This window comes from Bordetella avium, assembly GCF_034424645.1.
GTDB classification, from domain to species: domain Bacteria; phylum Pseudomonadota; class Gammaproteobacteria; order Burkholderiales; family Burkholderiaceae_B; genus Bordetella; species Bordetella avium.
The window spans coordinates 1-113,441 of sequence record NZ_CP139969.1 but is presented as its reverse complement, the minus strand read 5'-3'; the positions used below and the strand labels follow the sequence as shown (position 1 = coordinate 113,441).

Sequence of the window (113,441 nt, the reverse complement as noted above, 5' to 3'; positions counted from 1 at the left end):
GGCCGTGGTCACGATGAAACTCGAAACCCCCTTCAAATTCCCCTCCGACTCCTCGGCCAGCATCCTGACCTCCGGTTTGCTCGGCGAACAATACATCGGCGTGACCCCGGGCAGTGAAGATGAGAATTTTGCCGACGGCGGAAAAATCCGCTATACACAGAGTGCTGTCGTCCTGGAGCAGCTGATCAGCAAGTTCCTGTACGGCACGGCAGAAAAACAGGGCACGTCGGCAGCTGACACCGCTGCGCACTGAACGAGCCTTGCCGCGTCAAGCCCGCGGCGACATCATCAAAAAGACAAATATCTCGCGAAGGTGCGTTAGACCATGAAGATGCAGGCCCTCACTCGATTGACCACTGTCGCCGCCGCCGGGGCGGTTCTGGCCGGCTGCGCCGCCACGCATAACCCCGACCCGCGCGACCCCTGGGAAGGCTTTAACCGTGGCGTGTACAAATTCAATGACACGGTTGACCGGGCGCTCTTCAAGCCGGTGGCGCAGGGCTATACCTATGTCGTCCCGTCCCCGGTGCGCACCTGCGTCCACAATATGTTCAGCAACCTGGGCGATATCTGGGCCGGCGCCAACAGCATGCTGCAAGGCCGCGGCCACGATTTCATCAATACCCTCGGCCGCTTCCTGTTCAACACCACCATGGGGATCGGCGGTTGTATCGACGTCGCGTCGATGAATGGCGCGCGCAAGATCCCCAACGACTTCGGCGTCACGCTGGGCGTCTGGGGCCTGGGCCAAGGTCCTTACCTGGTGCTGCCGTTCTGGGGCGCAAGCACGGTGCGCGACAGTGCAGGCCTCGCCGTGGGCTGGTATGGAGACCCCGTCACCCTGCGTCAAGTCGATAACATTCCCCTGCGCAACTCGCTCTGGGGTCTGGAAATCGTCGACGCCCGCGCCAACCTGCTCGACGTGAGCAATACGATCGACCGCGTGGCCCTCGACCCCTACAGCTTCATACGCGATGCTTATCTGCAACGCCGTGCGGCCATGGTGCGCGGCAACCTCGCCGACGACGAAGCGGCACTGCCCAACTATGAGGACGAAGATGACGACACGTCCTCCCAGGCGCCTGCCGCCAAGCCACTGGCCAAGTAAGGCCGGCAGGTGACTAATCAAGGAGTTTTTATGCGGTTCTCTGTTGTTTCTTTTTTTCAACGCCTGCTGCTGGTCGCGGCCGTCACACTGGGTGGCGCCGCAGCAGCCCAGACGGTCAACCCCAATGGCCCGCCGGATCAGTTCGTCCTGAACGCGGCCGAGAAAGCCATTGATGTGCTGAAACAGGACGCCGGCGTGAAGTCCGGCGACCTGAACCGCGTTAATCAGGTGGTCGATCAATACATCCTGCCCTACGTCAACTTCGAGAAAACCACGCGTCTGGCGGCCGGCCGTTTCTGGCGTCAAGCCACCCCAGAGCAAAAACAGCGGCTGGCCGAAGCCTTCCGCGGCACCCTGGTGCGCACCTATAGCGGCGCGCTCGTCAAGGTGGACAACGGCACCACGATCAAACTGCTGCCCCAGCGTGGCGATCCCAACGCCAACGACGTTGTCGTGCGCTCCCTCATCAGCCAAACCAATTCGCAGCCCGTACAGGTCGATTACCGCCTGGAAAAAACCCCCCAGGGCTGGCGCATTTATGACCTCAACGTCGAAGGCATCTGGCTGATCGAGAACTACCGCAATCAGTTTGCGCAGCAAATCAATCAAAACGGCATCGACGGTCTGATCGATGCCCTGAACCGCCGCAATCAATAAGGCCGGCCGGGCGCTGCCAAGGCTGACGACACGAGGGGTAATTCGTCCGATAGGGTGATACCCCCCTCTATAATGCTGGTTTCGCTCTTACGGGCGCACGCCGGGCAGGCCCCGGAAATCCCGCCGCGTTTATGCCAGCCGTCAGCCTCGAACACGTCTCCAAAATCTACCCTCCACGCCAGCAAGGCTGGAAAACCCTGTTTGGCGCCGCCGCCGAGCCGGGCTTTCAGGCGCTCAACGATGTCAGCCTGCACATCGAGCACGGCGAGTTCTTCGGTCTGCTCGGTCCCAACGGCGCCGGCAAAACCACCCTGATATCCATTCTTGCCGGATTGGCCCGGGCCACTCAAGGACGCGCCAGCGTCTGCGGGTATGACGTGATCGCCCAATACAAAGAGGCGCGCCGGGCGCTGGGTGTCGTGCCTCAAGAATTGGTCTACGACCCCTTTTTCACAGTCCGCGAGACACTCCGCCTGCAATCGGGTTATTTCGGCCTGCGCAACAATGACGACTGGATCGACGAAATCCTGTTCAATCTTGGCCTGGCTGACAAAGCCGACGCCAATATGCGCGCCCTGTCGGGCGGCATGAAGCGCCGCGTGCTGGTCGCGCAGGCGCTGGTGCACCGCCCGCCGGTCATCGTGCTAGACGAGCCTACTGCCGGCGTGGACGTCGATTTGCGCCGCACGCTCTGGGAGTTCATCTCGCGCCTGAACCGCGCTGGCCACACCATCATGCTCACGACCCACTACCTCGAAGAAGCCGAGGCCCTGTGCGGCCGCATCGCCATGCTCAAAGGCGGGCGCATCGTTGCCCTGGACACCACCCAGGCGCTGCTGGCGCGCGTAGGCGGCGTAGACCTCGAAGATGCCTTCGTGCGCATCATGCGCCAGGATGACCCGGACTTCGTTCCCCTTACCGGCGAGGAGACGCTTTCGTGAACCCGAACCAAGCACTCGTGCAACCACGGCTGGACGCCGGCTCGGGTTTTCCGACCCTGTTGCGCAAGGAGTTGCTGCGCTTCTGGAAAGTCAGTTTCCAGACCATTGCCGCGCCTGTCATCACTGCCTTGCTTTATCTGCTGGTGTTCGCCCATGTGCTCGAGGGGCGTTTGATGGTGTACGGCTCGGTGCCGTACACCGCCTTCCTGATCCCCGGGCTCATGATGATGAGCATGTTGCAAAACGCCTTCGCCAACCCCTCGTCTTCGCTCATACAGAGCCGGATCACGGGCAACCTGGTGTTTGTGCTGCTGCCGCCGATCTCGCATCGCGAAATCTTTTCCGCCTATGTCATCGCCGCCGTGGTTCGGGGTCTGGCGGTCGGCCTCTGCGTCTGGCTGGTGGCCTTGTACTTCGTGCCGCTGATGCCGGCGCAACCTGTTTGGGTGCTGGTTTTCGCGGTGCTGGCCTGTGGCATCATGGCCGTGCTGGGCCTGGTGGCCGGGCTGTGGTCTGAGAAATTCGATCAACTGGCCGCATTCCAGAACTTTCTCGTCATGCCGGCTACCTTTCTGTCCGGCGTGTTTTACTCTATCCACACCTTGCCGCCGTTCTGGCAGGCCGTCTCGCACTGGAACCCGATTTTCTACACCATCGACGGCTTCCGTCATGGCTTCTTCGGCGTTTCAGATGTGTCGCCCTGGCAAAGTCTGGCCGTCGTGACGGGTGTATTCGTTGTCCTTTCTTTATTCGCGCTGCGGCTTCTGGCGCGCGGCTACAAGCTCCGGAACTGATCCATGCTTCCCACCCCCGAGCAAGTCCGCCAATACATTGCGGACGGCCTGTCCTGTGAACACCTGGACGTGCAAGGCGACGGCTCGCATTTCGATGCCGTCATCGTCAGCACCGCCTTCGAAGGCAAGCGCCTGATCGCACGCCATCAACTGGTTTACGCCGCCCTGGGCGACCGCATGAAAGCGGAAATCCACGCCCTATCGATGCGCACGCTCACGCCCGAAGAGTTCCACAAGGCAGGGCGCTGATGGACAAGCTGCGCATCACCGGCGGCGCCCGGTTGCATGGCGAGGTCGTGATTTCCGGCGCCAAGAACTCGGCGCTGCCCATTTTGTGCGCCAGCCTGCTCACCGCCGATCCCGTCCGCCTGAGCAATGTGCCCCAGCTCAACGACACGCGCACCATGTTGCGCCTGTTGGGCCAGATGGGCGTGAAAGCGGAAAGCGCGCAAACCTCGGTCAACCTCCAGGCTGATCAGGTCCACAGCCTGGAAGCTCCCTATGAGTTGGTCAAGACCATGCGCGCCTCTATCCTGGTGCTGGGTCCGCTGCTCGCCCGCTTCGGCGAGGCGCGCGTGAGCCTGCCGGGAGGCTGCACCATCGGTCAACGGCCGGTGGATCAGCACATCAAGGGGCTGGAAGCCCTCGGCGCGCAGATCACGATGGAACACGGCTTTGTCGTGGCGCGCGCCAAACGCCTGAAAGGCGCATCGGTGCGCACCGACATGGTGACGGTCACGGGGACGGAAAATCTGCTGATGGCGGCGGCGCTGGCCGAAGGCCAAACGATTCTGGAAAACGCCGCGCGCGAACCCGAGGTCATCGATCTGGCCGAACTGCTCATCAAGATGGGCGCCCGGATTCAAGGCCACGGCACCGACCGCATCGTGATCGACGGCGTCGAACGTTTGCACGGCGCCGACCATACCGTCATCTCCGACCGCATCGAAGCGGGTACGTTTCTATGCGCCGTCGGTGCGACAGGCGGGGATATCACGCTGCGCAACACCGACGCGGCCATCATGGGCGCCACGCTGGACAAGCTCACCGAGGCCGGACTGCATATCGAAAGCGGTCCGGGCTGGATTCGTGGCGTCATGAACGGCCGCCCCAAGCCGGTTGGCATACGCACCCATGAATACCCCGGCTTCGCCACCGATATGCAGGCCCAGCTGATGGCTTTGAACACGATCGCCGATGGCACCGCCATCGTGGTCGAAAATATCTTTGAAAACCGCTTCATGCACGTGCAGGAACTATGCCGACTGGGCGCGGACATCGACATCGACGGCCACACGGCCGTGGTGCGGGGTGTCGCCCGGCTCTCCGGCGCCACTGTCATGGCTACCGACCTGCGTGCGTCGGCCAGCCTGGTGATCGCCGGCCTGGCCGCTGAAGGGGACACGCTGATCGACCGCATTTATCATCTGGATCGCGGCTACGATCGCATGGAAATCAAACTGCGCAATCTCGGTGCGCGCATCGAGCGCGTCACCGGCAAGGAAGATGAATGAGCATCGCTGCGGCTCCCCTGACCCTGGCACTGTCCAAGGGACGCATTTTTGAAGAAACTCTGCCCCTGCTGGCCGAGGCCGGCATCGGCGTCGTCGAAAGCCCGGAGAGCTCGCGCAAGCTGATCCTGCCCACTAGCGACCCCGGTCTGCGGCTGATCATCGTGCGCGCCTCCGACGTTCCCACCTATGTTCAATATGGCGCCGCCGACTTCGGCATCGCCGGCAAGGATGTGCTGATCGAACACGCGGCTGGCCAGGCTGGCCGCCTGTATCAGCCCATCGATCTGAACATCGCCAAATGCCGCCTGAGCGTGGCCGTGCGCGAGGACTTCGATTACGCGGCGGCCGTGCACCAGGGGGCTCGCCTGCGGGTGGCCACCAAATACGTGCAGTCCGCCCGCGAACACTTCGCCAGCAAGGGCGTTTACGTCGATCTCATCAAACTGTACGGCTCGATGGAGTTGGCGCCGCTGGTCGGCCTGGCCGACGCCATCGTCGATCTGGTGTCCACCGGCGGCACGCTGCGGGCCAACGGGCTGCGTGAAGTCGAGACCATCATGCCGATTTCCTCGCGTCTCATCGTCAACCAGGCTTCTCTGAAAACACGCGGCGCCAGCCTGCAGCCGCTGCTTGACGCGTTCCAGCGCGCGAGCCAGGGCCAAGCCGACTCCAATAGCTGACCTGATGCCATGGCTCTGATCAACCGACTCGATTCCCGCGATGCGGGCTTCCAATCCGACCTGTCCCGCTTGCTGGCCTTCGAAGCCTCGCAGGATGAATCCATCGACCGCGCTGCGGCGGGCATTCTGGCTGATGTGCGCACGCGCGGTGACACCGCTTTGCTCGAGTACACCCAGCGTTTTGACCGCATGGCCGTCGATACCGCCGCCGCGCTCGAAATCCCCAAGACTGAATGGCAGGCTGCGCTGAACAGCCTGCCTGCCGCGCAGCGCCAGGCCCTCGAAGCGGCCGCCGGCCGCGTGCGCGCCTACCACGAGCATCAGCGCGCCGAAACCTGGACCTACACCGACGCCGAGGGCACTATGTTGGGCCAGCAGGTCACGCCGCTGGACCGCGTGGGCCTCTATGTGCCGGGCGGCAAAGCGGCCTATCCGTCTTCCGTATTGATGAACGCCATCCCGGCCAAGGTGGCTGGCGTGCCCGAGCTCATCATGGTGACACCCACGCCTGACGGCCAGCGCAATCCCATCGTGCTGGCCGCTGCGGCCATCGGCGGCGTGGACCGCGTATTCGCCATCGGCGGCGCTCAAGCCGTCGGTGCGCTGGCCTATGGCACGGCAACCGTCCCGGCGGTGGACAAAATCGTCGGCCCCGGCAACGCCTACGTCGCAGCGGCCAAGCGGCGCGTGTTTGGCGTGGTCGGCATCGACATGATCGCCGGCCCCAGCGAAATCCTGATCATCTGCGATGGCAAGACACCCGCCGACTGGATCGCGATGGACCTGTTTTCCCAAGCCGAACACGACGAGCTGGCGCAGTCTATCTTGCTGTGTCCGGACGCGGCCTTCATCGACGAAGTCGAGGCCGCGATCGAGCGGCTGCTGCCCACCATGCCGCGCGCCGACATCCTGCGCACCAGCCTGGCCAACCGTGGCGCGCTGATCCAGGTGCGCGATCTGGATGAAGCCTGCGCCATCGCCAACACCATCGCCCCCGAGCATCTCGAAATCTCCACCGAGCAGCCTGAAGTCTGGACAGCCCGCATCCGTCATGCCGGGGCCATCTTCATGGGACGCTACAGTTCGGAATCGCTGGGCGATTACTGCGCGGGTCCCAACCATGTGTTGCCGACCTCGCGCACGGCGCGCTTTTCCTCGCCGCTCGGCGTGTATGACTTCCAGAAGCGCTCCAGCCTCATCCAGGTATCGCGCGAAGGCGCTCAGACACTGGGCCGTATCGCCGCCGAACTGGCGCTGGGCGAAGGCTTGCAGGCCCATGCGGCCAGCGCGCAATACCGCCTCGACGAACGCTCATGAGCGCCGCCGAGCGGATCGCTCGCACGCTGCGCCAGGACATCCTGGCGCAGTCCGCCTATCCGGTAGCGGCAAGCGCGGCCGATGTCATCAAGCTAGATGCCATGGAGTGCCCGTATCCGCTGCCTGAGCGGGTGCGCGACGCCATTGCCCAGGCCGCGTGCGAGACGCCCCTCAACCGTTATCCCCAGGCTGACCTCTCTGTCCTCAAGGCCGCCGTCGCCACCGCTTTTGAGGTGCCCGCAGAGGCGGACCTCTTATTCGGCAACGGCTCGGATGAGCTGATTCACCTGCTGGTGCAAGCCTGTTGCGAACCCGGCGATACGGTGCTGTCGCCCTGGCCCTCGTTTGTCTATTTTGAAATGGCGGCGCGCTTTGACCACGCCCGCTTCGTGGGCGTGCCGCTCACCACGGACCTGGAGCTGGACCTGCCCGCCATGTTGGCGGCCATCGAAGAGCACCAGCCCAAGCTGGTGTTCCTGGCTTTGCCCAACAATCCCACCGGCGGCCTGTGGCCCGACGCCGCAGTTCAGGCCATTATTCAGACCGCCCCCGGCTTGGTCGTCATCGACGAGGCCTATCAGCCCTTTGCCGGCCACAGCTGGATGCCGCGCGTAACGCAACTGCCTAATGTTGTGATCATGCGCACGGTCTCCAAGATCGGCCTGGCCGGTCTGCGTTTTGGCTATCTGGCGGGCTTACCCGACTGGATCTCCCAGATCGACAAGGTCCGCCCACCCTATAACGTCGACGTCCTGACCCAAGCCGTACTGCTCGCCGTGCTGCGCGAGAAGGCGGTGCTCGACGAGCAGGCTGCCCGCCTGCGCGCCGACCGCGAACCGCTGGCCCGTGGGCTGGCCGCTTTGCCGGATGTCAGGGTCTACCCCAGTGCCGGCAATTTCATTCTTGTACGCTTTTGCGGCAAGCTGGACGGCAACGCCGTGCATCTCGCCCTGAAAACGCGCAAAATACTGGTTAGAAACTTTTCGGCGGCGCATCCGCTTCTGGCTAACTGCCTGCGCATTTCGATTGGCACGCCGGAAGAAAACGCGGCCTTGCTCGCTGCCCTGCAAGACATACTGAGTCCCTGATATGCGTACCGCAGAAATCATCCGCAACACCAACGAGACGCGCATCCGCGTGGCCGTCAATCTCGATGGCACCGGCAAGCAAAGCATCGACACCGGCGTGCCCTTTCTGGATCACATGCTGGACCAGATCGCCCGCCATGGCCTGGTCGATCTCGACATCAAGGCCGAGGGCGACCTCCACATCGACGCCCACCACACCGTCGAAGACGTCGGCATCACGCTGGGCATGGCCATCGCCAAGGCCATTGGCAACAAGGCCGGCCTGCGCCGCTACGGCCATGCCTATGTGCCACTCGACGAGGCCTTGTCACGCGTCGTGATCGACTTCTCGGGCCGTCCGGGGCTGGAATACCACATCGACTTCACGCGAGCGCGCATCGGCGACTTCGACGTTGACCTCACGCGTGAATTCTTCCAGGGTCTGGTCAACCACGCCCTCATGACGCTGCACATCGACAACCTGCGCGGCTTCAATGCCCACCACCAGGCCGAAACCGTTTTCAAGGCCTTTGGCCGCGCGCTGCGCATGGCCATGGAGGTCGATCCCCGCATGGGCGACGTCATCCCGTCCACCAAGGGCGTGCTGTAACACCGAGGCCCACGAATTGAGCACTATCGCTATCGTCGACTACGGAATGGGGAACTTCCATTCCGTGGCGCGCGCGCTGCAATATGCCGCGCCGCAAGCCAATATCCGCATTTGCAATCGCGCCCAGGACATCGACGCCGCTGACCGGGTCGTGTTTCCGGGGCAGGGCGCCATGCCGGACTGCATGCGCACCCTGAATGAGTCCGGCCTGGCCGAAGCCGTATTGCGGGCCGCCCGCAACAAGCCGCTGTTGGGCGTGTGCGTAGGAGAACAGATGCTGTTCTCGTCCAGCGAGGAAGGCGATACGCCTTGCCTGAATCTTTTCGCAGGCCAGGTGCGCCGCTTTGCCGGCCCCCAGTTCGCCGACATCGTCACGGCCGACAAAGAGGGCAATACCGGCCCCGTGGCCACGAACACCCGCGAAGAACGCCTGAAAGTGCCCCATATGGGCTGGAACAAGGTCCGCCAGACGCGCGCTCATGCGCTATGGGAAGGTATTCCCGATGAGGCGCATTTTTATTTCGTCCACAGTTATTACGCCGCGCCCGAAGATCCTGCCCTGACTGTCGGGGAAAGCGATTACGGGCTTGCCTTTACCTGCGCCGTGGCCGCCAGTAACATTTTCGCGGTGCAATTTCACCCGGAAAAAAGCGCCGAACACGGTTTGCGCCTGTATCGCAATTTTGTAGACTGGCAGCCATAGCCGCCGTACGACGCGCCTGGGCAGGCTTTCTTTTCAACCGATTTTTCAACGCTCGCTATCACCATGCTGCTGATCCCCGCCATCGACCTCAAAGACGGGCGCTGTGTGCGTCTGCGCCAGGGAGACCTGGACGATGTCACGGTGTTCTCCGAAGACCCCGCTGCCATCGCCTCGAATTGGCTCGCCCAGGGCGCCCGCCGGCTGCATCTGGTCGATCTGAACGGCGCTGTCGCCGGCAAGCCCAAGAACGAAGCGCCCATCAAGGCCATCCTCAAGGCGGTCGGTGACGATATCCCCGTGCAAATCGGCGGCGGCATCCGTGACCTCGACACCATCGAACGCTATCTCGATGCCGGCATCTCCTATGTCATCATCGGCACGGCGGCCGTCAAAAACCCCGGCTTTCTGCATGACGCCTGCGGCGCCTTCCCCGGGCAAATCATTGTCGGCCTGGACGCACGAGACGGCAAAATCGCCACCGACGGCTGGAGCAAGCTCACCCGCCACGACGTCCTCGATCTCGCCAAGAAATTCGAAGACTATGGCTGCGAAGCCATCATCTACACCGACATCGGCCGCGACGGCATGCTCTCCGGCGTGAACGTCGAAGCCACCGTGCGTCTGGCTCAGCATGTGCGCATCCCCGTGTACGCCTCGGGCGGCATTGCCGGCATGGCCGATATCGAAGCCCTGTGCGCGGTCGAAGCCGACGGCGTCGAAGGCGCCATTCTCGGTCGCAGCATTTATGAAGGCGCGCTGGACTTCAAGGTGGCCCAGGCCCGCGCTGATGAACTGACGTCATGACGCAAACCCAGGGCCCTACCGCTTCGGCGCTCACGCGCCGCATCATTCCCTGCCTCGACGTGACCGCCGGACGCGTCGTCAAGGGTGTGAACTTCGTCAACCTGACCGACGCGGGCGACCCGGTCGAGATCGCCCGCCGCTATAACGAGCAGGGCGCCGACGAACTCACTTTCCTGGATATCACCGCCACCAGCGACGGCCGTGATCTCATCCTACCCATCATCGAGCAGGTGGCGTCGCAGGTTTTCATCCCGCTGACCGTAGGCGGCGGTGTAAGACAGGTTTCCGATGTTCAGCGTCTGCTCAATGCAGGCGCTGACAAAATCAGCATCAACAGCGCCGCCATCAGCAATCCCGAACTGGTGCGCGCCGCCGCCGATTACCACGGCTCGCAGTGCATCGTGGTCGCCATCGACGCACGGCGCGTCAGCAGCGAGGGTGAAGCCGCCCGCTGGGAAGTCTTCACCCATGGCGGACGCCGCGCCACCGGGCTTGACGCCGTGGCCTGGGCCCGCCGTATGGCAGCCTATGGCGCTGGCGAAATCCTGCTCACCAGCATGGACCGTGACGGCACCAAATCCGGCTTTGACCTCGAACTGACGCGTACGGTCTCCGACGCTGTGCCGGTCCCCGTGATCGCCTCGGGCGGGGTGGGCAATCTGGAGCATCTGGCCGAGGGGGTCACCACCGGCCGCGCCAGCGCCGTGCTGGCCGCCAGCATTTTTCACTTCGGCCAGCACACCGTGCGCGAATGCAAGGCCTTCATGGCCCAGCGCGGCATTGACGTCAGATTGGACTAATCATGAGTACCGAACCGGATTGGATGGCCGATGTCGTTTTCGACGCCGATGGCCTGATTCCCGCCATCGCCCAGGATGCCGAAAATGGCCAGATCCTGATGGTGGCCTGGATGAACCGCGAATCGCTGGCCGAAACGGCCGCGACCGGCCGTGCCGTCTATTGGTCGCGCTCGCGCAAGAAACTCTGGCGTAAAGGCGAAGAATCCGGCCACGCGCAACAGGTGCACGAGCTGCGCCTCGATTGCGACGGCGACGTCATCCTGCTGAAAGTCCACCAAAACGGCGGCATTGCCTGCCATACTGGCCGCGCAAGCTGTTTTTACCGCCGTCTGGACGGCACTTCCCAGCGTGCTGCGTGGGTGGCGGTCGATCCTGTACTGAAAGACCCGGAACTGATCTATAAATGACAAACGCGCCCGTTTTCGGTGCCGACGTGCTGGCGCGCGTCGCCGACACGCTGGAAACCCGCCTGCCCCAAAACGGCGGCGATCCGCAAACTTCGTATGCGGCCAAGCTGCTGGCCAAAGGGCCGGATGCTTTCCTGAAAAAAATCGGCGAAGAAGCCACCGAGCTGGTCATGGCCGCCAAAGATGGCCTGCCCGAACGTATCGTCAGCGAGACTGCCGACCTCTGGTTTCATTGCCTCGTAACGCTGGCTCACTACAATCTGCGCCCCGAAGACGTGCTGGCTGAGCTGGCGCGTCGCGAGGGCTTATCGGGCCTTGAAGAAAAAGCCCGCCGGCCCGCCGACTGAGAATCCGTATGAGCGAAAACTGTATCTTCTGCAAGATTGCGCGGGGCGATATCCCCGCCAAGAAAGTTTACGAAGACGATGAATTCATCGCTTTCCACGACATCAGCCCGGCCGCACCCGTGCATTTGCTGCTCATCCCGCGCCATCACATTGTTTCCATGCAGGATATCACTGCCGAAGACGCAGGCTGGTTGGGTAGAATGATGGCACTCGTGCCTCGCCTGGCCCAGGAAAATGGTTGCAATCCCGGGCCAGAAGGCGGCTTCCGGCTGCTGGCGAACGCCGGCGTCGAAGGCGGCCAGGAAGTGCCGCACCTGCATTTCCACATTATGGGTGGCCCGCGTCCCTGGAACGGCCGCACGGCCCCCGACGCATAAACACGGAGAGTTGTCATGGGTAGCTTCAGTATTTGGCATTGGTTGATCGTTCTGGTCATCGTCGCCCTGATTTTCGGCACGAAAAAATTGCGCAATATCGGCTCTGACCTGGGCGGTGCGGTCAAGGGTTTCAAGGACGGCATGCAAGAAGCCAATGCCGACAAAACCGAACAGGTCACGCAACAGCAGACCACGATCGACGTGCAGGCCAAGGAAAAACAGAATTCCTGATCTCCGGGCGGGCAGGGCCCGCCCCTCTATCTTCTATCAAGCGACAGACGCATGTTTGATGTCAGCTTCACGGAACTGATCGTAATCGGCGTCGTGGCGCTGATTGTGCTCGGGCCCGAACGCCTCCCTAAAGTCGCTCGTACCGTCGGTCATCTACTCGGCCGCGCGCAGCGTTACGTCCATGACGTCAAATCCGATATTCAGCGCGAAATCGAGCTGGATGAGTTGCGCAAGTTCAAACAACAAATAGACAGCACGGCGCAGGACGTCAATCAGTCGTTGCGCGGCGCCACCGACTCGCTGCGCGCAAGCGGTGATTCGTTGCGCGCCGAACTCGACGACACCGCAAGAACGGTCAATGAAGCCGCGGCGGATATTCAACGCACGATTGCGCCCCATCCCGCCATCACCGCTGAAACAGACACAAGCAAATTGCCCGGCACGCCTGCCACGCTGCCTGCCACGGCCGCAGCCGAACCGACACCGGCCGCGCCCGCAGCGTCCCAGGCTGAGGCCCCCAAGTCCCCGTCTACTGGTAATGCAACGTGAGTCAGGAAGCCCCCCAAACCGAAGAAGCGATGCCGCAAGAAAGCTTCATGTCGCATCTGGTCGAACTGCGCTCACGCCTCTTGAAAGCCGTCAGCGCGGTGGTTGTGATCTTCCTGATTCTTTTCGCCTATCCCGGCGCCTCGACCATCTATGACGTACTGGCTCAGCCCATGCTCGCGTCCTTGCCCGAAGGCACGCGCATGATTGCCACCGGCGTGATCACGCCTTTTATGGTGCCCGTCAAGGTCACCATGATGGCGTCCTTCGTGATCGCCTTGCCCGTCGTGCTCTATCAGGCCTGGGCCTTTGTCGCCCCCGGCCTTTACCGCCACGAAAAGCGTCTGGCCCTGCCGCTCATCGCCTCCAGCACGCTGCTGTTCCTGGCGGGCATGGCGTTCTGCTACTTCTTTGTGTTCCGTACGGTGTTCCATTTCATTGCGACCTTCGCGCCGCAATCCATCACGCCAGCCCCGGACATCGAGGCCTACCTCAGCTTCGTCATGACCATGTTCATGGCCTTCGGCATCACCTTCGAGGTACCCGTCGCCGTGGTGTTGCTGGTCAAGACGGGCCTGGTCGATGTTGCCAAACTGCGCCAGGCGCGCGGTTATGTCGTGGTCGGCGCCTTCGTGATCGCCGCCGTGGTCACGCCGCCCGATGTCGTCAGCCAATTCATGTTGGCCGTACCGCTGTGTCTGCTGTATGAAGTCGGCCTGATCTGCGCCCGCCTGATCACGCCGAGAAAAACCGCCGAGGGCAGAGAACTCGCTGAACGCGAGTAAGCCCCATCCAGCACGCCCTTCGCGGTCTTATTGCGGCCGGGAAGGGCGTGTGCCCATCGTGGCCTTGATCTCCATCTCTTTGCCCTCGCGCAACACCTTCAGCACAGCGGTGTGACCAGGCGAGACCGCGGCGATCTGCGCCAGCAGCCTGCCCGTATCGCGCACCGGCTGACCATCCAGCGCCAGCACGATATCCCCCACGCGCAGCCCGGCCTTGCCGCCTGGACTACCACGCATGACACCGGCAATGATGACGCCAGGCGCATCCTCTCCCAGCTTGAAGGCGTGCGCCAATTCCGGCGTGAGGTCCTGCGGCTCGATGCCCAGCCAACCCCGGCGCACTTTGCCAGTCTTGATGATCTCGTCCATCACACGCCGGGCGATATCGATCGGAATGGCGAAACCGATACCCAGCGAGCCGCCTGTCTGGGAATAGATCGCCGTATTGATGCCCACCAGATTCCCCTGAGTGTCGATCAGTGCGCCGCCTGAGTTGCCGGGATTTACGGCCGCGTCGGTCTGGATGAAATTCAAATACGCATTGGCCCCCAAGCCAGAGCGGCCCAAGGCTGACACAATCCCCTGCGTCGTCGTCTGCCCGACTCCGAACGGATTGCCGATCGCCAGCACCACATCTCCCACCCGCAGCCTGCGGCCCTCGGCGAAGCTGGCCACAGGCAGGCCGGTCAAGTTACCCGATAGCTTGAGCACGGCCAGATCGGTTTCGGTATCCGCGCCGACGACCTTGGCAGCGGCCTGCCGGCCATCGGCCAGCGCCACCTCGATCGCATCGGCCGCATCCACCACATGAAAATTGGTCAGTACATAACCCTGCTCACTGACGATCACCCCCGATCCGAGGCTGTTGGATTGCTCGCGCCGAGAAAGCCCCGGAACCTGAGCGATGAACTGGCGCAAGGCGGGGTCCTCCGGCAGGGGCAGGAGAGGCACATCCACATGTTTGGACGTATAAATATTGACCACCGAGGGCGCGGCCCGCGCCACCGCCGGCGCATAACTGTCTACCGTCGCCAAGGCAGAGGCGGGCTGACCAGGACCGGCCAGCCGCAGCAAGTCGGGCCGCAATGCGGCGACGACGAATAAAATGGCCAGGCAAACTGTGACAGCCTGAGCAAAGACTAGCCAAAGGCGACGTATATATTCCACGGAACACACAATGAAGAAAGTCGACATCCGCACGCTCACGGGCTGGCTGGACGCCACCCTGCAAGCCGCACGCTTTCGAGATTACGCCCCGAATGGCCTACAGGTAGAGGGCAATCAGGAGGTTGGACACCTTATCACGGGCGTAACGGCATCCGAGGCGCTCTTGCGTACCGCCGTGGAGCGCGGCGCGGATGCCGTGCTGGTTCACCACGGCTGGTTCTGGCGCAATGAAGACCCGCGCATACTGGGGCCGCGCCGCCGCCGCCTCGCGCTTCTCTTGGCTCACGACATCAACCTGATCGGCTACCACCTGCCGCTGGATGCGCACCCCACACTGGGCAACAACGCCCAGTTGGCGCGCGTGCTCGGGCTGACCCCCTTGCGCGATGCCGAGGGCGCGCCGCAAACAGCCGGCAAAGACGGGCTGATCTGGCTGGGTGAAGCGCCCAGCCTCGCAACACTGGGTGAACTGGCCGAACACATAGGACAACGCCTAGGCCGCCAGCCCCTGTGGATCGGTGATGCCCAAGCTCCGGTCGGACGCATCGCATGGTGCACCGGCGGCGCGCAAAACATGATGGCCGAAGCCATCGATGCTGGCGCCACGGTGTACATCACCGGCGAAGCTTCCGAACCCAATGCCCATCTCGCACGCGAAACCGGCGTGGGCTTCATCAGTGCCGGCCATCACGCCACCGAACGCTATGGCGTGCAGGCTCTGGGCAAAGCCGTCGCGGCGCAATTCGGCATCCAGGTCGAGTTTGTCGATATCGACAACCCGATCTGATGCCGACCACCGCTTACTTCTTGAGCGAATCGCGGATTTCGCGCAGCAGCACCACCTCTTCGGGCGTCGGCGGAGGCGGAGCCGCCGTTTCGTCTTTGCTATGACGCGCACGATTGATGACTTTCACCATCCAGAAGATGACGAAGGCCAAGAGCACGAAATTAATCAGAATCGTGACGAAATTACCCCAGGCCAGCACGTTCGCGCCGGCCTTGCTCAGCTCGGCATAAGTCATGGGGCCGGCATAGTCCTTGGGCAAGGACAAAACGAGAAACTGATTACTGAAATCTACCGAGCCGCCCACGATAAAATTGACCACGGGCATGATCAGGTCTTTGACGATAGAGTCGACAATTTTGCTGAACGCGGCGCCAATAATGACGCCGACCGCCAGGTCGATAGCATTACCCTTGACGGCGAAATCGCGGAATTCCTTAAGAAAACCGGTTGCTTTGCTCATGCGTGTTCCTTCCTGGTTGCGAGGTTCCCTCGGACGGGCAGGACTATAATACGCGGTTGCTACGCTGTCTGTTACACCTCACGCCAAACGGGTGCCGCAAGATTGATGCCGAGGTGGTTTTGCGTGCGACAAGGATAGGAAATGAGTCAGGATAAGCGGGTGCATGACGACGAAGCTGCCGTGCCTGCCGAGCTACCCGCCGACCCGTCTCGGCGCTTCTGGGTCGGCGCAGCCTGTGCGGTCGGCGGTGTCGCCGGGGTAACAGCCACAATCCCGCTGTTTGGCACCGTTGCGCCCTCCGCCCGGGCCGAAAGCGCCGGCGCCCCCGTCGAAGTCGACATCAGCGACCTGGTACCCGGCAAGATGCGCGTCGTAGTGTGGCGCGGCAAGCCGGTCTGGGTCGTACGCCGCGATGAGGCGCAGCTCCAGGGCATCAAGACACAGGACAAACAGGTTGCCGACCCGGACTCCGACCGCCCCGGCTATACCCCCGCGTTCGCCAAGAACGAATACCGTTCGCGCAAGCCTGATCTCTTTGTCTGCATCGGTCTTTGCACCCATCTGGGCTGCTCCCCGACCCCGCATTTCGAAACCGGCCCGGGCGCCGGCTTGCCGCCCAGCTGGGCGGGCGGCTTTATCTGCCCCTGTCATGGCTCGACCTTCGATATGGCCGGCCGGGTTTACAAAGACAAGCCCGCGCCCGACAACCTCGAAGTCCCGCCCTATCGCTACCTGTCGGATACCCGCATCCTCGTAGGCGCCGACGACGACCACAAGGCCTGACCGCCTGCGGTAGACAGGCGCACGATAAAAACGGAAGGAGCTTCCCTCAGATGGCAGGCGAAAAAAACGTCGAGGCAACAGGCCTGTTAGGCTGGCTGGACCGGCGTTTTCCGGTGATGTCTTTTTGGAAGGCGCACCTGACCGAATACTACGTACCGAAGAACCTCAACTTTTGGTACATCTTCGGCTCACTCGCGCTGGTCGTGCTCGTCATCCAGATCGTGACCGGCATTGCCCTGGTCATGCATTACAAACCCGACGCGGAAAAAGCCTTTCAGTCGGTCGAGTACATCATGCGCGAAGTTCCTTGGGGCTGGCTGGTGCGCTACATGCACTCCACCGGCGCCTCGATGTTCTTTGTCGTGATCTATCTGCATATGCTGCGCGGCCTCTTCTATGGCTCGTACCGCAAGCCGCGCGAACTGGTCTGGATTTTCGGCGTTGCCCTCTTTCTATGCCTGATGGCCGAAGCCTTCTTCGGCTATCTGCTGCCCTGGGGGCAGATGTCCTACTGGGGCGCACAGGTCATCATTAACCTGTTCTCGGCCATCCCTTTTATCGGTCCGGATCTGGCCATCTGGATTCGTGGCGACTACGTGGTCTCGGATGCCACGCTCAACCGCTTCTTCGCCTTCCACGTCATCGCCATTCCGCTGTTGCTGATCGGCCTGGTCGTGGCCCACCTGGTGGCGCTGCACGAAGTCGGCTCCAGCAACCCCGACGGCATCGACATCGAAAACGGCCCCAAAGATCAATATGGCCGCCCGGCCGATGCCCTGCCTTTCCATCCCTTTTACACCGTGCACGACCTCAGGGGCGTGGTGGTGTTTCTGATGGTGTTTGCAGCCATCGTATTTTTTGCCCCGGAGATGGGCGGCTATTTTCTGGAATACAACAACTTTCTTCCGGCCGATCCGCTACAGACGCCCGCTCACATCGCGCCGGTCTGGTACTTCACGCCGTTCTATTCCATGCTGCGCGCCACCACGGGCAGCCTCACCTGGGTGCTGGCCGGCGCCTGCATCCTGAGCGCCGCCGCACTGCTCGCCAGACGTCCGCGCCGGACTCGGCTGGCATTGCCCGCGATGCTCGTCCTGCTCGCCGTGCTGCTGCGCACCCTTGAGGCGAAGTTCTGGGGCGTAGCCGTAATGGGCGGATCAGTGCTCATCCTGTTCTTTCTGCCCTGGCTGGACCAGTCGCCGGTCAGGTCTATTCGCTACCGTCCAGGCTGGCACAAAGGGCTCTACGCCATTTTCATCGCCAACTTCCTCATGCTCGGCTATGTCGGCACGCAAACCCCCTCCGCCACTTTCAATCTGATGGCGCAGGCAGGCACGCTGATTTACCTGGGTTTTTTCCTGCTGATGCCGATCTGGAGCCGTCTGGGGACTTTCAAGCCGGAACCCGTGCGCCTGACTCTGCGCCGGGCACGCCAGGGCAAGGAAGCGCCATGATCCGCAAGCTGATGGCCATGGCCTTGCTGCTTTGGTGCGCCACCGCCAACGCGCTAGACCGCGCGCCGGATCAAACCAACGATCTGGCCTCTTTGCAAAACGGCGCAAAACTGTTCATCAACTACTGCCTGAACTGTCATAGCGCCAGCGCCATGCGCTACAACAAACTGCAAGAGATAGGCCTGACCGAACAACAGATCCGGGACAACCTGCTGTTCACCGGCGAAAAACTGGGCGATGCCATGACGATTGCCATGACGCCCGAGGAAGCCAAAAAGTGGTTCGGCGTCACCCCCCCTGATCTCTCCCTCATGGCACGCGCCAAATCCACCACGGGCGGCCCCAGCGGCGCGGACTACCTCTACACCTATTTGCGCACTTTCTACCGCGACACCTCGCGCCCCAGCGGTTGGAACAACCTCGTTTTTCCCGGCACCGCCATGCCGCATGCCCTCTGGCAACGCCAGGGCCCCCGCGAACTCACTCTGGTCAAACAGCGTGAAGTCACCGCATCGGACGGCAGCAAACGATGGGAAAAGGTGACTACGTTGTATGATGCGCAAGGTTATTCCACTTCAAAGGCGGAACCCCTTGCTCATTTCAGTGGCCAGGAGGGACCGCCCGAGGCGAAGTTCAGGGTGCTGGAGCCGTCGCGCGAGGCCGCGTATGACCGCGATATCGCCGACCTTACCGCCTTCATGACCTGGATGGCCGAGCCCGTTCAACGAAGCCGAATCCGCTTAGGATGGGGCGTGTTGATCTTTCTGGGCTTGTTCCTGGTGGTCAGTTGGCGCCTGAACGCGGCCTACTGGAAACATGTACGCTAACCCGCAACGCCCCGCCGAACCGATACGCCCCTGGCCGTCGGTCTGCACAGATAGGACCAATCCCTGTCGTTGCCTGGCATTCGGGGCCAGCCCCTGATATGGTATAGGGCGCTGGCCTTTCGCTTTTCAATACAAGGACTTACCGCCATGATGGTGCTCTACTCCGGAACCACTTGCCCGTTTTCGCAACGCTGCCGCTTTGTGCTGTTCGAAAAAGGCATGGATTTCGAGATCCGCGACATCGACCTCTATAACAAGCCGGAAGACATCTCCGTCATGAATCCCTACGGCCAGGTGCCCATCCTGGTCGAGCGCGATCTCATCCTGTACGAATCGAACATCATCAACGAGTACATCGACGAACGCTTCCCGCACCCGCAGCTCATGCCGGCCGATCCGGTCATGCGCGCCCGCACGCGACTGTTCCTCTTCAACTTCGAAAAAGAACTGTTCGTGCACGTGTCCGCCCTGGAAGACCGTAGCGCCAAGCCGGACGACAAAAAAATGGTGCTGGCCCGCCAGGCCATCCGCGACCGCCTCGCTCAGCTCGCTCCCTTGCTCCTGAAGAACAAGTACATGCTGGGCGAAGAGTTCTCCATGCTCGACGTGGCCGTAGCGCCGCTCCTGTGGCGCCTGGACCACTACGGCATCGAACTGCCCAAAAACGCGGCCCCGCTGCAAAAGTACGCCGAACGCATCTTCTCGCGCCCGGCCTACATCGAAGCGCTGACCCCGTCCGAAAAAGTCATGCGTCGCTAAGGCAAGTCATGGGCGAAACTTCGACCAAACCCTATCTGATCCGCGCCCTGCACGAATGGTGTACCGACAACGGCTACACCCCTTACCTCACCGTGCAGGTCGATGAGCACACCCTGGTGCCCCTGGGCCACGTGCGCGACGGCCAGATCACCCTGAACGTCGGCACGCTGGCCACCAACAAACTGTTGCTCGGCAACGAGTTCATCGAGTTCCAAGCGCGCTTTAGCGGCGTAACGGAAAACGTCATGGTGCCGGTTCAGGCAGTCAGTGCCATCTACGCACGCGAAACTGGCGCCGGCATGGGCTTCGAAGTTCAGCCCTACGAACCCGCCGTTCGTGAAGAAGCGGCGCAAGAGGGCGAATCCCAGTCCAGCGCGGATACCCCCGCGCCGGCCGAAGACAGCCCCGCCGACACCAAGCGTCCGCACCTGACCATCGTCAAGTAAACGGAACGCGCAACTTTGTTTACAATGCGGGTCCCGCCAAACAAGCGGGAACCGCATGGCCGGTGTAGCTCAGTTGGTAGAGCAGCTCACTTGTAATGAGAAGGTCGAGGGTTCGATTCCTTTCACCGGCACCAAATACCCATCTACCGTCGTCTCAGGTAGTACACAAAACCCGCAGAAATCAACGCTCTGCGGGTTTTTTGTTGTCTGCGATAGCAGCGACAGTCAAGGCCGGCAGCCGCGCGGGAATACATCTGAATTTGCCGGAGAGCGCACCTGCGTCATCAATGACCTCACTACAGTGCGGACACGAGCCTGAGCTGTCCGCGATGTCAAACGCCGGAAGCAGGCCCGACAGGGAGGGCTTCATGCACAAGACGATTCTGAACTGGCTGGCGGTGGGTTTTCTGATCGGCCTGACTTTGGTCTTTACCTACGCCCAGCAGTACTTTCTGGTCTGCCTCTTATTGATGACGAGCGTCTATCTCATGCACGGCATCAGCGACCGCGCCTGCCTCCCACAGCGTGACGAATTGCGCAATTGGCGCGGGGTCTTCAAAAGCCGCTGGTTTCTGTTTTCCCTGATTTACGCGCTGTTCTGCTACGTTGTTTTCCTGCCCTAGGGGCTGCGGATCAAACCAGCCCTCACCGCACGCTTGCCGCCGCCCCGGATTCAGGCGTCATTTGCGGCATGAAATTTTTTGGTGCATAATTGCGCCCCTCTACCTGTTCCCCGATAGCTCAGTCGGTAGAGCGACGGACTGTTAATCCGCAGGTCGCTGGTTCGAGCCCAGCTCGGGGAGCCAAGATTGCAAAGCCCGCACCCAAAAACTGGTGCGGGCTTTTTTATTTTTGCTGCCAGAACAGAGGCTTCCAGACACGCGCCATCTGAGCCACAGGCGGGCAGGGCTGCCGCAGTAGCGTCTACAATCATCCGGCATGGTTCATCACCGCCCATTGCCGCCCTGAGGCGGCCCGGAAAAGCTATGGCACTCTCCTCCTGCAACAATGCCGGCCTCGACCCCTTATCCTGGCACGCATTCCCGATTGTTGATCTGGCCGGATGACAAGCTCTCTCACTGGCCTGACTCCCCAATGGCTGGCCGAGGCGCTGCGTTTGCGCGAAGCGCATTGGGGTCCTCTCGAAGACCGCGATGAGGCCCGCCGCGCCCGGCAGGCCGCCGAGGCGCTGCCTGACCGCATCCTGTGGCGCGCCATGCTGCTTGCCCGGCGCGAAGGCATGGATACCCTGCTGGCGCAGTGGCGACAGGGCGCGGTGCTGGCGCTGCTCCTCCTCATGGCGGCCGCTCTGATCGCGGGCGCAGGCGCCGCCTACGGCGCCTTGGGCGATGGCTCGCGCCCGGTCAATGTCCTGTGGGCTGCGGGCGCCTTGCTGGGTCTGCACGGCCTGATGTTCCTGCTCTGGATGGCGAGCTTTTTTCTATCCGGCGGCACCAGCTTGGGCCGGGCCTGGCTATGGATCACAGGCAAGTTCGCACGGGGCCCCGACACCGCCCTGATCCCTCAGGCCTTATTGAATCTGCTTTCTCGTACAGGGGCGCTACGCTGGATGCTGGGCGCGGTCAGCCATTTGCTGTGGCTGGTGGCGCTCTGCGCGGCGCTGGCCACCCTGCTGATCGTTCTGTCCACCGCCAGCTACCGCTTCGTCTGGGCCACCACCTTGCTCTCACCCGAGGCTTTTGTGCGCCTGACCACCTGGGCCGGCTGGCTGCCCGCCCAGTTCGGTTTTAAGCTGCCCGACGCGGCCGTCGTGCGTGCCAGCGACGGCCTGCAAGCCCTGCCGGCCGCCGCTCAAGTGCAGTGGTCGGTCTGGCTGCTGGGCATGCTGGTGTGCTGGGGCATCGTCCCGCGCCTGTTGGCCGCCATGCTCTGCCTCGGCATGAGCCTGCGAGCTCTGCGCCGCCTGCATATCGACCCTGCGCTGCCCGGTTACGCCACACTGCGTGACCGCCTGACGCCAGCTGCGCAGGCCACAGGCGTGGACCGTCCGGCCGATCCCCTGCGCACACCGCGCATACTCAGCAGTGGCGCGATTGGCGGGCGGCCGGTCTATGCCAGCCTGGAACTTCCAGCCGACCAGACCCGGCCCGCGCCCGCCAGCGCAACACTGTTCGATGCTGGCAATCTGGACAGCCGCGAGGAGCGCAACGCACTGCTAGACGCTCTGGCGGCCAGCCCGGCTTCGCGTCTGTTGCTGGCCTGTGACGCCCGCCAAACGCCGGACAGAGGCTCACTCGCCCTGATTGCAGCACTGGCCGGACACGCAGCGCAAACCCGTGTCTGGCTGACTGGCCGTGGTGACCGCCTTGCGCAATGGCGGGAGCGCCTGCGCGCCGCAGGCCTGGCTGACTCGGACATTCTTGAAGACCACGATCAACCTCTGATGTGGTTGGAGCGCGGCGGCGATGACTGATATCTTGAAAATCGCTGTCGTCGGGCACAGCAATACCGGAAAAACCTCCTTGCTGCGCACGCTGACGCGCGACCCGGATTTTGGAGAGGTCGCCGATACGGCAGGCACAACACGGCATGTTCAAGGCGTGTTGACGCGTATGCCCGGTGAGGGTGCGATCGAATGGTTCGATACCCCCGGCATGGAAGATAGCGTCGCGCTGCTGGAATACCTGGATGACATCGCTGGGCCACGCCTGGACGGTCCGGCGCGCATCCGCCGCTTTCTGGACACGCCCGAGGCGCAGGGCCGCTATGAGCAGGAAGCGCGCGTGCTGACCAAGCTGCTGGACTGCGATGCCGGACTCTATGTGATCGACGCGCGCGATCCGGTGCTGAGCAAACATCGCGACGAGCTGGCCTTGCTCGCCGCCTGCGGGCGCCCCCTGTTGCCAGTGCTCAACTTCGTGCATGCCCCGGGCCACCGTGCGGCCGAATGGCGTACCGCGATGGCGCGCCTGGGCCTGCATGCGGTGCTGGAGTACGACACGGTCGCGCCGCCACTGGACGGCGAACAACAACTCTATGCCCGTTTGATCGTGCTACTGGATCGTCACGCCGCCATGCTGACGGGCTTCTCAAGCGCGCTGGCGCAAGAGCGTGCCATGCGCCGTCAGGCCGCCTGCCGCATCGCCGCCGAATTACTGATCGACGTTGCCGCGCTGCGGCTGCAAAGCGCCCCGGAAACCGTCGAGCAAACCTCCGCCGAGCTGCGCGACCAGGTACGCACGCGCGAGCAGGTTTGCGTGCAAGCGCTGCTCAAACTCTATAACTTTCATCGCGATGACTATCGAGCCGACGCCTTGCCGCTGCATGGTGAGCGTTTCAGCATGGATCTGTTTCATCCTCAAGCCCTGAAAGACATGGGCATACAGCTGGGCGTCGGCGCCGCCGCAGGGGCCATGGCCGGTGCCGCTGTCGATCTCGCCCTGGCCGGCATGAGCCTGGGTACCGGCATGCTGATCGGCGCTGCCGCTGGCGGCCTGTGGCAAGGCGCCAGCCGTCTTGGAAAACGCCTGAGCGGTAAGCTGCGCGGCTATCACGAGCTCAGCGTGGATGACGGCATACTGCGCTTACTGGCTTTGCGGCAACAGCAATTGATCACCGCACTGGAAGGTCGTGGCCATGCGGCCCGCTCGCCCATTGCCTTGCCGCAAATGGCGCAATGGCAAAACAGCCCCCTTCCCGAACCCCTCCTGGAAGCCCGTAGCCGGCCTGAATGGTCCGCGCTGACTCCGGGGCATATCGATGACGAGCGGCGCAAGCAACAGGTCTGTGAACTCGCGCAAATACTCGCTGCTTCGTCCGACGAGATAGGGAACCGAGTGATAACCCCAATCCAAAACAATTGACGCTTAAACAAACGCATCTATAAGATGCCCCTACCAAGAGGCGCGGACTTGTACCGACGCCAATACACAAGGGGCAGGTCCATCGTGAAGTTCTTCACCCGTCGCACCGGCATGCCTGCCGGGTCTCGCGCCAGCGCTTCCATCTCCTGATCTCTACGCCTTACCCGGCCGCATCACACGCGGCCGGCCCCTGCCACTGTCGCGCGCTGCGCAATACACGGAGTAAATGGGCTATGCGTATCAAATCTGCATTGAAGCTTTCTGCATTGGCATTGGCGCTGGGCGCCGCGGCATTGAGCAGTGTGGCGCAAGCCAAAACCCTGCGCTGGGCCTATCAGGGCGACGCCACCTCGATGGACCCGATGTCGCTGAACGAGACCTTCACGCTGGGTTTCCAGGGCAATATCTACGAAACCCTGGCGGGCTATGACGGGGATCTGAAACTGGTTCCGCGCCTGGCGGAAAGCTGGTCCAACCCGGAACCCACGAAATGGATTTTCAAGCTGCGCCAGGGCGTGAAATTTCATGATGGCTCGCCCTTCACGGCCGACGACGTCATTTTCTCCTGGAAGCGCAGCCTGACACCCGGCTCCGACATGAAAGGCTACGGCGCCAAGGCCAGCGACATCAAGAAAATCGACGATTACACCATCGAGGTCACCACCCCCACGCCCAATCCCATTCTGGTGCGCGAATGGACCTTCCTCTACATCATGAGCAAGGCCTGGGCGGAGAAAAACAAAACCACTGAAGCGACCAACGTCAAAGGCGACAACCAGGGCAACTATGCCAACCTGAACGCCAACGGCACCGGGCCTTTCATCCTGACCGAGCGCCAACCCGATGTGAAGACCGTGCTCAAGCGCTTTGACGGTTATTGGGACAAGGGCGTCAAGACCAATGTCGATGAGGTCATCTTCCAACCCATCACGCAGGAAGCCACCCGGGTCGCCGCGCTGATTTCCGGCGAGATGGATATCGTGCAGCCGGTTCCCGTTCAGGACTGGAAACGCCTGGAAGACGCCAAGGGCGTGAAGCCGCTGTCCGCCCCCGAGGCGCGCACCGTCTTTATCGGCATGGACCAGGCTCGTGACGAATTGCTTTACTCGGATGTGAAGGGCAAAAACCCCTTCAAAGATCCGCGCGTGCGCGAAGCCGTCGTGCTGGCCGTGGACACCAAGGCGATTAACGACAAGATCATGCGCGGCGCGGCCAAACCGCTGGGCTCGCTCATCGCCGAACCCATCAATGGCTATGACGACGCTTACGGCGCACCCACCAAGCCCGACGTCGAGCGCGCCAAGAAACTGCTGGCCGAAGCGGGCTATCCCAAGGGCTTCACCGTTACGCTGGACTGCCCCAACGACCGCTACGTGAATGACGAAAAAATCTGCCAGGCCGTCGCCGGCATGCTGGCTCGCGTCGGCATCAAAGTCAATCTGCAAGCACAATCCAAATCCAAGTACTTCGGCAAGATTTTGCTGCAGGCCGGCAATGACACCAGCATGTATATGCTGGGCTGGACGCCCAGCTCGACGGATGCGCATAACGCGCTGCTCAACCTTGCCGCCTGCCGCGACGCCAAGACTGCCAGCGGCCAGTTCAACCTGGGGGGCTATTGCAACCCGCGTGTCGATGAGCTCACCACCAAAATCGGCGTGGAAACCGACCAGGCCAAACGTAACGCCATGATCAAGGAAGCCTTCGAGATCGTACGCAAGGAACACGGCTATCTGCCGCTGCACCAGCAACCGATGTCATGGGGAGTGAAAGACAACATCAAGGTGATCCAACGCGCCGACGACGTGCTCGATCTGCGCAATGTCGTGATGCCCTGAGGCTACAGCCGTAAGCGGGCGGGCCAGCGGCCCGCCCTGGGGACAGTCCCTCCCGCAGCCACTTTTCCAGGGCCCCACCATCATGCTTGGTTTCATTACGCGGCGCCTCTTTCAGTCGATCATCGTTATGCTGACGGTCGCCCTGATTGCCTTCGCCATGTTTCGCTATGTTGGCGATCCCATCGCCAGCATGGTCGGCCAGGACACCACGCCGCAACAGCGCGAACAGTTGCGCACCGACCTCGGCCTAAACGATCCCTTCCTATTGCAATTCGGGCGCTTCGTTGGCAATGCCGCCCGCGGCGATTTCGGCATTTCTTACCGGCATCGGCGTCCGGTATCCGACCTGCTTGAAGAACGCCTTCCCGCCACGCTGGAACTGTCCTTCGTATCGGCGCTGATGGCGCTGGTGCTGGGCATTCCCATGGGCATTTACACGGCGCTGCGGCGTCACGGCATTCTGTCCAAGACTTTTATGGCGGTGTCGCTGGCTGGCATCTCCCTGCCGACGTTCTTGATCGGCATACTGCTGATTCTGGTATTTGGCGTGCAGCTGCGCTGGCTGCCCAGTTTCGGGCGAGGCGAAGTGCTCAATCTCGGCTGGTGGACAACCGGCCTGCTGACCACCTCAGGTCTGGCTGCGCTCATCATGCCGGCGATCACGCTGGCGCTGTTCCAGATGACGCTCATCATGCGCCTTGTGCGCGCCGAAATGCTGGAGGTCATGCGCACCGATTTCATCAAGTTCGCGCGCGCCAGAGGCCTGCCTGAACGCCTGATCAATTTCCGCCACGCGCTGAAAAACACCCTGGTGCCAGTCATCACGATCACTGGCCTACAGGTCGGCTCCATCATTGCCTTCGCCATCATCACCGAAACCGTGTTTCAGTGGCCCGGCATGGGCCTGCTGTTCATTCAGTCCATCAGCATGGTGGATATCCCCGTGATGGCGGCCTATCTCATCCTGATCGCCTTCATCTTCGTTGTCATCAATCTGGTTGTCGATCTGCTGTACTTCGCGGTCGATCCGCGCCTGCGCGTGCAGAGCAAATAGGAAGTCCGATGATCGCCCGTATCGCACCGCTTTTTTCCCGTGCCGCCGACAGCGACCTCTGGCATAGCTTCAAGCATTCGCCAGGGGCCATGATCTCGGCAGCCATCACGCTGGCCATCATGCTGGGCGCCTTGTTCGCCCCATTGATCGCTCCCCACAACCCCTTTGACCTGGCGTCGCTGAACATCATGGACGCCAATACCCCGCCCTCCTGGAGCGAGGAGGGTTCACGCGACTTTCTGCTCGGCACTGACGACCAGGGCCGCGATATCCTGTCGGCCATTCTGTATGGCGCACGGGTATCCCTGCTGGTGGGCTTCGCGTCAGTGCTGTTCTCCATGGTGCTAGGCGTCTCGCTGGGCCTGATCAGCGGCTATGCGGGAGGCAGGGTAGACAGCATCATCATGCGCATCGCCGATGTGCAACTGTCTTTCCCGACCATTCTCGTCGCACTCCTGATCGACGGCGTGGCGCGCGGCCTCTTGCCGCGCGACCTGCACGATCAACTCGCGCTGTACGTGCTCATCTTCGCTATCGGCATCTCGGGCTGGGTGCAGTACGCACGCACCGTACGCGGTTCAACCCTGGTCGAACGCAACAAGGAGTATGTGCAGGCAGCCAAACTGATCGGCATCGGTCCGTTCACGATTCTGCGGCGTCACATTCTGCCCAATGTGATGGGGCCGGTCTTGGTCATTGCAACCATTCACCTGGCCATCGCCATCATCACGGAAGCCACGCTCTCCTTTCTTGGCGTGGGTGTGCCGTCCACCATGCCTTCGCTGGGCACGCTGATCCGCATCGGCAACAGCTATCTGTTTTCCGGCATGTGGTGGATCTCCATCTTCCCCGGCATCGCGCTGATTGCGCTGGTGCTCTCGGTCAATCTGCTGGGCGACTGGCTGCGCGACGCGCTCAACCCCAAGCTGCGCTGAGGTAGCAACATGGCACTGCTCAATATCGACCGAATCCGTATCGAGTTTCCCAGCCGGCGTGGCACCATGGTCGCCATCGACGATGTGTCGCTCGCCCTCGAAAAAGGCGAAATTCTTGGCGTAGTGGGGGAGTCCGGCGCCGGAAAATCCACGATAGGCAATGCGGTCATCGGCCTGCTGGAAGCACCGGGCCGCCTGGCCGGCGGCGAGATCAGCCTCGAGGGACAGCGCATCGATGCCTTGTCCAAGCAAGAGCTGCGCAAAGTACGCGGACGCCGCATCGGCATGATTTTTCAAGACCCGCTCACCTCGCTAGACCCGCTGCAAACCGTTGAAAGCCAGTTGGTCGAAACCATGCAGGTCCACCTCGGCGTATCCGCCTCGGAAGGCGCCAAACGGGCCATTGACATGCTCAAGCAGGTCGGCATCGACCAACCCGAGCTGCGCGTCAAACAATATCCCCATCAGTTCTCCGGCGGCATGCGCCAGCGCGTGGTCATCGCGCTGGCGCTGTGCTGCGAGCCGGAAGTCATCATCGCCGACGAACCCACCACCGCGCTGGATGTATCCATTCAGGCGCAGATCCTCGATTTGCTGCGCCAACTCTGCAAAGAGCGTCAGGTCGGCATGATCATCATCACCCACGACATGGGGGTGATCGCCGACATCACCGACCGGGTGGCGGTGCTGTACCGCGGCAAGCTGGTGGAGGAGGGGCCCACCAACAAGATACTCAGCGACCCGGATCACCCTTACACGCGCAGCCTCATTTCTGCCGTGCCCAGACCCGACATCAAACTGCGGCGCTTTCCTCTGGTGACCTATATCGAGGATGTCCGCAAGCCTTCGACCACGCTGGATCTGTCCACGCACTGGCTGGGCCAGCGGCGCGACTTCGGGCAGGTCGCCGAAGGCGCGCCCTTGGTGGAGGTCCGCGATCTTGGTATGCGTTTTGTGCTGCGGCAGGCGCTCCTCAAGCGCAACCGGCGCGAGCTGGATGCAGTCAAGAACGTCAACCTCTCCATCCGCGAGGGTGAGGTGTTTGGTCTGGTCGGCGAATCCGGATCGGGCAAATCCACAGTCGCGCGCCTGATCTCCAACCTGTATCAACCCACGTCCGGCTCAGTATGGTTTAACGGCCGCGACCTGACCGCCATCAAAGACGAGAAAACGCGCAACCCTTTCCGCCGACAGATTCAGATGGTGTTCCAGGACCCGTACTCGTCGCTCAATCCGCGCATGAGGGTGCTGGACATCGTGGCCGAACCCATCCGCTTTCACCGGCTCGCCGATAGCGAAAGCCAGGCGCGCGGCATCGTGGCAGATCTGCTCGATGTCGTCGGGTTAGGCCCCCAGGCCGCGCAACGCTTTCCGCACGAGTTCTCGGGCGGGCAGCGCCAGCGCATCTGTATCGCCCGGGCCCTGGCCACACGGCCGCGCTTTCTGATTTGCGACGAACCCACCTCGGCGCTGGACGTCTCGATTCAGGCGCAGATTCTCAACTTGCTGAAAGACTTGCAGGAACAGCTGCGGCTGACCATGCTGTTCATCAGCCACGATCTGCCGGTCATCCGCCAGATGTGCGATCGCGTGGGTGTCATGCGGCATGGCGAACTGCTGGAAGTCGCCGAAACCGAGGCACTGTTCACAGACCCCCAACACGACTACAGCGACCATCTGCTAGGCCTTATGCCCAAACTGGCTTCCATGTCGCGCGAGGGCCTGGAGATGACAAGCTAAGACGCCTACCAGCGGCCGGAGGCCCCCCCTCCGCCGCTGCGGCCGCCGCCTCCACGAAAACCACCGCCGCCTCCGCCAAAACCACCGCCACCTCTGCCGCCACCGCCACGAAACCCGCCACGCATCAGGGCTTTTTTCAGGCCGGTGACGCCAAGCACGAAACTCAGCACCCACGCGAGCAAAGCGGCCAGCAGCCCCCACAGGATGCTGCCGCTTATATAGCCGATCGCCACCCCCCCCAAGACCGCACTCAGGATGGGCGGCGCCAGCGCCGCCACAACCAGCAAACCGAGCGCTTCGCCCGGCGGTCCGCTGGCATGGGTATCGCCGTTGTCAGCCTCTCGGGCGGCTGGCGCAGGGAGGGACTCACCATCGATCAGGCCGATGAGCGCGTTCACGCCCGCGCCGATGCCGCCGGCGTAATCATGCTGCTTGAAATGCGGCACAACCTGTTCACGAATGATGCGGCCAGCCATGACATCGGGCACGGCGCCCTCCAGGCCATAGCCCACTTCAAAACGCAAGGTGCGGTCGTCCTTGGCCACCACGAACAGCACGCCGTCATCGACTTTCTGACGCCCCAGCTTCCATTGGTCATAGACACGGGTGGCGAACTGTTCGATTGTGTCGGAACCGGTGGTCGGCACAATAAGCACGGCAAGCTGAACGCCCTTGCGCGCCTCCAGAGCCGCCAGCTGCGTTTCCAGCGCCTGACGCTGCTCAGGGCTCAATGTGGCAGTCTGATCCACCACCCGCGCAGTCAGGGCGGGCACCGGCACATCCGCCCAGGCCAGCCCCCATACCAGGCTTAGGAGCGCAAGCGCCGCGAGCCAGAGATTACGGTTTGCGCGCGTCATTGCTGAAACGCACTTCAGGCGGCTTGGAAATGGCGGCTTCGTTCTCGACCCCGAAATTGGCCTTGGGCGCATAGCCGAAGATCTTGGCCGTGATGACGCCGGGAAACTGCCGCACCAACACGTTATAGGCCTGCACCGACTGCACATAGCGGCCCCGCGCGACCGCGATGCGGTTCTCGGTGCCTTCGAGCTGCGTCTGCAAATCGCGGAAGATGCCGTCAGCCTTGAGCTGGGGATAATTCTCGGACACCGCGATCAAACGCGACAAAGAAGCGGTCAGCGCAGACTGCGCCGCCTGAAAGCGCTGCATCGCGGCAGGGTCCTGAAGCTCCCCGGCGGTGATTTGCAGGCTGCCCACCCGGCTGCGCGCCTCGGTAACCTGCGTGAGCACATCGCGCTCATGGGTCATGTAAGCGTCCGCAACCTTGACCAATTGCGGCACGAGGTCTGCCCGCCGCTGATATTGGTTCAATACCTCCGACCAGGCCGCGTTGACCTGCTCATCGGCCGCCTGCATGTTGTTGTAACCGCAACCCGAGAGCAGGGCGGCAAGAAATAGCAGCCACGTCCCGCCAAACAGACGCATTGATCTCATTGCACAACTCCAAAATGACAAGCTTTGCATTACAGCATTGACCGGCAAAGCAAATGTATCGCGTCCGTTACAGCTTGGTTTAGCGGCGCAGAACGCATCGGTTACAATCCATCGCTGTGTGCATTGCCAATCAACACACGTCACAAGGCGCGTTGCCGCCCTGCCGGGCATACGCCTGGCATATCCCGTTTCCTCCCCGTTCGTCCGCCTGGATTGGAGTCTCTCAACTTGAGCGACAGGCTGCCGCTGGAGTTGTTTTTGACTACCTCTACTTCTTTTGCCGACCTTGGGCTGGCTGATTCCCTTTTACGTGCTATTGCCGAAACCGGCTATACCGCACCCACGCCCATCCAGGCTCAGGCTATCCCGCAGGTGCTGCGCGGTGGCGACCTGCTGGCGGCCGCGCAAACCGGCACCGGCAAGACGGCCGGCTTCACGCTGCCCATTCTGCATATGCTGTCGCAGAACAAGCCCGCCAAGCGCAGCGCTGGCCGGCCGCGCTGCCTCATCCTGACGCCTACCCGCGAACTGACCGCCCAGGTGGCCGAGTCGGTTCAGGTTTATGGCAAACACACCGGCCTGACCTCCATGGTGATGTTCGGCGGCGTAAACATCAACCCGCAGATCTCGGCGCTGCGCAAGCCCGTAGACATCCTGGTTGCGACACCGGGCCGCCTGCTGGACCACTGCGGCCAGAAGACCGTCGATCTCTCGGGCGTGGAAATCCTGGTGCTGGACGAAGCCGACCGCATGCTGGACATGGGCTTCATCCGCGACATCCGCAAAGTGCTCGCCCTGCTGCCCAAATCGCGCCAGAACCTGCTGTTCTCGGCCACGTTCTCGGATGAAATCCGAGAACTGGCGCGCGGCGTGCTGCACAATCCCGGCGAGGTCTCGGTAACCCCGCGCAACACCGCTACCGAACTGGTCACGCAGACCGTGTATCTGGTTGACCAGGCTCATAAACGCGACCTGGTCAGCCACCTGATCAGTGAAAGCGGCTGGCATCAGGTGCTGGTGTTCACCCGCACCAAGCACGGCGCAAACCGTCTGGCCGAAAAGCTCGTCAAGGATGGTCTGTCCGCCGCCGCCATTCACGGCAACAAGAGCCAATCCGCGCGCACCCGCGCGCTGGCCGGCTTCAAGGACGGCAGCGTCGCCGTGCTGGTGGCAACAGACATCGCCGCACGTGGCCTGGACATCGACCAACTGCCTCAGGTGGTCAACTTCGAATTGCCCAACGTGCCCGAAGACTACGTGCACCGCATCGGGCGCACCGGGCGCGCTGGCGCGACGGGCGCAGCCGTGTCGCTGGTCGACAGCAGCGAAATCAAGCTGCTCAAGGCGATCGAACGCCTCATCAAGAAAACCATCGACCGCAAAACCGTCGACGGCTGGACACCGCCGGTGGGCGCCGTGGCCGAACCCGAGCCGCGCGACGATGACGAACGCGGCCGCCGTGGCGGCTTCAATGGCCGAGGCAACGGCGGCGGCAACCGTAATAGCCGTGGCGGCCGCTCCTCTGGCGCAGCACGCAGCAATGCGCCGCAGGCCGCAGAAGGCCGCCGCCCCGCAGCGTCACCCAAGCCAGCCACATCGCCGGCGGCGGCGAAACCGCGCGACAATCGTTCCAATAACGCGCCTCGCGGCGCGCGTAATGCCCCGCCGCGCGGCGTGCTGCTCGGTAAATAAACCGTCTCAGGAAACCTCATCATGACGCTCTCGGTTTGGTTGACCTTCTTCCTTGCCTCCTGGGCCATTTCCTTTTCGCCCGGCGCGGGCGCCATTTCGGCCATGTCGTCCGGGCTGAAATACGGCTTTCGCCGCGGCTACTGGAATACGGCCGGCCTTATCCTGGGCATTCTGTTTCAGTTCCTGATTGTGGCCGTGGGCCTGGGAGCGGTGCTGGCAACGTCTGAACTGGCCTTCATGGTGGTCAAGTATCTGGGCGTGGCCTATCTGATCTACCTGGGCCTGCGTCAAATCCGCACCGACGCCGCCCCCGTGGCCGTCGACACCGGCAATCCGGAGCGGGCCTCCATCCGCGAACTCGTCATGCGCGGTTTCCTGATCAACACGATGAACCCCAAAGGCACCGTCTTCCTGCTGGCGGTGGTGCCGCAGTTCGTTGACCCGACGCAAGCCCTGACCGCGCAGTACCTGGCGCTGGCCGGCACGCTGGCCTTTACCGACCTCGTCGCAATGGGCTTTTACACCCTGCTGGCGGCCAAGGTGCTGCGCATGCTGCGCAGCGCCCACCACATTCGGTGGATGAACCGCGTGTTCGGTTCGCTTTTCATCATCGCCGGCGTTTTCCTGGCGACCTTCCGCCGTCACAGCTGATCGCGAACTTCATCCGCAACCTGTCATGACCATTCTTCAAGAAGTTGCCCGGCGACGCACCTTCGCCATCATTTCCCACCCTGACGCGGGCAAGACCACGCTGACGGAAAAACTGCTGCTGTTCGCAGGCGCCATTCAGATCGCCGGCAGCGTGAAGGCGCGTAAAGCCTCGCGCCACGCCTCCTCCGACTGGATGGAAATCGAAAAGCAGCGCGGCATTTCCGTGGCCTCTTCGGTCATGCAAATGGAATACCGCGATTGCGTCATCAACTTGCTGGACACCCCGGGCCACCAGGACTTCTCCGAAGACACTTACCGTGTGCTGACGGCGGTGGACGCCGCGCTCATGGTGATCGATGCGGCCAATGGTGTAGAGCCCCAGACCATCCGCCTGCTGCAGGTCTGCCGCGCGCGCAACACGCCCATCATCACCTTCATCAACAAGATGGACCGCGAAGTCCGCGAGCCGCTGGAGCTGCTTTCGGAAATCGAATCGCACCTGGGCATGGACGCCGTGCCGTTCTCATGGCCGGTCGGCATGGGCAAGTCTTTCGGCGGCGTGTTTGATATCCGCCGTGATCGCATGCGCTTGTTCCGCCCCGGCCAAGAGCGCCGCAACGACGACGACGAGTTCATCGACGGCCTGTCCAATCCGCAAATCGCCGAACGCTTCGGCCAGGCTTTCGAGCAGGCCAGCGGCGAAATCGAACTGATTAACGAAGCCGCGCCGGCCTTTGACCATGCGGCCTTCCTCGCGGGCAAGCAAACACCGGTCTTTTTCGGCTCGGCCATCAACAACTTCGGCGTGCAGGAAGTGCTGGACGCCCTGGTCGATCTGGCGCCGCAACCTGGCGCCCGCCAGGCGCTGGAGCGCGAGGTCAAACCGGAAGAGCCCAAGTTCACTGGCGTGGTCTTTAAGGTGCAGGCCAATATGGACCCGGCCCACCGCGACCGCGTGGCCTTTGTGCGCGTCAGCTCCGGCCGCTTTGAGCGCGGCATGCGCCTGAAGGTCGCCCGCACCAACAAGGAAATGCGGCCTAACAACGTCGTGTCCTTCCTATCGCAACGCCGCGAGTTGCTCGATGAAGCCTACGCCGGCGATGTGATCGGCATTCCCAACCACGGCGTACTGCAATTGGGCGACGTGCTGACCGAAGGCGAATCGCTGCGTTTCACCGGATTGCCCTTTTTCGCGCCGGAACTGTTCCAGGCCGTCGAAGTGAAAGACCCTCTGCGCACGAAACAACTGCGTGTGGGCCTGACCCAACTGGGGGAAGAGGGCGCCATCCAGGTCTTTCGTCCCGAAGTGGCTGGCGGCTCCCTGTTGCTGGGCGCCGTGGGCCAACTGCAATTTGAAGTCGTCGCGCACCGGCTCAAAACCGAATATGGCGTGGAGGCGCGGATGCTACCATCGCGCTACACGATGGCGCGCTGGATCACCTCCGAAAACCCCAAAGCGCTGCGCAAGTTCATGGATGCCAATGCCGCCCATATCGCCTATGATGTCGTCGATGCTGCGGCATTTCTGATAGGGTCGTCGGCGCAATTGCGCGTGGCAGAAGAACTGTATCCGGAAGTGAAATTCCATGCGATGCGCGAGCATGGCGGCAAGGTCTTCGGAGACACTCTCTAAACACGGCCCTACACCGCGGAGCATACGAGGTTAGCAATGTCTTGGCGTTTATTGTTCGCAACGCTTCTGGTTGCTTTTGGCGCTGCCGCCTGGGGTGGCCTGCAACTGGGTGATTGGCTGGTGGCTCATGCGCCACCCGCCACGGAAAATCCCAACCAGGATAATGGCAATGGCGACCAAGGCATCCTGGACGCCAACGGGCGGCCTTATGTCGCCCAACCCCCGCAACCGCGAGTGGACGGGACCTTGGGCGTGCCGGAACAACCGGCCTCGCGCGAGTGGACGGTCGATACGGTGTCGCTGTTCGACACCAATACCAATCCGGACGTCCAGATTTCGCGTGACAGCATTTCCATGAACGAAGCCCGCGAACTGGCCGCGGAATCCGCCGTGCCCCTGCCCAGCGGCCCCTCGGATGTCTCCACACTGGATTTGCAGCCAGGACTGCCGCCCGGCATTCCGCCCCCCCCGGCGCCGCCGGCTCAACAAAATGGCGTCGCGCGTATCAATCCGCCCGTGATCCTCAACCCGGCCCCTCGCGCCCAGACCCATTGGCAGGAGCAACTGCGCCAGGAATTGAACCATTGCGCCACGACCGGCTTTTTCGAGCGGCCCACCTGCTCCTGGAACGCCCGCAACAAGTATTGCGCGCCGAATCGAGCCTGGGGCACTACCCCGGACTGCCCGCGTCGCCCTGAATAGGCATTCCACGCTCACAAACAACAGGCCCCTTCTTGAACGGAAGGGGCCTGTTGTTTTATGGATGAGGAAGACTCAGTCTTCGGCGTCCATCTGGGTTTGCAGGTAGTTTTGCAGGCCCACCTGATCGATCAGGCCGATCTGGGTTTCGAGATAATCGATATGGCCCTCGGTATCGTCCAGGATGTCCTGAAGCAGATCACGCGAGACGTAATCGCGCACCGACTCACAGTAGGCGATACCGTCCTTGAGCGTTGCCTGGGCGGTCAGTTCGACCTTAAGGTCACAGGCCAGCAACTCGGGCACGTCCTCACCGATCAGCAGTTTGTGCAAGTCCTGCAGGTTGGGCAGACCATCAAGCATGAAAATCCGCTCGATCAGACGATCGGCGTGCTTCATTTCTTCGATGGATTCTTCGTACTCGTGTTTGCCGAGCTTATTAAAGCCCCAATGGCGCAACATGCGCGCATGCAGAAAATACTGATTGATAGCCGTCAGTTCGTTGGTCAGCTGTTTATTCAAAAACTGGATAACCGTTTTATCGCCTTTCATTAATGTGCTCCTGGATCTGGCGGGCCCGCGTCAAGCGCGCAACCCCGGCAGACTAACATTGAGGACAGCAGCGCGCCTAGGGCTTGGCAACATCTGGTAAATCGCTTTGCGAGCGCAACACGAAAGCGATAAACGAATGAGAACGAGTCCTGGTATTTAATGCAATGACGTAAAAATCCTGAATTCATGCGGGTATCCGACGCGCAATGCGTGGTTTTCTTCTTTTATTTCCTCTGTTTTCTTAGCGATATGCCGTCATCAGCATAAAAAAACGCAGGGAAATTTACGCTGAAAATAAACAACGGCCCTCCGCATTTTCAGACAAAACAACCGAAGCACGATCTAAGCAGTGCCTGCCTGGGGCATGCAACTTTCCGGCAGCCTGGCCGGTCGCAGGCAGGCGAAGATGTCCGGCCAAACGGCTTAGTTTGTCCCTTATTTCAACAACTTAGACCTTGCGTTGCAGCATCAAATTTTCTTGCCAAGTGCTTGCACGAGACTTAGTTATTGACGATAATTGTTCTCATGTACGTTTGCATCTGTAATGCCGTAACCGAACGCCAAGTCCGCGCCTGCGTGGATGCTGGCGCCAATTCGCTGGGCGATTTGCAATTCGAGCTGGGGGTTGCCTCCTGCTGTGGTTGCTGCGCCGCGACGGCCAGCGAATACCTTCCCGGCGGACGCGCCTCCAGCGTGTGCGACGTGCGCTCAATCGCCGTGCCGGTCAATACACCGACCGCCATGCTCGACGCCGAACAGCCTGCCGCAAACACCTTCCCGATTCCGCTGGTCGCTGCGGCCTGATCCACCGCAGCGGGCAAGCCCCAAGAAAGCCCGCAGGCTAGGCCTGCGGGCTTTTGTTCTTCAGCCCTGCGCCTTACGCACCGCCGCCGGCGCAATGCGCAAGGCTTCCCGGTACTTGGCCACGGTACGCCGGGCAATCACGATGCCCTGACTGGCCAATCGCTCCATGATCTGGCTATCAGATAGCGGCTTGGCGCGGTTTTCCTCTGACACCATCTTGCGGATATGCGCCTGCACAGCGGTGGCAGAAGCCGCATTCCCGCTATCCGTGGCAAGACCGGTCCCGAAGAAATATTTGAGCTCCAGCGTACCGAACGGAGTGAGCATGTACTTCTGTGTTGTGGCGCGTGAAATCGTGGATTCGTGCAAACCCAACTCAGCTGCAATGTCTTTGAGAATGAGCGGACGCATGGCAGCCGGACCTTCACTGAAAAACGCCGCCTGATGCATCACAATGGCCTGCGACACGCGCAGAATCGTGTCGAATCGTTGTTCGATATTGCGGATCATCCAGCGTGCCTGCTGCAACTGTGCGCTCAGGCCCGCATAGGCCGTTTCTCGCTGGTTAGCCAACATTTGCGCATACAACCCATTGATCTGTAGCCGGGGCATGGCGGCGCTATTGAGCACGGCCTGCCAGCCCTGCCGCGTTTTGCTCACCAGCACGTCAGGCAGCGCATACTCGGCCGCCGGGACGGTCCAGGCCCGACCGGGTCGGGGCTCTAGGCGCACGATAAGGCTGTGGGCGGTGCGCAAGGTCGGTTCGTCCACCCCCAGCACGTCACGCAGGCGCGCCAAATTGCCTGAGGCCAGCAAGGACAGATGCTGCACGCAGATCTCGCGCGCACAACGCAAGATGACAGGGTTGGCGGCTTCGGGCAAACGAGTCAGATCGGGTTGGCGCAATTGCAGCAACAGACAGTCCGCCATATCGCGGGCGCCGATGCCCGGCGGGTCGAAAGACTGCAACAGGCTCAAAGCGACACGCAACTCGTCTTCATCGATCTCCAGCTCCGGCGGCAGCCACTGCAAGATTTCCACCAGCGGCGAGCCCAGATAGCCGTTGTCGTCCAGCTCCTCGATGAGCACCTCAACCAATGCCGCGTCGCGCGGCCCGGCGCGGGTCAGCGCCAGTTGGCCCAGCAAATGCTCACGCAGCGTGTCGGCGCGGGCCTGTTGCGGCTCATCTTCGTCTGGATAGACGCCGCCCGAACCCGGCATTTCTTCCAGACGCGTCTCGATTTCAGGTGAGGAATCATCACTTTCGATGCTTGCCTCGCGCTGCGAGTCCACCTGTTCGGCCGGATTTTCGTCGCGCTCCAGCAACGGATTGTCGGCCAAGGCCAGGGAGATTTCCGCCTCCAGCTCCAATGAGGATAGCTGCAAGAGCCGGATCGACTGTTGCAGTTGCGGGGTCAAAGTTAAATGCTGACCAGGCCGAAGTTCTAGAGCAGGACGAGTCATAGGTACAATATTTTGCATGATGAATCAGACTTCGCCCGAACGCATTCGCCAAGACAGCCGCCTGATAGGTCAAACGCTGCTCAAGCTCACCTTTCCTCGCCTAGTGATGCGAGCAATCGTCCTGGCGGTCATCGCGGTGATCTGGCTTCTGGCCAGTTCCTGGCTGCTCGGTTTCGGCAAGGCTCTGGCCTTCGAGAGCCTGCAGAGCATGGGCCAACAAACTGTCGATATGTTGAATCGCATCAACCCTTATTTCTGGTGGGGTGTGGTGGTCATCTGGTCATTGATCGTCTTTTTCGCCGCGCGCAACTGGCTCTATGCCAGCATGGCCGCCGGCCGCCACCAGATCGTTCCCGGGGCGACGCTGGCGCAATTACGCCCGCAGCTCAGCGAAGAAGTCGTCGATGTGCTGCGCTGGGTCTGGGGTGACCGGGAAGAACCCTTTACTGTGGGTGATCTGCAACGCAGCCACCAGGAACTGCGGCGCAACCGCATCGGCAAAATCGCCCTGGTGCGTGAACAAGCCGCCATTCTCGATCTGCAAGGGGGCCGCGGCGCGGCCGTCCCGACTGAGCGCCCCGACGATCGGGCCAACAAGCGCCCAGAAGATCGTCCCCGTTTTATTGAGCCCCGCCTCGGCGGCGACCGCTGAACCATCGCGCACATATCGGCGCTTGCGGATTTGCACGCCGCGCCGAAATGTGTTTGACTACGGTCTATGGCTACTCAATGCACCGCTCAACTTTCCGCCTTCGGACGCGCCAGCGCCCCGATGTCGGCTGCGGCTGCGTCTTTTCTGGCCATCTCCCTCCTGGGCACTTTCGCTGCCCTAGCGCTACCGCTACGCCTACCGATCGGTTGCCGGGCCTAGTGCCCCGTGGTAGCTCGGCAGCCGTTCGCTCGCCACACGTCTTTCCCCTGTTTTAAACCCTGAATTCGCCTGCGCCGGCCGTCATCCTGGTTCGCCGTGCCCTCGGGATTCAAGACAAACTGATCAAGGTGTATCGAATGCTTGCCAACCCCGCCACCAAATACGTGCCATTCCAGCCCTTCGCCCGTGATTTCTCCGAGCGCACCTGGCCCAGCCGCCGTATCACTCAGCCGCCCATCTGGATGAGCACGGACCTGCGTGACGGCAATCAAGCGTTGATCGAACCGATGAGCGTGGAGCGCAAGATGCGCTTCTTCGAGCAGTTGGTGAAAATCGGCTTCAAAGAGATCGAGGTCGGGTTTCCTTCCGCCTCGCAAACCGACTTTGATTTCGTGCGCAAGCTCATCGAGGAAAAGCGCATCCCCGAAGACGTTACGATCATCGTATTGACTCAGGCACGCCAAGACCTGATCGATCGCACTGCCGAGGCCGCCGCGGGCGCCAAACAGGCCATGATCCATCTCTACAACGCCTGCGCACCTGCCTTTCGCAAAATCGTCTTCAATATGAGCAAAGACGAGATCAAGAATATCGCCGTGACGGGCACACGCCTGGTCAAAGCAGCAATGGCGCGTTATCCGCAAACGCAGTGGCGCTACCAGTATTCGCCCGAAGTCTTCAGCACCACCGAACCGGAATTCGCACTTGAAGTGTCGAATGCCGTGGCCGCCGAATGGGATGCCACGCCCGCGCGCAAAATGGTCCTTAATCTGCCGGCGACCATCGAAGCTACTACGCCTAACCTGTACGCCGACCAGATCGAATGGATGCACAAAAATCTGGCTCGCCGCGACAGCATTATCCTGAGCGTGCACCCGCACAATGACCGCGGCACCGCCGTGGCCGCCGCCGAATTCGCCGTCATGGCTGGCGCCGACCGTATCGAGGGCTGCCTGTTCGGCAGCGGCGAGCGCACCGGCAACGTCGACCTCGTAACCCTGGCCTTGAACCTCTATACGCAGGGCGTGCATCCCGGCTTGGACTTCTCCGATATCGACGAAGTCCGCCGCTGCGCCGAGTACTGCAACCAGTTGCCGGTACATCCGCGCCACCCCTATGCCGGCGATCTGGTCTTTACCGCTTTCTCGGGTTCGCACCAGGACGCGATCAAAAAGGGCTTCGCGCAACAGCAGGCCGACGGAGTATGGGAAGTCCCGTACTTGCCCATCGACCCCGCCGATCTGGGCCGCAGCTATGACGCCGTGATCCGCGTCAACAGCCAGTCGGGCAAAGGCGGCGTCTCGTATTTGCTCGAACAAGAACATGGTCTGGTCTTACCGCGCCGCCTGCAAATCGAATTCAGCCGCGCCATTCAGCGCGTCACGGATGAAACCGGCCGCGAAGTCACCAGCGAAAGCGTGTACTCAATCTTCGCGAACGAATATCTCGAACAGCACACGCCCTGGAAACTCGTCCGTCACCGCATCGACGGCAATCCCAGCGCGGGTGTGGGCAAGCAGTTCACGATCGAGGCCGAACTCGAATACAACGGCGAACGCCGCATCGTGCACGGCAGCGGTGATGGCGCCATCTCGGCCTTTGTCGCGGCACTGGACGTACCCGTGCGCATCATGGACTACCATGAGCACGCCATCGGTACCGGTACTGACACGCGTGCGGCCAGCTATGTCGAAATGCGCATCGGCGATTCGCCCACCGGCTTTGGTGTGGGCATCGACCGCGACATCGTGACGGCATCCTTCCAGGCGGTCCTGTCCGCCGTCAACCGCCACATCCAATCACAAGGCGAGTCCGTAAGCGCAGACGACGCGGCCGTTACGGCCTGACGCCCCTTCGTTTACCGTCAACAAAAAACCGGTCAGCTCAAACTGACCGGTTTGTGCTTACACAGCGGCGGCCCCGCGCTTAGCACTCGCCTTGCAGCACGGGATGCATCCAGCGCGCAGTGGAGAGCAGCTTGTAATCTGCATGCGGCGGCCCCAACACCTGCAGCCCCACCGGCAGCCCCTGCGGCCCCGACGAAAACGGCAGATGAACCGCCGGAAAACCGAGTAGGGTCCAGACACGGCAAAACAAAGGGTCACCCGTACCCTGCTCAAGGAAAGGCGCCTCGCCCGTAGTGCTGGGCACCAGCAGCACGTCATACTGGTCAAACCACTGCAAGGCCCGTGCGCGGGCAAGGGCAGCGCGCGTCAGCCTCTCCTGGTGATCTTCGGCGCGAATGGCGGCGCCCGCGTCGAGCAGCGCCAGCAGGCGCGTACCTAATTGCTGACGGCAACGCGTGCGCTCAAAGGCCAGCCCCTGCGCGGCTTCGAATGCCATGACATCGGCATGCAACTGCACCAGGCTGCAATCCTGGACTGGCAGCTCGATATCCTCGACCACGGCGCCGGCGCGTGACAATCGGCGGGCAGCATCCTCGTAAGCCTCGCGCGTTTCCGCCTGAGCATGACGCCATTGGAAGGTGCGCAGCATGCCGATGCGAGGCAGGGAGACTTCCGGCAGCTCACGCAGACGCTCATCCCCCATCAACACCGAAACCAGCAGCGCCATGTCCTCAACGCTACGAGCAAAACCGCCAACGGTATCCAGGCTTTCGCTCAAGAGCTTCATGCCGGCGCGTGACACGCGCCCAAAGGTCGGCTTATAGCCGACTACGCCGCAATAGGCAGCCGGGCGTATCACCGATCCGGCCGTTTGCGAACCAATCGCCAACGGCACCATCGCATCGGCCACGGCGGCGGCCGACCCGCTCGATGATCCACCTGGCGTATAGGAGGTATTACAGGGGTTGCGTGTCGGCCCGGGCTGATAGGTGGCGAACTCTGTTGTCACCGTTTTGCCCAACACCAAGGCGCCCGCCTCGCGGCAGAGCGCCACGACGGCTGCATCCGAATCAGGCTGGTGTGTGCTGTAAATTCCCGAGCCATAACACGTCGGCAGGTCATGCGTGTCAAAGATATCTTTAACACCCAGTGGCAAACCATGAAGAACGCCACGCAGACTCGCCGCATCCAATGCCTGAGCCTGCGCGATCACTTGCGCCGGGTCCAAGGCCGTCCAGGCCCGCACGGCAGGTTCCCGCTGTTCGATGCGCGCCAGACAGGCACGCGCCATTTGTACCGCGCTCAACTCACGGCGCTGCAGTCGCTTGACGGCTTCCAGCGCGCCAAGCTCATTCAGTGCTTTCGCCATCCCCAATACCCCATGTCGGTCGTACGTCATTGTGCAATGCCGACGTATCAACTCGGAGTGTAGAAGTAAGCACCGGCCATCTGCAAAATTGCGATAACACAAAAACTACGTCTCACCGGTGATACCAGAGATTTCTTAGTATCTGATTCGTATTTAGCATTTCATAAAAAACAGAGGCAATGACATATCTTTGTCACTCTATAAAAGCATTAATGCTGCCCTCCGTCGTGACATCGAAAGCTTCGCTTCGCACTTCCATTGTCGAAATCGCTCGTAAGGCAGGTGTCTCAACAGCCACCGTATCCCGGGCTTTCAACCGCCCCGAATTACTTAGGCCTGAAACTCGACAGCACGTGGAAAAAATCGCCCTGGAACACGGTTTCAGGCCAAATCTGGTCGGGCGCAGCCTTAGGCAAGGCGCGACAAGAACACTGGGCGTGTTGTTGCCCACGCTAAACAATCCCGCATTTGCAGAGTGTTTCGATGGCGCTTGCCGCGATGCACAAAAACTGAACTACAGCATCATGGTTGCAACGACAGACTATTGCACCAAGACTGAACTTGAAAGCCTGCACATGTTGCTGGACCATCAAGTCGATGGCCTTATCCTGACGCTCGGTGGCGCTCAGGAATCCGAAGCCATCAAGGTATTGCGAGAAGAAAAAGCAATGCCTTACATCCTTGCCTACAGCACGATTCAAGGTGTGCCTTCGGTCAGTATCGACGATCAACTCGCCGGACGAGATCTGGCCGAATACGTCGCGAGCTTCCAGCACAAGAACATCGCCTTTCTGTCGGGCCCGCTACATACCTCAGACCGTGCAGCTAGACGCCTGCTGGGTGTGCGTCAGGTGGCACGGCGGCTCAAACTGAGCCGCTTTTGTCACTATGTCTTGCCTTCGCACACGCAATGCGAACCGCAGTTGGTGAAAAACTGGCTTTCATCCAATCCGCCAACGGCCATCATCTGCTCCAACGATCTTCTGGCGCTCTCGCTGATGTCGCAGTTGCATGCGTTCGGCATCCGAATCCCGGACGACATTGCCATCTGCGGCTTCGACGGCATTGTGTTCGGCGCCATGTACACCCCTCAGTTGACCACCGTATCCCAGCCCAGTTCCGATATCGGGCGGATCGCCTGCCAAAAACTGCTTGCCTATCTCAAGCAGCACATCCCCCTGACCAGTACCGTGGTGCCACACCGGATATTTCCTGGTGCCTCGGTTGGTGTTCATTCCCCACATTGATTCCGAGGAGCTGCATCAGCATGAGAAGATTCCTGACTATTGCCCTGACCGCCTTGGCCCTAGTCGGTACAGAGGCCCAGGCAGCTAACGCCATTTGCTACAACTGCCCTCCCGAGTGGGCCGACTGGGGCACTGCCCTGAAAGCCATCAAGGAGAAAACCGGTATTAATGTACCGGCTGACAACAAAAACTCCGGTCAAGCATTGGCTTCTCTGGCGGCCGAGCGGAAAAACCCAGTAGCCGACGTCGTGTATTACGGCGTGACCTTCGGCATCCAAGCAGCAAAAGACGGTCTGGTGCAAGGCTACAAACCCGCGCACTGGGACGAGATTCCAACGGGGATGAAAGACCCTGATGGAAAATGGTTCGCCATTCATTCCGGCACGCTGGGCTTCATGGTGAATGTCGATGCGCTAAACGGCAAGCCCATACCCAAGTCGTGGGCGGATCTTCTCAAGCCTGAATATCGCGGCATGATCGGCTACCTCGACCCCGCCTCGGCCTTCGCGGGCTATGTCGGCGCCATAGCGGTAAACCAGGCGATGGGCGGCTCGCTGGACAACTTCGACCCCGGCATCGATTGGTTCAAGAAACTGCAGGCCAACAAACCGATTGTTCCCAAACAAACCGCTTATGCGCGCGTGCTGTCAGGTGAAATCCCCATCCTGATCGACTATGACTTCAACGCCTACCGCGCGAAGTACAAAGATCACAGCAATGTCGCCTTTGTGATTCCTGCCGAAGGCACCGTGGTCGTGCCTTATGTCATGAGCTTGGTAAAAGGTGCGCCCGATCCCGAGAACGCGCGCAAAGTCCTGGATTTCACACTTTCCGACGAAGGGCAGGCGATCTGGGCAAACGCCTTCCTGCGTCCCGTTCGCGTATCGGCCATATCACCCGAAGCACAGGCCAAGTTCCTGCCAGCGAGCGAGTACGCACGCGCCAAACCCGTCGATTACGAAAAAATGGCTCAGGTCCAACGCGGATTTTCTGAGCGCTACAGCAACGAGGTCAACTGATGTCGGGGCGCAGCTGGTGGTGGCTCGCTGCGCCCGCCGCCGCGGTTTTTCTCGCATTCTGGCTGCTGCCCATGATTGGCCTGGCCTGGGCGGGTTTTTCCGTGCGCGACGGCGAGTCCGCCTATCTGACGGTGCTGACACACTCGGCATATTGGCGCAGCCTGTTCAACACGGTCGCGCTCTCATTGGGGTCGACCCTGATCACGCTTGTGCTGTCATTGCCTGTCGGGCGCTTTCTGGCCTGGCGTCCGGTGTTTCCTGGCCGCCGCCTGCTGATGGCCATGCTGGTATTCCCTTTGGCTTTTCCTGGCGTGGTGGTGGGTTTTTTTATTATTTTGATGGCTGGCCGCCAAGGGATTATTTCCGCCATAAGCCGCTGGCTGACGGGCGAGCCTGTCGTGTTCGCCTATGGCATGGGCGGGCTGTTTCTCGGTTATCTGTATTTCTCTTTGCCGCGCACGATCGGCATGATTTCCGCCGCCGCGCAAGGCATAGACCCCAGCCTGCTCGAAGCGGGGCGCAGCCTGGGAGCCTCGCCGTGGCGACGCTTCATCGATATCGAGTTGCCCGCACTCATGCCAGCACTGACAGGGGCAGGCGCGATCAGTTTCGCCACCAGCATGGGCGCATTTGGCACGGCTTTCACGCTGGCCGCGCAGATCGATGTACTACCCCTGACGATCTATAACGAATTCACCAATTACGCCAATATCCCCGTGGCGGCGGCGCTTTCGATCCTGCTCGGCGCGGCGTCCTGGGCCGTCATGTATGTCGCCCATGCGGGCGCTCGGATGGGAGCCACGGCCTGATATGAGCACCCTGTATTCCCGAGCCGACGCCCGTCTGGGATTCGCCCTCACGCTGGCGGTGGCTTCCTTTCTTATCGGACCGGTCATCCTGTCGGTGCTGGCAGGACTGACCCGCAATTACTTCATTGGCCTTTCCAGCGGTTTGACGCTGCGCTGGATAGAACAGGTGTGGGCGATGTACTCGGACACGATATGGCGCTCCCTATTCATTGCGAGCGTGACGCTGATCATCTGCGCTGCGCTGGGGGTGCCGCTGGCCTGGGTATTCGCGCTATTGCCCGGGCGCCTGAGCCGAGCCTGCGAAGAGCTGCTTACCCTGCCGGTTGCCGTTCCCGGTCTGGCCTCGGCGCTGGCCCTCATCATTTCCTGGGGCACGGTATCGGGACTGCGCGGGAGTGTCTGGTTCATCGTGATCGGGCATGTGCTCTTCACGCTGCCTTTCATGGTTCGGGCGGCACGCGCCAGCATGGATGCCGGCCTTGCCATCCTTGACGAGGCAGCCGCCACGCTGGGTGCTTCTCGCACAAGGCGATTTTTCAGCATCGTCGTGCCCAATGCCATGCCGGGAATTCTCACCGGCGCGCTCAGCGTGCTTACCTTGTCTATTGGCGAATTCAATCTCACCTGGCTGCTGCACACGCCGCTCACCACCACATTGCCTGTGGGTCTGGCTGATAGCTACGCCTCCATGCGTCTGGAGGTGGCGTCCGCCTACACGCTCGTCTTTCTTCTCATGCTGTTGCCACTTATGGTGGGCCTGCAATGGCTTGCACGTTCACACTCGAGGATCAGATGACACACTCCGTACCGATTACGCTGGAACAGTGTTCCAAGACCTGGCCCGACGGCACACGCGCATTGCATCCGCTGGATTTGCATATCGCCGGCGGCGAGATTCTCGCCTTGCTGGGTCCTTCCGGCTGCGGCAAAACCACCTTGCTACGGATCATCTGCGGCCTGGAGGAGGGCGATGCGGGCAGCCGCGTATTCTATGGCGACGAAGACGTCACCGAGCTTCCGCCTGAAGAGCGTGGCGTCGGCGTGGTGTTTCAGAACTACGCCTTGTTTCCCAACATGAGCGTGGCGCAAAACGTGGCCTACGGCCTGCGAGTGCGCGGCGTTTCCAAGTCGGAACAGGAAGAGCGCGTCAGCGCCATGCTTGAGCGCGTTCGCCTGCAGGACTACGGCGAGCGCCGCATTTCGCAACTCTCAGGCGGCCAGCGTCAGCGCGTGGCGCTGGCGCGGGCACTCGCCATTGAGCCGCGTGTACTGTTGCTCGACGAGCCGCTCACGGCACTGGACGCCAAGTTGCGCGAACAACTTAGACTGGAGCTGGCGCAAATGCTGCGGGGCCTGAACATGACCACGGTCATCGTCACGCACGATCAGGATGAAGCCATGATGCTGGGCAACCGCATTGCCGTGATGTCGGCCGGAAAAATAGAACAGGTCGGCAGCGCTCACGCCCTATTTACACAGCCCGCAACCGATTTCATTGCGGGCTTTTTTGGCACACTCTGCCAGTTGCGCGCCGATACGCATGAGGGCAGGGTGATCGCCGGGGAGCGCCAACTGCGTTTTCGTCCGCATCACGCCTGCCTGCATCCGGCGCATGCCGACGCCTTGCCGGCCCTGATCGAATCTCGCTTTTTTCTAGGCACTTCCATCCGCTATGAACTCACGCTGCCAGACGGGCAACGTTTCAGCGTGATGGCGCCGCCCGACAGCCTTTTTCAAGCTGGCGAGAAAGCCAGCGTCGCGATCCTCTCCGAGCTCTGACCATCTTTTGCACCACATGCTTATCGCCCAAATCTCTGACTTGCACATCCGTCTTCCCCGCCAGAAAGCCTATCGCGTCGTCGAAACCGACCGTTATCTGCCGCCTGCCGTCGCGACGCTGAATGCGCTGGACCCGGCCCCCGATGTGATCATCCTCTCGGGAGACCTCACAGATTTCGGCCGCCCTGCGGAATACACGCATCTGCGCGAACTGCTGGCGCCGTTGCAGACGCCGTTTTATCTGATGCCTGGCAATCACGATGCGCGCGACAGTTTGCGCGCCGCCTTTCCAGACCACCCTTATCTGCAAGGCGAGTTCATACAGTACACCGTGGAACATTTCCCCTTGCGACTCATCATGCTGGATACGGTGGAGCCGATGCAAAGCCACGGCGTGCTTTGTGCGCGGCGCTTGAACTGGCTCGAGGAACGTCTTGCCGAGGCGCCGGGACGACCAACCCTTATCGCAATGCATCATCCGCCTTTCCAAACAGGGATCGCGCATATGGACAAGATCGGACTGCTGCAGGGAGCCAAGGAGCTGGAGGCTTTGGTTCGCCGCTATGACAACATCGAACGCATCGTCAGCGGTCATTTGCACCGAACCATTTTCCAGCGCTTTGGCGGCACCATCGCTTCGACCTGCGCATCCACGGCGCATCAAGTGGTGCTGGACCTGCGACCTGAAGGTCCGTCCGCCTTCAACTTTGAACCGCCTGCCTACCACCTGCATCTGTGGCGTAACGGACAACTGATCACCCACCATGCGTATATCGGCAACTATCCCGGACCCTACCCCTTTCACGAGGACGGTGAGCTGATCGACAACTGAGCGATGCGGCTCATGCTTACGAAGCGCGAGGTCAGTTTGCCTAATGGTTAAAGCGCCGCCCCCCCGGGAACAAGGTGCAGGGACGGCTGATCATCCCGCATTCGGTGGATGCCCAGCCGATCCTGCTGCACGCGAGGCCATGTCCGCGTCAGGATCTCCTTCTGTGGGCCGAGATCAATAGCCGACAGACAGGCCCGGCAAATCCACGATGACACGGGGCTTTTCGAGCGCAAGCGCGGTGTTTGCGGCGAACTCGTGCGCCTCTTTGGCGTCACTCGACAGGGTGTCATAGCCCAGCGCATCGGCCACGCCCATGATCTTATCCAGCAATAACACCTTGCCACTGGGGCGTAGCGGCTCGCATCCCAGCATTTCCCAAGCGCTGTCGAACCAGTCGCGGGCGGCCATCGCGGCTTGGCGCGAAGGTTCCACCTGAACATTGAGGTCGAGCGAACGGCGGGCGTCGAAAATCACGGTGACGTCGCTACGCATGCAAAATCTCCTGGGAAAGGTTGGAGAGCAGTATGCAGAAAAATCCGGCCTGGCATTGTCGGGCGGATGACATTGGCGGACCTTACCAGCCCCGGCTGACGCTCCAGGTCAGGCTGGCACGGGCGGCCAATGACTGGCGCATCATGTCCAGCAAAGGGTAGGCGCGCTGCTGTAGGCTCACCTCACGATCTACGGGATGCACCGGCTCTTTGTCGGGGTGATCCTCATCGTCGGCCGGCGCGGACTGCCTTGCGATAGCCGCCTCCAGCGCGGCGATGGCCGCAGGCAGTTGTTCAGGCGTGAACACCCCCTGTTCGGGAATGTGGTCACTATCCAGTTTGCCGATTAATTGAAGAAGCGGCGCCGCATCCGAGGTTCGCATCAAAACCTCGGCAGTGGCCTTGGAATGGAAGGTGATCAGCATCTTGTGTCTCCCGACAGGATAATTTCATACACTACCCGATCAGTCCCCCATCTGCCAACTCAGGCCAGCGCCGCCCGCAGGCCGGGAAAAACCCCGGTTCGCGCTATCATCTAGGCACTTTTCGCGCGCTCGTCCGGCCTACCGAGGGGCGCCGCTCTCTGACATCAATTCTGCCAATTGCCCATGCTCCCCGAGCAACAACAACACCTCATCTCTCTGCTCGCCCGCGCTGTCGCCGGCATTCTGCCCGAGGCCAGCCCCGACATTCTCCTGGAACGGCCCAAAGTCGCCGCACACGGCGACGTCGCCACCAATGTGGCGATGCAGCTAGCCAAACCGGCGAAACGCAACCCGCGCGAACTGGCGCAGGGCATCGTCGACGCGCTGTTGGCCGATCCGCAAGCGCGCGCCATTGTCGATAGCGCCGAGATCGCCGGCCCCGGCTTCATCAATCTGCGTTTCACGGCACAGGCTCGGCAGGCCGTCGTGGCGGCCGTGTCCGCGCAAGGCGCGGCCTTCGGCCGCGCCGCACGCCGGGACGAGAAGGTGCTGGTCGAATTCGTCTCGGCTAACCCGACCGGCCCGCTCCATGTCGGCCATGCCCGCCAGGCTGCGCTGGGCGACGCCATCTGCCGCCTGTTTGACGCCAGCGGCTGGGACGTGACCCGCGAGTTCTATTACAACGACGCCGGCAATCAGATCCAGAATCTAGCCATCAGCGTGCAGGCGCGTGCCCGCGGCATCGGCCCGGACGCCCCGGAATGGCCGGCTGACGGCTATAAGGGCGACTACATCGCCGACATCGCCCGCGACTACCTTGCCCAGGCGTCAGTGCAGGCCGCCGATGGCGAGCCGGTGCAGGCCAGCGGCAATATCGACGACCTGGAAGATATCCGCGCCTTTGCGGTGGCCTATCTGCGCCGCGAACAGGATCTGGACCTGCAAGCTTTCGGTCTGAAGTTCGATAACTTCTTTCTGGAAAGCTCGCTCTACACCTCGGGCCGCGTCGAGCGCACGGTCGAGACCCTGATTGCCAAGGGCCATACCTATGAGCAGGATGGCGCGCTCTGGCTGCGCACCACTGAGCTGGGCACGGGCGATGACAAAGACCGCGTCATGCGCAAAAGCGAGGGCGGCTATACCTATTTCGTGCCGGATGTCGCCTACCACCTGGCCAAGTGGGAGCGCGGCTTTCACCACGCCATCAATATCCAGGGCAGCGATCATCATGGAACGGTAGCCCGGGTGCGCGCCGGCCTGCAGGGTCTGGAAGAGGGCATTCCCAAAGAATTCCCCGCCTATGTGCTGCACAAAATGGTGAAGGTCATGCGCGGCGGCGAAGAGGTCAAGATCTCCAAGCGGGCCGGCAGCTACGTCACCATGCGCGACCTGATCGAATGGGTTGGCCGCGATGCGGTGCGCTACTTCCTGATCCAGCGCCGCGCCGACACCGAATTCGTGTTCGACATTGATCTGGCCCTGTCCAAGAGCGACGAGAATCCGGTCTATTACATCCAGTACGCCCATGCCCGCATTTGCAGCATGATCGCCAGTTCGGGCCTGGATGACGCCACCATTGCCGCCGCCGACGCTGCGCGCCTGACCGCGCCGAGCGAATTTGCGCTGATGCAACGTCTGGCCGAATTCCCGAATGTGGTGAAACTGGCCGCCCAGGAATTGGCGCCGCATCACATCGCCTTCTGGCTGCGTGACTGCGCCTCGGACTTCCACGGTTGGTATAACGCCGAGCGCGTGCTGGTCGACGACGAGGGCCTGAAGCAGGCCCGCCTGCGTCTGGCGGCCACCACGCGGCAGGTGCTGGCCAATGGCCTCGCCCTCCTGGGCGTGACGGCGCTCGAGCGCATGTAAGCCCCTCCATGGCCAGCAAACGCAGATCCAGCTCACAAGGCGGCAGCACGCTTTATGGCGTGCTGGCCGGTCTATTGATTGGCCTGATCCTGGCGTCAGCGGTGGCGTTTTATGTCACCAAGGCGCCCATGCCTTTCGTAGACCGCGCCACCCGCCAGAGCAGCCAGGGCAATGAGCCGCCCGTCGACCCGCGCATGGCGCCAGACCCCAACCAAGGTCTGTATGGGCGTGATGGGGCGGCAGGCTCTTCGCCTACCGGCCCGACGTCAACGACCCCTACGCCGCTGCCCGACGGCAAGACCGATGACCTGGGCGCGCTGATCGCCACGCTGCCCGGCGCAGGCCAGGCCTCGCCCCCGCAACTGGCCGTGCCGGTGCCCGCCGCACCGCCGCCCGCTGCGCCCAAAGCGGCTGAACGGCCCGCTGAAAAAACGGCCAAGGAAAAGCCCAGTACGCCAGCCAACGGCAACTACTATCTGCAAGCAGGTTCCTACAAGGTGCAGGCAGATGCCGAATCGTTGCGCGCCCGCATCCTCTTGCTCGGTCTGCCGGTCAATGTGCAACGCGCCGAGGTCAACGGGGTGCAATTCAATCGGGTCCGGGTGGGGCCGTTTTCCCGCCTCGATGACATGAATCGGGCACGCAGCCGTCTGGGCGAAAATAAAATCGAATCTACTGTGGTCAAGCAGTAAAAAGGCATTGAACTTTCCCGACCCATACCGGGTCTGTAACGCTTTCATTCCAGGAATCCGTATGTTGTCCTCTTCGATCTCCCGTCTCCTGGCCGCCGCCGCTCTGGCTGCGACAACGTTTTTCGCTCCCGCCAGCCATGCAGAAGGTAATGCCTATGTCACCCTCTCGCCGGCGCTGCCTTCCGACACGCCGGGCAAGATCGAAGTCCTGGAGTTCTTCGCTTACACCTGCCCGCACTGCGCCGCCATCGAGCCCATGGTCGAAGACTGGGCCAAAACCAAGCCTGAAGACGTTGTGCTCAAGCAGGTGCCCATTGCCTTTAACGCCGGCATGAAGCCGCTGCAGCAGCTTTATTACACCCTGATGGCGCTCGACCGCCCGGATCTGCACATCAAGGTTTTCAATGCCATTCACGGCGAACGCAAGCGCCTGTTCGACAAGAAGGCCATGGGTGACTGGGTCGCCTCGCAGGGCGTGGACCGCGCCAAGTTCGACGCTGTATTCGACTCCTTCAGCGTCCAAACCCAAGTACAGCGCGCCAACCAGTTGGCGGAGGCCTATCGCATCGATGGCACGCCCTCGTTTGGCGTCGGTGGCAAATTCCTGACTTCGCCAGTCCTGGCGGGTAATAGCTATGAAGGCGCCATCAAGGAAATCAACAAACTGATCCCCATGGCGCGCGCCAAATAAGCATTCGCTGTTTCGCCCGGCCCCCCAGGATGAGCCATCCTCGGGGGCTTTTTCTATGAGGCTTTAGAATAGGCCAACATTCCCTCTCTTAAGGAAGCGCGGAATGAAGGCCATCAAGCAACGACTTCGCTGGAGCCTGGCCATCGCCCTGTTTGCGATGGCCTTGCCCGTTTTATTGATGGCCCCCCTGATCGGGTGGATGGCCAATGACCGCGCCCAGGGCGATTCGGAGGTGTCGGCAGCGACGATCCAGCGGCAGGTGAGCCGCGCCCTAGAGATCGTCTTCAAAGATGTGGGCATCGCCAGCCGCTTACTCGATGAAGACTGCGTCGCCGCCGCGCCCGAACTGGCTCGGCTAGCCAGCGCCACCCTGTATTTCCGTTCCATCTCTTTGCTGAAAAACGACAGGGTTTATTGTTCGTCGCTTAACGGCGCGATGAATTTCACGCTGCGCGACATCATCGATGGGATGACGCAGTTGCCGCCCGGCGCTGCCCTCGTACCCATCTACGGCACCCTGCTGGTGCCCGACCGTCCGGCCCTGGTGGTGTCGCAATCCCGCGCGCCAGGCCTGGGAGCGCTGGCCGTGATCGATGGCCAATACCTGCTGGATATACAGGATGCCGCCTCGGATGAGGGCAAATTCCAGGTGACTATTCTGCAAAGCCAGAGCGGTGTCCCGCTGTCGCCCAGCGTGCCCCTGGACAGCGCTGCGCCCTATGTCGAACGAAGCGGTGCGCTGGTGCGCTCAACGCAATACCCGTTCAGCGTCCGGGTGTCACCGTCGCGGGCCTTGATCGAAGACTACCGCAGCTATCTTTGGCGGCATCATGCGCCATTTGTCTTGATGGCCGCGCTGCTCTGCGGCTATCTGTCCTACCGTTACAGCCGCCGCCGCCTGTCCCTGGTGGGCGAGATTCAACGCGCCGTGCGGCACAACGAGTTTTTCATGGTCTACCAGCCGGTGATACATATGCCGACCGGCGAAATGCGGGGCGCCGAAGCCCTGATCCGCTGGCACAGCCCGGTGCTAGGACAGATACGGCCCGATCTGTTCATCCCCTTGGCCGAGCAGAACGGACTGATGCCAGACCTGACGCGCCACATCTTCCGGCTGGTTGCTGCCGACCTGCCCAAGCTAGGCCTGCGCGCGCAAGACCACCTGGGCATCAATATCAGCAGCTCGCATCTTGCCACGCCCGCCTTCCTAGCAGACGTACAGCATTTGCGGCGTGCCTTGGGACCGCAGGCCCCGCGCCTGGTGCTGGAGTTGACGGAGCGCGAGGCCCTGCACAATGACCCGCAAACCCAGGCCAATATCCGCCAGACCCGGGAGCAGGGCGTCTTGTGGGCGCTGGATGATTTCGGCACCGGGCAAAGCGCACTGGCTTATGTGCAGGATTTGGGCGCCGACTTCATCAAGATAGACCGGAGCTTCGTGTCGGGCATCGGTACGGACTCGGTCAATGCCATCGTGCTGGAGACGATTATTGCGCTAGGTCAACGCCTTAAGCTGGAGCTCACGGCAGAAGGCATAGAAACCGCCGCGCAGGCCGAGCACCTGACGCGCAACGGCGTGCAATGGGGCCAAGGCTATCTATACTCGCCGCCGCTCACGCCTGCCGAGTTCGCGACGTGGCGGCGCAAGCGGCAAGGCCGCAGCTGAGCGCTCAGGCGGCGCGGTCCAGCGCCTGGGCCAGGTCGGCAATAAGATCGGCCGGCGATTCCAGACCGATATGCAGACGCACCAGCGCGTCCGAGCCGCCTTGCCAATACTGATGGCGCGCCAACTCGCCCGGCGTGACCAATTGCACCAGGGACTCGAAGCCCCCCCAGGAAAAACCGATGCCAAACAGCGTCAGCGCATTAACGAAGTCCCGCGCGGCCTGCGGCGACAGGCCTAACTGCACCGCCAACATGCCATTCGAGCCGCTGCAGTCACGCTGCCATAGGGCATGGCCTGGATCGGCCGGCCATGCCGGGTGATAGAGGCGTACCACCTCGGGACGGTTTTGCAGGAACTCGCAGACTTCGAGGGCATGGCGCGCATGTTGGGCCATGCGCACAGGCATGGTGCGCACCCCGCGCAGGGCGAGCCAGGCATCATCGGCGCTGACCGAATAACCCAGCGCATATTGCGTGCGGTTCAAGCGCTTGGCGATGGCCTCATCATTGGTGACCACCGCGCCCAACATCAGGTCGGAGTGTCCGCCCACATACTTGGTGCCGGCGATGACAGAGACCTGCGCGCCCAGCGTGAGCGGGCGGTAGATATAGCCCGAGCCCCAGGTATTGTCGGTGGCGAGAATCAGGTCATGTTGTTTGGCGAAGCGGGCCAGCGCCGGCATGTCCAGCATCTCGAACAGCAGGGAGCCGGGCGCTTCGGCAAAGATCAGCCGCGTAGTGGGACGCACGAGGCTTGCCAGATCGGCCTTTGCGTCGAAGAAGGTGACGTCGATGCCCAGGCGCGACAGCACGGCCTCATGGAGCTCATGCACGGGCCCATAGGCGCAATCCGCCACCAGGGCATGTTCGCCGGCCGACAACAGCGACAGAAACACCATCGAGATGCCCGCCAGCCCGGACGAAGCCAGATAGCAATGCGTGCCACCCTCCAGCTCTGCAAACACCTGCTCCAGGGCGGCGTGGGTATCCATGCCCATGCGCCCATAGGTAGACGCGCGTTCGCCCGCCGCCTTGCGGCGCTGAGCGTCCTCGAGCTTGGCCAGACTTTGAAAACGCACAGTGCTGGCGCGCACGGATGGCAGATTGACCGGCGCGGCGCCAGTGTCGGGATTGAAGGGCGCGCTACCCAGATGCTGCAACAGGGTGTCGATGTGTTTAGCGGAGGTGTCAGACATGGCAGAGGCGGCAGACGAAAGAATGAAAGCGTAACAGGCAGCAGGCCTACACAAAGTTGAATCGATATTACCTGGCGCTAGGAATATGGCTTTGCCCTATGATGGCAGCGCTGGTTTTGATCACTCTCTGACCCCGCTCCCATGCTACCCCTGGACACTCTGATCGCTTTCTTTGGCATTGCCGTGCTGCTGGCGCTTACCCCCGGCCCCGACAATCTGTTCGTACTGATGCAGTCGGCTATCTGGGGCCGCAAGGCCGGCTTTCTGGTCGTGCTCGGTTTGTGCACCGGACTGCTCGGCCACACTACTGCGGTCGCAGTCGGACTGGCTGCGCTATTCGCCGCCTCGCCCATGGCCTTTACCGCGCTCAAGCTGGCGGGCGCGGCCTATCTGCTCTATCTGGCCTGGCAGATTCTGCGCGCGCCAACAGGCGGCGGACGCAGCGAAAAACCCGAGGCGCTGCGCGGGAGTGCGCTCTATCGACGCGGCATCATCATGAATCTGACCAATCCCAAGGTGCTGCTGTTTTTCTTCGCCTTTTTGCCCCAATTCACCCAGCCGCAGGCCGGCCCGATGGCCTGGCAGATCATCGAGCTGGGCGCGGTGTTCATGGTGGCCACACTGCTGGTGTTTGGTGCGATCGCGTTTTTCTCGGGCGCTTTTGGCGCGATGTTGCAGCGCTCGCCTCAGGCGCAGCGCTGGCTCAATCGCGTGGCAGGCGTGGTGTTCATCGGCCTGGCGCTGCGGCTGGTGACAGCCAGCCGCTAAAGCCCGGCACGCAAGGACAAGGCTCAGGCCGCGACAAAGCGCACCATGCCATCAGCACCCGAGATGCGCCTGAGCTTGCCCTCGAAGTAAAGCGCATGCAAATGCGCCAACGCTTCGCCCAGGGCAAAGGTGAGCTGGTGCAGGTCCAGTTTGCGATGAAACAGCACCGGCACGATGTCGGTGGCGGAACATTCAGCCTGCGCACAGGCTTGCAACACCTCGGCCAGCCGTTCGGCGTGATGCTGCCTCTGCTGGGCGATACGCTCATGCAGCCCCAGGAAGGGGCGGCCGTGTGAAGGCAGCACCAGCGTATCCGCCGACAGGCCGGCATAGGCTTGCAAGGAACGCAGATAAAGCGGCAGCGGATTCGCCTCAGGTTCGTGATCGAAGACACTGACATTGGTCGAAATGCGCGGCAGCACCATATCGCCCGAAATCAGCAGGGCCGGATCGGCGCAATAGAAAGACATATGCTCGGGCGCATGGCCATAGCCCACGATGGCCCGCCAATCGCGCCCGCCGATACGGATGAGATCGCCGTCCATGATGCGGCGAAACTGCCCTGGAACACGGGGCACGAGATTGGCGTAATAACCGGCGCGCTCGCGGATCTGCGCCTGCGCATCCGGGTCGATCAGGCCATGACGGGCAAAATGCGCGACCGCTCCCTGGCCGCCCGCGCCACTATTGCCTGCACGGCTGGACCAATAAGAGGCCGTCATGAAATCGGTCATGCTTATCCACAGGGGAGCCTGCCAGCGCTGGCAGAGCCAATCGGCCAGGCCGATGTGATCCGGGTGCATATGCGTGACCATCACCCGTAACACAGGCAGGCCATCGAGCTCGCGCTCGAAAATCTGTTCCCAGAGCGTGCGGACCTCGTCGCGTGAAATGCCGCAATCGACGAGGGTCCAACCCTGACGGCCGTCAATCTCGTCGCGCAGCAGCCAGAGATTGATGTGATCCAGCGCAAAGGGCAGGGGCATGCGCAGCCATTTGACCCCAGGCGCCACTTCCTGGACCTGGCCGGGTTTGGGCTGGAACTCGCCCCAGGGGTATTGCAACTTGTGCTCGTTGGCGTTCATCTTGAATCTTGTCTGCTTGACGTCTTGGTTCAGGCATCATAATTTACGTTTACGTAAACTGCCACTTGCAGCATGTCTTCAGCCACCTGGACCATCTCCGAACTCGCGCGCGAGTTCGACATCACGCCCCGCACCATCCGTTTTTACGAGGATCAGGGCATCGTCAGCCCGCAGCGCGAGGGCCGCAACCGCATTTATGGCGCACGCGATCGCACCCGGCTCAAGCTCGCTCTGCGCGGCAAGCGTCTAGGCCTGCAGCTGTCGGAGATTTGCAGCCTCATCGACATGTATGACGGCCCTAGCGACAACGAGGCGCAATTGCGTCAGTACCTGGCAGTGCTCAATCAACACCGGGCCATGCTGGAGCAGCAACGGCGCGACATCGATGACACCCTCGCCGAGATCGCCACCCAGGAACAGCAATGCCAGGTACTGCTCGCCAGCAAGACCTGAGGGTCCAAACCGCCTGCATCTAGGGAAAACCCCGGTGATCCTTACGTTTACGTAAACGTAATATTTGCACTGCACCATGACCGCCAACTGGCCCGCCCCCAAAACAACGGAGACATCGATGAATCTTCCCGGCCTGAACTTCGATCTGGGCGAGGACCTGGACATGTTGCGCGACGCCGTGCGCAGTTTCGCCCTGAGTGAAATTGCGCCGCGCGCCGGCGAAATCGACCGCGATGATCAGTTCCCGATGGATTTGTGGCGCAAGTTCGGCGATCTGGGCGTGCTCGGCATGACGGTCAGCGAAGAATACGGCGGCACCAATATGGGCTATCTGGCCCATATGCTGGTCATGGAAGAACTCTCGCGCGCCAGCGCCTCGGTGGCCCTGTCCTATGGTGCGCACTCGAACCTGTGCGTCAATCAGATCTATCGCAACGGCAGTGAGGCGCAAAAAGCCAAATATCTGCCCAAGCTCATCTCCGGCGAGCACATCGGCGCGCTGGCCATGAGTGAGCCTGGCGCAGGCTCCGATGTGGTCAGCATGCGCCTGCGTGCCGAGAAAAAGGGTGACCGCTACGTCCTCAACGGCACCAAGATGTGGATCACCAACGGTCCCGACGCCGACACCCTGGTGGTGTACGCCAAGACCGATCCTGAAGCCCATCAGCGGGGCATCACGGCCTTTCTGATCGAGAAGGGCTTCAAAGGCTTTTCTATCGCCCAAAAGCTCGACAAGCTGGGCATGCGCGGCAGCCATACCGGGGAGCTGGTGTTCCAGGATTGCGAGGTGCCCGCCGAGAACATCCTGGGCCAGCTCAATGGCGGCGTAAAAGTGCTGATGAGCGGCCTCGATTACGAGCGCGCCGTGCTCTCGGGCGGCCCGCTGGGCATCATGCAGGCCGTCATGGATGTGGCCGTGCCTTATGTGCATGACCGCAAGCAATTCGGCCAGGCCATCGGGGAATTCCAGCTCATCCAGGGCAAGATGGCCGATATGTACACCACGCTGCAAGCCAGCCGCGCTTTCTGCTACACCGTGGGAAAAAATCTCGACCGCCTGGGCCGCGAGCATGTGCGCCAGGTCCGCAAGGATTGCGCCGCGCTCATTCTCTACACCGCCGAGCGCGCCACCTGGATGGCCGGCGAAGGCATCCAGCTGCTGGGCGGCAATGGCTATATCAACGAATACCCGGTCGGCCGCCTGTGGCGCGACGCCAAACTGTATGAAATCGGCGCGGGCACCAGCGAAATCCGCCGCATGCTGATCGGCCGGGAACTGTTCAACGAAACGGCCTGAGCCTTCCTCGCCCCCATCCAAGATCACAGGCGAGCGCCGCCGCTTTTCTTTTACGATACAGACAGGGTCCGGCAAGGCCGGACCGCGTCACCTGTCTTGCATTCAAGGAGTAACTCATGTCCGATCCTATCGTCATCGTTTCCGTTGCCCGCACCCCGATGGGAAGCATGCTGGGCAGCCTGTCCGGCCTGTCCGCCCATGAATTGGGCGCCGTCGCCATCAAGGCCGCGATCGAGCGCGCCGGCCTCAAGCCCGAGCAAGTCGATGAAGTCATCATGGGCAACGTGCTGCAAGCCGGGCAGGGCCAGGCGCCGGCCCGCCAGGCTGCCCTGGGCGCGGGTTTGCCGCTGGGCGTGAATTGCAGCACCATCCACAAGGTCTGCGGTTCGGGTCTAAAGGCCGCCATGTTCGGCCATGATCTGATTCTGGCCGGCTCGGCCGAGGTAGTGGTGGCGGGCGGCCAGGAAAGCATGAGCAACGCGCCCTATCTGCTGCTCAAGGGCCGTCAGGGCTATCGCTATGGCCACAATACCGTGTATGACCACATGGCCCTTGATGGTCTGGAAGATGCCTATGATCGCGGCAAGGCCATGGGCGTATTCGCCGAAGACTGCGCCGACAAATACCACTTCAGCCGCGAACAACAGGACGCCTATTCGCTGGAGTCGCTGCGCCGCGCGCGCGCAGCCACTGAAGACGGCAGCTTCAAATGGGAAATCGCGCCGGTCACCGTGGCTGGCCGCAAGGGCGACACCGTGATCGACACGGACGAAGCCCCCACCAAGGCCATGCAGGAAAAGATCCCCACCCTGAAGCCCGCCTTCAAGAAAGACGGCACCGTCACGGCCGCCAATGCTTCGTCGATTTCCGACGGCGCCGCCGCCATGGTGCTGATGCGCGCCTCCACGGCCGAGAAACTGGGCCTCAAGCCCCTGGCCCGCATCGTCGCGCACAGCCAGCATTCGCAAGAGCCGCAGTGGTTCACGACCGCTCCGGTAGGCGCATTGAAAAAGCTGTTCGAGAAAACCGGCTGGCAGGCCAGCGATGTCGATTTGTACGAAATCAATGAGGCCTTTGCCGTGGTCACCATGGCCGCCATGAAGGAACTCAATCTGCCGCATGAAAAAGTCAATGTGCACGGCGGCGCCACGGCGCTGGGCCATCCTATCGGCGCCTCGGGCGCCCGCCTGGTCACGACCCTGATCGGTGCGTTGCGCCAGAACGGCGGCAAGAAGGGCGTTGCCACGCTGTGCATCGGCGGTGGCGAAGCCGTGGCAATGGCCATCGAAATGCTCTGATCGAGTCTGGCCGGCGCCCCTGCCGCAGGGGGCCGGCTGCTCCGCGCCCTTTGCGGGCGCGGTCTCTCCAACCTCCAGCCAGGACGGCCATGCCCATCATCGAATCCCGCATCGATACGCGCGGCGCCGATTTCGCAGCCAATACGAGCGCGATGCAAACGGCTCTCGACGACCTCAACCGCCACCTCACCGTCACCGCATTAGGCGGCAATGACAATGCGCGCGCCAAGCACGTGGCGCGTGGCAAGCTGCTGCCGCGCGAGCGCGTCGAACAGCTGGTCGATCCTGGCAGCCCCTTTCTTGAACTCTCGCCGCTGGCCGCCCACGGCATGTATGACGGCGAAGCGCCTGGCGCCGGCATCATCACGGGCATTGGCCGCATCGCCGGCACCGAATGCGTGATCGTCTGCAACGATGCCACCGTCAAGGGTGGCACCTACTATCCCATGACGGTCAAAAAGCATCTGCGCGCCCAGGAAATTGCGGCGCAGAATCACTTGCCCTGCGTGTATCTGGTGGACTCGGGCGGCGCCAATCTGCCACGTCAGGACGAGGTGTTTCCTGATCGAGACCACTTCGGCCGCATCTTCTACAACCAGGCCGTGATGTCATCGCAAGGCATCGCGCAGATTGCCGTCGTGATGGGTTCCTGCACGGCAGGTGGCGCCTATGTGCCCGCCATGAGCGATGAATCCATCATCGTGAAAAATCAGGGCACCATCTTTTTAGGCGGCCCTCCCCTCGTCAAGGCCGCGACCGGCGAAGAGGTCAGCGCCGAGGACCTGGGTGGCGGCGACGTTCACACGCGCCTGTCGGGTGTGGCCGATCATCTGGCCGCCAATGATGGCCATGCGCTGCAATTGGCGCGCAATGCGGTAGCCCGCCTGAACCGGAAAAAACCGCAACCGCTGGCTCTGGCCGAAGCCCGCCCGCCCCGCTATGACCCGTCTGAATTGAACGGCATCATCCCGGCCGACACACGCAAGCCTTTCGACGTGCGCGAAGTGATCGCACGCATTGTCGACGCTTCGGAATTCGACGAATTCAAGGCCCGTTATGGCACCACGCTGGTAACCGGTTTTGCGCATATTCATGGCATGCCTGTCGGCATCGTGGCCAACAACGGCATCCTGTTTTCCGAGTCGGCGCAGAAAGGCGCCCACTTTATTGAGTTGTGCACACAACGAAAAATACCCCTGGTGTTTCTACAGAATATCACCGGTTTCATGGTCGGCAGAAAGTACGAAAACGAAGGTATTGCACGTCATGGCGCCAAGATGGTGACGGCCGTGGCGACGGCTAGTGTGCCCAAGTTCACCGTTCTGATCGGCGGCTCTTTTGGCGCGGGCAACTACGGCATGTGCGGACGCGCTTACTCGCCACGCCTGCTGTTCATGTGGCCCAATGCACGTATTTCCGTCATGGGGGGCGAACAGGCCGCCAGTGTGCTGGCCACCGTCAAGCGCGACGGCATCGAAAGCCGTGGCGGCCAATGGAGCGCAGACGAAGAAGAGACCTTCAAAGCACCGATCCGCGAGCAGTACGAGCGTGAAGGCCATCCGTATTACGCCACGGCCCGCCTGTGGGACGACGGCATCATTGCGCCGGCAGACACACGCCGTGTGTTGAGCCTGGCGCTGTCTGCCGCCCTGAATGCACCGATCGAAGACACGCGTTTCGGCGTGTTCCGCATGTAAGCCACGCCGAGCCAAGGAGTCGCCCGTGTTCACCACGCTCTTGATTGCCAATCGCGGCGAAATCGCCTGCCGTGTCGCCGCCACCGCCCGCCGTCTGGGCATGCGCACAGTGGCGGTCTATTCCGATGCCGACGCCGACGCGCGCCATGTCGCGGCCTGCGACATGGCTCTCCCTATCGGCGGCCCCGAGCCGCGCGCAAGCTATCTGCGCGCTGACGCTATTTTGCAGGCGGCTCGCGACAGCGGCGCGCAGGCCATTCATCCGGGCTATGGCTTTCTTTCCGAGAACGAAGCCTTCGCGCAAGCGGCCGCCCAAGCCGGCATTGTGTTTGTCGGCCCCCCTGCATCGGCGATCGCCGCAATGGGCAGCAAATCGGCGGCCAAGGCGCTGATGGAGCGCGCCGGTGTTCCGCTGGTGCCGGGTTACCACGGTGAGCGTCAGGACCCGGAGTTTCTGCGCGCCGAGGCCGACAAGATCGGCTACCCGGTGCTCATCAAGGCCAGCGCAGGCGGTGGTGGGAAAGGCATGCGCGTGGTCGAGTCCAGCGCCGCCTTTCTCGAAGCACTGGCTTCCTGCCAGCGCGAGGCAAGGGCCAGTTTCGGCGATGACCGTGTCTTGATCGAACGCTATCTGCAAAAACCGCGTCACATCGAAATCCAGGTATTCGCCGACAGTCATGGCCAGTGCGTCTATCTCTTCGAGCGCGATTGTTCGGTGCAACGCCGTCACCAGAAAGTGATCGAAGAAGCGCCCGCACCCGGCATGACGCCCGAACGCCGCCAGGCGATGGGCGAGGCCGCCGTGGCGGCGGCGCGTGCCGTGGACTATGTCGGCGCGGGCACGGTAGAGTTCATCGTCGAGTCCGATGGCCGCTTTTATTTCATGGAAATGAATACAAGGTTGCAGGTCGAACATCCGGTGACCGAAATGATCACGGGCCTCGATCTGGTGGAGTGGCAACTACGGGTTGCCGCAGGCCAGCCGCTGCCGCTCAGACAGGAAGACCTGCGCATCGACGGCCACGCCATCGAGGCCCGCATCTATGCCGAGAACCCCGAAAAGGGTTTTCTGCCGTCTATCGGCACGCTCGCCTATCTGGCGCTGCCTGCGCATAGCGCTTTCGCCAACGGCGATATCCGGGTGGATGGTGGCGTGCGCATGGGCGACACCATCACGCCTTATTACGATCCCATGATCGCCAAGCTCATCGTCCATGGCGAAAACCGTGATCAGGCGCGCGCTCGCATGGTGCAGGCATTGGCGCAAACGCAGGTCGTAGGCGTACAGACCAATATCGCGTTCCTGACGCGCCTGATGACCGATACCGCCTTCGCCAGCGCCGATCTCGATACCGGCCTGATCGAACGCCAGCGGACAAGCCTGCTGCCCGACACCCCGCCAGCCGATCTGGCCACATTGGCCCTGGCCAGCGTGGCCGTTCTGGCGCACGAAGGGCTGGCCAGCGACAAGCAAGCCGGCACACCCTCGGCAGACCCCTGGGACGCTTGCGATGGCTGGCGCCTGGGTGGCCATTATCAACGCAGGCTGCGGTGGCAGGATCAGGGCGACATCCGCGAGGTGGCGCTACAGCGCAACCCGCAGGGCTGGCTGATCACCCTTGACGGCCTATCCGCCACTCTGCGCTGGCGTGCGCAGGCCGATCAGGCCGTCCGCGTGACGCTGGACGGCCGCGACGTAAGCGGCAAGGTCGTGCTGCATGGCGCGCACGCCCATGTCTTTCGCAACGGCGGCTCGGTGGTGCTGGAGCGTCAGCACGCGCATCACGGAGAAGGCCATGAGGGTCACGCCGGCGGCCTCACGGCCCCCATGCCGGGCAAGATCATCGCCATCTCCGCCAAGGCGGGCGACAAAGTCGAGAAAGGCCAGCCCCTACTGGTCATGGAGGCCATGAAGATGGAGCACACCATCACAGCGCCGGCAGCAGGCGAGGTGGCCGATGTGTTCTATGCCGTGGGCGACCAAGTAGCCGAAGGGGTGGCGCTCATCGCCCTGGCCGCCGACGGCGGGTAAGCAAGACGGACCCATCAAGACGGGTCCATCAAATGGCCGAGCCCCCTTAAACAGCGGGGCTGGCCGGGCCCACATAAGCGAAACGCGGCAGCTCGCCGGCTTCGGTGCTTACGGTTTCGTTCCAGATGCGCAGCAAGCGGGTATTCATGGGCAGACCGCCGCGCGGATACAGCCGCACATAGACGACCACGATATCGTCGGTCTCATCGGCACGGGCCAGACCCAGCGCCAGGTAATGTTGGCCCTTGTAATGGCGGTAGACGCCGGGGCGAAAGTCCTCGGTGGCGGACATAGGCACTCCAGAAAGCAGGACAGCCGCTTGAAGCGGCTGTCCTGGCGCCGATAAGAAGCTTAGTTGCGAACGGTGGTGATCAGGTGGTCGAGCTGTTCGAGCAGGGTCGCCGTTTCAGCCTCGGTGACATTCAGAGCAGGCATGAAGCGCAGCAGATTGCCGCGCGGCGCATTGAGCAGCAGGCCTTGCGGCTCCAGCTTGCGCGCCGCCTCGACGATGTCCGGGCCGTAATCGCCATCCAGTTTGAGCGCGCGCAGCAGCCCCATGCCGCGTTCGCCTTCCAGACCAAACTTGTCCGACAGCGTCAGCAGGCCTTCCGACAACTGCTTGCCGCGGGCCTGCACGGCATCCAGGAAACCCGGCGCATCCAGGGTATCAAAAACCGCCACGCCCACGGCCGCGCACAACGGGTTGCCGTTATAGGTTCCGCCCTGTTCACCATGCGAGAACACGCTGACCGATTCACGCGCAAGCAGGGCCGCCAGGGGCACGCCGCCGCCAATACCCTTGCCCAGCGTCATGATGTCCGGAATGACGCCGAACTGCTCGTAGGCATACAGGGTGCCGGTACGGCCCATGCCGGTCTGCACTTCGTCGACAATCAGCAAGATGCCATGCTCGTCGGCCAGCTTGCGCAGGCCCTGCATGAATTCACGCGAGGCCGGGATGACGCCCGCTTCGCCTTGCACAGGCTCGAGCATGATGGCCACGGTCTGCGCGTCGATCAGGGCGCGAACCGAGTCCAGATCATTCAGGTCGGCCTTGGGGAAACCTTCGACCTGCGGCGCGAACATGGTGTCCCAGCCCGGCTTGCCCGACGCCGACATGGTGGCCAGGGTGCGGCCATGAAAACCATGGTCCATCGTGATGATCTTGTAAGCGCCGTTGCGGTGCACACGGCCCCATTTGCGCGCCAGCTTGATGGCGCCTTCATTGGCTTCGGCGCCACTGTTGGCGAAGAACACCCGGTCAAACACCGAGCTTTCGGTCAAACGTTTGGCCAGCTCCAGCGAGGGCAGGTTGTAAAACGCCGGAGAGGGGTTCATCAGCAGACCGGCCTGCTCTTGCAGCGCACGCTGCATTTCAGGCGCGCAATGGCCCAGCGCGTTGACCGCCCAGCCCTGCACGAAATCCAGATACTGCTTGCCCGAATGGTCCTCCAGCCAGGACCCCTGACCGCGCACGAACACGAGGTCCGGGCGGGAGGTGATCTCCATGAGGGTCTTGACATTCAACTGGCTGAATTCCATGGCGGTTCCGCAAAAATAAACAGGGAGGAAACCTGAAATTTAGCACCTTGGGGCAAGAGCCAAGTAACAAGGGCCACCCCCGCAAGGCCTCAGTGCGGAAATACCACGCTCGCCCGGCCTAACGGCTCAGGCCGCGCGCGGCAATGGGCCACAGCCCCACGACAGTATCGTCGCGATAGGTCACCAGCGTGTCGTGCAGATTGAAGCAGGGATCGACATGCGGGACGACCAGCTTGAGCACCTCGCCCAAGGCCGGAGCCTGCGCCCCATCCTGCACGCGCACCACGCCGTGCTCGTCGTTGGCGGCGGCATAGACCAGACCGGGCCGGCCTTGAATACGGGGAAGACCGCACTCGATAGTGGTGGATTTCAGACCGGCGTCGAGTACGACGCGCTCGGGCGCGGGCGTGCTCATGACCGTGGAGAGCAGAAACAGACTCGTGCCGAAAGACAGCGTGTCCGACCACTCATTGGCGCCGTAATCGGCATCCATGAAGGCATAGGAACCGGCCTGCAATTCGGTATAAACGCCGCTGGCTGCGTCGAACTCGGCGCTGCCGGTGCCGCCGCCCGTAATGCGCTCGCAGGTGATGCCGTAGGCACGCAGCAAGGAGGCGTAGCCGGCTGCGCGGATGGCCGCCTGAGCGCTCATGGCGGCGCGCTCGGCGTGGCTGCGCACATGCTGCATCGCGCCGTGATAGGCCTGCAAACCGCCAAAGCGCAAGCCCTGCATGGCTTCGGCTGCCCGCGCCAGCGCCAGCACGTCGTGATCGTCTGTCACGCCGCAGCGCCCCTGGCCGACATCGACCTCGACCAGCACGGTGATGCGGGCGCCGACCTGCGCCACCGCGGCCGCCAGCGCATGCAGATTGCTCATGTTATCCACACACACACTGACGTCGGCGCGCAAGGCGAGCTGCGCCAGCAAGGCCAGCTTGGCCGGCCCCACGACTTCATTGCTGATGTGAATATCGCGTATGCCCGCGTCAAGAAAGGGCAGGGCTTCGCTGACTTTTTGACAACAGATGCCGCGCGCGCCCAGCGCAAGCTGACGCCGCGCAATCTCGGGACATTTGTGTGCTTTGGCATGGGGACGCAAAGCAAGGCCATGACGGTCGGCCCATTGCTGCATTAGCCCCAGATTAGCCTCGAAAACATCGAGGTCGAGTACCAGACTCGGGGTATCTGCCTGGGCAAGAGCCTGGCCAGGCACGGCAGGATCAGGTAGGGAAAGGCGATTCGAGACATGTGATTGAAGTGTGGCCACCAGCATTCGCTCCGCGTTGCGCCGATCAGGAACCCAAGTTGGCGCGATCATAACCTTGAAGCTCTCAATACCAACCATACCCGCGGGGGGATTCGCGAAGCAATCCCCCCAACACTGACACGCCAGGTTACCGGGGTGGCATGATCAGCCGCCATCTGGAGCACGGCGCAAACCGAATGCGCATCGCCTTGCACAAGACCTGACAAGGGATGAATCCGATATCGGAGTCACATGCCGCATAGCCGGGAGTGCTGGCCTGAAAATAGTAATTAATTCTCATTTACTAATGAGACATTCCGGCCTCGTCGCTTCAAACCATTGCCGCATGCCCAAGATCTTCATCCTGTCCTCAATTCATCTGGCTTTTCTGCTGACTTTCCCCGCCGCCGCACGAACCACTCCCCCTGTTCCTAACGCCAGGCACAGCACCGGCCACACGGCTCTGCCAGCCGAAACACGCCGCGTTTTCACACTGCCCACGCAATCCGTGACCGCCGACAGCATCGAACTCAGCCGCTCGGAACTCGATCAGGCAGAGATCGACCGGGCCCAGGCCGACAATTTCGCCAGTCTGGTCGATCGCTTGCCCGGCATCTCACAGGCCGGCTCGCCCCGCCCAGGCGGACAAAGCCTGAATATCTGGGGCATGGGCGACAGCGAAGACGTCAAATTGATTCTGGATGGCGCACCCAAGGGGTTTGAAAAATACCGTCAGGGCTCGGTGTTCATCGAACCCGAACTGATACGGCGTATCGAAGTCGACAAAGGGCCGCACAATCTGTGGGATGGCATAGGCGGCTTCGGCGGCACAGTGCGCATCGACACCAAGGACGCCGCCGAGTTGCTAGGCCCGGACGAGCTGGGCGGCGGCCTGGTGAAGTACGGCCGCCACAGCAATGACGGCCAGAACATCTATAGCGCCGCGCTATACGGCCGGACGCAACAAAACGGCGCAGATGGTCTCGTCTACTTCAACCAGCGCGACGGCGGCGACCTGCGGCGCCCCGATGGTAGCCGCTTTCTTTATTCGCGCAACGATTTGCGGTCCTATCTCGCCAAGACCAATCTGCATATCGCTCGCGACCACAAGCTGACCCTCTCCATAATCCGCTCCACATCGCGGGGCTGGCAGCCTTATGCCGCCAAGCGCGACAGCCTGTCCGCCCCCTCGGAGGCCAATATCCGACGCTATGGTCTGGAAGCCGCGTGGCGCCGCCAACTGGTCTATCGCGACCAGATAGACCAGACCTTGAGCGCGGCATGGCAGTACAGGCCCGGCCCCTGGCTGGACCTTGCGCTGTCCTATGCCGATTCGCATACCCGGCAACATGATAGGCGTCCGGACAATGCCACGCCCAGTGCGTTCATCGGCACCTTGGGCCACAGAAGCTGGGTCGGGTATAAGGACCGTGTGCTCGAACTCCGCAACCTCAGCCACCTCTCTGCGGGCGGCGCCGATCATGCTTTGCAATTCGGGGGCCGCTGGCATCAACACCGGCGCGACACGCTCATGTATTACGCGCAGGCCCGCAACCGCGCCGACCAGAACCGGGGGTATTTCCAGCCGCCTTACATGCCTTCCGGGCGGCAAACCGTGCGCAGCCTGTTCTTGCAGGATGCCGTCACGATAGGACGATTGACGATTACGCCAGGCCTGCGTTATGACCACGTCGTCAATCGGGGCCAGGCCAATCTCGCACGACGCTATAACGACCCCGCGCCCTCGGCAGGCCACGATTACCGCAGCGTGACCTACACCGGCTGGACGCCGCATCTGGGCGCAATCTGGCAGGCAAAGCCCTGGCTATCGCTGCTAGCCGACGTTACACAGGGCTGGCGCGCGCCCTTGATCGACGAACAATACGAGGTGCAATACGCCCGCGCAGCGGCCTCGGGCACCAGCCGCAGCCTCAGACCCGAACGCATGCTCGCTTGGCGCGCAGGCGCCATCTTCGACTTCCGCGATCTGCTGGCCCGCAAGGACCACCTGCAGGTGCGCGGCACGGCCTTCACCAACCGTGGTAGAGATGAAATATTCCTGCGACGAGGCGTGCTGTGCGAAACCCAGCCATGCCCCAAGCCGCTTTCCAACTACCGCAACCTGCCGGGTTACCGCATCGAGGGCCTTGAGCTGGAGTCCTTCTACGACAGCACGCACTGGTTCGGCTCCTTGTCCGTGTCGGCCATGCGCGGGCGCCGCGACAGTTCTCCGCGCGACCCCGCTGGTCAACGCAGCTGGATCGCAGAAATCCCGCCGACCACGGTACGCGCGATGCTGGGCTGGAAAACACAGAATCTGGCTTTCGGCTGGACCGGCGAATTCGTAAGGCGTCAGGATAGGTCCCCCAAACAAAGCGACCCACTGGCCGGGGTGTGGTCCTTGCCCGCCTCCAGCGGGTATGCCTTACATGGTCTGTTCGCTTACTGGCGGCCCTGGCCGGGCATGCAAGCCCGTCTGGCTGTGGATAACCTCTTGAATCGCGCCTACCGCCCCTATCTGGGCGAAACCGTATCCGGCCTGGGCCGCAACATCAAACTTAGCCTTTCTCAGCATTTCTGAAACCGACTCACGACGCCGTGCACCATAGGACATATCCCTGGTACACGCACGGTTGATCCGGCTTGAGCTTGCGCGTAAAGTAAAATCACGTCTGCTGGTCTGCCGATATGCGGGCCGACTGTGCAAACCGGCTACTTTTACGCCATATGTTCGATATCCTGGTTTATCTGTTCGAAAACTATTACACGCCGCAAGCCTGTCCTGCGGCCGATGTGCTGGCAAAGCGGCTTGCCGCCGCCGGCTTCGAGCACGAAGACATCGACGACGCTCTGGGCTGGCTCTACGGCCTGGCCGAAACCACCGAGCGTTGCGTCGAGCTCGCCCAGGCGCCTGCCAGCGGCTTTCGCGTCTATACCGATGCCGAATACCAACAGTTAGGCAGCGCCTCGATCGGTTTCATCACCTTTCTCGAATCGGCGGGCGTTCTGCCTGCCCCGCTGCGAGAGATCGTGATCGACCGCGCCCTGGCTTCGCCCGAAGCGCCGGTTTCCCTGTCCAAGATCAAGATCATCGCCTTGATGGTCCTCTGGAGCCAGGAAGCCGAGATCGACAATCTCGTGCTCGAAGAGCTGCTAGACGACGAAGAAGCCCGCCGTCTGCATTGATCAATGCCTGCCGCAGTGCGCTGCGGCATGACTGCTTTTTCCCTCTGCCTTGAGCTATATCGGCCGCTTCGCTCCCAGTCCCAGCGGCCCGCTGCATGCGGGCTCGCTAGTTGCCGCCCTGGCAAGCTGGCTGGACGCGCGAGCCCACGGGGGCCGCTGGCTGCTGCGCATCGAAGATGTCGACCGGCCGCGCGCCGTGCCCGGCGCCGATGCCGTTATCATGCAGCAACTGCGCGACCTGGGCCTATTTTGGGATAGCGAGGTGCTGTGGCAATCCCGCCGAGATGCGGTCTACCAGGCCGCGCTGGACCGCCTGAGTGCTGCGGGCCTGATCTACGGCTGCGCCTGCACCCGTCGCGAAATTGCCGATTCGGCCTTACGCGGTCCCGCCAGCGCCGACGGCGAGCGCCCCTATGCGGGTACCTGCCGCAACGGTCTGCCGCCTGGCAGGCCAGCGCGCGCCTGGCGCCTGCGGGTGCCTGCAGGCATCGTCACTTTCAATGATCGCTGGCTGGGGCCGCAATCCCAGGATGTGGCGCAGACTGTGGGCGATTTTGTGCTGCGCCGCGCGGATGGCCTGTGGGCCTATCAACTCGCGGTCGTGGCCGATGACGCCGCACAGGGCGTGACCGACGTGGTGCGCGGCGCAGATCTGCTCACCTCGACCGCACGCCAGCATGTGCTCGGCCGCCTGCTCGATCTGTCGCTGCCCCGCGTCATGCACGTGCCTCTGGTCAGCGATCCGGCCACGGGCCTGAAGCTTTCCAAGCAAAATCATGCCCCGGCGCTCGATACCCGCGACCCCGTGGGCACGTTGTCGCAAGCCTGGCTCAGCCTGGGTTTCTCCCCCCTCGCGGCACGGGATACCCAGGCCTTTCTGGCACAGGCCACCGACCGCTGGCGTGCGCGCTTTGCCATAGCTTAAAGCGGCTGCAAATCCTCTCCGAGCAAACGCAGCAAGAGACCGGTACCCTGGTCATTCACGCGAACCTCGCCATAACGAGCGCCTTCATAGCGCGGACCTTCACCCTCGGGGAAAAAATAGGCATTGGTGATGATGCGCACGCCATCAGGACGCACGCGGTAGCGCAGAGCCAGTTCCGAGGCCTCTTGCGGCTGCGCGCTGGCCTGAATGCGCCGAGGCTGCGCCACGCCGCGATCGTCAAGCGACAGAATCACATATCCATCGCGATCGGGCTCATCCTGCTGCGCGCGCAGCTTGTTGATGGCTGTACTCGCCGCGAAACGCAGCGCCATATAGTCTCCCTGCATGAGCGAACGGGGATCGACCGGGGCCAATTCAAGAATGACGACCTGCCCATGAGCCAGCAACTGTTCGCGCTGATAAATGGTGAAGTTGCACACGCCCAGCACGAGCAAAAGGCCGGCGAACACGACCGCCACGCGCCGCCGCATCGCGGGCGAAGCCGGCGACACAGACACCCGGACAGGCGGCCTGGCACGGCGCGGTAATAACCAGACCAGACCGCGCAGCAACAGCATCAATACCGCCGCCCCCACCAGCCAGAACGACTTTTGCAGCAAGGGAACCTGGAGCTGGTAGTAATAAAGCATCAGGTAAGCCAACAGACTAAGCACCCCGAAGCCGGTCAAGCGCGGCTTGTTCAAGCCGAATCCCAACAACAGCCAGGTCAGTGCGAAGGCAATGCCAGGACTGGGCATCCAGAACAGGCCCAGCACCAGCAAGGCCAAGGGCGTGAGCAAGACCATGGCGCGTGTGAGTGTCTGTCGGCGCGGCCAAAGAAGCCAGAACGCGACGACAGCCGGCAACACGGCGCCCGCAATATTCAACAGGGCCGTCAGGCGATGCAGCCGCCACAGCGCGGGCAGTTGATCCACCCCAACGCCGCTTGCCACCCAGACCAGCCCTTGCACCGACACCAATAAGGCCCAGGCTAGCGGTTCCAGCAAATGCGGCCGGGAACGCGCCCAGCCTTGATTGGCAGCGAAGGCGATTGCGGCAGCCCAGGCGCCCAGCACGACGACAGGCAGCCAGAGAAAATTGGCCTGCATCGTATCCAGCGCGAACCAGAAGTCCAGACCGTCGCCCTGTCCGGTTTGCAAGGCTTGCAGAATCAGGCCCGTCATGCCCAAGGCGATCAGACCGCCGCTGAGAAAGCGCAGCAGCACATCGGGCGCCAGCAGATAAACCGCCAACGCCAGCAACACGACAAAGAGGTTGGGGTTAAGGACGGACTCATTGCTGAAGAAACTGTAAACCACCAGCCACTGACCTGCGAAAGCCATGGCGATGGCGCACTGACGCCAGAACAACCCAGCGGCCGTGCGCAGAACGGCCACGCCCGCCGCCGTCAACACCAGGCCGAGCACAATGGCGCCCTGATCGGAGCGGACCAGCCCCGACGCGAACAGAAACACCAGCAGCAGCAAGGTCGCCAGCCAGGCGCTCAAACCCAGCAAGCCTTGCACGAGCCAGGGCGCGCGGGCAGGGGCCGCCACGTCGGCAGGCCTATCGCTGGCCGGGTCCAGACTCAGACCCGCTTCAATCACTGCAATCACTGCCGGTTTCGCGCCGCTCACACCGCTGGCGGCCAGCCGGCGCAGCCAATGCGCAGCCCACACAGCCTCGGCCATCAGCAGGGCGGCCAAGGGCAGGGCGGCCCAGGCGCCCAGATCCCGCCTCAGCAACCACTCGCCCACCACCCACAAGGACACGCAGATAACGCTGACAGCCAGCATGGCCAGGATGACCAGATCGCGGCGGCAATACTGATAAAAATAGCCCATGCCTAAGATGACGAGCAGCCAGGCCAGACCGGCGGCGCCACGCGGGTTATCAACCAGAATATTGAACAGCAAGGGCGCTACCAGGGCGGTCAGGGCCAACAAGGCCAGTACGCGCGGTCCGACCCGGGCGCTGACATGGCGCCGGCGCGCGGCCGCTTCCCAGATGCCCAGCATCAGCAGGTTCACCGAGGCCACCAGCAGCACAATGAGCTCACGATCAAAGACGCGCTCCCACCACGGCAGCACATGCTCCCGGATTCCTAAGGCCAGCGCCATATTGACGATCAGGCACCAAAGCAGCCATAGCACCTGACTGCCGGCTGCCAAAGCCCAAGGCAGCAATAACAGAGCCCACCAGGCGAACAATTCCCAGCTATCTGCGCCGGTCTGATAGATTTGTCCCAGAAGAGCCAGCAGGGCGCCCAACAACAGGCCGGACAGGGATAGCACGGCGCCGGCCGATTGTTGCCGCAGCCTCTCTGTCCCTCTTAACCTGAGCGCCAGCCAGATGCTGACTAGGACCGAAACAGCCAAAAGTCCCTGTGTCAGGGTAAAACGATAGAGTTTTCCCATGCCGGGCCAATTGGCCGCAACCCAGCAAATCACTCCGCTGCCGAGGAGCAAAATGCCCAGCCAGAGCGTGCTTCGCCCAAGAAATTGACGCCATACGTGGAGTTCCGATCCCTCCTGCCGAGTGGTGCCGACTTGCATGTCGCTAATCTCCCCTCTTATCATCCGCGCTAATTAAGGCGGGTCTGCCGCCACTGGATACTCATGAACAAAACGCTGATTATCGCCGAGAAACCCTCGGTAGCCCTCGATATATCACGCGCCCTGGGAGGTTTTGCGCGCGAGGGCGACTTTTTTGAAAGCGAAAGTTACGTACTGGCTTCCAGTATCGGGCATCTGCTCAGTCTGGTGGCGCCCAACGATCCGGTCAAAGGCAAGTGGAGCTTTACCCATTTGCCGGTTATTCCGCCTGCTTTCGAATTAGGACCGACGGACAAAAAATCATCCGAGCGCCTGAAGCTGCTGGTCCGCCTGGCCAAGCGCAAAGACGTCGACACCATCATCAATGCCTGTGACGCCGGACGCGAAGGCGAACTGATCTTTCGCTACATCATTCAGTACGCCGGGGTCAAAAAGCCCATCAAGCGCTTGTGGCTGCAATCCATGACCCAGGCGGCGATCCGCGAGGCCTTCGCCAATCTGCGCGACGACGTGCAGCTCAAGCCGCTCGAAGCGGCGGCCCGCTCTCGCGCCGAGGCAGACTGGCTGGTGGGCATCAACGGCACCCGCGCCATGACGGCCTTCAACAGCAAAGACGGCGGCTTTTTCAAGACGCCTGTCGGACGGGTCCAGACCCCTACGCTGGCCATCGTGGCCGAACGCGAAAGCCGCATCCGCAGCTTCGTGCCGCGCGACTACTGGGAAGTTCATGCCACTTTCGTTGCAGCGGCCGGCCTGTACGAAGGCCGCTGGATCGACCCCGATTTCAAGAAAGATGAACGTGACCCCGAAAAACGCGAGTCGCGTCTCTGGTCAGCAGCGGCCGCGCAAAGCGTGGTGGCTGCCTGCCGCGAACAATCGGGCAGCGTCACCGAAGAGTCCAAGCCTTCGACCCAGATGTCGCCGGCCCTGTATGACCTGACCTCGCTGCAGCGCGAAGCCAACGGCCGCTTCGGTTTCTCGGCCAAAACGACATTGTCTCTCGCCCAGACGCTTTACGAGCGCCACAAGGCGCTGACCTATCCGCGTACCGACTCGCGCTACCTGCCCGAAGACTACGTCAACACCGTGCGCCAGACGATGCGCGCGCTGTCCGAAGGCGGCTCGAACGCCGTGGGCGGGCTGGCGCGCCATGCCGGCACGGTAGTGAGCAATGATTGGGTCAAGCTACACCGCCGCATCTTCGACAACAAAAAGGTCTCGGACCACTTCGCCATCATCCCGACACTGCAGATCCCTCACGATCTGAGCGAAGCCGAAGGCAAGATCTACGACCTGGTGCTCAAGCGCTTCCTGGCCGTGTTCTTCCCCGCCGCCGAATACCGCCTTACCACCCGTCTGACCGAAGTCCAGGGCCATCGCTTCAAGACCGAAGGCAAGGTGCTGGTCGCGCCGGGTTGGCTGGCTGTCTATGGCAAAGAAGCCCAGGGCGAAGACGCCAATCTGGTGCCGGTGGCCGATGGCGAAAAAGTGCGCACCGAGGACGTGCGGGCAGAAGCGCTCTCGACCAAACCACCTGCGCGCTATAACGAAGCGACACTGCTGTCGGCAATGGAAGGCGCGGGCAAGCTGGTGGATGACGGTGAGTTGCGCGAGGCCATGTCGGAACGCGGCCTGGGCACGCCGGCCACACGCGCGGCCATCATCGAAGGCCTGCTCAACGAAAGCTATCTGCGCCGCGACGGACGCGATCTGGTGCCAACCGCCAAGGCGCGCCAGCTCATGACTCTGCTTGCGGGTCTGGACGTCGCCGAACTGACTTCGCCCGAACTGACCGGCGAATGGGAGCACAAGCTCAAGCAGATCGAGCAGGGCGGGCTGGATCGTGAAGCCTTTATGCGCGAAATCGCCCAGATGACGCAAGTCATCGTCAAGCGCGCCAAGGAATACGAACGCGACACGGTGCCGGGCGACTACGCCACCCTGAAAACCCCTTGCCCCCACTGCGGCGGCGTCGTGAAGGAAAACTATCGGCGCTATGCCTGCACTCAATGCGAGTTCTCGATCAGTAAACACCCTGGCGGCCGCACCTTTGAGTTGCCCGAAGTCGAAGAGCTGCTCGCCAAGCGCGAGATCGGTCCGCTGCAAGGCTTTATCAGCAAAATGGGCCGGCCCTTTGCCGCCATTCTGCGCATCAGCGACGAGTACAAACTCGAGTTCGACTTCGGTCAGAGCGACGAAGAAGACGACACGCCAGTGGACTTCAGCGGCCACACGCCGGTGGGCGCCTGCCCCAAGTGCCACTCGCAGGTGTTCGAGCACGGCATGAGCTATGTGTGCGAAAAATCGGTGGGTCCGGCCAAGAGCTGCGATTTCCGTTCGGGCAAGGTCATCCTGCAACAGGAAATCTCGCGTGAACAGATGAGCAAGCTGTTGTCGGAAGGCCGTACGGATCTGCTCGACGGTTTCGTGTCCAGCCGCACCAACCGCAAGTTCAAGGCCTTCCTGGTGCGTCAGCCCGATGGCAAGATAGGCTTTGAATTCGAGCCGCGCGGCGATAAACCCGCTCGCCGCGCGGCGGCCAAGAAGGCGCCGGCCAAAACCGCAACGAAAACCGCGGCCAAGACGGCCGTAAAAAAGGCGGCGAGCAAGACAACCACTAAAACAGCCTCGAAAACGGCCACCAAGACCGCAACGAAAACGGCTGCCAAAAAGGCAGCCGCAAAGAAAACAGCGGCTTGATCTGAGGTTCCGACATGCCCGGTACGCCGGGCATGTTTTTTTGTGCGGCCGCTTTATGTGTCCACGGTTGGTAAGCGGTCACGAGTGCGTTATCGTTTGCGGCACATCGGCCTGTTAACCCCCACGAGGATGATATGACTTCTCCCTCCCTCGGCCTGACGCGTCGCCAGTTGCTGGCTGGCGCAGCCGCCACTTCGCTGATTGGCCTGCCTGCCTTCGCGCAGCGTGCGAACCTGGGCAAGGCCGTCTATGGCCAAGGCAGCATCGATCCCTTTTTCGCGGCGGGCTATGTGGCCCTGAAAAAAGGCTATTTCGGCGACAACGGCCTGAGCATCGATTACCTCAACTCGCAAAGCGGGCCGCGCACCAATCAGTTGCTGGCGGCAGGGCAGATTCTGTTTGGCGCCACAGCCGCCACGGCCGCGCCTGCCCTGACCCTGGCCGGCAAACCGGCCACGCTGATCTTCGGCTTTGACCGCAAGCTCACCTACGCCAACGTGATCGTGCGCAAGGAAGACTACGACAGCGGCAAAATCCGCAGCATCAAAGACCTCGCGGGCAAGCGCATGGGCGCGACGCAGCCTCAGTCCAGCACCTGGCTCATGGCGGTCTATCTCACCCAGAAAGCCGGCGTGGGCGACAAGGTCGATATCCGCCCCCTGGGCGATCTGGCCACCATGCTGGGCGCATTGAAAACCGGCTCGGTATCGGCCAGCATGGCCACCATGTCCATGATGGAGCAGGCCAAGGCCGAAGGCTGGGGGGTGTCCATTTTCGACGCCACGACCGATGCCTCCTGGCAGGCCTTCATGGGCGGTGACGTACCCGGCATCGCCGCGCTCGCACTGCGCGACACGGTAGAGAAACGTCCGGAAGTCGTGCAGGCTTTTGTGAGCGCGCTAGTGAAGGCACAGGACTTCATCAATACGCACAGCGCGGCAGAAGTCACGGACACGATCTACGCCGATTACCTCAGCGCTTTCCCGCGCGAGGCCATCGAGAAAACCATCGCTGTTTATCAGGATGGTGTGTTCCTGAAAGACAACATCATCACCGAAGACGCCTATGGCCGCCTGTGCGCCATCATGGGCGATGACCGACAATTCTCCAATGCCGAACTGGCCCGCGTACCGTACTCGGCCTGCGTGGACATGCGCTTTGTGCGCAAGGCAAGAGGTCTTTGATGATCGAGCTGGAGCACGTCGGCAAGGTCTATCACAGCCGACAGGGCACGACGCATGCGGTGGGCGATGTCAGCCTGACGATAGGCGAGGGCGAGTTTCTGTCCATCGTCGGCCCCTCCGGCTGCGGCAAAAGCACCTTGCTCAACATGATCGCGGGCTTTCTGCCGCCTTCGGCCGGCCGCCTCATGGTCGATGGCCTAACGGTCAATGGCAAAGTGCCGCCCAAGCTGGGCTACATCTTTCAGAAGGACACGCTGCTGCCCTGGTACACCGTACGCAAGAACGTGGCGCTAGGCCTACGCTTTATGGGTATGGCGGCCAAGCACATCGCGCCACGCGTCGATCATCTGCTGCGGCTAGGTCATCTGGAGGGTTTCGCCGATGCTTACCCGCATCAGCTCTCCGGCGGCATGCGCCGCCGCGTCGCGCTCTTGATGAGCCTAGCGGTAGAGCCCCGCATTCTGTTGCTGGACGAGCCTTTCGGCGCGCTCGACACCCACACCAAAACGCATTTGCACCGCGAACTAGGCGATATCTGGCGCAACCTGGGCCAAACCATTGTGATGGTCACGCATGACCTCGATGAGGCCATCACCCTATCGGATCGCGTGGTGGTGCTGTCCGGTCCGCCAAGCCGTGTGCTGCTCGACGAGCGCATCAGCATCCCGCATCCGCGCGACGTATTCACGCTGCGCGAAACCCCGCAATTCACCGCCCATGTGCAAAGCCTGTGGTCTGTTCTAGGCCAGCAATTTCGCGCCGCAGCCTGAAGCGCCACACCATGAAAGACATTCCGATCGATGCCGAAGCCAGCGGGTATATCCGCGAAGAACGCCGGCAGGCCGCCGGGCGCCGCCTGCGCATCACCGCCTGGCAGATTCTCTTGCTGGCACTGTTTCTGGGAGCCTGGGAAGGCCTGACGCGCATTCCCTGGTTTGTGCAGAACACCCTGTTCGACCCCTTCTTCATCAGCCAACCCTCACGCGTGGCGCTACGACTGTGGCAATGGATGCAGCCGGGGCCGCAATCGGTCTGGCCGCATCTGTGGCTGACCCTGCAAGCCACCCTGCTGGGACTGGCCGTGGGCGTGGGCAGCGGCTTTGTCGTCGGCCTGGCGCTGGCCCGCAACCGCTTTCTCGCCGACATATTCAACCCCTTCATCGTCGCCTTCAACTCGATGCCTCGCATCGCTTTCGTGCCGCTGATCACGATGTTCTTCGGCCTGGGAATGGCGTCCAAGGTCGTGACCTCCTGGTTCGTCGTGTTCTTCCTGGTGTTTTTCAACACCTATAAAGGCGGGCGCAGCGTAGAGCGCGAACTGGTGGATTTCTGCCGCACCCTGGGCGGCTCGCCGCGCCAGATTCTGTGGCGGGTGCAGATCCCTACGGCGGCAGCCTGGACCTTCGCAGCACTGCCCAACGCCATCAGCTTCGCCTTGATCGGTGTGGTGCTGGCCGAGTTCGTGGGTTCGACCACCGGCATGGGCTATCTGATGATCACGGCGCTGGCGACTCTGAACGCCACCGACATGTTTGCGGCCGTCACGCTGTTGTCGATAGTGGGGATTGTTCTGGTCTATTGCGTTACGTGCTTAGAGCGTAGACTGCTGCATTGGGCTCCTGAATTCCGCGAATGATGTTTCCGCCGTCAATCTTTCCGCCACCGCTGTCCTATCTGCAACAGTTCTCATTGGCTGGCCAGGTCGCCCTGGTCACCGGATCGGCGCGGGGCCTCGGTTGGGAAATCGCCCGCGCAATGGCGGCAAGCGGCGCCCATGTGCTCATCAACGGCCGCGATGCGGCCAAGGCCGAAGCCGCTGCCGCCACGCTGCGCACGGCTGGCCTGGCAGCCTCGGCGCTACCCTTTGACGTCTCCGATCACGAGGCCATGCAGGCCGCCTTCGTCACACTCGATGCGCAGCACGGCCGTCTGGACATCCTGGTCAACAACGTCGGAGCACGCATCCGCAAAACCCTGCGTGACATCAGCCCCAGCGAAATCCGTCAGCTCATTGATACCGATCTGGTTGCGGGCATCCTGCTGGCCAAGCTGGCCACTGAACGCATGGCGCGGCAGGGCAGCGGGCGGCTCATTGCCATCACCTCGGTGGTCGGCGAGCTGGCGCGCGTGGGCGATGCCGTCTATCCGGCCGCCAAACAGGGCCTGACCGGCCTGATGCGGGCGCTGGCCGCCGAATTCGGCCCGCAGGGCATCACCAGCAATGCCATCGCGCCCGGCACCTTCGCCACGCAAACCAATGCGGCGATGGTGGCAGACCCGCTGATCGGGCCCGGTCTGGCCGCACGCAATCCCATCGGCCGCTGGGGGCGCCCCGAAGAGATTGCAGGTGCAGCCGTTTTTCTGGCCTCGCCCGCCGCATCCTTCATCAACGGCCAGGTGCTGGCCGTGGACGGAGGGCTGTCTGTCCAGTTTTGAACTCCCTGTCCGCACCTGCTGGCGCGGACGAGATGTTTTGCTTTCGCTTTTTCTCATTATTCTTCCAACAAGGGTGGTTAGGCATGAAGCAGCATTTCATCGACAATCGATTCGTTCCCGGCAGCTCCGGGGAAGCGATTGACGTCATCGATCCCTCCACGGGCGAGGCTTACGAGCGCATCGCGCGCGGCAACGCGGCCGACATCGATCTGGCCGTGCAATCCTCGCGGCGCGCCTATGAGGGCGCCTGGGGGGCTCTGTCGGCGGCCGAACGCGGCCGGCTGCTGCTGGCCCTTTCGCTCAAGATTCTCGAACACCATGATGAACTCACGCAGATCGAGTCGCGTGATTGCGGCAAGCCGCTCAAGCAGGCACGCGCCGACGTCACCGCCATCGCCCGTTACTTCGAGTTCTACGGCGGCGCGGCCGATAAGCTGATGGGAGAAACCATTCCCTATCAGAACGGTTACACGGTGCTGACGCTGCGCGAGCCGCACGGCGTCACGGGCCACATCGTGCCCTGGAACTACCCGTTGCAGATCTTCGGTCGCAGCGTGGGCGGCGCACTAGCGGCAGGCAATGCCTGCGTGGTCAAGCCTGCCGAAGACGCCTGCCTGTCGCTGCTGCGCGTGGCCGAACTGGCGGCCGAGGTGGGCCTGCCTCCCGGCGCGCTGAACATCGTTACGGGTTACGGCCATGAGGCCGGTGACGCGCTGGCCCGTCATCCCGGCATCGACCACATTTCCTTCACCGGCTCACCGCGCATCGGCGTACTGGTCACGCAGACCGCTGCCGAGAACCACGTTCCGGCCACGCTGGAACTAGGCGGCAAGTCGCCGCAGATCGTGTTCGACGATGCCGACATCGACGCGCTGGTGCCGGTCGCCGTCAACGCCATCGTGCAAAATGCAGGCCAGACCTGCTCGGCGGGCAGCCGCATCCTGATCCAGCGCAGCGTCTACGACAAGGTCATGACGCGCCTGTCGGAAGCCTTCGGCGCCCTGCGCACCGGCTCCTCCTCGCAAGACCTGGATTGCGGCCCCCTGATCCGCAAGAGCCAGCTCGAGCGCGTGCAGAACTTCCTGCGCCAGGCCGAACAGGACGGCATCGTCACGGCGGCGCGCGGCAGCATCGCCGAGGGCGCGCCGGCTAACGGTTATTTCCAGGCGCCGACGCTGCTGGGCAATGTGCCGGTTGACCACCTGCTGGCCCAGGAAGAAATCTTCGGCCCGGTGCTGGTCGCCATCCCCTTCGATGACGAAGCCGATGCCGTGCGCATTGCCAACGCCACGCAATATGGGCTGGCCGCCAGCATCTGGACACGCGACGGCTCGCGCCAGCTGCGCCTGGCGCGAAAGATACGCAGCGGGCAAGTTTTCATCAACAACTATGGCGCTGGCGGCGGCGTCGAACTCCCTTTCGGCGGCGTGAAAGCCAGCGGCCATGGCCGCGAGAAAGGTTTTGAAGCCCTCTACGGCTTCACCGTTCTGAAAACCATCGCCATCAAACACGACTGACCAACAACAAGGAGACAACACATCATGCGTTTGCAAGGAAAGACCGCCATCGTGACGGGCGCAGGCTCGGGATTCGGCGAGGGTATCGCTGTGGCTTTCGCACGAGAGGGCGCCAACGTCGTCGTAGCCGACATCAATGAGGCCGGCGGCCAGCGTGTAGCCGAGGCCATCAAGAGCGCGGGCGGCAACGCCATTTTTGCGCGGGCCGATGTGTCGCGCAGCGACGATATCGCCGCGCTGCTGGCCACCACGCTCAAGGCTTTCGGCGGGCTGACCACGGTGGTCAATAATGCAGGCACCACGCACCGCAACCGCCCCTTGCTCGAAGTCGAGGAGGAGGAGTTCGACCGCATTTATGCGATCAACGTCAAAAGCATCTTCCTGACCGCCAAGCACATGGTGCCGCACTTCCGCGCCCATGGCGGCGGCTCTTTTATCAACATCGCCTCGACCGCCGCGATCCGTCCGCGCCCGGGCCTCACCTGGTATAACGGCAGCAAAGGCGCGGTCGTCACGACCAGCAAGTCCATGGCCGCCGAACTGGGCCCGGACAACATCCGCGTGAATTGCGTCAATCCGGTCATCGGCGCGACAGGCCTGCTGTCGGACTTCATGGGTGTGCCCGACACCCCGGAAAACCGCCAGCGCTTCCTGGCATCCATCCCGCTGGGCCGGTTCTCGACCCCGGAGGATATCGCCAACGCCTGCCTTTATCTGGCCTCAGATGAAGCCGCCTTCATCACAGGCACCTGCCTGGAAGTTGACGGCGGACGCTGCGTGTAAGGCCGCGCCTTACTCCTCAAACCACTTGCCGGCGGCCAGCATCATGCGATGGTGGCCCTCTCCGGCAGGCATCATGGGGAAGCAGTTTTCCTGGGCGGCTACCGTGACGTCCAGGAAAAAGGGCCCGTCATGCGCCAGGCATTGCGCCAGCGCAGCATCGAGTTCATCGGGATGCTCGACCCTGGCCGAGCCCCAGCCAAAGGCGCGCGCCAGCGCCACGAAATCCGGCAGCGACGCGTTATAGCTGTGGCTATAGCGCCCGCCGTGTATCAGCTCCTGCCACTGGCGCACCATGCCCATATAGCCGTTATTGCACAGCACGACCTTGACCGGTGCGCGATGCTGCATGGCCGTGGACAGCTCCTGAATATTCATCAACACCGAGGCGTCGCCGCTCACGCACACGACGGTTTTATCGGGATGCGCGATCTGGGCGCCAATGGCAGCCGGCAGACCGTAACCCATGGTGCCGGCGCCGCCCGACGTCAACCAGCGGCCCGGCCGGTCAAAGCGCAGATACTGCGCCGCCCACATCTGATGCTGGCCCACATCGGTAGACACAATGGCGTCGTGGCTGGCCAGCGCGGCGTTCAGACGCGACATCAGTTGCTGCGGCAAGATGGCGTCGCCCTGCGCCTGCCAGGCCAGGCAATCCCGTGCACGCCACCTCTCGATGCGGGACCACCAGCCAGCCAGCTGCGCGGCGGGCGTCTCGCGCAATTCGGCGCTCAGGGCCTCCAGCATGGGAAGACAGTCACCCACCAGAGCCGCATCGACACGCACCACCTTGTTGATCGAGGTCGGGTCGATATCGAGATGGATCTTGCGCGCATGAGGGCAGAACTCGGAAAGCTTGCCGGTGATGCGGTCATCGAAGCGGGCGCCGATGCAGATCACCAGATCGGCCTCGTGCATGGCCAGATTGGCCTCCAGCGTGCCGTGCATGCCCAGCATGCCCAGGAATTGCGGATCGGAGGCCGGGAACGCCCCCAAACCCATCAGCGTAAGCGTGCAGGGCGCGCCGGTACGACGCACCAGCTCGGTAAACGCCGCGCAGGCTTGGGCGCCGGAATTGATCAGGCCGCCACCACCGTAGAAAACTGGCCGACGGGCCTGGGCAATCATGGCTGCGGCGCGGCGCAAGGCGCCGGCGGGCAGGCGCAGCGCCGTCCTGCTGGTCTGACGCCGTGCGCGTGAGGCGGCGAGCGCAGCGGTGGCGGATTCAATATGGTCGGGGCAGGGCCGCGCCAACTGCACATCTTTGGGAAAATCTACCAGCACCGGGCCCGGACGGCCCTGGCGTGTCAGGGTGAACGCGCGGGCCACCACATCAGCCACGTCTTGGCAGCGCCGTATCTGGGCATTCCATTTGGTGACCGGACGCGAAATGCCGATGGCGTCACACTCCTGGAAAGCATCGGTGCCGATGGCGCAGGTGGCGACCTGGCCACTCACGCAAAGCACCGGGATGGAGTCGCACATGGCGTCCAGCAGACCCGAGGTGGTGTTGGCCATGCCGGGCCCGGACGTCACGAACACCACACCGGGACGGCCGGTGCTGCGCGCATAGCCTTCGGCGGCATGCACGGCGGCCTGCTCGTGGCGCACCAGCACATGGCGCAGACGCGGCTCGGCGTGCAGGGCATCATAAAGCGGCAGCACCGCGCCGCCCGGATAACCAAATACGGTGTCCACCCCCAGATCAATCAAGGTTTGCAGCAGAATCTGCGCGCCATTGCCGGCCAGGGCGGCGGCGGGAAGAGTGTCAACAGGATCGAGGGCCGCGAGGGCCTGGGCGTGGAGGCGGTCATTCATGCTGAACATCTTAGGGGAGTTCATGCAGAATTTTTATCTTCTTTTCCGCAAACTTCCAGGATAAGCAGTAAATTTATCTTTCCTATCCACAATTAGAAGAAAATGAATCTCGATAAATTTGACCTGGCGATTTTAAAGGTGTTGCAGGACAACGCCCGGGCCAGCCTGGCCGAGATCGGCCAGGCTGTGGGTCTGTCATCCACCCCCTGCTGGAACCGCATCAAGCGCATGGAAAGCGCGGGCGTCATTCGAGGCTATACGGTTGACCTGGACCCGGCCAAGCTGGGCTATACCGACACCGTGATCGTCCATGTCACGCTGGAGAGCCACAGCGAAGAAACCCTCTACGAATTCGGGCGGGCGCTGGCCGACATACCTGAGGTGCTGGAGGCCTTTCTGGTGTCCGGCGACTACGACTATTACATCCGCATCGCCGTGCGCGACACACGCGACTACGAGCGCCTGCTGCGCGAACGCCTCTATCGCATCCCGGGCATCCGGCACAGCAAATCCGGCTTTGTGCTGCGCAGCCTGAAAGAAAGCCGTTTGCCACTGACGCCGGCCGACCCTCAATCCAGCCGGTAGCGCTGCGGGGTCATCGGAGCAGGCAGCTCGCTTGCGCCCAAACCATCGAGGAGGTCGATGGCCACCTGACGCGCCATGGCATTCAGGGGCAAATCGTTGTCGGCCAGGCCGAAGGGATCTTCCAGCTCGTCGCCCACCGCGTCCAGGCCGAAAAAGGTATAGGCGATGATGGCCACCGCCAATGGCATAAACAGGCCCATCGTCGCGACCAGGCTGAAAGGCAGGAGAAGACAGAACAGCCAGGCAGTACGGTGCACCAAGAGGGAGTAAGCAAAGGGCGTCGGGGTGAACTTGATGCGTTCGCAGGCGGCCTGCGCCGCGCCGCAAATGGCCAGGCGCGCCACCAGCCCTTGATACACCACCTCGCCAAAGCGGCCGGCGAGCTGGGCCTTGCGATAATCCTTGGTGAGCAAAGCCAGCAGCGCATCGGCCAGATTCGCGCGGCCGTCGAGCGCGCGCATATCCTCGGCATCGAGCCAGGGTGACAGGGCGGCCCGTCCATCCTCATCGCGCAATCGCGCCGCCAGCGCATGCGGAAATGCCACCATACGCCGCACCTGGCGGCATACGTCCTCATCGCGCACGGGCCGGCTTTCGCCCCACAACACGGTGGTTTCGCGCGCCAATGCGCGCAACTGCACGATCAGCTCACCCCATTGCTTGCGCGCCTCCCACCAGCGGTCGTAACAGACGTTGTTGCGAAAACCGAGAAACACCGAAAGCGCCAGGCCGAACAGCGAGAAGGGCACCGCCCCCAGATGTCCCGGCGAAAAATCGCCCGCATCATAGACGGCCGCAACAATGCAAGACAGGCCGATCATGAAGAGTAATTTGCCAGCGATGCGCGGCAGGATCGAGCCGCGCAGAATGAAAAGCAAGGTCAGAGCAGAGGGGCGAGGGCGGACAATCATGAAGCAGCCAGACAAGGAAGAGTGCGCGCGTCACTATACGCCTGTCGGGCGTCGGCCGATATAATGACGCGCAGCCTTTTGCCGCAGGCTGCAGCCCCTGTTTGAAGCCTCTCGTTTGAAGCCTCTCCCATGACCACCGACACCGCAAAACCCTGGTATGCCGTGCGCCGCTCCAAGCTGCACGGCACGGGCGTATTCGCCGCGCGCAAAATCCCGGCCGGCACCCGCATCATCGAGTATGGCGGCAAACGCATCAGCGCGGCCGAGGCCGACAGGCGGCACCCCACCAACCCGGACGATCCTTTCCACACTTTTTTCTTCGCACTGAGTTCGGGCAAAGTCATCGACGGCGGCGACCAGGGTAATGACGCACGCTGGATCAACCATTCCTGCACGCCCAATTGCGAAGCCCAGGAAGGCAGCCACGGCAAGCGCGTGTACATCGTGGCGCTGTGCGACATCCCGCGCGGCCAGGAGCTGGTCTATGACTACGGCCTGGTGCTCGATGGCCGTATCACCAAGGCCCTGAAAGAAGGTTACCGCTGCCTGTGCGGCACCGAAAACTGCCGCGGCACCATGCTGGCGCTGCCCAAGAAAAAGAAAGCCCCGAAAACGCCGCTGGCGCCCGCCTCCAAGGCCTGACCCGGACAACGCCGTCAGTCGGGCGTAAGCTTATTTCCCAGCAGTTCACCGCTCAGGCGTACAATTTGCCTCGCCGTGTCACAGACACGGCCTTGCAGTACGTCTTCAGGGCGGGGCGAAACTCCCCACCGGCGGTATGCCGCGCAATGCGGTGAGCCCGCAAGCGCCCGGCTTTAAGCCGGGGTCAGCAGATCTGGTACGAAGCCAGAGCCGACGGTCATAGTCCGGATGGAAGAAGATGTGCCAGCACAACCCGTTTGGGCGCAGCGCCCAGGCGGTATTGCGTTTGGCTGTCGTAGCCCTGAAACGTTTTTCGCCCATTCCTTTAGCGAGAGCGTTTCAATGTCCAATCAGAATCTTTCCCCCTTATTCGCCCAGCCCTTCCCCATGCGGCTGGAACGCGCCCTGCATCATCTGCGCCTGGGCCGTCCCGTCATCCTCATGGATGACTTCGACCGTGAGAACGAAGCCGATCTCATCGTCGCGGCCGACAAACTGACCGTGCCGGTCATGGCCCAATTGATCCGCGATGGCAGCGGCATCGTCTGCGTCTGCCTGCCGGGCGACATCCTGGATACGCTGCAACTGGCGCCGATGGTGCCACGCAACCAAAGCCGCTACGCCACTGCCTTTACCGTATCCATCGAAGCCGCCAGCGGCGTGTCCACGGGCGTATCCGCCGTGGACCGCGTCACCACCATCCGCGCCGCCATCGCCCCCAACGCCAAGGCTGGCGATGTGGTCAGCCCAGGCCATGTATTCCCCTTGCGCGCCCAGGAGGGCGGAGTGCTGACGCGCCGGGGCCACACCGAGGGCTCGGTGGATCTGGCCAGGCTGGCGGGCCTGCGCCCGGCCGGCGTGCTGTGCGAACTGATGAATGCCGACGGCACTATGATGCGCGGCACGGCGCTGGAGCACTACGCGGCGGTCCAGGGACTGGTGGCGCTGACCATTGCAGAATTGGCCGAGCACTTGCGCGCCGAAACAGCGGGTGCCGTCGAAGCCGACGAGGCGGCCCTGGCCGCGTGATAGCGCCTGGCTAGGCGGCGGCGATCCTGCGCAAGCAGGCTCGGGCGTCGCCCTGCACATAGCGCGCGCCGCAAGCCAGCATCAGGTTTAGAGGCAGACCGAAATCTTCGACCGTATAGCCCTGTGCATCGACCCATCTGCCATCGGCGGCGCGCTGCCCCGGCACTTGCTGCACCAAGGGATGGGTCTCGTCCGTGTAGGCCCAGACCGGCTTGCCCAGAGCGACGGCATAACCCACCTCGAAGGCCGTGCCGGAGTCGGGCTCGGCGCCGCGAAAACGGTTCAGATTGGCCATGACCAGATCCGCGCGGCGGATCAGCGTGACGTTCTGGCGGTAAATCCAGTCAGCGAGCGCCTGGCCGGCAAGATGGGCCGGCGCCTGATTATCCAGCGGGTAGAGGCCTTCGTAACCATGTTCGCGGCATAGGGCCTTGAGACGCTCGCCATGCGAGATCGAGTCGGCCCGAAAGACATCGAAGCCGGCGAGATAAATGCGCTGCATAGGGGCCCCTGCGCTTAGAACATGCCGTTGGTGTTGGCGGGGTTTTCGGGGATTTCCTGGCTTACGTCCCAGTGCTCGACGATCTTGCCATTCGTCAGGCGAAAAATATCCACCGTCGCCTGACCCCGGTCTTCCGGCCCGTCTTTCAACAGGCTGTGAACCACCACGAGATCCCCCTCGGCGATCATGCGTTTGATCTCGGCCGAGGCCTGCGGATTCTGCTCGAAGTAGAGCGAGAAATACTCCGCCAGCGGCGCGCTGCCCGACTCCAGATAAGGGTTGTGCTGCACAAACTGTCTATCCACATAACGCGACACCGCCTCTTCAACCTGATGTTCTTCGAACATCAGGCGAAAGAATGCCTGCACCACATCCTTATTCTGCTGCACACTCTGCGCCTGTGCCGCGCACGCCGTGACCATGAGGATGCCGGCCATCCAGACCCGCATCAACGCCTTGAACTGCTTCATGCCTGAAATCCCGGGAACTTGGCAGGCCAGTGTACGAGAAACCGGGCGATGATAGCGGCTACGGTGGCCACTATCGCTACCGTACCCTAGGGAATCATCCCCGGCGCGCCTGATAGACCTGTAGATTCATGTAGGCAAGACGCAACAACGGCGTATCGACGCCGAGCATGCGTCCCCGGTGCGCCATATCTCCCACGATATGGTCACTTTCGACGCGCAAGCCCAGGCTCAGGTCGCGAAACATGGACGCTGTCATGGACAGAGTCGGATCGGTCAGTATCTTCAAGGCTGCGGCATCCGCCTTCGGGCGCACGGAATGGCCGCTGGCGGCCGCCACACGCTGCGATTCAAGCAACAAATCCCGCATGAAGCCGATGCCTTCGGGCGTCGCACAGATCTGGCCCACCGAACCGCGCATCAAACAGGTCGATGCGGCTAGCGAGGTCAGGAAAACGAACTTCTCCCAGATATCCGCGTAGATGTCGTCACTCAGTCGGCAAGAGAAGTTGGCGCCGGCCAAGGCCGCCTCCAGCGCAATACAGCGCGCGCTGCGTGTTTCGCCCGCACGCTCTCCGAACACGAGGCTGGCTAGCGGCCCCATATGCACGATCTCACCGTCAGGGCCCAGCATTGCACTGATCTGGCACAAACCGCCCAAGACGCGATGCGCACCGAACTCGCGATCCAGGATGTCGTACTGCAAGACACCATTGATGATGGGCAGCACCGCCGTATGCTCGCCCACGGCGGGACGGATGGCCTCGATGGCGCTGTCCAGGTCATAGGCCTTGCAGCTCAGAATGACCACATCGTAATCATTGCCCAGTTCATCGGCCGTGATCACGGTGGGATGCAGGGTGGCGTCGCCAAGCGGGCTCTTGATGCGCAGGCCTTCGGCGCGCAATGTCTGCGCTCGGGCGGGACGCAGCAGAAAACTCACATCGGCACCCGCCTCAAAAGCTCGGCCGCCGAAATACCCGCCGGTGCCACCCGCACCCAATACCAGAATCCGCATTCTCCTCTCCCAAGTCCATGGATTACCCGGCGCTCGTCCCTGGCGCCGCCATCGCCATTTAAAGAGAGGCTGGTAAGCGCGCGCGAACAGGGCAAAACCCGGCTGCCACCCGATGGGCGGCCAATCGGGCAAGTGTAGGCCGTCGCGCTGACAAATCGGTGCGCATCCCTGTCCACAGATCGGCCACCCCATACCGGTGCAGGCAAGGCGTCGCGGTGGTGCGTACAATTCCCTCCCGCAGTGCCTGTCCGGCCCGAGGTTTGCCCGAATTTCGCGCGGCCCGGCAATGGCATACAACTTGCTTCGTCAGGAGAAGGCGCACGTTAACGGCACGCGCTTCTTCTCCTGCCTCGATCCTCTTAGGAAATCACATGACATCATCGCTTCGTGGCGCTGCGCGTCGCAGCCTGCTCAAATTCGGCCTCGCCGCCAGCATCGCCTTGTTCGGCAGCGTGGTTCAGGCCCAAACGCCAGCCAAACCCAAGGTAGCAGCGATCTATACGGTGCCAGTCGAACAGCAATGGGTTTCGCGCATTCACAAGGCCCTGACTGCCGCCAAAGAAAAGGGCGACATTGATTACGTCTACTCTGAAAGCGTCGGCAATGCCGACTACGAGCGTGTGCTGCGCCAGTACGCAGAGCAAGGCAACAACCTGATCGTGGGTGAAGCCTTCGCCGTCGAATCCGCTGCGCGTAAAGTCGCCAAAGACTATCCCAAGACCGGCTTTCTGATGGGCTCCTCGGGTAAGCCGCAACAGCCCAATTTCTCGGTTTTCGATAACTACATCCAGGAACCCGCTTACCTGACCGGCATGATCGCCGCCGGCATGAGCAAAAGCGGCCAGATCGGTCTGGTGGGCGGCTATCCCATCCCCGAGGTCAACCGCCTGATGCAGGCCTTCATGGCCGGCGCCCAGGAAATCAATCCGCAGGCGCGCTTCACCGTGACCTTTATCGGCTCCTGGTTTGATCCCCCGAAGGCCAAGGAAGCCGCCTTCGCCATGATCGATAAGGGCGCCGACGTGCTTTACGCAGAACGTTTTGGCGTGTCGGATGCCGCCAAGGAACGTGGCAAGCTGGCCATCGGCAATGTGGTCAACACCCAGGCGCAATATCCCGAGACCGTGGTGGCCACGGCGCTGTGGAATATGGAACCGACCATCGCCCACGCCCTGACTGCGGTCAAGGCAGGCAACTTCAAGGCCGAAGATTACGGTCAGTACTCGCTAATGAAGCATCAGGGTTCCGAACTGGCCCCGCTGGGCACCTTTGAAGGCAAGGTGCCCGCCGATATCATGGCCAAGGTCGCGGCGCGCCAGAAGTCCATCCTGGACGGCAGCTTCACCGTGAAGGTCGTCGATAGCGAACCCAAGTCGAGCAAATGAACCAAGCCGCCACTGCTCTGCGCTTGACAGGGATTACCAAGCGCTTTGGCAGCCTGACGGCCAATGACGACATCTCGCTCGCGCTGGACGCGGGCGAGGTGCTCGCCCTGTTGGGCGAGAATGGCGCAGGCAAGTCCACCCTGGTCTCCATCCTGTTCGGTCACTACGTGGCCGATGCCGGACACATCGAAGTCTTCGGCCAGCCCCTGCCACCCGGACGCCCCGATGCGGCGCTGGCGGCAGGCATCGGCATGGTGCATCAGCACTTCACGCTGGCCGACAACATGACGGTGCTAGACAACGTCATGGTCGGCACGGAGTCCCTCTGGAGATTCGCTTCGGCGCGCCGCGAAGCACGCCGCAAGCTGATCGAACTCGGCGAGCGCTTCGGCCTGGGCGTCGATCCGGAGGCCCGCGTGGGCACTCTGTCGGTCGGCGAAAAGCAGCGCGTTGAAATTCTCAAGGCGCTGTATCGCGGCGCCCGCATCCTCATTCTGGACGAACCCACTGCCGTGCTCACGCCGCAGGAAGCGCAAGCCCTGTTCGCCACGCTTCGCGGTTTTGTCGCCCAAGGCCTGGCGGTCATCTTCATTTCGCACAAGCTGGATGAGGTGATGGCCGTCTCGCGCAGAGTGGCCGTGCTGCGCGCCGGCCGCCTAGTCGCCGAACGCGCCACCGCCGACACCAATACGGCTGAACTGGCCGAGCTGATGGTCGGCCGCAAGGTCATCATGCCGCGCGCCGAGGCCGCCTCGGCACGCGACCAGGCCGCCCCCGTCTTGCGCCTGTCCCAGGTCACGGTGCGGGCCTCGCACAGCGCTGTGCCCTTGCTCGACGCGCTGGACCTTACCGTGCACCAACACGAAATCGTCGCCATCGCAGGCGTGGCCGGCAATGGCCAGCAAGCCCTGGTGTCCGTGCTGACCGGTCTGCGCCAACCCGCCGACGGCACGATCCGTCTGGGCGCTGAAAGCGCCCTGGCGCCACGCACGCCGGCAGGCTGGACCGCCGCAGGCGTGGGCCGCATCCCCGAAGACCGCCATCATGAAGGCGTCATCGGCGACAGCCCCCTGTGGGAAAACGCCATCGTCGAAGACCTCGATAATCCGCGCTTCGCCCGCTACGGCCTGATCCGGGCGCGGGCCGCACACGCTCACGCCGCTGACATCGCACGCCAATACGATGTGCGCGCCGCTTCGCTGGATGTGCGCACGCGCAGCCTGTCGGGCGGCAATATGCAAAAGTTGATCCTGGGCCGGGCGCTATCGCGCCAGCCGCGGTTCATCGTCGCCGACCAGCCCACCTGGGGTCTGGACATCGGCGCTGTGGCCTATGTGCGCGAACAACTGCTCGCAGCCCGTGAACGGGGCGCAGGCATCCTGCTGGTCTCCGAAGACCTGGAAGAAATCTTCGCGCTTGCCGACCGCATCGCCGTGCTCTGCGCGGGCCGTCTGGTCGCAGACAAGCCGGTAGATCAATGGACCCCCGCCACCGTCGGGCTGGCCATGACTGGAGTTTCAAAATGAGTCTTATCCTGGAGCGGCGCCCCGAACCCAGCCGCTTCGTTCTTGCGGTCGCGCCGCTGCTGGCCATCGGCTTTACGCTGCTGATCTGCACCCTGCTGGTGGCCTGGGCGGGCGCCCCCATTGGCCGCACCTATGTACTGCTATTCGACGGCGCTTTCGGTTCCCGTTTCGCTATTTCCGAAACGCTCACGCGGGCCACCCCGCTGATGCTGACCGGCCTGGCCTGCGCAGTCGCTTTCCGGGCGCGCCTCTACAACATCGGGGCCGAAGGCCAGCTTTACCTGGGGGCGCTGGCTGCCGTGGCCGTCGGCGGCCTGCACGGCGGCAGTGGCTTTGACCTGCCGGCGCCGGTGCTGTTCGCCGGCATGCTGCTGGCCGCCGCTGCCGCAGGCGCGGCCTGGTTGCTCATCCCGGCACTGCTGAAGTCCCGTCTCGGCGTGGACGAGGTCGTCACCACGCTGCTAGGTAACTTCATCGTGCTGCTGTTCGTCTCCATGATGCTGGACGGCCCCATGAAAGACCCGATGGCGATGGGCTGGCCCCAATCGGTGGCGCTCAATGGCGATCTGGAGCTGGGCAAACTCATCGAACGCACCCGTGCCCATACCGGCCTGCTGTGGGCGGCTGGCCTGGCCGTCGGCCTGTGGCTGCTTAACCGCTATAGCGTGTTCGGTTTTCAGATGCGCGCCGTTGGCGCCAACACCCATGCCGCGCGCTTTCTGGGCCTGCCTGTCACGCGCGTCATGCTAGGCACTGCCATTCTGTCGGGTGCGCTGGCCGGCCTGGCAGGTGCACTGGAAGTTGCCGGCCGTACGGGCTATGTCACGCTCGATATGTCGCCGGGCTATGGCTATACCGGTGTGGTCGTGGCCATGCTGGCCGGACTACACCCCCTGGGCGTAATCGCCGCCAGCATCTTCGTCGCCGGCATGCTGGTCGGCGCCGACAGCATGAGCCGCGCCATCGCCGTGCCCAACTACATCGCCGACGTGATCGTCGCCACCTCGCTGCTTTCCATGCTGGTGGCCACGCTCTTCGCGCAATACCGGCTGCGCCGCAACCCCGCCTGAGGATCTCGCAATGGAATGGATGGATTTGCTGGGATCGGCCAGTTTCTGGATTGCCACGCTGCGGCTCGCAACGCCGCTGATTCTCGGCACGCTGGGCGTGCTGATGTGTGAGCGCGCCGGCGTGCTCAACCTGGGCATCGAAGGCATCATGGCGATCGGCGCCTTCACGGGCTGGCTGGTGGTTTATCTTGGCGCCCCCCTATATGTGGGTGTGCTGGCCGCCGCGCTGGCCGGTGCTGTTTTCGGTCTGCTGCATGCGGTGCTGACCGTGCCGCTGGGTCTGTCGCAACACGTATCGGGCCTGGGTGTCACCATGCTGGCGACCAGTCTGTCGTACTTCGCCTATCGCGTCAGCTTTCCCAAAGTCGAGACACCGCCGACCATCGTACCCTTCGCCGAAATGAAATCGCTGGCCATCGTGCCCCTCATCGGTCCGGTACTGGCAGGCCTCACCCCCATGACACTGGGTGCGCTGATTGCCGTGCCACTCATCGCCTGGGTGCTCAACCGCACACCGCTGGGCCTGGCCCTGCGCATGGTGGGCGAAAACCCGGCGGCAGCAGAAGGGCAGGGGCTGTCGGTCGTCAAGCTGCGTATGGGTGCCATCGTGGCGGGCTCCGCGCTCATGGGTGTTGCTGGCAGCTTTCTGACGCTGGCCGCCTTTAATGCCTTCTTTTTCAACATGATCAACGGCCGCGGATGGATCTGCGTGGCCCTGGTGGTGTTCGCCTCCTGGCGCCCTGGCAAAGCCCTGGTCGGCGCGCTGGTTTTCGCGCTCTTTGACGCCCTTCAGTTGCGGCTGCAACAAGGCGCGCTACCGGGCATGCCGGCGCTGCCATATCAGCTCTACCTGATGCTGCCCTACATTCTCTCGATACTGGCGCTGGTGCTTGTCGCACGCCGTGCGGCTTATCCCCAGGCCCTGATGAAGCCCTATCGCAAGGGCGAGCGTTGATTTCAAGGACATCCCATGTTTGATCTGATTATCCGCAATGCCATGCTCCCCGACGGACGCGGTCCGCTGGACATCGGCATCGAAAACGGCCGTATCGCGGCCATCGCCCCCAATCTGGCCGCCGATGCAGGCGAGACCCTGGACGCGGCCGGCCAGCTCGTCACCACGCCGTTTGTGGATGCCCATTTCCACATGGATTCGACGCTGTCCTACGGACTGCCGCGCGTGAACCAATCCGGCACCCTGCTCGAAGGCATCGCGCTATGGGGGGAACTCAAGCCGCTGCTCACCCAGGAAGCGCTGGTTGAACGTGCAATGGCCTATTGCGACTGGGCCGTCGCCCGCGGCCTGCTGGCCATCCGCAGCCACGTCGATGTCTGCGATCCGCGGCTGCTGGCCGTGGAGGCGCTGCTAAACGTGCGAGAACGGGTCAAACCCTATCTGGACCTGCAACTGGTGGCCTTTCCGCAGGACGGACTGCTGCGCTCGCCTAATGCACTGGCCAACCTGACCCGTGCGCTCGACATGGGCGTGGATGTCGTGGGCGGCATTCCCCACTTTGAACGCACCATGGCCGACGGCGCTGAATCGGTGCGCATTCTCTGTGAACTGGCCGCCGAGCGCGGTCTGCGTGTTGATATGCACTGCGACGAAAGCGACGACCCGCTCTCGCGCCACATCGAAAGCCTGGCCTTCCAAAGCCAGCGCCTGGGCCTGCAAGGCCGTGTCACGGGCTCACACCTGTCATCGATGCACTCGATGGACAACTACTACGTGTCCAAACTACTGCCCCTGATGCGCGAAGCCGGCGTATCGGCCATTGCCAATCCGCTCATCAACATCACGCTGCAAGGCCGTCACGACAGCTATCCCAAACGCCGCGGCATGACCCGCGTGCCCGAACTGCTGGCCGCCGGCATTCCGGTGGCTTTCGGCCACGATTGCGTGATGGACCCCTGGTACAGCCTGGGCAGCGGCGACATGCTGGAAGTGGCCCACATGGGCCTGCATGTCGCGCAAATGACGGGGCGGGATGCCATGCGCGCCTGCTTTGACGCCGTGACCACCACCCCGGCCGCTATCCTCGGCCTGACGGATATCGGCCTGGAGGTGGGCAAGCGCGCCGATCTGGTGCTACTGCAAGCCCGCGACCCGGTCGAGGCCCTGCGCCTGCGCGCCACGCGCCTGGCCGTGCTGCGCGCTGGCCGCATCATCGCCACCACACCGCCGGCGCGCGCCAGCCTGCATCTGCCAGGACGCCCCGACAGCGTGGATTTTCAGATTCAGCGCTGACACCCAGCGAGTCCCGCCGAACCCCTTGCCCGATCAGGCCCGCAATGGCAGATAAATGCGTGTCAGCAATGCTGCCGCTGGTGTTGTCTTCGGGTCGTTGGCGTATTCCTCGAACATCGGGAAATCCAGCGGCTCTTCGCCGCTGGCGGGCAGCCACTCCGAGAACATCCAGTCATAGGCATGGTCAATCTCGGTGTAGGGTCCCAGGTACTCCACAACGCCACAGCGCATGGCGGGAATGACCAGTGTTTGCAGCGGATCGCCTGGCGCGCCCATCGACGCCACGCAGGCATGGGAACGCAATCGGCCGGTCTCGACCTGTCGGGGATCGTCGTAATAGACCCCGATCCAGGGGCCGGACTCGGCATGCGGAGCAATCAAACCCTGATTGACGGCCAGCAAAGCCAGGCGGTCGAAGCTCTCGCCTATGCGCTGGTAATCGCCCTGGTGAGGCAGGGCGGTCAGCGTCAGGCCGGGATAGGAAACAAGATTGACGGAATACATGACAGACTCCCTGGTTGAACGTTTCAGGAGGTGCTGTGCGCGATACCGTCCGGGCGGCGCGCCATAACTCGCGCTGAACGCGCGGGTGAACGAGGCCAGAGATTGATAACCCGCGCGTTGCGCGACCCGGCTCAGATCATCCTGCCCTCGGGTCAGTTCGAGGGCAGCGCGTTGCATGCGCATGCGCTGCGCGGTGTCGCTGACCGTCTCGCCCATCAAGGCCCGATAGACACGATGAAAATGAAAGGGCGAGAGACAGGCCAGTTCCGCCAGGCGATACAAATCAGGTGTCGCCTGAGGGTGACGGGCCAGCCACTGCAGCACGGGTTCAAGACGGGCGGCGTATTGCGATCGGGTACTCGGTTTCATGCACAGCTCCTGAACCCCAACCTTAGCCGCCCCCGTTTTGCAGATTTTGCGATCTTTGCGCCAAGCCGCGATCAGGTGGGATAGCTGCCGGGCACCAGAATGCTGTGGTCGATCTGCGAAATATGCTTGCGACCGCACAGCGCCATCGTGATGTCGGCCTCTTTGTAGATAATTTCCAGCGCGCGCGTCACGCCTGCCCGGCCATAGGCGCCCAGGCCGTACAAGAAGGCGCGGCCTATCATGGTGCCGCGTGCGCCCAACGCCACCGCCTTGAGCACGTCCTGGCCGGAACGCACGCCGCTATCAAGCCAGACCTCCATGCGGGAGCCGACTTCGCTCACGATGGACGGCAGCACCTCGATAGTGGACAGGGCGCCATCGAGCTGACGACCACCGTGATTACTGACTACCAGCGCATCCGCTCCGGACGACAGCGCCGCACGCGCGTCCTCGGCATCGAGAATGCCCTTGAGAATCAGCTTGCCGCCCCAGCGCTCCTTGATCCAGGCCACATCATCCCAGCTCAATCGGGGATCAAACTGTTCTGCTGTCCAGGAAGACAGCGAAGACAGATCTTTAACGCCCTTGGCATGGCCGACGATATTGCCAAAAGTGCGCCGCCGGGTGCCCAGCATGCCCATGCACCAGCGCGGTTTGAGCGCCAGGTTCATCAGATTGCGCAAGGTCGGCTTGGGCGGGGCCGACAGACCGTTTTTGATGTCTTTGTGGCGCTGCCCGAGAATTTGCAGATCGAGCGTCAGCACCAGAGCCGAGCATCCCGCCGCCTTGGCGCGATCGATCAGATTGGCGGCGAACTCCCGGTCGCGCATCACATACAACTGAAACCAGAAGGGCTTTTGCGTAGCCTGCGCCACATCTTCGATCGAGCAGATGCTCATGGTGGACAAGGTGAAGGGCACGCCAAATTCGGCAGCCGCCTGGGCGGCCAGGATTTCGCCATCCGCGTGCTGCATACCCGTCAGACCCGTGGGCGCCAGGGCCACCGGCATCTTCACGTCCATACCCGCCATCGTAGTGGCCAGCGAACGGCCCTCCATGTCCACCGCCACGCGCTGGCGCAGCTTGATCTTCTGGAAATCGCTCTCGTTGGCCCGGTAGGTCCCCTCGGTCCAGGCGCCGGAATCGGCGTAGTCGTAGAACATGCGCGGCACACGGCGTTGCGCCACGACACGCAAATCTTCGATGCAGGTCATCGTGGAGAGATTCTGGCTCATAAGTGCAAAGGGGGAAAAGCGCGGCTTGGGCGCACCGCAAAAACGTCTGCGGGGCCATCCCAGCAGCGAGGGAAGTATACGACGGCGATCCCACGGCCGATTGTTCAGCCCAGCGGGGGCTTATGCCTCGATAATAATGCGCTGATACTCATCGCGCCTCAGAGGAATTGCTGATGCAAGACCCCAATATCGAAACCCTGTTCATCATCGTCCACGGCAAAGTCCAGGGCGTAGGCTACCGCCACGCCACCGTGCGCCGCGCCCATATGCTGGGTGTGACGGGCTGGGTGCAAAACATGGAAAACGGCACCGTACAAGCCATGGTGCAGGGCTCTCCCGACCAGGTCGATCACATGCTGGAGTGGATGCGGCGCGGCCCGCCTGCGGCAAGCGTTACCGAACTGGAGTCGCGCCGTGAAGACGGCGGCCGTCGCTTCAAACATTTCGCGCAGCACTGAATCACCGCTCTAGGAGACGAGGCGTCTTCGTCACAAACGCGGCGCTCGTGATCCTCGGGCTGCTCGTTACGTGGGAAAGCGGCGGCATAGGCCACCGATCTGGGTGAGGGCTTGGGCAATGGATCACCCCGCCCCATGCAAAACACCCCAGATCCGGACAATTAGCCAGATCTGGGGTGCCGTCACCGCAAGCGCCTCGGTGTTACTTCGTTGCTGACAGTGCCTTAACCTGCTGCGGCGTCACAGGCTGCGCCTGTCCGCCCCATTGCGCACGCATCCAAGTCGCCAAAGCGGCCATCTCGTCATCGCTCAGCTTGCCGGCAAAGCCTGGCATGGCATACATGCGCTGGCCGCCCGGAAAGGTCTGGATGGGAATCCCATGCAAGGCCACCGTGAGCAGATTGTCGGGGCTGGACATCGCCACCGTGCTGTTGCCCAGCATGGCGGGCGCCACATTGGGAATACCCTTGCCATCGGCGCCGTGGCAGCCTGCGCAAGCCGACATATACGCCCAACGGCCCGGCTGCAAACGCTCTTCCGACGCGATGGACAGCGGGGCAGGGGGCGGAGGCGGCGGGGCGATCTTGCCGTCCTTGCCGGTCAGCAGATAGGTAGCGATTGCATCGACATCGTCACGCGCCATCAGGCTGGTCGAGAAGTGCGTCACCGTATGCATGCCGGCAAAGGAGGTGCCTTGAGGCGAGATGCCCGTGCGCAGATACTTGCTCAACAAGGCCTGATCGAAACCTCGCTTGCTGAGATTTTCTGCCGTGATGTTGGGCACGTCGATGCCGTCGATTTTCTGGCCGCCTTCCAGCGAACGCGAAAAATCGACACCCATCATGGCATTACGGGGCGTATGGCAGGCCGCGCAGTGACCCAGGCCTTCCACCAGATAGGCACCGCGCAACCACTGGGCCGAACGCTCAGGATTCGACGGCGGCTGACGATCCGGGAAGTTGAGCAAGGTCCAGAAGTTCATGAAGGGCCGTACCGGGAACTCATACACGCCGGTATTCGCCTTGTTAGGCTCCGGAATGGGCGGCAGGCTCATCATATAGGCATACAGGGCGTCGATATCCTCGGGCCGCGTGATATGCGTGAACACGAAAGGCATAGCCGGGTAGAGATTGCGCCCGCCCGGTGCAATGCCGTCACGCAACACGCGGTGGAAATCCGCCCGCGTGTATTTGCCGATGCCATAGGTGGGGTCGGGCGTGATGTTGGTCGAATACAGCGTACCGAAAGGCGTGTCGATAGGCACGCCCCCGGCAGCGCGCGGGCCCTGGGGTTTGGAGTGACAGCCGAAGCAATCGCCCGCCAACGCCAGTTCCTGGCCGCGCGGCCGCAGCTCTTGCATCTGCGCGTCGGTCAAGGGTTGATCTACGCCAGGCGCCACGCTGGAAGACCGGAACGCGCCAAACAGCACGGCCAGCCCCAACACGATGACTACGGCCACAATCCCCAAAAAGGTATTGCGCAAGCCATGTTTTTTCACGGTCCGCTCCCTCATTCTTTCACGCAGCCAGGTGTGGCCAAGGCAACTTCCTTGACGGCTTCGTAGTAACGGACATAGCCCGTACAACGGCAGATATGGTCATTGAGCGCGCCCTCGATCGCGATTTCGAGGTCAGCGCGCTTGACCGGCTCGCGCTTGAGGCGGTCAATAAACACCGTGCTTGCCGACACGAAACCCGCAGTGCAATAGCCGCACTGGAAGGAAAAATTGTCGATGAAGGCCTGCTGCACCGGCGTCAGTTTCTCGACCTTGCCTTCGGCGTCGACCTTGGCATGGCCTTCAATGGTGACAATCGACTTGCCATTGAAAAAATGCGCGTCGTAAATACAGGTGCGGACATCGGCGGAGCTGCCGTCAGGCCGCACTTCCATCACCGTGCAGGCATGGCAAATGCCCTGCCCGCAGCCGAAGTGGGTGCCGGTGAGATTGAGGTACTCATGCAGGAAGTCGATCATGGGCATACCGACCGGCACATTCACCGGGCCCACTTTCTTACCATTGATGATCAGGGCCAGCGGCCGTTTTTCGATGCTCATGTCGTCAATGCCCTCTTGATCTTGTCCGGCGTTACCGGAAGTCTGTAGAAACGTTTGCCAATCGCGTGAGTAATAGCGTTACCCGTCGCAGCCACGACCGGAATCATCACGACCTCGGCCAGCCCCTTGGGGGGCGATGTTTCTGAAAGCGGCGGAAGATAATCGGCCGTCTGCGTCCAGACCGCGACATTCTTGGCGCGTGGCAAGGTATAGCGGTTGAAGTTCCATGTGCCATTGCCCGGGCCATCGCCATACAGAGGCAGTTCCTCCATCAGGGCATGTCCGATACCCATGGCCACGCCACCTTGCTGCTGCCCCGATACCAGCTCGGGCACCACCACCGTGCCCGGATCGAGCAGGCTGTGATGACGCATGATCTCCACCTCACCCGTAAAGGTGTTGACGTTGAGCTCAACGATACAGGCCGCCGGCGTGTATGTCGTCACCCCGGCGTTATTGCGCTGAGCCGGGGGGAACTGCACGCTGCTGCGCTTGATGTAGTCGTAGCCACCCGCCGTCATGCGCTGTTTGAGCGCCGCCGGCGCGCCATCGCCGTAGCGAACCGCCAGTGCATCCACAGGCAGATTGCGCATACCAACGCCAGGAATATCGAAATCGGCATGAGCCCATTGCCAACGGCTGAAGCAGTGCAGAGCGACCCCTGTCACCAGCCCCATCTCATGGGCCTTGCGCGCGATTTGATCGAACGGGATGACCGCCATGCCACCGCCGCCAATGCCGCCCGGCACGACACGCAGATCGGCCATCGTGACATTGCCGCTGGCGATCTGACCACCGGCCGGACCACTGCTCCAAATAGCGCGCGCGGCGGGCCATACCGCATTTTCCAGCAGGAACTGCGCAGCCTGCCGCGTGGCAAAACCAATGAAGTACGCGCTGTTCGACGCACTCATGGCGGGCAGGATAAACGGCACCCAGAAGGGATTCTTGGACAGCTCGTCCTGCTGTTCCTGCGTGATGGTGAACGGCTCGTAATTACTCACCAATGGCAACTGCGCAAAATCGGTTTCGCCAAACATAGCGACATCAGGCGCCTTGCCCAGAATGCGCTGCACCATCACCTGCTGCGCAGTCGTCGATCCGGTTCCGATTTCCTGCACGCAATGGCGCATCGTCACCTTGCCTTGCGCATCGAACTCAAGCAGCAGGGCGCTGGTATCGGCTCCCGTGCCATAGTCTTTCTGCACCTGCGCAAAGCCCACACCATAGCGGCGGCCCGGATTGGCCGTGTCATAGGCTTTCTTGGCTGCCTCGCGATTGCGCCAAAGCGGATGTTCGCTGGCTCGTTTGAGCATTTCCACATTGCGCGGATCACCCAATTGCACCGCGCCCTGCGTATTCGGATCGCCTGCACGCAAGGCATTGCGCATACGCAATTCAATCGCGTCCATGCCCAGTTCAGCAGCCACCTCATCCACCATCAACTCAGTGATGGACATGCCCTGAATCGTGCCGTAGCCACGCATCGAGCCGGCCTCGACCGCCGCAGAAGCAATCGCCGCCGTCGCCATGTCGGACTTCGGAAAGTAATAAATCGACTGCGCGGCCGTCGCCGCAACCTGGGCCACCGAGAACGAAAAATTAGCCCGTCCGCCGCCATTACAGTTGTAGAAGCCCTTCATGACTTCGAAGCGGCCGCTTTCGCGATCCGCCACGATGGTCACGTCCATCTCAATCGAATGGCGTTTCATGCCGAGCTGGAACTGCTCGTAGCGGTCGTTGGCGATACGCACTGGATGACCATCGCCGTAGAAACAGGCAGCGATGGTGTAGAACGGGAAAATCGAGTGATCCTTGGAGCCATAGCCGACCGTGGTGCCAGACAGCAACTCGATGCGCTCAACCGGAAAGCGCTTGTTGTCCTTGACCATCGTGGCGGCCACACGCGCCACCTCATACGGCGACTGCGCGGCAATCAGCACATGCAGGGTGCGCGTCTTGGCGTCATACCAGGCATTGCCGTTGTCCGGCTCCATCGCACAGGGATCGATGGACTGCGAGAAGGCTTCGCGCCGCAGCACCAACTTCTTCGGATCTTTGCGCGCGGCATCGATATCCTGTTGAATCACGGCCGCCGCCGCCATGCCACGCCGCATCGGCTCATAGGTCTCGTGCGCCACCTGCTCGGGGTCGCGCACCCCACCGCCGCCACGATGAGGCAGCAGCACCGAACGCGGCACGAACATACCGCCCGGATCTGCGCTCGGCCAGGTCGGCGTATCGCCATCAAAGCCGCCCCAGATCACCGCGTCCTGCATGGGCGAGAAAGCCGGCGGATCGGCAGGCGCCGCGCCGCCCACGCGCACATAACGCGCCGCGCCGTAGTTGGGCGGCGGACGCAGGCCGGTCACCTTGCCATACTTGACTACCTTGGTTTCAAAGCGCAGCATGCGCTTGGCCGCCTCGAAACGATCGAAATCGTGATAGACCAGCAAGGCGACGGGATGGCCATAAAGGGGCGCCGTTTCGCCTTTGGGCAAGAGAAAGTTCTTGCCGTAGAACTCAAAACCGAGGTCTGGGGGTTCCGGAACCTTGACACCATCACGGTTCAAGTCCTCATGGAACAACACGCGATCGGGCTGCAAATCGGGCCCCAGCAAGGACAGATCAATGTCCTCGAAGGCGCGCTCGACATCGGTCGCTTTGATGAAAAAAGCATGCGACTGGCTCTTGGGCCAGCCGGGCAGATCCATCGCGCGGAAATCCCGCGCAAAGACCTTCTCGCCCGTCACTTTACGCACGGCATCCCAGCGATAACGGACCTTGCCGTCACCCGCCAGCCATTCTTGCGAATGCTGGCCGGAATGTACCTCTAACGCCTGGGCGGTCGGCAGCCGGCCAAACATGACGGTAATACCGCCAAAAGTGCCTAGCTTTATGAAATCACGCCGCGAAAATCCAGCAACCATATGCATTCATCTCCTCTTCACGCAACGCTGATCCCCGTCGAGGAGCAATCAAGCGGCGCACGGAACGGACGACACGCATACCCTGTTCAGATCAGGATATGCGCCACTACAAGCACATCAGGCACGAACATCACTCGCTTTTTAATATAGCGAAAGACACCAGATAAAGGATTGAGCCTGAACAAAGACGCAATGATCGTGCGTTTAAACAACATCCTTTGGAACATCCACGTCACGCAAAACACCCGGATCTTCCACCCACACTTCACGCAGACCCAGCCTACGTATCAGTTCACGTGCGCCGGCATCACCGCTCAGCTCAGCCAATTGCGGCAGTAATACCGCATCGAAGGCCACGGGATGGCCTCGCTGGCCAGCAAACACGGGCGCTGCAATCATGGCCTCAACATCCAACACCTGCTTATAAGTGGCCGCAGCGATCCAGGGCATGTCGGCCAGCGCGACCAGCACCACCGCTGGCGCAACGCGCTGCATCAGATGCCTGGCTGCAACCGCCAGGCTGGCTCCCATACCCAGCACCGCGTCATCAGAAACCACCACCTCGCAACCTTCATCGCGCAGTAGCGACGTCAACGCATCGCAACCGGGACGGACCACGGCCACCACCTCATCAACCGCGGAACGCAGATTCATGGCGCTCGCCTGAGCAAGCAGCCGTCCATCAGAAAGTTGCGCGAGCAGCTTGTTTTCTCCGGGACGCTGAGCCAAAAATCTCGACCCCTGACCGCCGGCCAAAAAAATACCAAAACGTTTTTTCACAACAATGAAATTGGAAGTTTCGGTAGGATACATGCGCGGTAGTGTATAGGTTTAAAGCAAGTCAATGCGAGACTAACTTCTTGCTCTCGCGCAACTTAGGACAAGTTCGATGAATGCGTTGGACCAGGATGTCTTGCGACAAGCCCGAGATTGGTTGGCAAGTGGTTATAAGGTTCACTTAATAACGGTTGCCCAAACATGGGGCTCCGCGCCCCGTCAACCGGGCGCGCTGCTGGCGCTCAGGGATGATGGCCGCATGATCGGTTCAGTCTCTGGCGGCTGTATTGAAGATGACCTCTGTCAGCGCGCACGCTCAGGCAAGCTCACCGACCGGCCAGCCTTGCTTGAATACGGCGTCACCCGCGATGATGCCGCTCGTTTCGGCCTGCCCTGCGGCGGTACGCTGCGCCTTGTATGCGAGCCCTTGCATGACTGCCTATGGCTCGATCAGGTGCTTGACGAGATCAGCCAGCACCGCTTAGTGCAACGCAGCTTGAACCTCGGCGACGGCACGGCATTCATGCGGCCAGCCTTACCGGAAGACGTTCCCAGCCTGGATGGCGAAGTGTTTCGCAGCATCTACGGCCCGCGCTGGCGCCTGCTCATCATCGGCGCCAACCAGACGGCCCAAGTGCTTTGCAGCATCGCCCGCGCGCTGGAATTTCATGTACTGGTCTGCGATCCACGCCCCGAAGTGCTTGCAGACTGGGACGCCACGCAGGCCACCCTGCTCACCAGCATGCCCGACGACGCCGTGCTGGACATCAACACCGACGAACGCTGCGCCATCGTCGCCGTCACGCACGACCCGAAACTCGACGACATGGCCTTGCTGGAGGCTCTCAAATCACGCGCCTTTTATGTCGGTGCGCTGGGTTCACGCGCCAATCAGGCGAAACGGCGCGAGCGTCTACGCCTCTTTGACTTGAGCGACGCCGACATCGACCGCCTGCGTGGGCCGGTCGGCCTGCCCATCGGCAGCCGCACCCCGGCCGAAATTGCCGTCGCCATTGCGGCCGAACTCGTCGCCGTGCGCAATAGTGCGCCCGCGCCCGAACCCACCGACAGCTCGGCCTGTCTCGTAGCTAGCGTGCCCTGAACGCTACGTCGCCATGTCGGGCCACCCCGCATCAGGCCTTCGCGCACGCTTACGTTGCTACAGGACGGTGGTGCGCTTCGACAAGGGTATGTGCTCAACACAGAGGCTCATGCTCTCCTTTCTCGTCTCGATCTGACGGGAGGGTGAGAGCATGAAGCCCTCACCCTTTCATCCCTTCACACACACCACTTGCTTCAACGTGTGCACCACTTCCACCAGATCGCTCTGGGCGGCCATGACGGCGTCGATGTCCTTATAGGCCATCGGAATCTCGTCAATGACGTCCGCGTCCTTACGACATTCGACGCCCTCGGTAGCCTTCGCCTGATCCTCGATAGTGAATATCTTCTTGGCCTTACTGCGGCTCAAGACGCGGCCAGCGCCATGGCTACAGCTCTCGAAGCTTTCCGGGTTGCCCAGGCCGCGAACGATGTAGCTGCGCGCCCCCATGCTGCCCGGGATGATGCCCATCTCGCCACGCCGGGCGCTCACCGCCCCCTTGCGGGTGACAAACACATCCTGACCGAAGTGGCGCTCCTGCTGCACATAGTTGTGGTGACAGTTCACTGCTTCCACATGTACTTCGAAGGGCTTGGCTATGACCGAACGCACTGTCGCGATCAGGATAGCCATCATCACCTCGCGGTTCTTCATCGCGAACTTCTGCGCCCAGGACACGCCGCGAACGTAGTCGCCGAAATACTGGGCCCCCTCCTCGAAGTACGCCAGGTCTTTGTCCGGCAGGTTGCGCATAGTGCGCTCTGCGTCCTTCTTGGCCAGCTCAATAAAGTATGTCCCGATCGCATTACCCACGCCGCGTGATCCCGAGTGCAATATGAGCCAGACAAAGCCGGCTTCGTCCAGACAGACTTCGATGAAGTGATTGCCGCTGCCCAGCGTTCCCAGATGACTGCGGTGATTCGCGCTCTTAAATCGCGGGTGCAGTTCGCACAGCGACTCAAACTCGTCCACCAGAGTGGCCCAAACCTGGTCCACCATTTCGGGCGGGTTTTCCCAACTGCCGGTGTCACGACCGCGATGCTTGGGTACCGATCCATGCGGTATGGCCTGCTCGATAGCCAAGCGCAAGGGACGCAGGTTATCGGGCAGGTCTTCCGCACGCAGGGTGGTCTTAGCGGCCATCATGCCGCAACCGATATCGACGCCTACGGCTGCGGGGATGATGGCCTTCAGCGTCGGTATCACGGAACCCACAGTGGCCCCAATGCCCAGGTGCACGTCGGGCATGGCGGCGATGTGCTTGAAGATAATGGGCAACCTGGCTGCGTTGGCGAGCTGCTGGCGGGCTTGCGGCTCGACCGGAACGCCCTTCGTCCACATCTTCAGCGGCACACCGCCGGCGACTTCTTCGAGGTTGTAGTTCTGATCGTTCATGGTCTTCTTCTCCAACGAAAGGAGCGGTCCTGAGGGACGCGGCTAACGCCGCCTGCGTCTCCCCGTCCTTGCCTTTACATTCATCGCGAAACGGGTAATGCCCTGCTGCGGCAGGCTACCTCCATCATCGCAATAGGCGTGCCAGGCCGCACCACGCAAGATGGGGAAGGTATTAAACAATTGATTTAATTTGATAATTTTCTATCCCCAACGCCTTGCATCTGATTTGTAGGGAAGGACAGATTCATCGATACTAGATTTTTAGATAACAATTTATCTAGTTAGATATGACCAAAAAAACCGTTGTCATCGGCTTCCTCGGCTCCCAACTGGACTCCGGCTTGGGAGCTGGCCGCTGGGAGAAATGGCGCCCGACGGTTTCACTGGTCCAGCATGAAGACAGGCAGATAGACCGGCTGGAGTTATTGCATTCGGCCAAACACATGGCGCTGGCGCAGCAGCTTGTGCGCGATATCGCCGATGCCTCGCCTGGCACCCTAGTGAATCTGGTGCCCATGGAGGTCGCCGACCCCTGGGACTTCGGCGAGATGTATGCCGCCCTCTACGATTGGGCGCGAGCCTATCGCTTCGATCCACTGCAAGAGCAGTATTGGGCGCACATCACTACCGGCACACACGTCGCCCAGATCTGCATGTTCCTGATGGTCGAGTCGCGCTTCATCCCGGGCGTCTTGCTGCAGACGGTGCCGCCCAAAAAGCAGCAGATAGGCAAGCCGGGCAGCTACACGCTGATCGACCTGGACCTCTCTCGTTACAACGTGCTCGCCCAGCGCTTCAACCAGGCGCATACCGAAGCGCTGGCCTTCCTGAAGAGCGGTATCCCAACGCGCAACAAACGCTTCAATAGTCTCATCGAGGAGATTGAGCGCGTCGCGGTACGCTCGCAGGCCCCTATCCTTCTGAGCGGACCGACGGGAGCGGGCAAGTCGCATCTGGCGCGCCGTATGTTCGAACTAAAAAAGTCGCGGCACCAGGTGCAGGGCGATTTCGTTGAGGTGAACTGCGCCACCTTGCGCGGCGACAGCGCGGCGTCAACCCTCTTCGGCCACAAGAAGGGAGCGTTCACCGGCGCAGCGGCGGATCGGGCAGGTCTGCTACGAACCGCGCATCAGGGTGTACTGTTTCTCGATGAAATTGGCGAACTAGGCCTAGACGAACAGGCCATGCTGCTCAAGGCTGTCGAAGAAATGCGCTTCTTCCCGATGGGCAGTGACCGAGAGGTCAGCAGCGACTTCCAGCTAATTGCCGGTACCCATCGTGACTTGCGTGTCGATGTGGCCCAAGGACGATTTCGGGAGGACCTGTTCGCACGCATCAACGTCTGGGCCTACACGCTGCCTGGACTGGCGCAGCGACCTGAAGACATTGAGCCGAATATTGAGCATCTGCTTAGCCGCTTTGCTGCAGAATCCGGACGAGCGATGCGGTTCAACGCTGAGGCCAAAGCGACCTACCTGCAATTCGCAAGATCCACTAAGGCCATCTGGAGCGGCAACTTCCGTGACTTATCGGCCAGCATCAGCCGCATGGCCACCCTTGCTGACGGCGGCCGGATCACGGCCGAACTGGTGAAAGCCGAAATCCAGCGGCTCGAGTGGCTCTGGCAGCCTGTAGGAACGGCACCCGACGACGAGGTGGACTTGAACGGACTTTTGGCCGCCGACGTCGTAGAGACATTGGATCTGTTTGACCGGCTGCAACTCGAAGCGCTTATTCGTGTTTGCCGGCATGCGGACTCGCTTTCCGATGCGGGGCGCAAGCTGTTCGATAAGTCACGCACCCAGCGCTCGGCCATCAATGACGCGGATCGCCTGCGGAAATACCTACTGAAGTTCGGGCTCTCTTGGGCCGCGATCCGGCACTCGGCATGATGGGCATACCGCCTGCCGCGCCTAGCTATCCTGGGCGTTCGCATCGGCGTGCCCCTCAATCCGCCCCAGGAGCGCAGTCCGCCCTGTCCCTTGACGTTCGTCGCCGCGAGCCCCTCGATACGCGGCGCTTGTGCCGATCAAAAGCAAGAGCCCCATCGCTTCGCAGCTGATGGGGCTCAATGTCTCGGCTTATGGCCGCTCTACGCACTCATCAGGCATCAATATTGCTGGCTGACAAGGCATGGGTTTCGATGAAGGCGCGGCGGGGTTCGACGTCGTCGCCCATCAGCGTGGTGAAGACCTCGTCTGCCGCAATGGCGTCTTCGATCTGCACGCGCAACAAACGGCGTACGGCCGGGTCCATCGTGGTTTCCCAAAGCTGGTCGGGGTTCATTTCGCCCAGACCCTTGTAGCGCTGCTTGGACAGACCGCGTTCGGCCTCGGTGCGCAGCCACTGCATGGCTTCACGGAAGTCGGATACCGGTTGTTCGCGGCGCTTGTCGCCCTCGCCACGTGCCACCACCGCGCCCGGGCCGATAAGACCCATAAAGGTGCTGGCCGACTTCACCAGCACGGCATAGTCGGCGCCGCTTACGAAATCCGCGTCGATGATGCTCACGCGGTAATTGCCATGATGCATGCGGCGGACAACGAGACGATAGGTATCCCCATCCGGGTGCAACTCGGCCGTCACCGTCACGCTATTGGGGTGGGCGGGGTCGTGCAAGGCATCATGCAGACGCTGGGCCGAAGCCTCAGCGGCAGCCTGATCATCCAGCTTGATATCCACACCTTCGGCCAGCGCCGACAATGCCGGCACATCGAACACGCGCGACAGACGCGAAATCACGGTATCGACCAGCACATATTGACGAGCCAGTTCGGCCAAGGCTTCGCCAGAGATGGTTGCCGCGCCCTCGCGGGGCAGCAATTGCGCATCTTTGAGCGCCAGCTGGAGCATGAATTTCGCTTCTTCGACCTCGTCCTTCAGATAGCGCTCTTCACGACCCACCTTGACCTTGAACAGTGGCGGCTGGGCGATGTAGATATGGCCTCGCGCCACCAGCTCAGGCATCTGACGATAGAGCAGGGTGAGCAGCAAGGTACGGATGTGCGCGCCGTCCACGTCGGCGTCAGTCATGATGATCAGACGGTGGTAGCGCAGCTTGTCGATGTTGAAGTCCGGACCAATACTCGTGCCCAGCGCCGTGATCAAGGTGGCGATCTGTTCGCTGGCGATCAGGCGGTCAAAGCGCGCCTTCTCGACGTTCAGCACCTTGCCGCGCAGCGGTAAAATGGCCTGGAACTTGCGATCACGGCCTTGTTTGGCCGAACCGCCTGCCGAATCGCCCTCGACGATATACAGCTCGCACAAGGCCGGGTCTTTTTCCTGGCAATCGGCCAGCTTGCCCGGCAGGCCAGCCCCTTCCAGCACGCTCTTGCGGCGCGTCATTTCGCGGGCTTTGCGAGCGGCCTCGCGGGCACGGGCGGCTTCCACAATCTTGCCGCACAGGGCCTTGGCATCATTCGGATGCTCAAGCAGCCAGGTTTCCAGCGAGCGCGCCACCGCGTCCTCGACAGCCGGACGCACTTCGCTCGACACGAGCTTGTCCTTGGTCTGGCTGCTGAACTTAGGTTCAGGCACTTTCACCGACAGCACGCAGGCCAGGCCTTCGCGCATATCATCGCCAGAGGTCTCGACCTTGGCTTTTTTCGCCAGCTCGTTATCAGCGATGTATTTGTTGATAACCCGCGTCATCGCGGCGCGCAGCCCCGTGAGGTGAGACCCGCCATCGCGCTGCGGAATGTTGTTGGTAAAGCACAGCACGCTTTCGCTATAGCTGTCGTTCCACTGCATCGCCACTTCGACGCCCACGGGCACACCGCCCGCCGACGATTCGGTGCTCACGGCGAATACATTGGGATGCAACACCGTCTTGGCGCGATTGATGTACTCGACAAAGCCCTTCACGCCACCGGAGAAGGCGAAGTTCTCTTCCTTGCCCTGACGCTGATCAATCAGGCGGATCTTCACGCCGTTGTTCAGAAAGGACAGCTCACGCAGACGCTTGGAGAGAATCTCGTAGTGATACTCGATGTTGGTGAAGATGATCGGATCGGCCAGAAAGCGCACTTCGGTGCCGCGCTTGTCTGTCGTGCCGGTCACGGCCAGTGGCGCCACGCGCTCACCCTGGCGGAACTCCATCTGATGCACTTGGCCATTGCGGCGGATGGTCAGGCGCAGCCACTCGGACAGGGCATTCACGCAAGACACACCCACGCCGTGCAGGCCGCCAGACACCTTGTAGGAGTTCTGGTCAAACTTGCCGCCGGCATGCAGTTCGGTCATGACGATTTCCGCAGCGCTGCGGCCAAACTCGTCATCTTTGTGGATATCGGTCGGGATACCACGCCCGTTGTCGGTCACCGAAATCGAGTTGTCGGTGTGGATCGTGACAACGATGTCATCACAGTAACCTGCGAGCGCTTCGTCGATGGCGTTATCGACCACTTCGAACACCATATGATGCAGGCCAGTGCCATCGGAAGTGTCTCCGATGTACATGCCGGGCCGCTTGCGCACGGCCTCCAGGCCCTTGAGCATCTTGATCGAATCCGCGCCGTAACCGCTGGTCTCAGGACCGATGTTCTGTTGATCTGACATATCTGTGTTCAATGATAAAAAGCGGCCTCACGGCCGATCCGCTGGCGCCTGGCGCCAGCGGTCTATACCCAAGTAAGGCGGATTAAATCCGCATGGGCATGACGACGTACTTGAACTGATCGTCGTCGGGCAGCGTGATCAGGGCCGAGGCATTGGCATCGGGCATGACCGACCACTCCACGTTTTCCACTTTGACATTGGCCAGCACGTCCAGCAGATAGCCCACGTTAAAGCCAACGTCCAGCGCCTCATGGCTGTAATCGATATCGATCTCTTCCTGCGCCTCTTCCTGTTCGGCATTGGAAGACGAAATCTTCATGACGTTATGGCCCAGTTGCAGGCGAACGCCCTTGAACTTGTCGGTAGTCAGGATGGCGGCGCGTTGCAGACTGCCCTGCAGCGCTTCGCGGCTAACCAAAAAGTGGCGCGTGTAATTGGTGGGAATCACCCGCGAAAAATCCGGGAACTTGCCCTCGACCAGCTTGGACACCAACTCGACATCGCCGAAGCGGAAACGAATCTGGCCCGGCGCCACGTCCAGCGACACGGGCTCGTCAGAGTCTTCGAGCAGACGCTGCATTTCCAGCACCGTCTTGCGCGGCACGATGACTTCGTGGCGCTCGGCAATGCCATCAGCCTCGGTGGCGCAATGCGCCAGACGGTGGCCGTCGGTCGCCACGGCGCGCACACGGCCCGGCTCGAACACCAGCAACATACCGTTCAGGTAGTAACGGATGTCTTGTTGAGCCATGGCAAAGTGCACCATGTTGAACAGATGACGCAGCGTGCGCTGCGGCAGCGTCAGGGAGACATCCCATTGCTCGGGCTGCGCCACGGTCGGAAACTCGCTGGCGGCCAACGTCTGCAAGGCAAAGCGGCTCTTGGCCGATTGCACCGACAGCTTGTTGGAGGCCAGGGCCAGCTTGACGTCGCCCGTGTCCGGCAAGGCTTTCAGGATGTCCAGCAACTTGCGCGCCGCAACGGTCGTGGACTCGTTGTCAGCACCCACACCGAAATCGGCATGCGTCGTGATCTGCACTTCCAGATCGGTGGCGATAAACGCGACCTTGTTGCCCTCTTTGCGCATCAGGATGTTCGCCAGGATGGGCAGGGTATGGCGTCGTTCAACGATGCCCGCCACAGTCGACAGCGGTTTCAGCAATGCATCGCGTGTGGTTTGTACGAGTTGCATGGTCATCCTTTTAGAGTTTGTTCCAACACGTGCAGGGTATGGTTGAGCTCGGCCTGCTTGGCGCGTGCGTCGGAAATCTTGCGCACTGCGTGAAGCACCGTCGTGTGATCGCGGCCACCAAACAAATCACCGATTTCGGGCAGGCTTTTTTGTGTCAACTCCTTAGCCAGGTACATGGCGACCTGGCGCGGCAGGGCAATATTCGCGGGCCGGCGTTTCGAATACATGTCGGCCACCTTGATCTTGTAGAAATCGGCGACCGTTTTCTGAATATTCTCGACCGTGATCTGCCCGTTGGACACGGACAGCAGATCCTTGAGCGCCTCCTTGCAAACATCGACATTGAGCGCTTCGCGACCATGAAAGCGTGCGTAGGCCAAGACCTTGCGCAAGGCGCCTTCCAGCTCGCGCACATTGCTGCGCAGATGCTTGGCGATGAAGAACGCGACCTCCTCGGGCATGGGCACGCCTTCGGACTCCGCCTTACGCAGCAAAATGGCCACGCGCATCTCAAGTTCGGGCGGTTCGATGGCGACCGTCAGGCCGGAATCAAAACGCGAGATGAGGCGGCTGTCGATGCCGGAGAGTTCCTTCGGATAGGTATCGCTGGTGATGATGATCTGCTTGCGCTGAGCCACCATCGCCTCGAAGGCATAGAAGAACTCTTCCTGCGTACGGTTCTTGCCCGAAAAGAACTGAATATCGTCGATCAGAAGCAGATCCAGCGAATGGTAGTAGCGCTTGAAGTCATCAAACGCCTTGCGCTGATACGCCTTCACCACGTCGGATACGTACTGGTCGGCATGCACATAACGCACCCGCACGCCGGTTCCGGCCGCCACCATCGCATTGCCGATGGCATGGATGAGGTGAGTTTTACCCAGCCCCACGCCGCCATACAGAAACAGCGGGTTGTACGAAGTGCCCGGATTCTCGGCCACCTGCAGCGCCGCAGCGCGTGCGAGCTGGTTGGCCTTACCGGTCACAAAGTTCTCGAAGGTCAGGTCCGTATTCAAGCGCGAACGCTCGTACACGATATTGGCGGCATCCACGGCCGCCGAGGTCTGGGCGGGCGCTGCGGGTGGCTCGGGCGGCGCACTGTAGGCGGCTGCGACAGGCGGCGCAGCAGGCGCCAGCGGCGCGGCTGAAGCAGGGGCGACCGGCGCGACGGCCGCACGCGGCGTCACGGGAATGCGTGGAGTCGTGCTGTGGCTGGGCAATTCGAACTGCACCTGCACGGGACGCTGATACCACTCGGCAGCGAGCGCCTCGATCTGATGCGAAAAGTTCTTGCGCACCCAATCCAGCTTAAAGCGATTGGGAGCAGCCACGCGCAACACCGCTTGCGCTTCGTCATAGGCAAGCGGGACCAGCGGTCGTATCCACGCGCTGATTTGTTGGGGGGGGAGTTCCTGCTCAAGACGACTGACGCAGGTCTGCCAGAATTCTTTCAT

At 62.0% G+C, this 113,441-nt stretch carries 107 protein-coding genes, 2 tRNA genes and 1 riboswitch (1 of these 110 running past the window's edge); of the genes, 79 read left to right on the top strand and 30 right to left on the bottom strand.

Annotation, left to right across the window (positions count from 1 at the left end; genetic code table 11):
* The 20 genes from mlaD to tatC form a co-directional block, all read left to right on the top strand.
* A protein-coding gene (mlaD, locus tag U0029_RS00545) for an outer membrane lipid asymmetry maintenance protein MlaD (protein ID WP_012418943.1) crosses the window boundary here: on the top strand, positions 1-253 show its 3' portion. The gene continues 236 nt to the left of window position 1, outside the view; 253 of the gene's 489 nt are visible here — the last part of the coding sequence; the start codon falls outside the window, past its left edge; its stop codon occupies positions 251-253.
* A 72-nt stretch (positions 254-325) separates the two neighbouring features.
* A complete protein-coding gene (locus U0029_RS00540; RefSeq protein ID WP_012418944.1) occupies positions 326-1,108 on the top strand; it encodes an MlaA family lipoprotein in 783 nt (260 codons plus the stop codon).
* 30 nt (positions 1,109-1,138) lie between these two features.
* Complete coding sequence (locus U0029_RS00535; protein WP_012418945.1) at positions 1,139-1,765, top strand: MlaC/ttg2D family ABC transporter substrate-binding protein; 627 nt, start codon at positions 1,139-1,141, stop codon at positions 1,763-1,765.
* A 131-nt stretch (positions 1,766-1,896) separates the two neighbouring features.
* A complete protein-coding gene (locus tag U0029_RS00530; RefSeq protein ID WP_012418946.1) occupies positions 1,897-2,706 on the top strand; it encodes an ABC transporter ATP-binding protein in 810 nt (269 codons plus the stop codon).
* Positions 2,703-3,500, top strand: coding sequence for an ABC transporter permease (locus U0029_RS00525; RefSeq protein ID WP_114852102.1), 798 nt, complete (start codon positions 2,703-2,705; stop codon positions 3,498-3,500). The genes U0029_RS00530 and U0029_RS00525 overlap by 4 nt, the downstream gene beginning before the upstream one ends.
* Positions 3,501-3,503: 3 nt before the next feature.
* Complete coding sequence (locus U0029_RS00520) at positions 3,504-3,749, top strand: BolA family protein (RefSeq protein WP_114852103.1); 246 nt, start codon at positions 3,504-3,506, stop codon at positions 3,747-3,749.
* Positions 3,749-5,014 (top strand): UDP-N-acetylglucosamine 1-carboxyvinyltransferase, encoded by a 1,266-nt coding sequence (gene murA, locus U0029_RS00515; protein ID WP_114852104.1) that lies wholly within the window; start codon positions 3,749-3,751, stop codon positions 5,012-5,014. Before U0029_RS00520 ends, murA begins: the two co-directional genes overlap by 1 nt.
* On the top strand, positions 5,011-5,694 hold the full coding sequence (gene hisG / locus U0029_RS00510) for an ATP phosphoribosyltransferase (protein ID WP_012418950.1): 684 nt from the start codon (positions 5,011-5,013) through the stop codon (positions 5,692-5,694). Before murA ends, hisG begins: the two co-directional genes overlap by 4 nt.
* Before the next feature lie 9 nt (positions 5,695-5,703).
* Positions 5,704-7,011, top strand: a complete 1,308-nt coding sequence (hisD, locus tag U0029_RS00505; RefSeq protein WP_114852105.1) for a histidinol dehydrogenase — start codon at positions 5,704-5,706, stop codon at positions 7,009-7,011.
* Positions 7,008-8,099 (top strand): histidinol-phosphate transaminase, encoded by a 1,092-nt coding sequence (hisC, locus tag U0029_RS00500; RefSeq protein WP_114852106.1) that lies wholly within the window; start codon positions 7,008-7,010, stop codon positions 8,097-8,099. The genes hisD and hisC overlap by 4 nt, the downstream gene beginning before the upstream one ends.
* A gap of 1 nt (position 8,100) precedes the next feature.
* Positions 8,101-8,688: an imidazoleglycerol-phosphate dehydratase HisB gene (hisB, locus tag U0029_RS00495; protein WP_114852107.1), complete on the top strand. Its 588-nt coding sequence runs from the start codon at positions 8,101-8,103 to the stop codon at positions 8,686-8,688.
* Between the two features lie 16 nt (positions 8,689-8,704).
* Positions 8,705-9,391 carry an imidazole glycerol phosphate synthase subunit HisH gene (hisH, locus tag U0029_RS00490; protein WP_114852108.1) on the top strand — a complete coding sequence of 229 codons (687 nt, stop codon included), beginning with the start codon at positions 8,705-8,707 and terminating at the stop codon, positions 9,389-9,391.
* Between the two features lie 63 nt (positions 9,392-9,454).
* Entirely contained in the window at positions 9,455-10,195 is a 741-nt protein-coding gene (gene hisA, locus U0029_RS00485) for a 1-(5-phosphoribosyl)-5-[(5-phosphoribosylamino)methylideneamino]imidazole-4-carboxamide isomerase (protein WP_012418955.1), read from the top strand.
* The gene (gene hisF / locus U0029_RS00480; RefSeq protein ID WP_012418956.1) at positions 10,192-10,995 is read left to right on the top strand and encodes an imidazole glycerol phosphate synthase subunit HisF; all 804 of its coding nucleotides are present in this window, start codon (positions 10,192-10,194) and stop codon (positions 10,993-10,995) included. The genes hisA and hisF overlap by 4 nt, the downstream gene beginning before the upstream one ends.
* A gap of 2 nt (positions 10,996-10,997) precedes the next feature.
* Complete coding sequence (hisI, locus tag U0029_RS00475) at positions 10,998-11,402, top strand: phosphoribosyl-AMP cyclohydrolase (RefSeq protein WP_114852109.1); 405 nt, start codon at positions 10,998-11,000, stop codon at positions 11,400-11,402.
* The gene (locus U0029_RS00470) at positions 11,399-11,749 is read left to right on the top strand and encodes a phosphoribosyl-ATP diphosphatase (RefSeq protein ID WP_114852110.1); all 351 of its coding nucleotides are present in this window, start codon (positions 11,399-11,401) and stop codon (positions 11,747-11,749) included. The genes hisI and U0029_RS00470 overlap by 4 nt, the downstream gene beginning before the upstream one ends.
* Before the next feature lie 8 nt (positions 11,750-11,757).
* Positions 11,758-12,126 (top strand): histidine triad nucleotide-binding protein, encoded by a 369-nt coding sequence (locus tag U0029_RS00465; RefSeq protein ID WP_114852111.1) that lies wholly within the window; start codon positions 11,758-11,760, stop codon positions 12,124-12,126.
* Positions 12,127-12,141: 15 nt separating this feature from the next.
* Complete coding sequence (gene tatA, locus U0029_RS00460; RefSeq protein WP_012418960.1) at positions 12,142-12,357, top strand: Sec-independent protein translocase subunit TatA; 216 nt, start codon at positions 12,142-12,144, stop codon at positions 12,355-12,357.
* Between the two features lie 51 nt (positions 12,358-12,408).
* Positions 12,409-12,906, top strand: coding sequence for a Sec-independent protein translocase protein TatB (gene tatB, locus U0029_RS00455; protein WP_114852112.1), 498 nt, complete (start codon positions 12,409-12,411; stop codon positions 12,904-12,906).
* A gap of 29 nt (positions 12,907-12,935) precedes the next feature.
* The gene (gene tatC, locus U0029_RS00450) at positions 12,936-13,688 is read left to right on the top strand and encodes a twin-arginine translocase subunit TatC (protein WP_086935810.1); all 753 of its coding nucleotides are present in this window, start codon (positions 12,936-12,938) and stop codon (positions 13,686-13,688) included.
* Between the two features lie 27 nt (positions 13,689-13,715).
* Here the strand turns inward: tatC and U0029_RS00445 are convergent, their stop codons facing one another.
* Entirely contained in the window at positions 13,716-14,846 is a 1,131-nt protein-coding gene (locus U0029_RS00445) for a trypsin-like peptidase domain-containing protein (RefSeq protein WP_039051363.1), read from the bottom strand.
* A 19-nt stretch (positions 14,847-14,865) separates the two neighbouring features.
* On the opposite strand from U0029_RS00445, the gene U0029_RS00440 reads away from it, so the two are divergent.
* Positions 14,866-15,642 carry a Nif3-like dinuclear metal center hexameric protein gene (locus U0029_RS00440; RefSeq protein ID WP_114852113.1) on the top strand — a complete coding sequence of 259 codons (777 nt, stop codon included), beginning with the start codon at positions 14,866-14,868 and terminating at the stop codon, positions 15,640-15,642.
* 13 nt (positions 15,643-15,655) lie between these two features.
* Here U0029_RS00440 and mscL read toward each other — a convergent pair whose 3' ends face one another.
* Entirely contained in the window at positions 15,656-16,102 is a 447-nt protein-coding gene (gene mscL, locus U0029_RS00435; RefSeq protein ID WP_012418965.1) for a large conductance mechanosensitive channel protein MscL, read from the bottom strand.
* Positions 16,103-16,243: 141 nt separating this feature from the next.
* Between mscL and petA the strand changes: the two genes are divergently transcribed.
* The 14 genes from petA to U0029_RS00365 all read left to right on the top strand — a co-directional run bounded on the left by petA (position 16,244) and on the right by U0029_RS00365 (position 29,762).
* Positions 16,244-16,885 carry a ubiquinol-cytochrome c reductase iron-sulfur subunit gene (gene petA, locus U0029_RS00430; protein ID WP_114852114.1) on the top strand — a complete coding sequence of 214 codons (642 nt, stop codon included), beginning with the start codon at positions 16,244-16,246 and terminating at the stop codon, positions 16,883-16,885.
* 50 nt (positions 16,886-16,935) lie between these two features.
* Positions 16,936-18,339 (top strand): cytochrome b, encoded by a 1,404-nt coding sequence (locus U0029_RS00425; protein WP_012418967.1) that lies wholly within the window; start codon positions 16,936-16,938, stop codon positions 18,337-18,339.
* Positions 18,336-19,166 (top strand): cytochrome c1, encoded by an 831-nt coding sequence (locus tag U0029_RS00420; protein ID WP_012418968.1) that lies wholly within the window; start codon positions 18,336-18,338, stop codon positions 19,164-19,166. The genes U0029_RS00425 and U0029_RS00420 overlap by 4 nt, the downstream gene beginning before the upstream one ends.
* Before the next feature lie 147 nt (positions 19,167-19,313).
* Positions 19,314-19,925, top strand: a complete 612-nt coding sequence (locus U0029_RS00415; RefSeq protein WP_012418969.1) for a glutathione S-transferase N-terminal domain-containing protein — start codon at positions 19,314-19,316, stop codon at positions 19,923-19,925.
* Positions 19,926-19,933: 8 nt separating this feature from the next.
* Positions 19,934-20,371, top strand: a complete 438-nt coding sequence (locus tag U0029_RS00410; protein WP_012418970.1) for a ClpXP protease specificity-enhancing factor — start codon at positions 19,934-19,936, stop codon at positions 20,369-20,371.
* 58 nt (positions 20,372-20,429) lie between these two features.
* A tRNA-Thr gene (locus U0029_RS00405) sits at positions 20,430-20,505 on the top strand.
* Positions 20,506-20,739: 234 nt separating this feature from the next.
* Entirely contained in the window at positions 20,740-20,994 is a 255-nt protein-coding gene (locus U0029_RS00400; protein WP_039051336.1) for a hypothetical protein, read from the top strand.
* A 107-nt stretch (positions 20,995-21,101) separates the two neighbouring features.
* Positions 21,102-21,177, top strand: a tRNA-Asn gene (locus tag U0029_RS00395).
* Positions 21,178-21,434: 257 nt separating this feature from the next.
* Complete coding sequence (locus tag U0029_RS00390; protein WP_114852115.1) at positions 21,435-22,805, top strand: DUF2868 domain-containing protein; 1,371 nt, start codon at positions 21,435-21,437, stop codon at positions 22,803-22,805.
* Positions 22,798-24,195, top strand: coding sequence for a DUF3482 domain-containing protein (locus U0029_RS00385; RefSeq protein ID WP_114852116.1), 1,398 nt, complete (start codon positions 22,798-22,800; stop codon positions 24,193-24,195). Before U0029_RS00390 ends, U0029_RS00385 begins: the two co-directional genes overlap by 8 nt.
* 233 nt (positions 24,196-24,428) lie before the next feature.
* Positions 24,429-26,033: an ABC transporter substrate-binding protein gene (locus U0029_RS00380; RefSeq protein ID WP_012418974.1), complete on the top strand. Its 1,605-nt coding sequence runs from the start codon at positions 24,429-24,431 to the stop codon at positions 26,031-26,033.
* An 82-nt stretch (positions 26,034-26,115) separates the two neighbouring features.
* Positions 26,116-27,087, top strand: a complete 972-nt coding sequence (locus U0029_RS00375; RefSeq protein ID WP_012418975.1) for an ABC transporter permease — start codon at positions 26,116-26,118, stop codon at positions 27,085-27,087.
* Between the two features lie 8 nt (positions 27,088-27,095).
* Positions 27,096-28,022 carry an ABC transporter permease gene (locus U0029_RS00370; RefSeq protein ID WP_012418976.1) on the top strand — a complete coding sequence of 309 codons (927 nt, stop codon included), beginning with the start codon at positions 27,096-27,098 and terminating at the stop codon, positions 28,020-28,022.
* A gap of 9 nt (positions 28,023-28,031) precedes the next feature.
* Entirely contained in the window at positions 28,032-29,762 is a 1,731-nt protein-coding gene (locus U0029_RS00365; RefSeq protein WP_012418977.1) for a dipeptide ABC transporter ATP-binding protein, read from the top strand.
* Positions 29,763-29,767: 5 nt separating this feature from the next.
* Here the strand turns inward: U0029_RS00365 and U0029_RS00360 are convergent, their stop codons facing one another.
* Positions 29,768-30,619 carry a TPM domain-containing protein gene (locus U0029_RS00360; protein WP_039051337.1) on the bottom strand — a complete coding sequence of 284 codons (852 nt, stop codon included), beginning with the start codon at positions 30,617-30,619 and terminating at the stop codon, positions 29,768-29,770.
* The gene (locus U0029_RS00355; RefSeq protein ID WP_039051338.1) at positions 30,600-31,205 is read right to left on the bottom strand and encodes a LemA family protein; all 606 of its coding nucleotides are present in this window, start codon (positions 31,203-31,205) and stop codon (positions 30,600-30,602) included. Before U0029_RS00355 ends, U0029_RS00360 begins: the two co-directional genes overlap by 20 nt.
* 267 nt (positions 31,206-31,472) lie before the next feature.
* Between U0029_RS00355 and U0029_RS00350 the strand changes: the two genes are divergently transcribed.
* From U0029_RS00350 to U0029_RS00335, 4 genes are read left to right on the top strand one after another with little or no spacing between them, the layout of a single operon-like run.
* Positions 31,473-32,906, top strand: a complete 1,434-nt coding sequence (locus tag U0029_RS00350; protein ID WP_012418980.1) for a DEAD/DEAH box helicase — start codon at positions 31,473-31,475, stop codon at positions 32,904-32,906.
* Positions 32,907-32,927: 21 nt separating this feature from the next.
* Complete coding sequence (locus U0029_RS00345) at positions 32,928-33,557, top strand: LysE family transporter (RefSeq protein ID WP_012418981.1); 630 nt, start codon at positions 32,928-32,930, stop codon at positions 33,555-33,557.
* A 25-nt stretch (positions 33,558-33,582) separates the two neighbouring features.
* Positions 33,583-35,190: a peptide chain release factor 3 gene (locus U0029_RS00340; RefSeq protein WP_012418982.1), complete on the top strand. Its 1,608-nt coding sequence runs from the start codon at positions 33,583-33,585 to the stop codon at positions 35,188-35,190.
* Positions 35,191-35,226: 36 nt separating this feature from the next.
* Positions 35,227-35,892 carry a hypothetical protein gene (locus tag U0029_RS00335; RefSeq protein WP_012418983.1) on the top strand — a complete coding sequence of 222 codons (666 nt, stop codon included), beginning with the start codon at positions 35,227-35,229 and terminating at the stop codon, positions 35,890-35,892.
* A gap of 72 nt (positions 35,893-35,964) precedes the next feature.
* On the opposite strand, the gene bfr is transcribed toward U0029_RS00335, so the two are convergent.
* Positions 35,965-36,441 carry a bacterioferritin gene (bfr, locus tag U0029_RS00330; RefSeq protein ID WP_012418984.1) on the bottom strand — a complete coding sequence of 159 codons (477 nt, stop codon included), beginning with the start codon at positions 36,439-36,441 and terminating at the stop codon, positions 35,965-35,967.
* Between the two features lie 507 nt (positions 36,442-36,948).
* On the opposite strand from bfr, the gene U0029_RS00325 reads away from it, so the two are divergent.
* The gene (locus U0029_RS00325; RefSeq protein WP_012418985.1) at positions 36,949-37,245 is read left to right on the top strand and encodes a (2Fe-2S)-binding protein; all 297 of its coding nucleotides are present in this window, start codon (positions 36,949-36,951) and stop codon (positions 37,243-37,245) included.
* A 60-nt stretch (positions 37,246-37,305) separates the two neighbouring features.
* On the opposite strand, the gene rpoN is transcribed toward U0029_RS00325, so the two are convergent.
* Entirely contained in the window at positions 37,306-38,709 is a 1,404-nt protein-coding gene (gene rpoN / locus U0029_RS00320; protein WP_440898745.1) for an RNA polymerase factor sigma-54, read from the bottom strand.
* A 16-nt stretch (positions 38,710-38,725) separates the two neighbouring features.
* Here rpoN and U0029_RS00315 point away from each other — a divergent pair, with 16 nt between their 5' ends.
* Both U0029_RS00315 and leuA read left to right on the top strand, forming a co-directional pair.
* Positions 38,726-39,361, top strand: a complete 636-nt coding sequence (locus tag U0029_RS00315; RefSeq protein ID WP_012418987.1) for a hypothetical protein — start codon at positions 38,726-38,728, stop codon at positions 39,359-39,361.
* Positions 39,362-39,717: 356 nt separating this feature from the next.
* Positions 39,718-41,427, top strand: coding sequence for a 2-isopropylmalate synthase (gene leuA / locus U0029_RS00310; protein WP_012418988.1), 1,710 nt, complete (start codon positions 39,718-39,720; stop codon positions 41,425-41,427).
* Positions 41,428-41,506: 79 nt separating this feature from the next.
* On the opposite strand, the gene U0029_RS00305 is transcribed toward leuA, so the two are convergent.
* Positions 41,507-42,796, bottom strand: a complete 1,290-nt coding sequence (locus U0029_RS00305) for an amidase (protein ID WP_114852118.1) — start codon at positions 42,794-42,796, stop codon at positions 41,507-41,509.
* 179 nt (positions 42,797-42,975) lie between these two features.
* On the opposite strand from U0029_RS00305, the gene U0029_RS00300 reads away from it, so the two are divergent.
* Genes U0029_RS00300 through U0029_RS00275 form a run of 6 tightly spaced genes read left to right on the top strand, consistent with a single transcriptional unit; the run spans position 42,976 to position 48,482 of the window.
* Positions 42,976-44,043 carry a LacI family DNA-binding transcriptional regulator gene (locus tag U0029_RS00300; protein ID WP_114852119.1) on the top strand — a complete coding sequence of 356 codons (1,068 nt, stop codon included), beginning with the start codon at positions 42,976-42,978 and terminating at the stop codon, positions 44,041-44,043.
* Positions 44,044-44,063: 20 nt separating this feature from the next.
* On the top strand, positions 44,064-45,062 hold the full coding sequence (locus U0029_RS00295; RefSeq protein ID WP_012418991.1) for an ABC transporter substrate-binding protein: 999 nt from the start codon (positions 44,064-44,066) through the stop codon (positions 45,060-45,062).
* A complete protein-coding gene (locus U0029_RS00290) occupies positions 45,062-45,871 on the top strand; it encodes an ABC transporter permease (RefSeq protein ID WP_012418992.1) in 810 nt (269 codons plus the stop codon). The genes U0029_RS00295 and U0029_RS00290 overlap by 1 nt, the downstream gene beginning before the upstream one ends.
* A gap of 1 nt (position 45,872) precedes the next feature.
* Entirely contained in the window at positions 45,873-46,667 is a 795-nt protein-coding gene (locus U0029_RS00285) for an ABC transporter permease (protein ID WP_012418993.1), read from the top strand.
* Positions 46,664-47,650, top strand: a complete 987-nt coding sequence (locus tag U0029_RS00280; protein WP_012418994.1) for an ABC transporter ATP-binding protein — start codon at positions 46,664-46,666, stop codon at positions 47,648-47,650. Before U0029_RS00285 ends, U0029_RS00280 begins: the two co-directional genes overlap by 4 nt.
* Before the next feature lie 16 nt (positions 47,651-47,666).
* Entirely contained in the window at positions 47,667-48,482 is an 816-nt protein-coding gene (locus U0029_RS00275) for a phosphodiesterase (protein ID WP_012418995.1), read from the top strand.
* Positions 48,483-48,656: 174 nt separating this feature from the next.
* On the opposite strand, the gene U0029_RS00270 is transcribed toward U0029_RS00275, so the two are convergent.
* Together U0029_RS00270 and U0029_RS00265 are read right to left on the bottom strand one after the other, a co-directional pair.
* Complete coding sequence (locus U0029_RS00270) at positions 48,657-48,974, bottom strand: hypothetical protein (RefSeq protein ID WP_114852120.1); 318 nt, start codon at positions 48,972-48,974, stop codon at positions 48,657-48,659.
* 82 nt (positions 48,975-49,056) lie between these two features.
* On the bottom strand, positions 49,057-49,398 hold the full coding sequence (locus U0029_RS00265) for a DUF1840 domain-containing protein (protein WP_012418997.1): 342 nt from the start codon (positions 49,396-49,398) through the stop codon (positions 49,057-49,059).
* A gap of 183 nt (positions 49,399-49,581) precedes the next feature.
* Here U0029_RS00265 and argS point away from each other — a divergent pair, with 183 nt between their 5' ends.
* The 4 genes from argS (at position 49,582) to U0029_RS00245 (ending at position 54,316) form a co-directional block, all read left to right on the top strand.
* Positions 49,582-51,267, top strand: a complete 1,686-nt coding sequence (argS, locus tag U0029_RS00260) for an arginine--tRNA ligase (protein WP_012418998.1) — start codon at positions 49,582-49,584, stop codon at positions 51,265-51,267.
* 8 nt (positions 51,268-51,275) lie between these two features.
* Positions 51,276-51,959, top strand: coding sequence for an SPOR domain-containing protein (locus U0029_RS00255; RefSeq protein ID WP_114852121.1), 684 nt, complete (start codon positions 51,276-51,278; stop codon positions 51,957-51,959).
* A gap of 61 nt (positions 51,960-52,020) precedes the next feature.
* The gene (locus U0029_RS00250; protein ID WP_012419000.1) at positions 52,021-52,650 is read left to right on the top strand and encodes a thiol:disulfide interchange protein DsbA/DsbL; all 630 of its coding nucleotides are present in this window, start codon (positions 52,021-52,023) and stop codon (positions 52,648-52,650) included.
* A 103-nt stretch (positions 52,651-52,753) separates the two neighbouring features.
* Positions 52,754-54,316 (top strand): EAL domain-containing protein, encoded by a 1,563-nt coding sequence (locus U0029_RS00245; RefSeq protein ID WP_012419001.1) that lies wholly within the window; start codon positions 52,754-52,756, stop codon positions 54,314-54,316.
* Between the two features lie 4 nt (positions 54,317-54,320).
* Here the strand turns inward: U0029_RS00245 and metC are convergent, their stop codons facing one another.
* Complete coding sequence (gene metC / locus U0029_RS00240) at positions 54,321-55,511, bottom strand: cystathionine beta-lyase (protein WP_012419002.1); 1,191 nt, start codon at positions 55,509-55,511, stop codon at positions 54,321-54,323.
* A 141-nt stretch (positions 55,512-55,652) separates the two neighbouring features.
* Here metC and U0029_RS00235 point away from each other — a divergent pair, with 141 nt between their 5' ends.
* Positions 55,653-56,279 carry a LysE family translocator gene (locus U0029_RS00235; protein ID WP_012419003.1) on the top strand — a complete coding sequence of 209 codons (627 nt, stop codon included), beginning with the start codon at positions 55,653-55,655 and terminating at the stop codon, positions 56,277-56,279.
* A 23-nt stretch (positions 56,280-56,302) separates the two neighbouring features.
* On the opposite strand, the gene U0029_RS00230 is transcribed toward U0029_RS00235, so the two are convergent.
* Positions 56,303-57,364: an MBL fold metallo-hydrolase gene (locus U0029_RS00230; RefSeq protein ID WP_114852122.1), complete on the bottom strand. Its 1,062-nt coding sequence runs from the start codon at positions 57,362-57,364 to the stop codon at positions 56,303-56,305.
* Positions 57,365-57,436: 72 nt separating this feature from the next.
* Here U0029_RS00230 and U0029_RS00225 point away from each other — a divergent pair, with 72 nt between their 5' ends.
* The 5 genes from U0029_RS00225 to U0029_RS00205 all read left to right on the top strand — a co-directional run bounded on the left by U0029_RS00225 (position 57,437) and on the right by U0029_RS00205 (position 64,141).
* Positions 57,437-57,817: a MerR family transcriptional regulator gene (locus U0029_RS00225; protein ID WP_114852123.1), complete on the top strand. Its 381-nt coding sequence runs from the start codon at positions 57,437-57,439 to the stop codon at positions 57,815-57,817.
* A gap of 118 nt (positions 57,818-57,935) precedes the next feature.
* Positions 57,936-59,114 carry an isovaleryl-CoA dehydrogenase gene (locus tag U0029_RS00220; RefSeq protein WP_012419006.1) on the top strand — a complete coding sequence of 393 codons (1,179 nt, stop codon included), beginning with the start codon at positions 57,936-57,938 and terminating at the stop codon, positions 59,112-59,114.
* A gap of 116 nt (positions 59,115-59,230) precedes the next feature.
* Positions 59,231-60,412, top strand: coding sequence for an acetyl-CoA C-acetyltransferase (locus U0029_RS00215; RefSeq protein WP_114852124.1), 1,182 nt, complete (start codon positions 59,231-59,233; stop codon positions 60,410-60,412).
* A gap of 89 nt (positions 60,413-60,501) precedes the next feature.
* A complete protein-coding gene (locus tag U0029_RS00210) occupies positions 60,502-62,109 on the top strand; it encodes a carboxyl transferase domain-containing protein (protein ID WP_012419008.1) in 1,608 nt (535 codons plus the stop codon).
* A 25-nt stretch (positions 62,110-62,134) separates the two neighbouring features.
* Positions 62,135-64,141: an acetyl/propionyl/methylcrotonyl-CoA carboxylase subunit alpha gene (locus tag U0029_RS00205; RefSeq protein ID WP_114852125.1), complete on the top strand. Its 2,007-nt coding sequence runs from the start codon at positions 62,135-62,137 to the stop codon at positions 64,139-64,141.
* A 46-nt stretch (positions 64,142-64,187) separates the two neighbouring features.
* On the opposite strand, the gene U0029_RS00200 is transcribed toward U0029_RS00205, so the two are convergent.
* The 3 genes from U0029_RS00200 to U0029_RS00190 all read right to left on the bottom strand — a co-directional run bounded on the left by U0029_RS00200 (position 64,188) and on the right by U0029_RS00190 (position 66,956).
* The gene (locus U0029_RS00200) at positions 64,188-64,433 is read right to left on the bottom strand and encodes a DUF1653 domain-containing protein (RefSeq protein ID WP_012419010.1); all 246 of its coding nucleotides are present in this window, start codon (positions 64,431-64,433) and stop codon (positions 64,188-64,190) included.
* Between the two features lie 59 nt (positions 64,434-64,492).
* Positions 64,493-65,683 (bottom strand): acetylornithine transaminase, encoded by a 1,191-nt coding sequence (locus tag U0029_RS00195; protein WP_012419011.1) that lies wholly within the window; start codon positions 65,681-65,683, stop codon positions 64,493-64,495.
* A gap of 118 nt (positions 65,684-65,801) precedes the next feature.
* The gene (locus tag U0029_RS00190) at positions 65,802-66,956 is read right to left on the bottom strand and encodes a DSD1 family PLP-dependent enzyme (RefSeq protein WP_162790355.1); all 1,155 of its coding nucleotides are present in this window, start codon (positions 66,954-66,956) and stop codon (positions 65,802-65,804) included.
* A gap of 319 nt (positions 66,957-67,275) precedes the next feature.
* Here U0029_RS00190 and U0029_RS00185 point away from each other — a divergent pair, with 319 nt between their 5' ends.
* The 3 genes from U0029_RS00185 (at position 67,276) to gluQRS (ending at position 71,040) form a co-directional block, all read left to right on the top strand.
* The gene (locus U0029_RS00185) at positions 67,276-69,510 is read left to right on the top strand and encodes a TonB-dependent hemoglobin/transferrin/lactoferrin family receptor (RefSeq protein ID WP_012419013.1); all 2,235 of its coding nucleotides are present in this window, start codon (positions 67,276-67,278) and stop codon (positions 69,508-69,510) included.
* Between the two features lie 146 nt (positions 69,511-69,656).
* A complete protein-coding gene (locus U0029_RS00180) occupies positions 69,657-70,115 on the top strand; it encodes a DUF494 family protein (RefSeq protein WP_012419014.1) in 459 nt (152 codons plus the stop codon).
* Between the two features lie 49 nt (positions 70,116-70,164).
* Positions 70,165-71,040 (top strand): tRNA glutamyl-Q(34) synthetase GluQRS, encoded by an 876-nt coding sequence (gene gluQRS, locus U0029_RS00175; RefSeq protein WP_012419015.1) that lies wholly within the window; start codon positions 70,165-70,167, stop codon positions 71,038-71,040.
* Here the strand turns inward: gluQRS and U0029_RS00170 are convergent.
* Positions 71,037-73,595 (bottom strand): GDYXXLXY domain-containing protein, encoded by a 2,559-nt coding sequence (locus tag U0029_RS00170; RefSeq protein ID WP_114852127.1) that lies wholly within the window; start codon positions 73,593-73,595, stop codon positions 71,037-71,039. The genes gluQRS and U0029_RS00170 overlap by 4 nt on opposite strands.
* Positions 73,596-73,658: 63 nt before the next feature.
* Between U0029_RS00170 and U0029_RS00165 the strand changes: the two genes are divergently transcribed.
* From U0029_RS00165 to U0029_RS00135, 7 genes are all read left to right on the top strand, one after another.
* The gene (locus U0029_RS00165; RefSeq protein WP_012419017.1) at positions 73,659-76,295 is read left to right on the top strand and encodes a DNA topoisomerase III; all 2,637 of its coding nucleotides are present in this window, start codon (positions 73,659-73,661) and stop codon (positions 76,293-76,295) included.
* Positions 76,296-76,429: 134 nt separating this feature from the next.
* Positions 76,430-77,479 carry an ABC transporter substrate-binding protein gene (locus U0029_RS00160; protein WP_012419018.1) on the top strand — a complete coding sequence of 350 codons (1,050 nt, stop codon included), beginning with the start codon at positions 76,430-76,432 and terminating at the stop codon, positions 77,477-77,479.
* The gene (locus tag U0029_RS00155) at positions 77,479-78,249 is read left to right on the top strand and encodes an ABC transporter ATP-binding protein (protein ID WP_039051343.1); all 771 of its coding nucleotides are present in this window, start codon (positions 77,479-77,481) and stop codon (positions 78,247-78,249) included. The genes U0029_RS00160 and U0029_RS00155 overlap by 1 nt, the downstream gene beginning before the upstream one ends.
* 11 nt (positions 78,250-78,260) lie before the next feature.
* Complete coding sequence (locus U0029_RS00150) at positions 78,261-79,115, top strand: ABC transporter permease (RefSeq protein ID WP_012419020.1); 855 nt, start codon at positions 78,261-78,263, stop codon at positions 79,113-79,115.
* Positions 79,115-79,915, top strand: coding sequence for an SDR family oxidoreductase (locus U0029_RS00145; RefSeq protein WP_012419021.1), 801 nt, complete (start codon positions 79,115-79,117; stop codon positions 79,913-79,915). Before U0029_RS00150 ends, U0029_RS00145 begins: the two co-directional genes overlap by 1 nt.
* Before the next feature lie 83 nt (positions 79,916-79,998).
* On the top strand, positions 79,999-81,432 hold the full coding sequence (locus tag U0029_RS00140) for an aldehyde dehydrogenase family protein (RefSeq protein ID WP_039051344.1): 1,434 nt from the start codon (positions 79,999-80,001) through the stop codon (positions 81,430-81,432).
* 24 nt (positions 81,433-81,456) lie between these two features.
* Positions 81,457-82,215, top strand: a complete 759-nt coding sequence (locus U0029_RS00135) for an SDR family oxidoreductase (RefSeq protein ID WP_012419022.1) — start codon at positions 81,457-81,459, stop codon at positions 82,213-82,215.
* Positions 82,216-82,224: 9 nt separating this feature from the next.
* On the opposite strand, the gene ilvB is transcribed toward U0029_RS00135, so the two are convergent.
* Entirely contained in the window at positions 82,225-84,039 is a 1,815-nt protein-coding gene (gene ilvB / locus U0029_RS00130) for a biosynthetic-type acetolactate synthase large subunit (RefSeq protein ID WP_012419023.1), read from the bottom strand.
* Between the two features lie 93 nt (positions 84,040-84,132).
* Between ilvB and U0029_RS00125 the strand changes: the two genes are divergently transcribed.
* Positions 84,133-84,615: an Lrp/AsnC family transcriptional regulator gene (locus U0029_RS00125; protein ID WP_012419024.1), complete on the top strand. Its 483-nt coding sequence runs from the start codon at positions 84,133-84,135 to the stop codon at positions 84,613-84,615.
* Here U0029_RS00125 and U0029_RS00120 read toward each other — a convergent pair.
* A complete protein-coding gene (locus tag U0029_RS00120; RefSeq protein ID WP_012419025.1) occupies positions 84,600-85,526 on the bottom strand; it encodes a bestrophin family protein in 927 nt (308 codons plus the stop codon). The two genes, U0029_RS00125 and U0029_RS00120, sit on opposite strands and share 16 nt — an antisense overlap.
* A 129-nt stretch (positions 85,527-85,655) precedes the next feature.
* On the opposite strand from U0029_RS00120, the gene U0029_RS00115 reads away from it, so the two are divergent.
* Both U0029_RS00115 and ribB read left to right on the top strand, forming a co-directional pair.
* Entirely contained in the window at positions 85,656-86,168 is a 513-nt protein-coding gene (locus U0029_RS00115) for an SET domain-containing protein (RefSeq protein WP_012419026.1), read from the top strand.
* Between the two features lie 97 nt (positions 86,169-86,265).
* A riboswitch (FMN riboswitch) is annotated at positions 86,266-86,412 on the top strand.
* A 98-nt stretch (positions 86,413-86,510) separates the two neighbouring features.
* Positions 86,511-87,197, top strand: coding sequence for a 3,4-dihydroxy-2-butanone-4-phosphate synthase (ribB, locus tag U0029_RS00110; RefSeq protein ID WP_012419027.1), 687 nt, complete (start codon positions 86,511-86,513; stop codon positions 87,195-87,197).
* A 10-nt stretch (positions 87,198-87,207) separates the two neighbouring features.
* Here ribB and U0029_RS00105 read toward each other — a convergent pair whose 3' ends face one another.
* From U0029_RS00105 to panE, 3 genes are all read right to left on the bottom strand, one after another.
* Positions 87,208-87,699 (bottom strand): nucleoside 2-deoxyribosyltransferase, encoded by a 492-nt coding sequence (locus U0029_RS00105; RefSeq protein ID WP_012419028.1) that lies wholly within the window; start codon positions 87,697-87,699, stop codon positions 87,208-87,210.
* Between the two features lie 14 nt (positions 87,700-87,713).
* Positions 87,714-88,169, bottom strand: coding sequence for a nuclear transport factor 2 family protein (locus U0029_RS00100; RefSeq protein ID WP_012419029.1), 456 nt, complete (start codon positions 88,167-88,169; stop codon positions 87,714-87,716).
* A 94-nt stretch (positions 88,170-88,263) separates the two neighbouring features.
* Positions 88,264-89,184 carry a 2-dehydropantoate 2-reductase gene (gene panE / locus U0029_RS00095; RefSeq protein ID WP_012419030.1) on the bottom strand — a complete coding sequence of 307 codons (921 nt, stop codon included), beginning with the start codon at positions 89,182-89,184 and terminating at the stop codon, positions 88,264-88,266.
* A 371-nt stretch (positions 89,185-89,555) separates the two neighbouring features.
* On the opposite strand from panE, the gene U0029_RS00090 reads away from it, so the two are divergent.
* From U0029_RS00090 to U0029_RS00070, 5 genes are read left to right on the top strand one after another with little or no spacing between them, the layout of a single operon-like run.
* Positions 89,556-90,569, top strand: a complete 1,014-nt coding sequence (locus U0029_RS00090; protein ID WP_012419031.1) for a BMP family protein — start codon at positions 89,556-89,558, stop codon at positions 90,567-90,569.
* Positions 90,566-92,095, top strand: a complete 1,530-nt coding sequence (locus tag U0029_RS00085; protein WP_012419032.1) for an ABC transporter ATP-binding protein — start codon at positions 90,566-90,568, stop codon at positions 92,093-92,095. The genes U0029_RS00090 and U0029_RS00085 overlap by 4 nt, the downstream gene beginning before the upstream one ends.
* Positions 92,092-93,165 carry an ABC transporter permease gene (locus U0029_RS00080; protein ID WP_012419033.1) on the top strand — a complete coding sequence of 358 codons (1,074 nt, stop codon included), beginning with the start codon at positions 92,092-92,094 and terminating at the stop codon, positions 93,163-93,165. Before U0029_RS00085 ends, U0029_RS00080 begins: the two co-directional genes overlap by 4 nt.
* A gap of 10 nt (positions 93,166-93,175) precedes the next feature.
* A complete protein-coding gene (locus U0029_RS00075; protein WP_012419034.1) occupies positions 93,176-94,120 on the top strand; it encodes an ABC transporter permease in 945 nt (314 codons plus the stop codon).
* A gap of 15 nt (positions 94,121-94,135) precedes the next feature.
* Positions 94,136-95,413 carry an amidohydrolase family protein gene (locus U0029_RS00070; protein WP_114852128.1) on the top strand — a complete coding sequence of 426 codons (1,278 nt, stop codon included), beginning with the start codon at positions 94,136-94,138 and terminating at the stop codon, positions 95,411-95,413.
* Between the two features lie 33 nt (positions 95,414-95,446).
* Here the strand turns inward: U0029_RS00070 and U0029_RS00065 are convergent, their stop codons facing one another.
* Together U0029_RS00065 and U0029_RS00060 are read right to left on the bottom strand one after the other, a co-directional pair.
* Entirely contained in the window at positions 95,447-96,286 is an 840-nt protein-coding gene (locus U0029_RS00065; RefSeq protein WP_114852129.1) for an AraC family transcriptional regulator, read from the bottom strand.
* 71 nt (positions 96,287-96,357) lie between these two features.
* Positions 96,358-97,521: an alpha-hydroxy acid oxidase gene (locus U0029_RS00060; protein WP_114852130.1), complete on the bottom strand. Its 1,164-nt coding sequence runs from the start codon at positions 97,519-97,521 to the stop codon at positions 96,358-96,360.
* A 173-nt stretch (positions 97,522-97,694) separates the two neighbouring features.
* Here U0029_RS00060 and U0029_RS00055 point away from each other — a divergent pair, with 173 nt between their 5' ends.
* Complete coding sequence (locus tag U0029_RS00055; RefSeq protein ID WP_012419038.1) at positions 97,695-97,979, top strand: acylphosphatase; 285 nt, start codon at positions 97,695-97,697, stop codon at positions 97,977-97,979.
* Positions 97,980-98,181: 202 nt separating this feature from the next.
* Here the strand turns inward: U0029_RS00055 and U0029_RS00050 are convergent, their stop codons facing one another.
* From U0029_RS00050 to U0029_RS00035, 4 genes are all read right to left on the bottom strand, one after another.
* Positions 98,182-99,477: a cytochrome c gene (locus U0029_RS00050; RefSeq protein WP_114852139.1), complete on the bottom strand. Its 1,296-nt coding sequence runs from the start codon at positions 99,475-99,477 to the stop codon at positions 98,182-98,184.
* A gap of 11 nt (positions 99,478-99,488) precedes the next feature.
* A complete protein-coding gene (locus tag U0029_RS00045) occupies positions 99,489-100,034 on the bottom strand; it encodes a (2Fe-2S)-binding protein (protein ID WP_114852131.1) in 546 nt (181 codons plus the stop codon).
* Positions 100,031-102,964 (bottom strand): xanthine dehydrogenase family protein molybdopterin-binding subunit, encoded by a 2,934-nt coding sequence (locus U0029_RS00040; RefSeq protein ID WP_114852140.1) that lies wholly within the window; start codon positions 102,962-102,964, stop codon positions 100,031-100,033. The genes U0029_RS00045 and U0029_RS00040 overlap by 4 nt, the downstream gene beginning before the upstream one ends.
* 204 nt (positions 102,965-103,168) lie before the next feature.
* On the bottom strand, positions 103,169-103,777 hold the full coding sequence (locus U0029_RS00035; RefSeq protein WP_114852132.1) for a nucleotidyltransferase family protein: 609 nt from the start codon (positions 103,775-103,777) through the stop codon (positions 103,169-103,171).
* A gap of 76 nt (positions 103,778-103,853) precedes the next feature.
* On the opposite strand from U0029_RS00035, the gene U0029_RS00030 reads away from it, so the two are divergent.
* Positions 103,854-104,843 carry an XdhC family protein gene (locus U0029_RS00030; RefSeq protein WP_114852133.1) on the top strand — a complete coding sequence of 330 codons (990 nt, stop codon included), beginning with the start codon at positions 103,854-103,856 and terminating at the stop codon, positions 104,841-104,843.
* 168 nt (positions 104,844-105,011) lie between these two features.
* Here the strand turns inward: U0029_RS00030 and U0029_RS00025 are convergent, their stop codons facing one another.
* The gene (locus tag U0029_RS00025) at positions 105,012-106,238 is read right to left on the bottom strand and encodes an RtcB family protein (protein WP_114852134.1); all 1,227 of its coding nucleotides are present in this window, start codon (positions 106,236-106,238) and stop codon (positions 105,012-105,014) included.
* Between the two features lie 287 nt (positions 106,239-106,525).
* On the opposite strand from U0029_RS00025, the gene rtcR reads away from it, so the two are divergent.
* Positions 106,526-108,130, top strand: a complete 1,605-nt coding sequence (gene rtcR, locus U0029_RS00020) for an RNA repair transcriptional activator RtcR (protein ID WP_012419045.1) — start codon at positions 106,526-106,528, stop codon at positions 108,128-108,130.
* Positions 108,131-108,341: 211 nt separating this feature from the next.
* On the opposite strand, the gene gyrB is transcribed toward rtcR, so the two are convergent.
* From gyrB to dnaA, 3 genes are all read right to left on the bottom strand, one after another.
* Positions 108,342-110,795, bottom strand: coding sequence for a DNA topoisomerase (ATP-hydrolyzing) subunit B (gene gyrB / locus U0029_RS00015; RefSeq protein ID WP_012419046.1), 2,454 nt, complete (start codon positions 110,793-110,795; stop codon positions 108,342-108,344).
* Between the two features lie 82 nt (positions 110,796-110,877).
* Positions 110,878-111,987: a DNA polymerase III subunit beta gene (gene dnaN, locus U0029_RS00010; RefSeq protein ID WP_039051372.1), complete on the bottom strand. Its 1,110-nt coding sequence runs from the start codon at positions 111,985-111,987 to the stop codon at positions 110,878-110,880.
* 2 nt (positions 111,988-111,989) lie between these two features.
* The gene (gene dnaA / locus U0029_RS00005; RefSeq protein ID WP_012419048.1) at positions 111,990-113,441 is read right to left on the bottom strand and encodes a chromosomal replication initiator protein DnaA; all 1,452 of its coding nucleotides are present in this window, start codon (positions 113,439-113,441) and stop codon (positions 111,990-111,992) included.

Bases quoted from the DNA above. Each gene is read 5' to 3' on its own strand.
- U0029_RS00080 (WP_012419033.1), top strand. From the start codon at position 92,092: ATGAGTCTTATCCTGGAGCGGCGCCCCGAACCCAGCCGCTTCGTTCTT.
- U0029_RS00060 (WP_114852130.1), bottom strand. From the start codon at position 97,521: ATGAGCCAGAATCTCTCCACGATGACCTGCATCGAAGATTTGCGTGTC.
- U0029_RS00160 (WP_012419018.1), top strand. From the start codon at position 76,430: ATGACTTCTCCCTCCCTCGGCCTGACGCGTCGCCAGTTGCTGGCTGGC.
- U0029_RS00280 (WP_012418994.1), top strand. From the start codon at position 46,664: ATGACACACTCCGTACCGATTACGCTGGAACAGTGTTCCAAGACCTGG.
- leuA (WP_012418988.1), top strand. From the start codon at position 39,718: ATGCTTGCCAACCCCGCCACCAAATACGTGCCATTCCAGCCCTTCGCC.
- U0029_RS00220 (WP_012419006.1), top strand. From the start codon at position 57,936: ATGAATCTTCCCGGCCTGAACTTCGATCTGGGCGAGGACCTGGACATG.
- U0029_RS00065 (WP_114852129.1), bottom strand. From the start codon at position 96,286: ATGAAACCGAGTACCCGATCGCAATACGCCGCCCGTCTTGAACCCGTG.
- U0029_RS00365 (WP_012418977.1), top strand. From the start codon at position 28,032: ATGGCACTGCTCAATATCGACCGAATCCGTATCGAGTTTCCCAGCCGG.
- hisG (WP_012418950.1), top strand. From the start codon at position 5,011: ATGAGCATCGCTGCGGCTCCCCTGACCCTGGCACTGTCCAAGGGACGC.
- dnaA (WP_012419048.1), bottom strand. From the start codon at position 113,441: ATGAAAGAATTCTGGCAGACCTGCGTCAGTCGTCTTGAGCAGGAACTC.
- U0029_RS00225 (WP_114852123.1), top strand. From the start codon at position 57,437: ATGTCTTCAGCCACCTGGACCATCTCCGAACTCGCGCGCGAGTTCGAC.
- dnaN (WP_039051372.1), bottom strand. From the start codon at position 111,987: ATGCAACTCGTACAAACCACACGCGATGCATTGCTGAAACCGCTGTCG.
- U0029_RS00300 (WP_114852119.1), top strand. From the start codon at position 42,976: ATGACATATCTTTGTCACTCTATAAAAGCATTAATGCTGCCCTCCGTC.
- rtcR (WP_012419045.1), top strand. From the start codon at position 106,526: ATGACCAAAAAAACCGTTGTCATCGGCTTCCTCGGCTCCCAACTGGAC.
- U0029_RS00150 (WP_012419020.1), top strand. From the start codon at position 78,261: ATGAAAGACATTCCGATCGATGCCGAAGCCAGCGGGTATATCCGCGAA.
- hisF (WP_012418956.1), top strand. From the start codon at position 10,192: ATGACGCAAACCCAGGGCCCTACCGCTTCGGCGCTCACGCGCCGCATC.
- U0029_RS00270 (WP_114852120.1), bottom strand. From the start codon at position 48,974: ATGCGTAGCGACGTCACCGTGATTTTCGACGCCCGCCGTTCGCTCGAC.
- ilvB (WP_012419023.1), bottom strand. From the start codon at position 84,039: ATGTTCAGCATGAATGACCGCCTCCACGCCCAGGCCCTCGCGGCCCTC.
- U0029_RS00105 (WP_012419028.1), bottom strand. From the start codon at position 87,699: ATGCAGCGCATTTATCTCGCCGGCTTCGATGTCTTTCGGGCCGACTCG.
- U0029_RS00145 (WP_012419021.1), top strand. From the start codon at position 79,115: ATGTTTCCGCCGTCAATCTTTCCGCCACCGCTGTCCTATCTGCAACAG.
- U0029_RS00045 (WP_114852131.1), bottom strand. From the start codon at position 100,034: ATGAGCATCGAAAAACGGCCGCTGGCCCTGATCATCAATGGTAAGAAA.
- U0029_RS00025 (WP_114852134.1), bottom strand. From the start codon at position 106,238: ATGAACGATCAGAACTACAACCTCGAAGAAGTCGCCGGCGGTGTGCCG.
- U0029_RS00170 (WP_114852127.1), bottom strand. From the start codon at position 73,595: ATGCAAGTCGGCACCACTCGGCAGGAGGGATCGGAACTCCACGTATGG.
- U0029_RS00035 (WP_114852132.1), bottom strand. From the start codon at position 103,777: ATGTATCCTACCGAAACTTCCAATTTCATTGTTGTGAAAAAACGTTTT.
- U0029_RS00190 (WP_162790355.1), bottom strand. From the start codon at position 66,956: ATGCTGGTGGCCACACTTCAATCACATGTCTCGAATCGCCTTTCCCTA.
- panE (WP_012419030.1), bottom strand. From the start codon at position 89,184: ATGCGGATTCTGGTATTGGGTGCGGGTGGCACCGGCGGGTATTTCGGC.
- U0029_RS00030 (WP_114852133.1), top strand. From the start codon at position 103,854: ATGAATGCGTTGGACCAGGATGTCTTGCGACAAGCCCGAGATTGGTTG.
- U0029_RS00360 (WP_039051337.1), bottom strand. From the start codon at position 30,619: ATGACGCGCGCAAACCGTAATCTCTGGCTCGCGGCGCTTGCGCTCCTA.
- U0029_RS00075 (WP_012419034.1), top strand. From the start codon at position 93,176: ATGGAATGGATGGATTTGCTGGGATCGGCCAGTTTCTGGATTGCCACG.
- U0029_RS00250 (WP_012419000.1), top strand. From the start codon at position 52,021: ATGTTGTCCTCTTCGATCTCCCGTCTCCTGGCCGCCGCCGCTCTGGCT.
- U0029_RS00340 (WP_012418982.1), top strand. From the start codon at position 33,583: ATGACCATTCTTCAAGAAGTTGCCCGGCGACGCACCTTCGCCATCATT.
- U0029_RS00275 (WP_012418995.1), top strand. From the start codon at position 47,667: ATGCTTATCGCCCAAATCTCTGACTTGCACATCCGTCTTCCCCGCCAG.
- U0029_RS00535 (WP_012418945.1), top strand. From the start codon at position 1,139: ATGCGGTTCTCTGTTGTTTCTTTTTTTCAACGCCTGCTGCTGGTCGCG.
- U0029_RS00345 (WP_012418981.1), top strand. From the start codon at position 32,928: ATGACGCTCTCGGTTTGGTTGACCTTCTTCCTTGCCTCCTGGGCCATT.
- U0029_RS00265 (WP_012418997.1), bottom strand. From the start codon at position 49,398: ATGCTGATCACCTTCCATTCCAAGGCCACTGCCGAGGTTTTGATGCGA.
- U0029_RS00375 (WP_012418975.1), top strand. From the start codon at position 26,116: ATGCTTGGTTTCATTACGCGGCGCCTCTTTCAGTCGATCATCGTTATG.
- U0029_RS00315 (WP_012418987.1), top strand. From the start codon at position 38,726: ATGATGAATCAGACTTCGCCCGAACGCATTCGCCAAGACAGCCGCCTG.
- U0029_RS00305 (WP_114852118.1), bottom strand. From the start codon at position 42,796: ATGGCGAAAGCACTGAATGAGCTTGGCGCGCTGGAAGCCGTCAAGCGA.
- U0029_RS00210 (WP_012419008.1), top strand. From the start codon at position 60,502: ATGCCCATCATCGAATCCCGCATCGATACGCGCGGCGCCGATTTCGCA.
- bfr (WP_012418984.1), bottom strand. From the start codon at position 36,441: ATGAAAGGCGATAAAACGGTTATCCAGTTTTTGAATAAACAGCTGACC.
- U0029_RS00135 (WP_012419022.1), top strand. From the start codon at position 81,457: ATGCGTTTGCAAGGAAAGACCGCCATCGTGACGGGCGCAGGCTCGGGA.
- U0029_RS00295 (WP_012418991.1), top strand. From the start codon at position 44,064: ATGAGAAGATTCCTGACTATTGCCCTGACCGCCTTGGCCCTAGTCGGT.
- hisC (WP_114852106.1), top strand. From the start codon at position 7,008: ATGAGCGCCGCCGAGCGGATCGCTCGCACGCTGCGCCAGGACATCCTG.
- hisA (WP_012418955.1), top strand. From the start codon at position 9,455: ATGCTGCTGATCCCCGCCATCGACCTCAAAGACGGGCGCTGTGTGCGT.
- U0029_RS00370 (WP_012418976.1), top strand. From the start codon at position 27,096: ATGATCGCCCGTATCGCACCGCTTTTTTCCCGTGCCGCCGACAGCGAC.
- U0029_RS00140 (WP_039051344.1), top strand. From the start codon at position 79,999: ATGAAGCAGCATTTCATCGACAATCGATTCGTTCCCGGCAGCTCCGGG.
- hisD (WP_114852105.1), top strand. From the start codon at position 5,704: ATGGCTCTGATCAACCGACTCGATTCCCGCGATGCGGGCTTCCAATCC.
- U0029_RS00255 (WP_114852121.1), top strand. From the start codon at position 51,276: ATGGCCAGCAAACGCAGATCCAGCTCACAAGGCGGCAGCACGCTTTAT.
- petA (WP_114852114.1), top strand. From the start codon at position 16,244: ATGAGTCAGGATAAGCGGGTGCATGACGACGAAGCTGCCGTGCCTGCC.
- rpoN (WP_440898745.1), bottom strand. From the start codon at position 38,709: ATGACTCGTCCTGCTCTAGAACTTCGGCCTGGTCAGCATTTAACTTTG.
- tatB (WP_114852112.1), top strand. From the start codon at position 12,409: ATGTTTGATGTCAGCTTCACGGAACTGATCGTAATCGGCGTCGTGGCG.
- U0029_RS00465 (WP_114852111.1), top strand. From the start codon at position 11,758: ATGAGCGAAAACTGTATCTTCTGCAAGATTGCGCGGGGCGATATCCCC.
- U0029_RS00380 (WP_012418974.1), top strand. From the start codon at position 24,429: ATGCGTATCAAATCTGCATTGAAGCTTTCTGCATTGGCATTGGCGCTG.
- U0029_RS00235 (WP_012419003.1), top strand. From the start codon at position 55,653: ATGCTACCCCTGGACACTCTGATCGCTTTCTTTGGCATTGCCGTGCTG.
- U0029_RS00120 (WP_012419025.1), bottom strand. From the start codon at position 85,526: ATGATTGTCCGCCCTCGCCCCTCTGCTCTGACCTTGCTTTTCATTCTG.
- U0029_RS00420 (WP_012418968.1), top strand. From the start codon at position 18,336: ATGATCCGCAAGCTGATGGCCATGGCCTTGCTGCTTTGGTGCGCCACC.
- U0029_RS00400 (WP_039051336.1), top strand. From the start codon at position 20,740: ATGCACAAGACGATTCTGAACTGGCTGGCGGTGGGTTTTCTGATCGGC.
- U0029_RS00335 (WP_012418983.1), top strand. From the start codon at position 35,227: ATGTCTTGGCGTTTATTGTTCGCAACGCTTCTGGTTGCTTTTGGCGCT.
- U0029_RS00195 (WP_012419011.1), bottom strand. From the start codon at position 65,683: ATGGAATTCAGCCAGTTGAATGTCAAGACCCTCATGGAGATCACCTCC.
- hisI (WP_114852109.1), top strand. From the start codon at position 10,998: ATGAGTACCGAACCGGATTGGATGGCCGATGTCGTTTTCGACGCCGAT.
- U0029_RS00230 (WP_114852122.1), bottom strand. From the start codon at position 57,364: ATGAACGCCAACGAGCACAAGTTGCAATACCCCTGGGGCGAGTTCCAG.
- U0029_RS00425 (WP_012418967.1), top strand. From the start codon at position 16,936: ATGGCAGGCGAAAAAAACGTCGAGGCAACAGGCCTGTTAGGCTGGCTG.
- U0029_RS00530 (WP_012418946.1), top strand. From the start codon at position 1,897: ATGCCAGCCGTCAGCCTCGAACACGTCTCCAAAATCTACCCTCCACGC.
- gyrB (WP_012419046.1), bottom strand. From the start codon at position 110,795: ATGTCAGATCAACAGAACATCGGTCCTGAGACCAGCGGTTACGGCGCG.
- mscL (WP_012418965.1), bottom strand. From the start codon at position 16,102: ATGAGCAAAGCAACCGGTTTTCTTAAGGAATTCCGCGATTTCGCCGTC.
- U0029_RS00470 (WP_114852110.1), top strand. From the start codon at position 11,399: ATGACAAACGCGCCCGTTTTCGGTGCCGACGTGCTGGCGCGCGTCGCC.
- U0029_RS00090 (WP_012419031.1), top strand. From the start codon at position 89,556: ATGACATCATCGCTTCGTGGCGCTGCGCGTCGCAGCCTGCTCAAATTC.
- U0029_RS00245 (WP_012419001.1), top strand. From the start codon at position 52,754: ATGAAGGCCATCAAGCAACGACTTCGCTGGAGCCTGGCCATCGCCCTG.
- metC (WP_012419002.1), bottom strand. From the start codon at position 55,511: ATGTCTGACACCTCCGCTAAACACATCGACACCCTGTTGCAGCATCTG.
- U0029_RS00165 (WP_012419017.1), top strand. From the start codon at position 73,659: ATGAACAAAACGCTGATTATCGCCGAGAAACCCTCGGTAGCCCTCGAT.
- U0029_RS00200 (WP_012419010.1), bottom strand. From the start codon at position 64,433: ATGTCCGCCACCGAGGACTTTCGCCCCGGCGTCTACCGCCATTACAAG.
- tatA (WP_012418960.1), top strand. From the start codon at position 12,142: ATGGGTAGCTTCAGTATTTGGCATTGGTTGATCGTTCTGGTCATCGTC.
- ribB (WP_012419027.1), top strand. From the start codon at position 86,511: ATGTCCAATCAGAATCTTTCCCCCTTATTCGCCCAGCCCTTCCCCATG.
- U0029_RS00290 (WP_012418992.1), top strand. From the start codon at position 45,062: ATGTCGGGGCGCAGCTGGTGGTGGCTCGCTGCGCCCGCCGCCGCGGTT.
- argS (WP_012418998.1), top strand. From the start codon at position 49,582: ATGCTCCCCGAGCAACAACAACACCTCATCTCTCTGCTCGCCCGCGCT.
- U0029_RS00070 (WP_114852128.1), top strand. From the start codon at position 94,136: ATGTTTGATCTGATTATCCGCAATGCCATGCTCCCCGACGGACGCGGT.
- U0029_RS00520 (WP_114852103.1), top strand. From the start codon at position 3,504: ATGCTTCCCACCCCCGAGCAAGTCCGCCAATACATTGCGGACGGCCTG.
- U0029_RS00155 (WP_039051343.1), top strand. From the start codon at position 77,479: ATGATCGAGCTGGAGCACGTCGGCAAGGTCTATCACAGCCGACAGGGC.
- U0029_RS00125 (WP_012419024.1), top strand. From the start codon at position 84,133: ATGAATCTCGATAAATTTGACCTGGCGATTTTAAAGGTGTTGCAGGAC.
- U0029_RS00440 (WP_114852113.1), top strand. From the start codon at position 14,866: ATGAAGAAAGTCGACATCCGCACGCTCACGGGCTGGCTGGACGCCACC.
- hisB (WP_114852107.1), top strand. From the start codon at position 8,101: ATGCGTACCGCAGAAATCATCCGCAACACCAACGAGACGCGCATCCGC.
- U0029_RS00355 (WP_039051338.1), bottom strand. From the start codon at position 31,205: ATGCGTCTGTTTGGCGGGACGTGGCTGCTATTTCTTGCCGCCCTGCTC.
- U0029_RS00040 (WP_114852140.1), bottom strand. From the start codon at position 102,964: ATGGTTGCTGGATTTTCGCGGCGTGATTTCATAAAGCTAGGCACTTTT.
- U0029_RS00085 (WP_012419032.1), top strand. From the start codon at position 90,566: ATGAACCAAGCCGCCACTGCTCTGCGCTTGACAGGGATTACCAAGCGC.
- tatC (WP_086935810.1), top strand. From the start codon at position 12,936: ATGCCGCAAGAAAGCTTCATGTCGCATCTGGTCGAACTGCGCTCACGC.
- U0029_RS00100 (WP_012419029.1), bottom strand. From the start codon at position 88,169: ATGAAGCAGTTCAAGGCGTTGATGCGGGTCTGGATGGCCGGCATCCTC.
- U0029_RS00410 (WP_012418970.1), top strand. From the start codon at position 19,934: ATGGGCGAAACTTCGACCAAACCCTATCTGATCCGCGCCCTGCACGAA.
- U0029_RS00115 (WP_012419026.1), top strand. From the start codon at position 85,656: ATGACCACCGACACCGCAAAACCCTGGTATGCCGTGCGCCGCTCCAAG.
- U0029_RS00415 (WP_012418969.1), top strand. From the start codon at position 19,314: ATGATGGTGCTCTACTCCGGAACCACTTGCCCGTTTTCGCAACGCTGC.
- U0029_RS00390 (WP_114852115.1), top strand. From the start codon at position 21,435: ATGACAAGCTCTCTCACTGGCCTGACTCCCCAATGGCTGGCCGAGGCG.
- U0029_RS00540 (WP_012418944.1), top strand. From the start codon at position 326: ATGAAGATGCAGGCCCTCACTCGATTGACCACTGTCGCCGCCGCCGGG.
- U0029_RS00285 (WP_012418993.1), top strand. From the start codon at position 45,873: ATGAGCACCCTGTATTCCCGAGCCGACGCCCGTCTGGGATTCGCCCTC.
- U0029_RS00215 (WP_114852124.1), top strand. From the start codon at position 59,231: ATGTCCGATCCTATCGTCATCGTTTCCGTTGCCCGCACCCCGATGGGA.
- U0029_RS00055 (WP_012419038.1), top strand. From the start codon at position 97,695: ATGCAAGACCCCAATATCGAAACCCTGTTCATCATCGTCCACGGCAAA.
- U0029_RS00385 (WP_114852116.1), top strand. From the start codon at position 22,798: ATGACTGATATCTTGAAAATCGCTGTCGTCGGGCACAGCAATACCGGA.
- U0029_RS00180 (WP_012419014.1), top strand. From the start codon at position 69,657: ATGTTCGATATCCTGGTTTATCTGTTCGAAAACTATTACACGCCGCAA.
- murA (WP_114852104.1), top strand. From the start codon at position 3,749: ATGGACAAGCTGCGCATCACCGGCGGCGCCCGGTTGCATGGCGAGGTC.
- U0029_RS00185 (WP_012419013.1), top strand. From the start codon at position 67,276: ATGCCCAAGATCTTCATCCTGTCCTCAATTCATCTGGCTTTTCTGCTG.